The following is a 109718-nucleotide window of genomic DNA, read 5'->3' as shown; positions in this document are numbered from 1 at the left end:
GCCTGTAACTCCTGTAGGGCTAAAAGGTGGGGACGGAGGGAATGTAGGGCCCACTAAATCAGGATCTAATGCATGTGCAAATAAATAATTATTTGAATCAAATTCTTGTTCATATTTATTATTCGACATATGTTTACCTCCAATCTGAATTATTAAAAAGTCATCATTTAATAGTATATGTATCGATAATAAAAGTGATTGTAATAGCTTTCTTAATTTATGAAAGAATATTAATGAAAAAGAGTTCACTTATACAATATAAAGACATAAATTAGATTAGATATATATTCACCTTTATAAGAAAAAAAGCATCCTAAATTACAGATTTAGGATGCTTTCTTTCTTATAAAATAAATCAATTTCTATTAAGCAATCGCATACGATAACAATTCATCGTTACTTCCCCAAGCCTTTGCAGTAATTGATAGTTCGCATACGCGCCGACTGGGGCACCGATTATCGGGACGAGTTGAAGCATCTTCGCTAAATCGATATAGTCTCGGTACTCTGTTTGGAACTTTTCCCAGTCCATATGATTTTCTTCTTCTGTATCCCACGTTTCAATTGCTTTCCATACTTCTTTTCGATGGTCGTCACTTGAAAAAGCGAGTTGGAAAACGTGAAGAATAAAGAGGCGTTCTTCTTTGTCACTCGTATCAAACCCGTACAATGTTGCTGCATCGAATAAAAACTTTATTTTAATGGTGAGTAAAAGCGGAAAATCAGCAAGACCGAGAAGAATTCCACCTGCTCCCGTTCCAGCTCCTTCTGCCGCAGCTATTTTTTTGTACTCATCCATTTTTTTACGAACTTCATCGTCACGTCTTTGCAGTGACCAGTTCGTCTCTTTTAATTTCGGCTTTATAAAATTTGATCCGGCACTAATCGTTTGCACCATCATCCGAATCGTTTCTGTTAACACTTTTTGTACTTTCGCCGGAATGAGCTGTTGTACTTTCGTCTGCACTTTTTTTGAGAACCGTGTCATCATAGAAGAATCTTTCATAAATGTAGCTTTCCACTGCTCCAATTCTTTTATAACCTTTTCTTCATATGTAATCATAGGTTCATTCCTTTCAGTTTAAACGCTCAATGCGTTTCGCACTGTATCGATAAACGAAACCAATATTAAATAATATGCTTACGACAAATAAAATACCGGTCATTATGAAATCTTTCGTCGCAAGTGCAAATAAAATTGTAAATACAATGCTACCGATAATAAGAATCGCATTTAATAAAGTAAGAAAATCTTCCTTCTTTTCGTCTTCCCCTACTGGATACAAATCAAGCCAAATCTTCATTCGGTGATGTTTCCATAAGGTTAATAGCTGATAACCGATTAAGTATAGGAAGATAAGACTTACGATAAATCGCCCATATAAAAATGGAATAAAGTAAAGAATAATTCCACCAAGAGCGAGTAAGCGTACATATAATCCAAAATAGTTGCCCGATCGTAAGAACGTTCTCGTATATAAGTATAAATATGTACGCTTTTCTCCGATTATCGAAAGAATGAAATCAAGCCATTTGCGGCGGGATACTCTTTCTTTTAATGCTGGTACATCAACGAACATATTCGCAATGCGGTACAGCAGCAGCATTTTTTTACCTTCTTCAGAAATTAAATACTCCCAGTTCAGCGGCTTTCCCTTCACCATTTGATGCAGGATAGTAAGGTATAACACCATGAGCAGAACAATTCCGCCAATGAAAAGAACGGAAGTACGTTCTACAAGGAAGTACACAAATAAGCCATTTAAGATAAAACGAATGAACCAATCGGCTTTTTGCACATTTTGATCTGTTAAAAATGACTTTTCCCACGCTACGAATAAATTCCACGCTTTTACAATAACAAACGCAAGTACAATCCATATGTATGCTGCACCTGTTTGTTTCATTTGTTGGAAGTATAACGGAGCGAGTGTTGCTGCTACGATTGCGATTATGTATAACTGAATCATAAACGTAAAGAGAAATGCCTTTGTAAAGTAAGGCTTTAACTTTTCTTCAACTGGTAGTAAATAAACGAGGTCCGCTTCTTTCAATAACGTTTGAATGGATCCAGCCGTTAAAACCAGTCCAATTAATAGTGCCATCACAAGCGCAGTTGGAAACGAAGGTGTTAACGTTTGTAACCATTGCTGGTAATAATACGCTCCTGCACCGATGATGAACACGAAAATAAATTTTAAATGATCATTAAATACGTATTTACTATATGTACGAACTTCTTTTAGAAAGTGCCGAAATCGTTCTTTCCATAATGCTGTGCTATTCATAATCTTCTTCCTTCGTTAACGCAATGTAAATATCATCTAACGTTGCACCTGGCATATTAAATTCGGATTGCAGTTCCGATAATGTTCCCATCGCTCTTACTTCACCTTGATGTAAAATAATGAACGAATCACAATAACGCTCTGCTGTCGCTAAAATATGTGTACTCATTAAAATACCTGCGCCGCTCTTTTTCATTTGATTCATCATTTGAAGAAGTGATTGAATCGCTAACGGATCAAGCCCGACGAAAGGTTCGTCCACAATGTAAAGAGACGGTTCCACTAAAAACGCACTCATAATCATTACTTTTTGCTTCATCCCTTTTGAGAAATGAGACGGAAACCATTTCAAACGATTTTTCATGCGAAACTCTTGTAGTAGTTGTCCTACACGTTCTTCATATTGCTTTTCATCCACGCCGTACGCCATCGCTGTTAACTTCAAATGCTCTTCTAACGTTAACTCATCATATAATACCGGTGTTTCTGGAATGAAGGAGAAACTAGAACGATACGCTGTCATATCATCACGAATTGTTTTCCCATTTATTGTGACATTTCCTTTTTTCGGTTCCATTAAACCGATAATATGTTTAATCGTCGTACTTTTACCAGCTCCATTTAAACCGATTAAGCCGACAAGTTCGCCTTTATTAACAGAGAACGAAACATCTTTCAGTACAGGGCGTTTCGTATATCCTCCTGTAACATTTTCTACACGTAATAACTCACTCATACGACACCACTTTCTTCATTTATATTCATTCTATATTCATCTTACCAAAAATTGCACTATCCTACATAGTTTCGATGTCCTCAAAAAAAATTTAAATTCCTTCGTATATATTTTTACGAAAGCGGACATCATAATTAAGGAAGAAGGAACACATTGAAAAAGCAACCACCAATTGATGAGTATAACAACATAGTGAAGTCATCATGAAATGGGGTGTCCATGTTGGACAAAGAAATTTACACATAACCAGATTATTTGTTTCATTTTAGAAACGGGGTGTCTCCGAAAGAGCATATACTGTTTTATAAATAAACAATTTCCTTAAAAAAAGATTGCAATTCATTTCACTTGAAAATGGGGTGTCTACGGCAGAAACTTTAGCCGATTTACCGTGCATTTCTTAAATAAATGAGGTGTCTGCGAACCGTAAATTACAATAATGCTTTTTCAATCCATCTTCAGAAAACAGGAAGCTGAGTCAGCTTCCTGTTTTTCGTGTTTGTTCTCTTATGTAATTATGGTAAAATACGGCTAAGGCTATTTGAAAGGATGAGATCAATGAATCATACAGCAGATAATTGTATTTTTTGTAAAATTATTGACGGGCAAATCCCTTGTTCAAAAGTATACGAAGATGAACATGTACTTGCATTTTTAGATATTAGTCAAGTAACAAAAGGACATACTCTTGTTATTCCAAAAGTTCACAAACAAGACATTTTTGCGTTAACGCCAGAAATCGCATCACACATTTTTTCTGTCGTTCCGAAAATCACAAACGCAATTAAAGCAGAGTTTAATCCAGTTGGCTTTAACCTACTTAACAATAACGGTGAAAAAGCTGGACAAACTGTGTTCCACTTCCACCTTCATTTAATTCCACGCTACGGTGAAAACGATGGTTTCGGTGCTGTTTGGAAATCACACCAAAATGAATACACTATGGAAACTTTACAAAATATCGCAAGCACAATTGCAAATAGTGTGAAATAGTGACACTATAAGAAGACGTAATACATAACAAGTCGATTCCCCAAAATGATCAAACATTAGCGTGACTTGTTTTTTCACTAAAAGTGCTGGGGTATGATTTTCTGTGCATCGCACATACAAGAAATATATGCATACTTTTGTACATCATGAATACGAACGAAAAATAAGGAGGTCTCCTTTTATGTCAAAAGCTAAATCCTTTATCACAGGTGTCATTTGCGGCGGAGCAGTTGCTGGACTAGCCGTTCTTTTCTCAACTCCTTCTTCTGGTAAAGATATGCGCGGTAAGCTGAAAGAAAAAGGAACTGATATTAAAAAGACTTTAGCTGATATTACAGCTGATACAAAGTTATTAAAGCGTCAAATCGTTGAAACTGCTTCGGAAGGTAAAGAAGTATTTCAAGAACTAAAAGACGATATGCAAGACACGCTTTCTAACTGGAAACAAGATATTTCTCAAAACAAGCGCCATATCGAGAAAGAAATTTTGGACATTCAAAAATCAATTGAAAAACTACAAGAAGCTGTTCCAGAAAAAGCGTAAACAGATTCCTGCTTAGTTTTTTGCATATAACAAATATTTTTCAGATAAATTGACCTTAACACGGCATATCACATTGATATGCCGTGTTTTTATGCATTTACAATATATGTTATCACCTAACATGTATGGACAACACATGTATTCGCGACTCATAAAACGCTCCCATAGTTATGCATGATTTGTATAGAATGTCATTTTTCCGAAAAATTTTCACAATTCTCACAAAAAGACTTTATTAATTTTTATTTTACTGGCATAATAGATAGTAATGAAAAAGAATGTTAAAGTGGGTGAGTAAATGAAAAGTGGAGAAAAAGATTACTCGGTAAAAGAAGCGATGATTTTCAGCCAACGCATTGCTCAATTATCGAAAGCGTTATGGAAATGCGTAGAGAAAGATTGGCAACAGTGGATTAAACCTTACGATTTAAATATTAATGAGCATCACATTTTATCAATCGCTTATCATTTAAAAGGGGCTTCTATTTCTGAGATTGCTAAATTTGGAGTTATGCACGTATCAACAGCGTTTAACTTCTCTAAAAAGCTGGAAGAACGCGGTTATCTTGTATTCTCGAAAAAAGAAGATGATAAACGAAATACGTACATTGAAATTACAGATAAAGGGGAAGAATTACTACTTCGCTTAATGGAGGAGTATGATCCTGAAAATAATTCTGTGTTTAATGGGGCTCTTGCACTTCGTAATTTTTATGGGAAGTTCCCAGAAAATATCGAACTGATTGCAATCCTGCGTAATATTTACGGACAAGACTTCATCGATATTTTTGAGAAATCGTTAGAAAGTATCGAGGAGAACTTTATGGAATCCGATCAAAAGTTAGTTAAGAAATAATCTATTTATTTATTTTTTCGTAATCATACTTAAGAATTCATTCATAAGTGGCTTAAATAAACCTTGTTTTGCTAGCGCTTCCGCAGTTTCGTGTACTTCGAGCTGATGTGGAAGCGCTTTTTCAAATTGATCTAACAGCGTATCAAACAATAAAAGCCCTTCTGCTTTCTCCACTACGTATTGTTCGTTCAGTATTTCACAAAGTTTTAGTATACGTTCAATATCTTTTTTACGAGCTTTTTTCTTTATGATCAAAGAATAAAATGGACACTTTTCTTCATCAATCATTTTAAATAGTAGGTCTACGTAGTATTCAGCTTGTTCTAATCTTCTAACAACGTCCATTTTCTCCCTCACTTTCTAACACAAAGTCTTCTATTTCTGAATTTTGTAACACGAACAAAATATCGTGTGATACAATATATATATGTATTTTAGCCAAAAGGAGGTCTCGCCTCATGACACTTATAACAGTTGTTTTTGTCGCATTCGCACTTCTTGTTATATTTTACACGAATTTCATGACACATACACTGTGTGAACGAAAACAAATAACTGCGAGCCGCCAACCCGGTGTCTTTCGGGTTATTAATGTATGTATAACAATTTTATTAATTTCTAGTTATATAGAAATTATATTTCATGGAAAGTGAGGAAGGAAAGCCCCTTCCTCATTTTTTTCCTCTATAAGCAAATTATACCTACTATAACCAATAAAATAAACAGTACAAGTAATAAAATAAGTTGAGAATTCATCCCCATCCCCTCCTCTATTCTGTATATGCGACATACGCCCAATATGGTACCCCTTCAAAATCTGACACGAACTGGTTAAAATTTCTTTATCAATAGGAAAAGACGTCGAAATATGATATATTAAATTTTGTACATATTGCTTATACTATGAAATAAATGACACGCATCTTAACTTTATCCTCAGCCTCGGTAAGCCCTGTTAAGTGCGCTTTACCAGTATAAAAAGCAAAAGTATCAGTGAGACTTAATCGGGCTCTTATGAACTAAAGTTCATCGGTGTAGGATAAATTAAAAATACATAATAGTAGGAGTGTTTATTGAATGAAAAAAGCTATGCTTGCCTTAGCAGCAACAAGTGTAATCGCATTATCAGCATGTGGAACATCATCATCCGACAAAATTGTTACATCTAAAGCTGGTGACATTACAAAAGAAGAGTTCTACACTCAAATGAAGCAAACAGCTGGTAAACAAGTACTAAATAACATGGTTATGGAAAAAGTACTTATTAAAAACTACAAAGTTGAAGACAAAGAAGTAGACAAAAAGTTCGATGAAATGAAAAAACAATACGGTGATCAATTCGATACACTATTAAAACAACAAGGTATTAAAGAAGAAACTATAAAAAATGGTGTTCGCGCTTCATTAGCTCAAGAAAAAGCGATTGAAAAAACAATCACTGATAAAGAACTAAAAGAAAACTATAAACCTGAAATTAAAGCAAGCCATATTCTTGTAAAAGATGAAGCGACTGCGAAAAAGGTTAAAGAAGAACTTGGACAAGGTAAATCTTTCGAAGAGTTAGCGAAACAATACTCTGAAGATACTGGTTCAAAAGAAAAAGGCGGAGATCTTGGCTACTTTACTCCTGGTAAAATGGTTAAAGAATTCGAAGATGCTGCTTACAAGCTGAAAAAAGATGAAGTAAGCGAACCTGTAAAAACACAATTCGGTTACCACATCATTAAAGTAACAGACATTAAAGAACAAAAACCATTTGATGAAGTAAAAGGCGACATCAAAAAAGATCTAGTTCAGAAGAAAGCACAAGATGCTCAATTCATGAACGATCTTATGATGAAAGAAATCAAAAAAGCTGACGTAAAAGTTGACGATAAAGATTTGAAAGATCTTTTCGAAGAGCCTAAAGCTGAAGATAAAAAAGAAGAAAAGAAATAATGAAGTGAAAAAAGCTTGGGTAGCCCCAAGCTTTTTTTGTATGCCCTCTCCTTTCGGGAAATTACGTTCAGATCTGGTAAATGAAATTATCCGATTACTTCTCCGAATAAATCAGCTTAATGTTTTAATGCCCTCACAACGTTAAAAATAAACTTGACTGCCAACCAATGAATCAAATAATAAATAAAAAAGGAGCATACCATTTTCGGTTATGCTCCCTTCTCTTTTTATAGCACTTCTAATTCTTCATGTCGATAAGGTAATTCAATTTCACATAAGAATGGTACCTGATCCCCAACTATTATTTTACAGTTATTTATGAGAATTTAGCTGATTTTTCGTTTTTGGGAACAATGAGTTTCTTAGCTGGGCACTCTTCCATGTGCCTATATTCTATGTGAAAGGTAATATGTTATTACTTATACTGAGGCTCTTCTTGTTCAATTAGCTGAAGACGGGGATTTAAAGATTCAATAATTTCTTGAGTTTGTTGTGCTGCACCTTTATATAATTGTTTTGCTTGCTGGTTATCAGTATCAAGAACAAATCCTTCTAGGCATGCTTGAGCACCCTTTAATCCAGCGATAGTTTGTTTAAGTTTAGTGCTTACTGTCATGTACGATTTCCTCCTTGTAAATGTATTTCAAAATATAGAATGCCTATTTTGTTATCATAGTACGATTTCCAATTTTAGGGTTATGTGAATAAGAAATTTTACAGTTAATTACTTGAAGAAAGAGTTTCTTATCCAATAGATACATGGAATACCGTTAAGTGGTTTTATGTTAACTTGAATAGAATATTCATAAGAAAAATCTACTCTGTAAGAACGTAATTGACTTACATATTCTATGATAAAAATTAGCTTCACGGATGGATATAGAATAGTTTTGTCCCGATAACAAAAACTAACGGAAAAAGAACGATAATATATAAAGGAGATTAAATATGCTGAAAAAGATAGGGAAAATTCTCCGAGCACTCCTCTTTGTATTTATTGGCGGATGTTTTGTTTTACTTGTTTGGGGTAAAATCGACAGAACAATAGCTGAAAAAAGTGGAAGATTTGACCAGCAGCCTAACCAATACCCTATTCGTCAGAGTGATATTACTATGTATACAGACGGGAAACAGTTAAACAATCAATTATTCTCAGATATAAAGAAAGCGAAGCATTACGTACATATTTACTTTTTCTCTATTGCTGATGATAAAGTAAGTCACCAGTTTCTAGAGTTATTGAGGCAAAAAAGTCAGGAAGGTGTAGAAGTATACTATGCAGTGGACAGGCTAGGTGGAGTTTTACTAAAGAAGAAGGAAAGAGAATTATTAGTTAAAAGAGGAGTGCATTTTACGTATTATAATAAGCCAGCTTTTCCTTATCTTGTTTCTTCTTTGGATCATCGGAATCATCGTCGTATTTCAGTTATTGATGGGAAAATTGGGTACATTGGTGGATTTAACATCGGCAAGAAGTATTTGGGGGAAAAAGAAAAACTTGGTTACTGGAGAGATTATCACCTTCAAATACGAGGAGAAGGCGTTCAAGATCTAGAACACCAATTTGTGTTAGACTGGCAGAAAAACTCAGAGAAACCAATTCCGATACACAGTGCGATAAAGGAAAAGGGAGCAACCTCGCATCGTTTTACTGCATATTATAGTGGAGAAAAACTTGGGCAAGATTATGCAATGCTGTTTCAACAAGCAAAAGAATCCATCATTATATTAACACCTTATTTTATACCAAAAGACAGAACTATTTGGAACGCATTAGTAGATGCAAGAAAGAGGGGCGTCCGTGTCAAAATTCTGTTCTCACCTCATTCGGATGCACTGTTAGTTAAAGAAGCAGCGTATCCATATATTCGAAAAGCATTAAAACAAGGAATGGAAGTATATGGTTATAAAAATGGAGTGTTACACGGTAAAGTATTTTTGATTGATGAAAAAGTATTGATGGTTGGGACCGTGAATTTTGATTCGCTCTCGTTTCATTTAAATGAAGAAATGAACTGTTATATTCATGATCCTGTCTATATTTCGAAAATAAAACCAGTGATTAATGCAGACTTACAAAATTCAAAGCGAATAATATCCTCTGACGTCAATCAATTATCTATAAAAGAAAAAATGAAAGAAAAGGTTGCAAAAATTTTTGAGTATTATTTGTAAAAACAAAGGATTTTTATTTTTAGGAGTATTAAATTACTGACACTAATAAAGAAAGCTATGGAGAAGGAACGTTGTTTTCTTAGCTTGATATTTATAGGGCATGGCGTACGCCCCTATAAATATTGCGGTTTAAAACACAACCATTTCCCGACTATATTCCTTCTGAAGATACACTACTTGGGTAGTGATTTACGTTTCATTCAACTTTAGCTTTAATCTATTTTGATTGAATTTTCCATGATACAATTAACTAAATAAAAAGGCCACAATACGTGGCCTTTTTATTATGGTTGTTGAATTTGTTCTTCGGCAATGACAGTTTTTGCATTTGTTGCAGGATCAATAACTGAAGTTTTTGCAGTTAAGCCTGTCCCGGATACTCCATCAAAACTTGCTTGTGTTCCAACTGTAGATACAGTTTTTGCTACTTCATCTATGAAAAAGTGTTTTGAAAATTCTCCTTTACGTATGAGTGTCAGTGCCACGATAGTTTGGTCTGCCGTGCGTAATACAATATCATTCGTTTGATTTAACTCTTCAATGCTTTTAAATTGGTTATACACCTGTTCACCTGTTAGATGTCCCGGTACAGTCAGCTCACGATGTTTATAGGCTTCTGGTCCCCATATTGCAGTTACAGAAGTGAATGCGAAATTATCTCCAATTTCAGTTATTCTAGTACCAGTATTCATGGTGCCTGTAGTATTTAGTTCTTCTAAGAAGTAGTCAACACGTAGAACCTGATGTGGTTTTGCTACGAGGTCATCGCCACCATAAGACAATGTTTTAGTCTCTGATGAAAGCTTAGAAAATCCCGCACTTGCTTTAAATCCTGTTGTAATCTTGGAAGTAACCTCTGCAATCCCTGGGATTTTGGCAGATGCTGACATTTCTGCTCCCACACTAACTTCTGTACTTGCATTAAATGTCATTGAGTCTGTTGTAGAATATGTTTTAGTAGGTGCTTTTCTTGTTGAAGCATCTGGATTACCGCTATTATCATTAATTGCAAAGTCAATTGACTTCAATGTTTTTTCTTGTGAAGTAATTTTGAAACCTGTAGTATCAAATGATGCGAATTTAAACATATTATTAGATGAATATACATCCTTGTAAGTGTGGGCAGTTCTCTGCCCCGTAGTATCCCATTTCCATTGATAGGAGCTACTGCTTTCGGCTGCATAAGTAGGTGTAACACTGGTTCCTATACTTGTTAACCCTAGTGTTAAGGCTAATCCTGTTGTTGCTAAAACTTTTAATTTCATTTCTCTCTCTCCTATTCTATTCTATTAAGATTTTTGAGCCTACTAGTAAATTATCATAAAAATTAGAATATTTTTATGATTGTGATACTCCTGTGAATTTAGATTTTTGGAACTAAATAATGTTAAATTTTCAGATTAAAATCTTTTTAATTCTCTAAGGAGATCAAATTTTACTAGTGGTATCTTCCACTTTTTAGTGGTCATACCATTTGTTCTTTCATTAAAACACGATGTTCCCAACGCGTAAATAGTAGAATTCTGTCGAATACATTCAAATATTTATTTATTACATATTAATATGAGTAGAAATATTATTCTTATAAAATTATTGTTTTGTTATAAGTGAATAATTAATTATTATAGTTATAACTTAATATATCAGCAGAAAAATAAATATTTTAATTCACAAGGAAAAAATAAATATATTTTAAATGTTATTAATATAATTTAATCACACTCTGCATACGAATTACCTATATTTGGATATGCAAAGTTACATCAAACTATAGCTTCAAATAGGATACGCTCTTATAAATAATTAGCTGTAGCGAAGGGGGGATTTTGTTTAGGATCTACTGAATACTCTTAAGTTGATAGATGTGTGTGTGGTGCTACCCCATATTAGGGATTTTTCAATTATATCGACTTACTAACAATAATTACGATTCTCTCTTAGAGAAAAACACAAAAAAACCTCGATTCGCGCAGCACGGAACCAAGGTTTATCTCATCATTGTTGATTAAATTCAAGAACTATGTTAAATTAGTACAGAAACACATTTATAAAAATATAAATAACGTATTTACCCGTATCTTAATTGTACAACAAAATCCATTTTCAGTCAACCTCTATTTTTCACTTTTAAAGGAGTGCTTACGTATATGAATAAAAAACTTGATCTAGAGCAAAAACGATTGGATACCGTAATCGAAACGATTACAGAACAAATTGATAAGCTGGAAAATGAAACTGGCAGACGCCGAGCAGAAGTAATCAACATCCGTAAACATTTCTGGGATGATGTGAAAGTGAACACGGATACTTTTGATGATTATCTTGAAACGGTTATCAATCTAAGACAACAAGCTCAGTCACTTGCTGTAACACAAATTACACATAAGCACACTTTTAATCGACTCGCTGCACTAAAACGTATGCAGAAAGCACCTTACTTCGGACGCATTGATTTTACAGAAGAAGGCGAACCTGCCGCAGAACAAATTTATATCGGTGTTGCTACCCTTACCGATGCAAGCGGCGAAAACTTTCTCATATACGATTGGCGCGCGCCAATTTCAAGTGTCTACTATGATTATCCACCAGGGCCGGCTAAATATAATACGCCAGGTGGTGTCATTAACGGAACTGTAGAGAAAAAATTACAATATATTATTCAGGGCGGCGTGATTGATTCTATGTTCGACACGAGCCTTACAATTGGAGACGAAATCCTACAACAAGCGCTCGGAAAAGGTACGAACAAACATATGCAAAGTATCGTTGCGACTATTCAGCGCGAGCAAAATGAAATTATAAGGCACGATGAAGGACGACTACTTATCGTGCAAGGAGCTGCTGGTAGTGGTAAAACGTCGGCTGCTCTGCAACGAATCGCCTATTTACTATATAAATATCGCGAATGGTTAAAAGCAGATCAAATCATTCTCTTCTCCCCTAACTCCATGTTCAACAGTTACGTATCTAACGTACTACCAGAACTTGGCGAAGAGAATATGCAGCAAGTGACATTCCAAGAATATTTAAACCATAGACTAAGTAAGTCATTTGATGTGGAAGATCCTTACGAGCAATTAGAATATATGCTAACTGAAACGAATAGTCCTGCCTATAAAACTAGAAATGCGAGCATCCGCTTTAAAGCATCTACTCAATTTTTTGAGATGATTAGAACGTACAGACAATCTCTTGAATCGTCTGGCATGTTATTTAGAGGAATGAAATTTAGAGGAAAACTGATTGCCTCTGCTAAAGAAATCGCAGAGCAATTTTACAATACAGACTCCTCCCTCCGTTTCCATAATAGAATTGAAAAGTTAACGGATTGGCTAAATAAACAAATAGATGCAATCGAAAAAGCAGAACTGAAAAAACCTTGGGTAGAAGAGGAAATTGAACTACTTAGTAAAGATGAATATCAAAAGGCTTATAAATATTTACAGAAAAAGGGCGAGTTTGACGACAACTCCTTTAATGATTATGAAAAAGAAACGAAAGTACTTGGACGTATGATTGTCCGTAAAAAATTAAAGCCACTTCGTAAAGGCGTTCAAACACTACGCTTCATCAATTTCACAGGAATATATAAACAACTCTTCACAGATTCATCATGGGTTACTGGAGAAAAGCCGAAAGAATGGGACGACATTTGTTCACTAACGGTGAACATGTTAAATGAAGGAAAGCTATATTACGAGGATGCAACTCCATTTTTACTTTTAAAAGAGTTAATTGAAGGTTTCCAAACGAACAGATCGATTAAACACGTACTCGTAGACGAAGCGCAAGATTACTCTCCGTTTCAGTTCGAGTTTTTAAAACGTCTCTTCCCTGCTGCAAAAATGACAGTACTTGGGGACTTTAACCAAGCGATATTTGCTCATGCAAGTGAAACGGTTAATTTCAATACACTTACTAGCTTATACGGGCCAGACGAAACAAACGGTATTAACTTAACTCGTAGCTATCGATCAACAAAACCGATCATTGAATTTACACGATATCTCGTACCGGAAGGAAAGAACATTAACGCATTTGAACGTGATGGTGAGAAACCTACAGTGACTACAGTTTCTAATTACAATGAACTGCATGACGACATCACTGCCAAAGTCGCAGAACTACAAAAACAACAGCACAATACGATCGCAATTATATGTAAATCCGCAGCCGAAAGTGCGGCTGCATATAAGGCGCTCGGCAGCATTGAAGACATTAAACTTGTGAAGAGTACCTCTGCTGAGTATGAGCAAGGTATTGTCGTTATCCCTGCTTATTTAGCGAAGGGTATCGAATTTGACGCTGTTATTATTTACAATGCAAATGATGAAGTATACAGTGATGAGAGCCTTCGTAGATTATTTTACACCGCTTGTACACGCGCAATGCATGAGTTGCATATGTATAGCGTTGGTGAGGTTAGTCCTTTTGTACTCGGGGCTGATTCAGCGAGTTTTAAGTGTATAACGAAAACACCTTGATTTTTATCAAGGTGTTTTTCTCATTCTAAATGACATATCTTTGCGGCGATACACACTTAACACAATCCCCATTATAAATGCATGAAACAGAGTTGGTATCAAGCCGTAGCTAATAAAGGGTAATGATATAGAAACACGTGGTAATACTCCTAAGATCATGCCAATGTTACAAATGAAATGGACTACAAAAAGAGTTACTCCACCAACGAGTAGCAATTTACCATAACCATCATTTATTTTATACGATATGGTCATTATTCTCACTGCAAAAAGAGAAAGAATCAAGACAAGAAGCAGCGCAAGTACATATCCATAATAGTAAGTCAAACTCGCGAATACAAAATCAGTATGGGCAGCAGGGATAGACTTTATATTTCCATATGTACCAAACCAACCTGCCGACGACATTGCCTCTTGTAAACGTAAATCCCATAGATCATGCTCTGGGTTTAACATTCCTAAAATTCTAGCTATCCGGTATTCTTTTACAGCAGACCAGGAAAATAGATCCCTAATAATAAAGAGAAAAATTGGTAACATCGTAATGAGCCATGCCGTTTTCTTTCCTAACTTACTCCACCAAAGCATAACGAATACCATCGTAATATAAATATAAATTGGCACCATAATTGATGTAGTTAAAAATAGATATAAAGAAAATACGTACAACATGAAAAGATGTATAAACTTTAATCTACTGTTATTAAAAAATGAAGCCCAGGCTAGAAAAAAGAATGGTATCGTCATTAAACAGTCAATTTTGATGGGACCAATTTTTATTAAAGCTTCCCCATTCACGAAACCAGTCGGAAAACATTTTATAGCTAACAAGATAAGTATTCCAATTGTATAAAACAGCCACCCGAGTCTTTCTAACTTCCGATAATCAATCAGCATCATCCCAAAAGCTGTTGCAATGCCGAGAATAACAAATATCACCTTATTCATTAGTAAATCATTCGTATGTCCAAAAGCTACTATTGGCAAAAATCCTAGCCCCATAGCAATCACCAATAAAATAATAAGGAACCAATCAACCTTTGGCTTATGAAGTTTGTTAAGCTCTTGCCCAAGTTTGACCGGACTTCCCATTTGTTCAACAGCTTTGTCTTCAGCAACTTCCTCACTTAACCCTTTCTTCATCCACGTGTTCTTCGCCTGTTTCAAGTGAAATTCTAGTTCAGTTGCCACAAAGCTCTTCGCTTCTTTTGATTTAATATGATTGGTAACTTCGCTTAAAAAACGCTCCCCTTTTTTATTCAATTCCGCCTCACTCCTGTACTAAGCCTTTTAATATAAACCTTGCCTTCGTAGCATTTTTTTCTGCCTTTCGCAGCGTCTTTCTTCCCTTATCACTTAATTGATAATATTTCGCCCCTGAATGATCCCAGCTAGATTGGATAAAACGGTTCTGTTCTAGGCGATGTAATACGGTATATAAAAAACCTTCATTGCCTTCGAATTTTTGAATCCCTCTCCCCCGTAGTAACTGCATCAATTCATAACCTGTTTTTTCATTCATAAGAAGTTGCAGCACCGCTAAAGAGATATCTTCTTCATTTTCCTTTAATGCATTGATTTTTTCCCGTACCTGCTTTCGATGCTGATCAGAAAAACTCAAATGTTTAAAAGTTGTGTTCTCCATTGATTTTCGCAGGCCTTTTAATCGATCTTCCATTTGATTATTCCTCCAATCCTTTCTTCAAAAGCTCCTTCGCTTTTTTCAGTCTCGTTTTTATCGTGTTTTCCTTCACTTCTATTACAATCGCAATCTCTTTAATTGATAACTCTTCATAATAAAATAGATAAATGACTTCTCTATATTTTATCGGCAAACTCATTACTGCAGAAGCCAGCCTATTATCCTCTGCATTTTGAATAACAGTTTGTTCGGCACTATCATGTTGAAACCCTACATAAGCAGATTCATCCTCTGTAACGATTACCTTTTTGTTATACCAACTTTTTATGTAGTCTTTACAATGATTAATCGCGATTCTCCACAACCACGTTTTCACATTTGATTTTCCTTTATATGTATGAAGAGATTTATAGCATTTCACAAATATATCTTGCGTTAAATCCTCCGCAACCTCTTTATTATTCACGTATGAATACACAAGCTGTAAGACCTCTTGTCCATACTTGTTCATTATTTCATCGATAAGGTCCTCCTTATCTTCTATTTCAAACATCTCTACTGTTAATTCATCCACATCATTTCCTCCTTCCCATATATTAGACGACGCACTCTATGGAAAAGTTTTATAAATACATAAAAAAATACGGATGGTAATCATCATAGTCTAACTCTCGGCTTCATATTCTCCTCTTCCAACTAAAATAGCATTTTTTTCATTTCACCAACATCAATTACCAAAATTTACATAAATACATTTTTTTACTCTTTTAGTATATTAAATATAAGCTTCCTAAAAGCTGTTATACCATTTCCCTATCCTTATTAAGGATAGGGGTTTTTTTATTAAATTCTATTTATAAAATCACTCCAAATAAGAATTTTGCCAAAAACTTACATGCATCTGTTTTTCGTTGTATAATTAAATTATCAATATATTAGGAGTGTTAAGTGTGTCAGAAACAATAATGATTTTGTTATACATCTGTTTCGGAATGAGTGCAGTTTTTAGCTTAATAAAGGAATTTCGAAAGCCACAGAGAAGCCAGTTCCTGATTTTATTTGATTCTCTAATTTTGATAGGAGCTGTATTTTTAATAGCTAGTATCTTTATCTAAATTATATAACGGACATTCTCTAGGGAGTGAAGCAGCTAGCAAAAGCTAACTGCTTTTTTAATTTAACTAACACTTTTGTTTGATTTTCATCCGCCCATATTAGGATTGATACATTCCCACATATAATCATCTAATTCAATCTCAGCCTTATAAAGATGGCTATAATTCAAACGCCATCTAATAAATTCACAAACATCTAAATAGCCCATAAAAAAACCACCTAAAGGCTCCCCTTCAGGTGGTTCTCTATTTTATGCTAACGCAGCTGCTTGTTCTTGTTGATCTACAGGAATGACAGCGTCTGTTAATGCTTTTTCTAGTTCAGCTGTGTATTTCATTTGCTCTTCTTTGCTCCAGCCAAGTTTCGCAGCCATATAGTTAATTACTGCTTCTTTCCACTCGTATACCCAGTGGATGTTGAAGAATACAGCGCCTCTGCGGCGTACGAAGAAGTCAACTGGTTTTGCTGTCATTTCGTAATCCATTGCGTATACAAGTGGGATTAGAACGTCAAGCGGCATGTTGTATTCTTTCGCTTCGTCTTTATGTTTTTTCGCTAAGTCGAACAGTACGTCAACGTTAGAGCCGTAGAATTTCGTGAATTCTTCCGCTTGCGCTGTTGTTAAACCGTATTTCGTACCTTCGCCTGCTTTTTTCGCGATAAATGCCGGGAACCCGTGTGAACCACTTACATGACCACCAGAGATTGGCATATGTTTCGTATCGCTCTTCGGATATGCGCTATGTCCTTCTTGTTGTAATAGATTCGTTACGTAGTCTACTACCATTTCAGCCATTTTGCGGTATCCTGTTAATTTACCGCCAGCGATTGTAATTAAACCAGATTCAGAAGTCCAAATTTCATCTTTACGAGAAATTTCAGATGCACTCTTACCTTCTTCGTAAATTAACGGACGTACACCAGCCCAGCTTGATTCAACGTCTTTCTCCGTAATTTTCACGCTTGGGAACATGTAGTTAATCGCATTAATGATGTATGTGCGATCTTCTGTTGTCATTTGTGGTACAGCTGCGTCTTTATCATAGAACGTATCTGTTGTACCTACATATGTTTTTCCACCGCGTGGAATCGCGAACACCATACGTTTATCTGGTGTATCGAAGTAAATCGCTTGGCCTAATGGGAAACGTTTTTGGTCAATTACTAAGTGAACACCTTTTGATAACTGAAGTACTTTTCCTTTTTTCGAGTTATCTTTTTCACGAAGTGTATCTACCCAAGGACCGGCCGCATTTACAATTTTCTTACCGTAAACTTCATATACTTCTCCGTCTAGTAAATCGATTACACGTACACCACATACTTTTCCATCTTTATATAAGAAACTGTCTACTTTTGCGTAGTTAACAGCTTTTGCGCCATACTCAATTGCTTCTTTCATTACTTCAATTGTAAGACGAGCATCGTCTGTACGATATTCTACGTAGTAACCGCCGCCTTTTAATCCTTCTTGTTTTACAAGAGGCTCTTTCTTCAGCGTTTCTTCACGGTTAAACATCTTTCTGCGCTCGCTTCGTTTTACACCTGCTAGGAAGTCGTATACACGAAGACCAATTGATGTACTAAATGATCCGAACGTACCGCCTGTATGGAACGGAAGTAACATCCACTCTGGTGTTGTTACATGGGGACCGTTCTCATATACGATCGCACGCTCTTTCCCCACCTCTGCTACCATTTTCACTTCAAGTTGTTTTAAATAACGTAAACCACCGTGTACAAGCTTCGTTGAACGACTTGATGTACCTGCTGCAAAGTCCTGCATTTCAAACACAATTGTTGATAATCCGCGTGTTGCCCCATCTAATGCAATACCAGAACCAGTAATACCTCCACCAATTACGATCACATCTAACTCTTGTTTATTTACTCCGTTTAATACGTCTTTACGTTGTTTACTTGAAAATTTCATGGTAATTCCTCCCTTTGATAACGAAAAAAGAGACCACAAACGCCGCTATAGATTTCGCCTCTATAGCGTGTTGTGGTCTCTCCAAATCTCCTACCGAATTATTAACTTGTCACCATTATAACACTGTTTATGATTATTTGAAAGCTTTAGTTGCTTCAATTGCCTTTTTCCATCCAGCATATAGCTCTTCGCTTGTTTCCGCTTCCATTGCTGGTGTAAAGCGTTTATCCATATGCCACTGTTCTTTAATTTCGTCTTGGTTTTTCCAATATCCAACCGCAAGACCAGCTAAATACGCTGCACCTAGAGCTGTCGTTTCGTTAATTACTGGACGCTCTACAGGAACGTCTAACATATCGCTTTGGAACTGCATTAAGAAGTTATTCTTAACTGCTCCACCATCAACGCGTAATGTGTTCAGTTCAATACCTGAATCAGCTTCCATTGCGCATAATACATCTTTCGTTTGGTAAGCTAAAGATTCTAGCGTTGCACGAATGAAATGCTCTTTTGTCGTACCGCGCGTTACACCAAACATCGCGCCGCGTACTTCACTATCCCAGTACGGTGTACCTAATCCTACGAATGCTGGTACAACATATACGCCCTCAGTTGATTCAACGCGACTAGCATACACTTCACTCTCACTTGCATCTTTAAACATGCGCATTCCATCGCGTAACCACTGAATTGCAGAACCTGCTACGAAAATACTTCCTTCTAGTGCATAGTTTACTTTACCATCTAAACCCCATGCAATTGTTGTTAATAGGCCATGCTCAGAAGCAACTGCTTTTTCGCCTGTGTTCATTAACATGAAGCAACCAGTTCCGTAAGTGTTCTTCGCCATACCTTCACCGAAACAAGCTTGTCCGAATAATGCCGCTTGTTGGTCACCAGCTACACCTGCAATCGGTACATTTTGACCGAAGAAGTGATAATCAACTGTTTCTCCATATATTTCAGATGATTGACGTACTTCTGGAAGCATGCTCTTTGGTACTGTTAACATGTCTAGAAGCTCATCATCCCACTGTAGGTCGTGAATGTTAAACATTAATGTACGTGATGCATTTGAATAATCTGTTACGTGCGCGTTACCACCAGATAGTTTCCATACAAGCCACGTATCAATCGTTCCGAATAATAACTCGCCGTTTTCCGCTTTCTCTCTTGCACCTTCAACGTTATCTAAAATCCATTTTACTTTCGTACCAGAGAAGTATGCGTCAATTAAAAGACCTGTTTTTTCGCGAACCATTTCGCTATAACCTTTTTCTTTTAACTCATCACAAATTTCAACTGTTTGACGAGATTGCCATACGATTGCGTTATAAATTGGTTTGCCAGTCTCTTTATCCCATACAACCGCTGTTTCACGTTGGTTCGTAATACCGATACCAGCGATTTGTTCTGGTTTTACGTCTGCTTCGCTTAAGCAAGTTGCGATAACCGCTAAAATAGATCCCCAAATTTCTTGCGCGTTATGTTCTACCCAGCCTGGCTTTGGAAAATGTTGTGTAAACTCTTTTTGAGCTGAATGTACAATTTCACCTTTTTTATTGAACAGAATTGCGCGTGAGCTTGTTGTTCCTTGGTCTAATGAAAGAATATATTTTTTCATATCGGTTTCCCCCTTATGCTACTTTTCTACTATTTGTAGTGCTTCCGCTTTTTTTACTTGTCATATAAGAGATTGCTAGTACAATCACAGTTGCAATAATCACATAAATAAGTGCTGAATTTTGTTTTCCTTCAAATACAACTTGATGGAATAAACCTGCAAGTGATCCACCTAAAATTGGACCAACTACCGGAATCCATGCATACTTCCAGTTTGAACCGCCTTTTCCTGCAATCGGAAGGAAGAAGTGTGCAATACGCGGACCTAAATCACGAGCCGGGTTAATTGCATACCCTGTTGTTCCACCTAATGATAAACCAATACTTACAATTAAGAAACCTACGATAAATGGATTTAATCCATCTGCAAATTTATTTGCTCCAATTGCTAATATACCAAATACTAAAACGAATGTTCCAATCATTTCACTTAAAAGGTTTGCAAATGTGTTCGGAATTGCTGGACCTGTCGCAAATACACCTAACTTTGTTCCTGGATCTTCTGTCTCTTTCCAGTGTGGTAAGTAATGTAAATATACGAGAACTGCCCCGATAATTGCCCCAATCATTTGTGCTGCGATATACATTGGTACGTCACTCCATGGGAACGCTCCCTTAAACGCAAGTCCTATCGTTAAAGCTGGATTCAAATGTGCCCCACTAATTGATCCAACTGCATACGCTGCTACTGCTACCGCTAAGCCCCAGCCCATCGTAATAACGATCCAACCAGAATCTTTCGCAAACGACTTCTTTAAACTTACACCAGCGCAAACGCCGCCACCAAGTAAGATTAACAACGCAGTCCCTATTAACTCTCCTAAAAATGCTGACATAGTATCCCTCCACAATCAATTTAAACGCTTTCAAAAGTGATAGAGGTAAAATGAATGGCCATTCGTTTTTTTTCAAAAGAAAAAGATCCACAGCTTACATGCCTCTATATAAAAGTATATAGAAACAATAAAATGTGGATCTCTTCTTTTCTCCGTCACGTTTATTAACTTGTCTATAATGTTAACCTCTCGTGAAAGCGGTGTCAACAGAATTTTTTCACATTTCCGTCACTTTTTTTGGTAATGTTTCCATAGTTCTTTCTTCGATGTCGTAATCGCCGTCGCACCAGCATTTAACGCTCTTTCCACATCCTCCACAGTACGAATGAAACCACCCGCTAAAATCGGCACACCAGTACGCTCTTTCACTTCAGCAATCACATCCGATAACGCTCCAGGAAGTACCTCTATATAATTCGGCTTCGTTTTTTCTAGCAAATTACAGCTCTTTTCCATCGCACTAGAATCAATTAAAAAGATGCGCTGAATTGCGACAACACCCTTTTGCTTCGCCTTCATAATTACGCTCGCCTTTGTCGATAACAACCCGTATGGTTTATATTCTTGGCATAAAAACTCCGTCGCATGCCCATCACTTTGTAATCCATGGATCAAATCAACATGTAAAAACACCTTTTTACCATGCTGCTTCGCAAGTGACACAACACTCTTCAATTGACCGACATGAATATCTAAAATAACGATATACTCATACGAACTATGTAATAGCTTTTCCAAATCTTTAATCTGCCTCACCGCTGGCAAAATCTTTTGCTCATGAAATTCCATTCTATATGTCCCCTTCCCGTCTATTCTTTATAGTACACAATTTGAGTGGAAAGAACAGCTAGTGCGGGGAAATTCCTTCATTATCTATATATTTTCTTCAACTTATCAGATCCCATACCACCTATAATCATTAATAGGAGAGGTAAAAAATTCATAACATATGGTGCATCTGGGAAAGTAGTGATTGTCGTATTTTTACCAATTTTCTTCTCTATTCCTAAATCTTTTTTATCAGGATTAATATTATCTAACATTTCATCGTTATTAATTTTTTTATTAATCGGTCCCTAACCTTAATATCATCAGCATATCTTTTTTCAATGTCTTTAATCTGAAACTCTTTTTGAAGCTCATATTTTTTCAGATTCTCTTGTTTCTGATCCAACTCATTCGCCAAAGATGTAGGTGCAAATAATCCAATAGATAAAGATAGTACAGCCATGCATGCCATAATTCCCTTTCTTAAATTCATAAATCTGCCTCCTCTTCTGATTTCCCAAAATTAGTAAATCTTATTTTAAACATACAATTAAACAGAATATTTTTCGGAAAAATGTGGTTCAAGTAGAGGGAAGGCACTTTAGGGTGTCTTTTTTCTATCTATAACCCTGAAATTATTATATAATAATAATGTTATTTTTTAGGAGGAACATAAATGAACAAAAAATTAATTATTGGAATTACCGCTGTAATAGTTGTTATCATTGCTTCCATAGCTATTTTTAAGGATTCTAAATCGGAAGAGATGAAACCTAAATATTCACAAAAAGATATGGATAAAGTTATTGATCAAAACTTTAGTGAGAAACAGGAATTAAACAAGAAAATCAAAGAATTGAATTCTAAAGTAGTCTACTATGAAGAACAACAAACCCGATTACTTCAAGAAAAAACACAGCCGAATCAGGAAAAGACTAAACCACAAGAACAACCAGAAAAAGAGAAGCCTAAAAATGAATCACCTGTTACAAATGAGTACACTCTTCAACAATTAAAAGAGTCGTTTCCAATTGGAATGGAATTTAATCAATATGTAGAGAAGAAAAAAACAATGAATGTAGATAATCCATTTGCTATTTCTCTTAAAAAAGGGAATGTCGGAAGTGTAATTAAAGCTAAAGATGGATTATTAGTAGTATGTGTTGATGGTAACACAATATTTGACCTAAAGACATTTGGATCAATTGATGAAGTGAAAGCATATGAACAAAGTTTACGAGGAAAAACAAACTAAATTACGAATGTGAATCACATTACTCAATTAAAGTGGTTCAAGTCGGTGGAAGACACCTTAGGGTGTCTTTTTTGTTTCTATTCGACAGAATATGAAAATAAACCGTTTGTTACTATGAGATGAGAAATCTTAAATTTTGCAAATTGCATCCAGTAAAAACAACAAGAATTGAGGAAAACTATGAAAAGAATCATTTTCACTATTATCACCGCGATGTTAGTTTTATCAGGTTGTGGTGAACCAGAGCATACTACTGAGAATTTGGATAGTATCGTCTCCGAAATATCAAAGGATAAAGAAATTAAAAATCATCTAAAATCCGTAACGTATAAAGAACTAGAAAAACCAGATCAAAATGCTGAAAATCCATATTATTCTTATGATATCGTAGCTTCCCTTAACGATTCATTTGATAACTTACAACCTAAAGAACAATATGAATACTTGGTATCCATAGGTAAAATCGTCGAAAAACAAGGCGGAACACCGAAAGATAAAGATGGTACGGGAGATTTATACTGTGGAAAAGGTGTTAAATGTGAATTGCTTAGTATTGTATTAAAAACAGAGAAACACGAATATTACACATATTATAACTATAATACCTCAGTTGGAGATGTTCTGCACTTAGATGATAAAGATAAAAGTTTTATTGAACGTAATATCATTTACGATGCAAGTGCTAAAGATGGAAAATATATCAAAACTGATACAATTAATAAACCTGAAAGTAGCAATCCATCACCTTCAACTAGTACTTCCTCATCAGCTAATGAAGAAGTAGAAAAGATTAAAATTGCAACCGGTAGGGATTGGGTTAATTTGTCATTTGACGATAAGTTCATATATGTTCAAACTGTGATTGAATCCATGAAATCTTCAGGTAGATCAGTAACAGCCGATGCATATTGGTTTATTGATGCATTAAACGCCTACTATGGAGGTGGAGAAGAAGCAACTGTATCAGATAAAATAATTGATATTATGGCAATGTCCGGAGTTTCTGGTGGTGTAATCAAGTAAATTAGAAATATAAAATACTTTTATACAAAATATAGATTTGAACCATATTTCTCGATAAACAATATAACCTAACATAACAAAACAACATTTGGTTAAAAATCCAAATGTGGTTAAAATCAAGGTGGTTTAAGTCGGAGGAAGGCACCTTTAGGTGTCTTTTTTTATAGATAATCATGCCCATTACGCTTTCCCCTAAAGAAGAACGTTGCTATACAAAACATTTATTGGAAGAAGTAGACCCAAATCGTGTACATATGTTATGATGATTTTAGAGAAAGGCAGGTTTTAAATATGGAAAAACAAGCTGTTGTACTTACATTTACGGAAGATATGCAGTCATACAAAACATTCTCTGTTATAAAAAAACTTCACCTTGAGCATCAATTAAAAGTAGATCAAATCGCCGTTATTAAACGAAAAATAGATGGTGAATTATCAGTAGAAGACTTTTTAGATATCACTGGTGCTGATAAAACAAATAAGGGCGGTTTAATCGGTATGTTTGTTGGCATACTCGGTGGACCTTTCGGTGTATTATTAGGTGGACTAATTGGATCCACAATCGGTATCTTTAAAGATAAAAAAGAAGTTACTCATGCATACTCTGTTTTTGAAAGCACATTAAAATCGATTAAACCAGGAAAAACAGGGGTAATTGCGATTGTTGAAGAACAGACAGAAGATACATTAAATAATCTTGTACAAGAAGGAAACGGGAAAATAGATCGTTATCCAGAAGCTACTTTACGTGCCGAAATTGAGGCAGAACGCAAAAAATTAAAATCTAAGTAATGCATGCATTACTATCGCGAATCGTGGTACTTAAAAGAGTCCACGATTCGTTTTTTATTATAACCATCTATATAAAGTGAAACTTTAATCAGTGGGGGTTTTGTCCATCCCCCACTGATTATTAGTTGAACCAATCGGGCTTTTACGGGCAGTTGATCCCCCACCTAACTTCTTCGCTTTCGCTGAATTTTGAGGTGGGGGTCTTACTGCCCGTTAATGCGGGATAAATTTCACATCACATTAATTAAATTCTAGAACTAAGTATTGTAAAATAAACGCTCAGAGCTTTTGTGCCCTGAGCAATTTTAATGCCAATTATTGTGTATCTTGTTAGTTCGAAAGCTAATTTTATTATTTATCCGCAAATTGCAATTTGGTACTTCAAAACCGCACCCGTAATCTTATGATAAGCGAGTTTTTGTTTATCATAATCAACCTTTATCTTTAACATAACCTAACCTAAATAAAAACACGCCATCCTTTTCTATGGTTCTACAAAAAGAATAGCGCTTTTTTCATAATTCGAAAAATTATTTTAATGTCTTTTTTACAAACAAAATAAAGGTTAACAAACTAATAAGTCCAGATACAGCACAAACAATAAATAGCATTTGATATCCCATAAGCTGTGAAACAAACCCTAGAATCATAGAGCCTAAACCAATCCCTAAATCAAAAGCAGTAAAAAATGTAGCGTTCGCTACTCCCCTTTTCTCTGGTGGAGCTAATCGTATCGTTGCTACTTGAAGAGCAGGTTGCGCTGATCCAAATCCAATTCCGTACAAAATAGCTGTAATAACGAGCCCAACAAGTCCGTTTGTCATTGCTAGAACGAATAATCCAACTATCATTATAAGAAGCGCAGGAACAAGAATGATCCCTTCTCCATATTTATCGGATATCTTTCCTGTAATCGGTCTAATTACTATAAGCGTGATAGCATAAACTAAGAAAAAAGTACCAGCATTCACTTGAATCTTTGCCGCAAACAGTGGTAAAAATGTTGTAATGCCGCCAAAAGTAAGGGATAGGAAAAATGTAACAATAGCGATTGGTAAAACGGTTTTTTCAAAAAATGATATAGGTTGTTTTGATGTACTTTGAACTGCTGGTATTTTTGTACCAAGCGCAAATATGAATGCAATAAGTGCTAATACTGTGCATAGAAGAAATAGATAATGAAATGAAAATGATTTCACAACCCAAAGACCTACTATTGGTCCTAAAGCCATGCCTAAAGTCATCGCAAGTCCATACCACCCCATCCCTTCTCCGCGACGAGATGGTGGAATCACATCAGTGACAGCTGTTCCAATCGAAGTTGTAGCAATTGCCCAACTCATTCCATGGAGAATACGTAATACCACTAAAAATATTATGCCTGTTACCCAATCATAACAATACATTGTCATTGCAAAAAAGAGTAGTCCGCTTATTATAAATACGCGCCTTCCGTATCGATCCATTAATCCGCCAACAATCGGACGTAAAATGACCGCAGATATTGTAAAGACACCAATAATAAATCCAACTTGAGATTCACTTCCACCTAATTGTTTAATAAACATAGGTAGTGTTGGCATTAGTAAATAAAATCCACTAAATAGTAATAATGCTGTAATTGTCAGCATGATATAATTCTTTGTCCATAAACGTTCCATTATAATGTAATCCTTCTTTCTATCGATTCAATAAAAAAAGCAGTACCCCGCTATAAAAGTGTTGGTACCGCTATATAGAGTGGCAAGTGTTTTGTTAATTAGAACGTACTTGCTACTTTTACAGCTTTTTCAAGCCCTGCAGCGATAATTTCTTCTGCTTTATCAGGGAATTGGTTGTGCCCTTCAATTACGACTTTCTCCATATCTTTTACACCAAAGAAGCTCATCATACTTGCTACATATTTAACAGCCATCTCCATTTCGGCTTTTGGTCCTTCAGAATATACACCGCCACTTGCATTTAATAAGGCAATTTTCTTATCTCCAATAAGACCTACTGGACCTTCTAGTGTATATTTAAATGTTTTGCCTGCACGGTTTAAGTAATCAATATATGTGTGTAGTACAGCTGGGATTGTTAAGTTCCATAATGGGAAACCAAAGACAACTTTATCAGCTACAAGGAATTGATCTAAATATTTATCAGCAACAGCTACTGCTTTTGCTTCTTCTTCTGTTAAATCCAATCCTCTACTTGCTTTAAATGTGCCATTAATCATATCTACTCCTACATAGGGTAATTCTTCCTTGTATAAATCAAGCTCTACCACTGTATCGTTTGGATGTGATTCTTTGTAGCTTGCTAAAAAAGCCTCATATAATTTCACGCTAACTGCTTGGTTTGCTGGACGATTGTTTGCTTTTACAAATAGAACTGTTGTCATGTTTTTTCCTCCTGTTACTCGCTATTACGTTATTGTTATTTACTTAATAAAAGGGATATCCCACTTATTTTATAACAAAAACAATGTAGTCAACTAAATTGACTACATTGTGCATATTACAATATATTTTTGATAAAGTCAATTTGATTGACTTTTTTTCGTATAGTACAATAGAACTTAAATATAGTCAATTTGATTGACTTTGTTCGAGGAGGTTTTATACGTGAATCATCAAGTATGTAATGAATTGGACCTTACATCACTTTTATCATTATCTTATAGTACATTGATTGATGAACTACATGACAGATTAAGTGAGTTGGGATTTGGAGATATTAGGCCTGCACATGGTTTTATGTTTAAACGGATTGCCCCTGATGGAGCAACAGGTATAGAACTAGCCGAATATTTAGGAATTACAAAGCAAGCTGTGAGTAAAATGGTGGATTTTCTTGAGAAAAGTGGTTATGTAATGCGCCAAACGCATCCTACTGATAAGAGAGGGAAAATTATTGTTTTAACCGAACGAGGTTGGTCAGCAGTGAAAGTAAAAGATGAGATACTAACTGAGATTGAAGGACGTTGGATAGAAAAAATAGGTGCGGAACGAATGCAGATGCTCAAAGAAGATTTAACAAAATTAGTTTATGAAGCAAATGAAGGTAAATTATTATCGAGCGCTAGACCTGTTTGGTAAATATAGAATCTATAAAGGTGATCGACCAAGCACCCATTAATCGAGGAAACTCCCCCAAAACGTTCACTAATAAAAGAAGCTATCTTAAAAAGATTGTATTTCACAATCTTTTTAGATAACTTCTCTCCCGTAATTATAATAAAACCGAATCTTTATCACTACTCTGATTACGTTTCTCTCGCTCTTCTTCTAAGCGCTTCATATAAACTTCGCCTTCTTTTTCGATAAACTCATTATCCATATCTTGCTCTTTTTTCGAAGTATATAAAACCATGTAGCCACTCAATACGATCCCAACGATTACAAGATAAACCCACCATGGTAAAGTTTCCAAATTACTTCATTCCTTTCCTTAGACAAGCCTTATTAGTTTCACTCTATGAGGAAAGAAGTGGATTTATGCTTAAATTTTTATTGTGGATGCTTCGCAAAAAATGCTTGTACATATTCCATAAACTCGATTGGTTCCTGACGAAACGGCGCGTGGTATCCTTTTTCAATAATATGAAACGTACTATTTGCAAATAACTCATGGTACAGTTCACCATTTTTCCAAGAAACGCTCTTATCATGCCGTCCCCATATAATTAAAGTCGGTACCTTAATTTTATCAGCTTCCATCGCAATGCGGCGTTCTTTCATTTTCGTAAGCTGATCATAATGCTCTTTATCATCGCGGCTATTTTTCACTTCATTTTTATTATAATCCGTAATCTCTGTTACAGTTTGTAAGTCTGTCGATAGCGGCGGAACGTCATAACTTTCTTTTTGCTGAAAAGACTCAATTCCTGTAGAATCTGCCAAAATGAGATGCGTCACTGCGTCCGGATATAAATACGCTAAATTCAGAGACATCTCTCCCCCCATCGAATGACCGAGCACCGCAAACTGATCGTATCCGAGCTTCTTCATTAACTTATAATATAAATTCACTTGCGCAGGAAACGAATACTGAAAATCAACCGGCTTAGAAGAACGCCCAAACCCTAAAATATCAACAGCGATAATCGTATGGTCTCTCGCAAGTTCTGGATAAATATCACTAAACCCATCAGAAGAACCACCAAACCCGTGAAGCATTAATAAAGGCGGTTTCCCCTCACCAATTTGCTTAAAATAAATCGTCTGTCCATCAATTTGCGCCATACTCTCTTTCGTATGTAGCTTCATCATAACAGTATCTTTCACTTCTCCAACCTTCGCAATCGGCTTATCAACGAAGTTACATACTATAAGCAAAACGAGCACAATACCGCTAATCATATAAAACTTAAACCGTTTCAAATTTCCGTCCCCTTTCTCTTGTTGCTATTTAAAGTTTTTACATATTTTGGTTGTTTTATGTTCTCTTTTTAATTGTAACCACTATGGTTACAATTATATTAAAAAAATATTACTCATTCCCATTACTAATGATTACTTTGTAACTATTATAGTTACAAACGAAAAGTAAGTCAATTATTTCATTCAATATGATAGGCCTATTACAAGCGTTGCTGTAACTAGGTACAAAGTAAAGTGGCTTTTTCTGTCATGTACTAGACTTTCAAATGATACCAAGATTCAAAGCCATTCATGCACAAAAATTATATCGTCCGGATGTAAGGACGCAAGACTCATGTCTAAACTTGTAGCCAGTTTTAACTCCAGCAATCCGTTAGCGAAAATTTGAAGAAACACAGAAGTAAAAAACTTCGTGTTTCTTCTTTTAATAAAAATAAAAAATCCCCCGGATCATTAAACAGATACAGGGGATTTTCTTATCGTTGATTCTCTATATTTCCATACGTTTCATATAATTTGTGCTGTACCATCTCACTGTTAACAAAATAATCTCAGGCTTATCATGCTTCTACTAGAATACATGCTTTATTTCCATATCCATCACAAACCTTTTTAGGATAATAGTATATACAAGTTTGATAGATTTATTGCACCGGAACCATCTTTCTTATGATTTTTTAATAACCTTATTAAGTTTTTTGTAAAATTCACCTTTTGTTTTTACACGATTAAACTGATTCGGATTAATGTTAGCTTTTTGTGAGAGTGCTATAATCTCTTCTTTTGTAATTGAATCTTTAGTATTTATAGATGCTATATTTGTATATTTTCCATCTTCTGTTTTTGGAATTTCTAAAATCCCTTTATTTACAAGATCCACTACAGCCTTATGCTCTGCAGAATGTGTATCTACACCAGTAATTTTCCAATTATGCATGATTTTTGGCGTGTATACACCATCCTTTACCTCTTTTAAATATGTAATAGCAAGGTTACGGATGGTTCCACCTGTTTCTCCGAATGCATTCTCTTGTTTAGATGACCAAATTTGTTCAAACTTACGTCCCTCTAAAGCTCCTCCTTTTGCCTGAAGAGCCTCCATTCTATATGCATTCATTCCCAGCGTCATAACATCGTTCATTTCGATTGGTTTATTTGTACGAATAGATTTTAAATTTGTAATTCTACTTCCATATGGTTTTGTTAAATCAATTTCGTATTTTACGCCCCCAAAGAAATCGTTCGTACTGTATTTAGACGCACGGCGGGTTTTATCAAAGCTAACTGTTACATCTCCGGCACGAGATGAGTTAAAATACCCTGCCGCCCATTCCATGTAGTCTTTTAAATCTTTCCCAGTTATCTTATATACTGTAATTTCTCCCAAAGCATATTGGTAATTGTACGCAATATCTTTCTTCTTAATAGGACCTACATCCAAACGGGCATAATCGTTATCAATTTGGTGGGCTACTACATCTGCTTTGCTGTAATAGAGCATAACTTCATGAAAGAAATCTGATAATGGTGTCTCTTGAATTTGCACACTTGGAATACCCTTTATTTCATTTTCAGGAACAAGATTTCTACCCTTTAATTGAGCCACTACAACATTTGCATCTCCTCTCGCATACTCGTGAAAAGGTGTTAGTGTTTCTTCAAGTGTAGGATCAGATAATACCGTTGTTCCATCAGCTTTTTTTACAGGTATAGCGGTAGCAGTTTTATCTTTTAAAACCAGCTTTCCGTCTTGCTTTGTAAAAGCAAGGTCAATACGTGAGATATGTGTTCCATATTTATCTGGTTCTGTAATAATAACACCATTTACAACTTCTTTCTTAACAAGTTTATGCATATGTGCTGCAAAAATAGCGCTTAGTTCCGGACAAGCATTCGCAATATCTTGAACTCCAGTACCAGGGATTCCATTCTCATTTTCTAGTCCCATATGCATAACCCCTACCATTACATCTACTTTACCTTCTAATTCTTTAATTGCCTTTTTTGTCTCTTCTACTGGATTTTTCACCACTAAACCATCCAAATGATTTGTCCCTTTTTCAAAGTCACTAATCATTGGTGTATTCATACCAATAATCCCAACTTTAATTCCACCTTTTTCAACAATCGTATATGCAGGAAGAAAACGCTCTCCATTTTCCTTGTAAATATTTCCTGCTAACGTCTTTCCCTTATATTGCCCACTAACTTTTTTCAATGTATCTAATCCAAAATTAAATTCATGATTTCCAAATGCCCAAGCATCATATCCCATTGCGTTCATCGCTACCATCATTGGAGATTGTGGCTTATCATTGAATAATTCTACTGAGTTTCCTTGAATTGTATCCCCAGCATCTACTAATATGGTATTTGGATTTTCTTGACGTACATTCTTTATAACCGTATAAAGCTGCGTTAAACTTCCACTCATATTTGCTCCATCAAGCGCATAATCCCAAGGCATAAATCTACCATGAATATCTGCAGTACCTAACAATGTAATATTAACATCAGATTCCTCAGCTTTAGAGATAGCTGGTTTAACCGCTACTGCTGTTACAAGAAGCATAAGAATAACAAAATAACATACATAGTTCTTCCATTTCATTTTTTGCATAATAACAATATTTCTCCCCTTTTTGTACCGTCATAAAGTTGCTTGAACTTTAAAAATGTAACTCATTATTTGGAAAACCTCAACTGTAAAAGATAATTTTGGTAGTGATTCTGTTGCAAAAATAAAAGAAAGTAAAGTATATACCCCTAACAGCGTTGTACTTATGCCACTCATCCAAACAATTGATGGATAAATTCTTTCTAATTTTGAACAGACTGGTCCAATAAATCAATCTATTCTTTTTTGATCACATTAAAACGGATAATAAAGGTATTTAATTTAGGTGTTATAAATGCAATAACCACCTATCATTATTAAACCAACAAATGAAAGTGAAGCAAAAATCCCCCAATTTATTTCCCCTTCAATCTGACTTATTGACTGTGAAGCACTTCTCCATATGAATTTCGATATTACTTTATTTTTCATATTGTTAAACAGATTATAAGTTCTAGTGTGTACCACAAAAAGGAGGTTTAAATAATAATAAAGTTGTTAAAAAATGCGGATCATTCTATTCAACAATCAGGTCATCTAATGGAATTAAGGAAGCGATTATTCAAAGGGAAATCGAAGTTAAGTTATGGCATTTTATTCGATAATCTAGAGTAACTATGTTATATAAGGAAGGCACTAATATGAGTCTTGGAAATATAAGTACTTGAAAGTTGTACAAGGAAGGATTAAAGGCATTAGGATAGTTGTGAATATATAATTATGAAACAAAGTAAGTTAGAACTTGTAGAGGAGATGAGAAGATGACAATTAGTGCAGAGAGGAAGGCCTCAAGATTGATGCGGTTGCGTAGAATCTGCGGTTATAGTGCGGCAATAGCAGTAACACCTTACCTGCTGATCAAAATTGTATGGACTTTTGGTTTCTTCCTTCCAACCGAGCAAATGGGGGACGCTAGCTGGCGCATTATAAACGCAGTAACTGCCGTTCTCGCTGCGATTGGCATCCTTCTTGCAATGGCGTTTTGCAGGCCATGGGGGGAGCGGCTACCTGCGTGGTTGGTTGCTCTACCCATTTGGGTTGGTACCGGTTTGCTCGTTCCCATTTTGTTGATTGCACCGGTTCTGGGCCCTGCAGCTATGATCCGGGATCAAGAAGCAGGTGCCGCCGACTTCTGGGTATACGAGCAGATCTTCGTCATGATCTCACTTTTCGGGATTGGCATCTTCCTGCCGCTTGCATTAGCGGGGTATGCAATGGCACGTTGGCCAGAGGCGCTGAGTGGCACAACCGACTACAAGGAGTTGCCGGGCAATACTTTACAACTACAGATCATCTTGGCTAGGATTGTCGCTGCCGGTTGCATTCTGCTCGGTGTCATCAAGGTGTTTTGGGCAGTTGGTGGCTCTTTTGGCATCGACCCGGCAACTATGGGGGGACGCGATGTATGGTGGTACCTGCTGTCATTGCGTACAGGTGTGTGGTCCTTTGCTGGTGCGTGGGGCATACTGGTGGTATCATCCCGCCGTGGATCAAGGTGGTTTCTACCTCCTATGGCAGCGACATGGATTTCATCGGGAGCGTTGTTCTCCAACAACCTCTATTCCGCCTTATCTTCAGTTCGACTCGATGCGCCACCCTCCCCAGAGTACCCGTTGGCATGGTTGTTGACCACACAGGCCGGCATTGTCTTAGGTGTAATAATGGGGATGATTATCCTGTTGGTGCTGCACGAACGCCGGCGAGCCCTTCGAGATGAGTCCAACTGAAGTTGATTACACAGAACCACGGACTATTGAAATTGCGCAAGAGCTCGTTTCGCGTGGAGAAGAGTTAGTGTAGTGTACTTTACAATCGAAGATTTTCGAGAGCTAAAATAATTAGTGGTTTATTCGATTAAAGGGCGCGATGGTTTTAAAACATAGACAGCAAATGATTAATCTTTTTTATAAAAATCAATCTTAATACCACAATATGAGAATCCGTTTTGATCAATTTTTTTCAAAATGGATTCTTTTTATTTATCGTAAAATGCTGGGATGTTGGGTATTTTTGATCAATCTTTATTTCAAACCGACAAGAAATAACGTTATTTGTTTGATTAAAAAATGTTTTAGACTGAGTATCACTGGTTTAATGTGATTTCTTTATTTTTATTTTTTATACTATTTTGGTTTCCTAAAAATACTTATAAAACGAAAATAAAAAAAGCAAGCAGTCCTAGCACTCCGCTAAAACTACTTGCCCTTCTACTTACTATCTCTATTTTTACTCTTTAATCAATTCCTTCGTACTTCTCACTGTATCAATTGGACGAACTAATTTTTCAATTTCTTCACGTTTTGGCTCTAGGAACGGAGGTAACGATAATTTTTCTCCAAGTGTTTCGTATGGCTCATCTCCCATAAACCCTGGGCCATCTGTTGCAAATTCAAATAAAATTTGCGGCGCAACTCGTGCGTATAATGATTCGAAGAAGTGGCGGTTTACATATCCAGATGAAGGAAGTCCAACGCTACCTATTCTCTCAATCCATTCTTCTAATACAGCGCGATCTTCTACGCGGAATGCGGCATGGTGCACTGTACCAAAACCTTGTTGTGCTTCAGGAAGAACCGTATTATGTTCTACGATGACAGATGCACCGTTTCCACCTTCGTTCACTTCAAATAAATAGAATTCTCCTTCTTGCGCAATCTCTTTAAATAATAGAACTTTTTCTAACACTTCTTTGAAGAAAGTAAAGTTTGCGATACGGATAAATACAGGTCCTAAGCCAGTAATTGCGTATTCTAATGGAACTGGGCCGTTTTGCCACGGTGTACCTGATTCGATCCCTTTATCTAATTCATCAGAGATTAATTGATAGTGTTGGTCATCAAAATCAACGAAAGATAGAGTTTTCTTACCAAATTGTTCTTTAATTCCTGTATGTTCCACTTCAAGTCGGTCAAAACGTTTCACCCAATATTCTAATGCTGCATCAGTTGGCACACGGAATGAAGTTTTTGAAATTTCATTTGTACCGTGTACTCCTTTTGGGACACCTGGGAAATCAAAGAATGTCATATCTGTTCCGGCACTACCTTTATCATCTGCAAAGAATAAATGGTACGTTTGAATATCATCTTGGTTTACTGTTTTTTTAACTAAACGCATTCCTAACACGTAAGTGAAAAATTCATAGTTCTTTTCTGCACTACTTGTAATTGCTGTAACGTGGTGTATTCCTTTTAATTGGTTCATATTATATTCTCCTCCAATGGTTTTAAAATTTATATTTTTTCTTCTATTACTTCTCTTCAATAGGCGCTAAATTCGCTTCAATTTCTGCTCGCTTATCTTCTAAGAACGGCGGTAAATCAAGTTTTTCTCCTAAATGTTCTACATCTCCATCAATTGTAAATCCTGGTCCATCTGTCGCAATTTCAAATAGAATTCCGTTTGATTCACGGAAATATAAGCTTTTAAAATAGAAACGATCGATGATTCCTGAAGAATGGAAACCTCTTAGTTTCACCTGTTCTTCCCAATAAGCGAGCTCTGCATCATTTTTCACACGAATTGCTAAATGGTGGATGCTACCGCGGCCCGGCTTTTCAGTAGGACCATCTAAATATTTCACAACGATTTCTCCAAAAGCTTCTCCTTTAATGGACTGAAAAATTGCTTCCTCTTCGCTGCGACTAACCTCTGTATAACCAAACATCTCTGTAAGTGTACTCGCCATTTTATCAAGTCTACGAACTGTCATTTCCACAGAACCCATTCCTTGAATTTGATGTTCAGCAGGAACTTCTGATTTCTCCCACGTTTCCCAGTGCTCCACCTTTTCTCCGTTTGAAACGAGTAGTACTAAGCGAAGACCTTCAGCATCCTCAAATTGCAAAGCAGGACGATTTGCATATGTTGTCATTTCACTATGTTCCACACCGAATTCCTCAAATCGTACTTTCCAGTAATGCAAGCTCTCCTCTGAAGGAACGAGTAATCCAATTCGAGTAATCGCATTTGTACCACGGTATGTTTTTCCTACTAAAGGTATTTCAAAAAATGATAATTCTGTACCCGGACTTCCTGTTTTATCTCCATAAAATAAGTGATACATTGACGGATCATCTTGGTTTACCGTCATTTTCACACGACGTAAACCAAGCACGTTTTTATAAAAATGATTATTTTCATTTGCGTTTTTCGTAACCATTGAAATGTGATGGTGCCCTTTAATTTCATACATTGTTTATTCCTCCGCTTCGTTTTACTAGTCAAGTGATAACTAAAAAAATAACATTTCCCACAAGTAATATGGTTTTTAGCTTTTCAATTTATTCTCATTATGTTTTTGTAAATTCATCTTAGTTTTTACTGAATAAGTTACTTTGTTTTTTTAATCGAAAGCAACTGAGTGTATGTTTTTCATACGACTCAATCACTTTCGTTACTATCACTTTACATCTCAAGTGATTGAAAAGCAAGTTATTTATCTCAAATTCGAGATATTTTTTATTGCATAACATTTTGAACTAGAGAATGGTTTAGTAAATATTAAAAACATTAGTGGAGAAAAGAACAGTCAATCTAGAGTAAAGTTGCAACGCCATTAGCAAAACAAAACACCAGATGGGCAACTTAATGGAATGAAAGGATACCTCGATCGTAGAGATTGGTGGTATGAAGTTAAGTTAGATAAGATCCGTCCTGTTGGGCGGCTTTTTTTATGTTCGTTTAATTATGCTTCATATGCCATGCTATCTGGAAATTCTTCGTTCTTTCTAAGACATCGCACAATCCTAGTACACGCACAATTAAAATAATGTTCTCTCATATTTAATGAATCCACTGGAGCTTGCTCTATGTCATAAAACATTCGTTCCTTTTTATTATAATGCATCTTACCTATTTTAGCGGGTGATTCAGAAGGATAGTATTGATAAACAACTATCTCTTCATCCTCAAATTCTTTAGTCATTAATAAACATATTGCCATAAATAAGGGCCCCTTTATTTATATTGAATTTCATGTTTGAAGTTGTCTGAGAAAAATGATTTCCTGATTTCTAGTTTGAAGTTGTTGAAAATGACTAGTCTTCTTTTAAAAATTCAATGTTGATTCTATCAACTTCAATNNTAATCCCTGCATCAATAAACCCATGATTTAACATTCCACTAATACGATACTTAAAAGAATTATCAATTCTCTTTAAATTTTTCACTCCATCTATTCCTTCATTTATTTCAATACTATCAAAAACTGTAATGTCGAGAATAACAGGATAATTTTTTCCTTCTTCAATTTTATATGGACAAACAGTGGAGAATCCCGTAAACACTACACCGTTAATATTTATTGTAACCTCCTCTTCGATTAACTTATTGGTTTTTTCTACATACGCCATATATTTCATGTTTTTTCCTCCCTTTCCTAATTGAAATTATGAGATAAAAAATGTGAACATATAAAATAAAACTTATCTAACAGAAAATGAAGCCAATTTATATGTGAAATAGTAGACAAAACCATCTATTAAAAAGGTGGTTTTGTTTATTGTCATACTTTAAATTTTCGCTAATCCCCACATACTGAATTCATAATAATATTCCGTTCTCTCAATACATAAGCCGAAATCTAAATCATCACCAACTAATACAAAATCTCCACTGCCAATTAAAAAACCTGATTTGATTGATAAATCCTCTAAATTATCAAATATTTCATCAATATTCAGTTCAACTGCTTCAAGGTCATATTCTGTAAAGAAAAATAATCTCTCTTGGTTAACTGGGAAATTAATGGTATTAATGAGTTCACTTAATAGCTCTATTGAGAGCTTTCTATTTTCTTTATAATTGGTATCACCAATTTTCTTTTTGTCTGAAACTTTTTCTAGCTTACTAAATAATCCTTTACAAAATAAATCATTTGTTTCGGCATCCATAAATGATTCTTCAGAAACAGTAACAAGACTAGATAGTTCATTTATAAGTTCTTTTCTTCGAGCTTTTCTTTTAAGAATCTCCATGCGACTTTTATTTAAATTACTCAAACTTTTTCACACCTTTAGTTTTTTATTTTTCCCCCTGTTTTTTATACCCCACAAAATCTTCTGGATAACGTCCGTCAAGCTGATCATATCTTCCTTTATCCATCGGATTCCCTTTTCTATCTGTTGCAATATGAAAATGAGTACCTCTTCCCATTCTAGTGGCGAGATATGTTTTGTTAGTTCTTCGTTAAACCCATGCGTACTTCTTAACTATTTCATTTAATTTTCAATAAAAAAACAGCCCCACTAAGCTTACTAATACTTAATGAGGCCATTTGATTCACACTATTAATTATGGAACGACGGTTTATAGAACGAACGATTATCAAGAGCAAAGACACGTTCTGTGTATTCGCCTGGTTTTGTGCGTCCTAATGCGCGGTCCATCATATTCATTTTTGCATCTAAGTTATCGATGTAATGCAGAATTTCTGCTTCTTTTACTAATGGTGGTTTTGGGCTACCCCATTCTGCTTTTCCGTGGTGAGAAAGGACGATGTGTTGAAGAATTAATACTTCTTCTGCATCGATTTGTAGTTCCTCTGCCGCTTTCCCAATTTCGTTCACCATGATCGAAATGTGGCCAAGTAAATTTCCTTCTAACGTATACGTTGTAGAAATTGGGCCAGATAGTTCGAATACTTTACCAAGGTCGTGTAAAATCACGCCCGCATATAGTAAGTCTTTATCTAATGATGGGTACAGTGTAGAAATTGCTTTCGCTAAATCTAACATCGACACTACGTGATAAGCTAGTCCAGATACGAATTCGTGATGATTTTTCGTCGCTGCTGGATATTCTAAAAACTCGTTCTGATGCTTATTTAATAAATGTCTTGTTAGACGCTGAATGTTCGGGTTTCTCATTTCAAATATGTATTGCGTAATTTTTTCAACCATATCTTCTTTTTTCACTGGTGCTTTTTCTACGAAGTCCGAGATGTCTGTTACTTCATTTTCATTCGCAACACGAATTTGTTTCACGCGTAATTGAATACGTCCTTTGTAGTTTAAAATATCTCCAGCTACTTTAACGATTGTTTCTGCTACATATTGTTTCTCAACTTCTGGTGATACGTCCCATAGCTTCGCTTCAATATCTCCACTTGGGTCTTGTAAGATTACTGTTAAAAACGGCTTTCCATTACTTGCGAGACCTTTCGTCGCTGTTTTAATTAACAAGAAAACATCGACTTGTTCACCAACTTCATACTCTGCAATTTTCTTTTTCATTCGAATTCCTCCACCAAATCAGTTACTTTTAGTATAGCATACTACAACTCATTTTCTTTACGCATATGCGTTAATTTTATAATCTGTTTTCCCGTAAAGAACGATAATAAATGAGCGTGACATGTAAAGAAGATGACTTGTCTATCCTTCGCAATTTCTTTTATTAGTTCAATCGTTCGATTCGTCCTTACCGCATCAAAGTGCACGAAACTATCATCAATAATAAATGGATAATCATGCTCAAATGTTTTCGCTAATGCAAATCGTAACGATAAATATAACTGCTCTGCTGTCGCTTGGCTTAGTTCATGGCTGTAAAAACGCATGCCGTCGTTACGTTCCACAATGAAAGGTTCCGCCTCTGACGGTGAAAAGATTTTACTATAACGTCCGCCTGTTAAATAGACGAAATACTCTTCTGATTTTTGTAAAATACGCGGCAAATGTACTTCATGATAATATTGCTTCGTTTTCGTTAACACTGTCTTTGCCGCCGCATACGCAGCCCACTTCTTCACTTGTTCACGCACTTGCGCTTTTTTCATTTCCCATTCGTGCAATAAATCACCGTACGTACTACCTTCTTCTAAGTTCGCAATTTCCATACGATGTTTCGCAATACGCTCTGTCAGTTCTTTCTCTTGCGCGAGACAGTTTTGCGCAGCTGTAATTTCTTGCTTTAATTTTTCATCATAACCGTCAGCCTCATAATGCTCGGCTAATGATAAACTTGTTAAGCGCTGTTCTAACAGATCAATTTGCGGTAATAAACGCCCCACTTGCTTATCAGCATCTTCACGTTTTTCCGCCAGTTTACCTGCTTCTAAAAACATCTCTTCATCTGTAGCTTCTGCAATATGCCATAAACCGTTTCGTTCTACTAACAGTTGCTTCAATTGCCCTTGCACGAATTCATATTCTTCTTGCCATTCAGCTAGCTTCTCTTTCAGCTGCTTACAAGTTTGGCGCTTCTCTTTCTCATGTTGCATATGACTTTGCGCCTCATGCAATTTACTATACTCCGTGCTACCGATAACAGTTTCTAGTTTATGTTCAAAGTGCGAAATCATTTCATATAATGAAGATCTTCGCGCACTTTGCTTTTCTAATTCACGATACAATTGCTGCATTTTTTCAATGCGTTCAAACGCTGGCAATATGTGTGCATACGTATAAAATTCAGGGAACATATAGCGCGTTTTATACGCATCTACTTGTTCGCTGGCGCGGAACGTTTCTCTCTCCCATTCCTCATACGATGTAACGACTTTATCATAAGCACGTTCCATTTGCTGCAACTTATACGACTCGCGTTCAAATAGCTTACGAATTTCTTCATCCTTTTCTAACTGATAGCGAACAGACAGCGCTTCTTCACTTTGTCTTCCGCCAGCGCTTTGCTCAAGAGTAAGAAGCTCTTCTTGTAACCCGCTTGACGGATCTTTATATAAAACAAGAGCAAGGACAATCCCTACAAAAACAATGACACTCATAAATAAGAGTGCGCGGTTATCTATAAATAAACTCGTGAATAAAACGCCTGTGTTAATAAGCAGTAACAGAAGACACAATCTTTGCCACTGTTTTTTCTTTTGTTTTGCGGCTCCTGCTTTTTCTTCATATTTACGCTTCATTCTCTCTGCGCCCATACCGATAAACGCCGCATCTTGGAACGATTTTTCTTTCTCAACTAATACATTTCGCTCTGCATCAGCTAACATTTGTTTTTTAATCTGTCTTATATTTTCTTCTTGCTCTTCTAATTGCTCTTGCGCTAATTTAAAACGATCATCGAGCTGTGCTTTTTGCGTTTCTAATTCGCGTGCCCTTTGCACTGTTTGCGTAATTAACTCTTTCGTTGCTAAACTCATATCAAACGAAAGAACCGTTTCTTTTTCAAAAGTAGCGCCAATTTGTTGCTCTAGCTCGGCGATTTCTTCTTTTATATTTACAATACTTCCCGTCATATCGCGCATTTCTTGGCGCGCATTTTCATACGACAAATGCTGCATACGAAGTTCTTCTACGTAACTTTCTTTTTGTAAAAATTCTTCATCTATTTCTGTGGAATCAATTTCTGATTGCACTGTTTCAATCTTTTTTTGAAGTGAATCTACTTGCAACTGAAGCGGCTCCATTTTTGCCTTGATTGCCTCATAACGCGCCATCCCGTTTACAGGAAACTGCCCATTTTCATTTTCTAACACTTTCTCGTGCGCACGTTTTTCAATAACGAGAGGCTCTAGCGCTGCTAATATTTCATAATCTTGCTTTCGTTTGTCCGCATTCTCTTTCTCTGCACGAACTGAAGCAAGTTTCTCTTCACTTTCTTTTAACTGCTCGACCTGTTTTTCATACGTGCCAATTTTCCCTTGCCACTCTTTCATCTTCTCCTCAAGCTTCTTCATCTCTTGCAGTGACACGTTAATTTCTGGCTTACGACCACTCGGTTTAAAACGCTGATCCATTTCTTTTTCTAGCTTTTTATCTAGCTGCAATAATGCATCACTACCGACTGCGCTGGCCGAAAATAAGTAGTTACCGATATCCGCTTCGCCGAGCTGATGAATGTTTTGAAGGCCATGCATATCAAATGAAAAAACAGAGTCAAATAGATTTTCATTCATACCGCTTAATATATCGTTTAAAATATCTTCGCCGCCAGTTTTCCCGTCTTCAAAATAAACGGTCACCTCACCAGCCGCTGTTTTCGGCAATCGTTCAATTTTCAAACGACCGTACTTCTCTGTTTGTACAGTCATCGCACCGCCATACTTTCCGCCTTCTTTCGGCTCATAACGGCGCTGTCCTCTCGTCGGAAAACCGAATAAAATACTTTTCATAAACGAGCGAATTGTCGATTTCCCCGCTTCATTTTCACCGTACAACACAGTCAACAAAGAAAGATCCATTTCCACATTTTCTAATTTTCCGTACCCATAAATATGGAGTTTTTCCATTCTCATTTCTTATCCCTCTCTTGCTGGAATAATTGCTCTAAAATAATATTTTCCGCTTCCTTTTGAATCTCTCTCTTCTCTTCTTCCGTAAAAGATTCAATACTATTACGCGCTACAGGAGATGTCCAAATCGCGCGCAACACTCCGTCCATATTTGTAAAAGCTTCTAACTCCTTCAGCACACTACCGACGAAATGATTTTCTTCTTTCAAACGTTCAATTTCTGCAAAAGAAACCGTCTCATTTTTCCACTTCATCGCATATACGAAATTTTTTCGCTCTTCGCCAGCTGCTAAAATATGAAAAATCTCTTCGACACGCTTTTCATCACGTAAATAAGGAGAAAGTGGGCCCTGCCCTATAAATACAGCAGTTAAAAGCGTCCCTTCCTCTTCTCTTCGGCATTCATTCATCGCTGTTGATACTGCCGTCATAAGATCATCAACCGTTTCAAGTCCATCGATACTCACTTCTATCTCATCCCATACAACATCTGCCGTATGGAAAAATGAACATTGCGTTCCTTGTTTCGTAAGTTCAATAAGGTATGCACCTTTCTCGCCCGTCTCCTTACGATGACGCCCTTGTATGTTCCCTGGATAAATCATATACGGCTCTTCTGATAAAATTTCACGTTTATGTATATGGCCAAGAGCCCAATAATCAAACTGCTTTTCTTTCAGCTCACGAATTTGAAACGGCGCATAGCGATTATGCTCTGCATCCCCTTCCACACTCCCGTGAAGCATGCCAATATGAAAAGGCGCATCACTCATTTTCGTATACTGCGCTGTCATATTATCCGTTACCGCTTGCTGCAAATAACTAAACCCGTAAATAGAAGCTAACAACTCACCATTTTTATAAAACGATTTCTCTTCTACATAAGGCTCCGTAAACACATGAACATTTTCCGGAAACTCAATTGCTGCCCAGCTTCCTCCTAAATGATCGTGGTTACCGTGAATAATAAAAACGGGAATATCGTACTGCGAAAGTCTCTTCATTTGCTCGCGCACAAACACTTGCGCCCTCAAACTTCTCGTCTCCGCATCATACAAATCCCCGGCTAGTAATACGAAATCAACGCGCTCTTGAATCGCTTTATCAACAATACGCTCAAATGATTCAAACGTACTTTGCTTCATTCTTTCCCAAACAGACTGTGCTACATTCATTTCCATTCCTTTAAACGGACTATCCAAATGCAAATCAGCCGCATGTATAAACTTCACTTGTTTCACAAATAACGATCCTTTCTATGTTTCTCTAAAAGTTTCACCTTATTGTAACACGCAATGTCATATATTTCTTTGCATATTCTATTGATTTATGACAAAATAGTTATAAGATTCTGATTTTAATTATTGGAGGGAATTTTCATGGGAGTATACGTTCTAACAGTCTTTGAAAAAGATGGTTCAAAAGCATTAGACGAATCATTCGAGGCGGCAACTGAAAAAGAAGCGAAAGCAAAAGGTGAATCTATTTTACAAGAAAAAGGATTGCACGAAAAAACACATCGCTGCACATCTTCTGCAGGTAAGCTCGTTTTATTCCAGCGCTAAAAAAAAGAAGCGTCATCCGCTTCTTTTTCACTCAACTATATCTTCGTCACACCACGTAAACACCACATCTAGAATGCGATTACCGATACGTACGCGTTTATTCCATTTACCTGTTTGGATCTGATGTTGCAATTCCGCTTTCATCTTTTCCGTCCAGTCGTGAATCGTTTCACTACCGTCGTACGGATATACGCTCGGAAACTCTTCCTGCAGTAGATACAAGCTTTCTACATCAAAATGAAAATGATAGAAGTAGTTTGCTGTAAGCGATGGTTCTTGCAATTGTAAAAAATGATCATCAACTTGCTTTCTATTTCTATAGAAAGTAAAGATATTCACTTTACCGCTCGTAATTTGGTCAATTTGAATTTCGTGCTTCTCTATAATCACGTCTTGCCCACCTCGTTGTATACTACCTTTAGTATATATGTCTTTTGCAACAAAGTTAACCATTTTCGCGCGAAATTCATTTCCTTCATTATATTGCCCGTACCTCCAAGTACAATCAGGACAAATAAAAAAGTTGAAGGGGAGCGATCACATGTATTTCGGAAGCAAAGGTTGGTATGTAAAAGAACTTAAAAAATTAGGTATCCGTACTTATGAAGGTAAAAAACTAGAATCTTATCGTACGCATATTTTATCTAGTTTACTTGAGAGAATGAAGAAAGCTTCGGCTTAATAAAAAATACAAGAAGCTACTTTGAAAGTGGCTTCTTGCTTTATAATGAAAAAATCAATATCCTTTGTACCAATCATAGCCTAAATGAATAACATTCGCCTCCATATAAGACAATGAATTCTCCTCAAGAAACGTCTCATAGTCCACAAAATTATCCATTCCAAATCTATCATTCCGAAACCACGTTACGTCACATTCATCACAAACATATACAACTTTATTTATATCTTTAATTTCTGCTTTATAAACGAGACCATTTCCATCACATCTTGGACAAACAACCTTACCCCTAAATAACTCCACCTGGAATTCCCCCATTAATACGTATTCTCCCTAATTAATCTCTATAAACCCATAATTATAGTACAAATATATCAGAATTTTTTCCTATATATAATTTTATAAAACTGAACACTCACACATCATTAACGCTAAATATTTTAATATTTGAAAATAATTATAGTCAGGAAAAATTTGTAGTAATATTACTGATAGATTAGACAGATTTAGGGAGGCATCTATGAAGAAAAAATTATTAATAGGAGTTTTGATTGTAGTCGCTATATTAGGAATAACTCTTGCATTCTTAGTAAATAAAGCGAACAATATGAAGGATGAGTTTACTAGCTTTAGAGAAGAATTAGATAAGGACTTCTTCCCTTTATTAAAGGATACTCATAAACATTTCGAGACTGTAATTCAAAAAGGAGAATCTTACGAATTACAGAATTGGTATCTTATTGAGGATGACGGAATGACTAGTAACCTTAAGTATAGTAGGAAAATAAAAGATGTAAGGGATAGAATTGTAAATACAGACGTTAAAAATGAAGATACACTTGAATTAAAGAAAAATGTTTTAAACTCATTATCCTTAATGGAGTCTGCTTTAAAAGATATTAACACTTTCTATGGGGATGATAATTCTCATTTATTATGGAATACACTAAGTATGGATATAGAGAAACTAAATCAAAACATTAAGAAGCAGAACGAGATATTAGGTAAGTATTATAAATAATAAAAAAGACGCTTATACCGGCGTCTTTTTTATTATTTATTGCTATTCGACTCATCAATATCAGTATAAGAATAGTTTACTCTTTATTTTTTTCTTTTATCTTCTCAACTTCATTTTTTATATCCTCAGATATAGCCACATCAATATTCCCTTTATATTTCTTATATTCTTGGAATAACATGTTTGCATTTTGGTTAAATGTCATCAGAGTTCCACTAGGAGATTCTGTTTGTTCTTTTAAAGATGTAATAGTTCCATACATCTTTTTGTATTCATCATAAAGTTCTTCATACTTATTTGGATTTTCTTTCGCAGCTTCAGAAACAGTTTTTAATTGCTCCTCCATATCACTATATATAACAGAAGATTGTGCCACCATTGAATTAAGCGATTTTTTCTTAGCATTGACAGCTATGTTGAAATCTCGGCGGTCATCAATTGCTTGAGACCAAGCCTCTGAATATTGTGGTAAAACAACATCAGCAACAAACCCCATTAGTTCAATATTATTATAAAATTCCGCTGCGGCTTGAACATAACCAGCTTCTCGCTTTTTCTTTTCTTCCGCTTCTTCGGCATTTTTTTGTAATACATTCATACTCACAAGGGCTATAATAATCACAATAGCCCCTAGAATTCCCCCGATTATCATTTTGTTCATGTTAATTCCTCCATTTATGCATAATTGTTAAATTGTATTTAGGAAGGCAAAATAAAAGCACTCATTCGAGTGCCTTTAACTATTTAACTATTCAACTTTTAATTTAATTTCTTTTCCTGTCATGCCACCACGAGCTTTTAAAACTAATCCTTGTGCGTCAGCAGGAACGTCAAAGATGATTTTACCTGTTTGAGATAAACCAGGGTTAAGTTGCTTTAAGAAGAAATCAGATTGACCGCCGTTACCTACATCAAAAGCCGTTTGAGCTTGTGTAGAGTACGTAAATTCACGATCTTTATTATCAACTAATTTGAAGCTGTTAGCATCAACAGTAATAGCATCTTTTTGATTGTTTGTAACTGTAACTTCAACTACTTTAAACACACCTTGTGCTTTTTCTTTTAAATATTCGCCACCTACAGAATCTACAGATTCAACAGATCCTACAGCGATTTTAACTTTAGAAGACTCACCTTCTTTAGAAAGCTCTTTTTTAGGTTCTTCTTTAGTAGCTGGAGCATTAGTTTCTTGTTTTGGCTCTGTAGAAGATTTTTCTTTTTGATCATCCCCGCCACCTAATGCCGATCCAATGATACCTAGTACGATTAAACCGATAAATCCTAAACACCCAAACTTAAAAATTTTACCCATTAAATACTTCCTCCAATGATAATATGTAAGATTTAGAAACTCATCATATCAAATGACCCGTCTTCTTTGTGTCGTATTTTGTCGAATGAAAACAAAAAATAAAAGAGAATTTTTCCCAAAATATCGTTAAAAAACGGAATTAAAGAGGGAATTCCTTCCTTTTCATCTTTATATGAACAGAAAATCTATTAATTTCCTCCTATAACTATGTTTTTCTGCCCACTTCTCCCTATTTAAAACTTTCCTCTCACAATCCCAACAAATGTATACACAGCACCTTTCTGTTCCCTTCTATCTAGTACTAATGCAATAAGCGCACAAGCTAAAAATGCTATAATAAATCTAACTAAGCTAAGGGGGATCAATTATTTTGCTTGGAAAACACATTCAATTTCACAAGTTTGGCAACCCAAAAGATGTATTGCAAGTTGAATATAGAAATATAGAACCATTAAAAGATAATGACGTTTTCGTTCGTATGTTAGTCAGACCGATTAATCCATCTGACTTAATTCCAATAACCGGAGCGTACGCACATAGAATTCCTTTACCTAACATACCTGGTTATGAAGGTTTTGGTATTGTAGAAGATGTAGGTGCGGGCGTTTCTAGAGATCTTATCGGTAAACGTGTTTTACCGTTACGCGGGGAAGGTACTTGGCAAGACTATGTGAAGACGTCAGCTGACTTTGTCGTCCCTATTCCTGATTCTATTGATGATTTTACAGCGGCTCAAATGTATATTAATCCTCTTACGGCGTGGGTTACGTGTACAGAAACATTAAACTTAAAACAAGATAATATTTTATTAGTAAACGCTTGTGGTTCCGCTATTGGTCATCTTTTTGCTCAGTTATCGCAAATTTTAAATTTCCGATTAATTGCAGTGACAAGAAATAGTAAACATACAGAGGAATTACTACAGCTTGGTGCCCATCATGTAATAGATACTTCCACTGCTCCGCTTCATGAAACAGTTATGAAATTAACAAATGGGATAGGTGCAGATGCTGCGATTGATTCTATTGGAGGATCCGACGGGAATGAATTAGCGTTTTGCGTACGTCCAAATGGACACTTTTTAACTATCGGTCTTCTATCAGGCGTGCAAGTAAACTGGGCAGAGATTGTCACAAAAGCAAAAGTGCACGCTAACATATTTCATTTACGACACTGGAATAAAGACGTATCACCGTATAAATGGCAGGAGACGTTTCGTCACTTAATCCGTTTAGTAGAAAATAAACAATTACGTTTTATGACGGTACATTCTACGTATGACTTAACAGATGTGAAAACTGCGGTTGATGTTGTGCAGTCTGCTGAAAAAGCAAAAGGAAAAGTATTTTTAACGAGTTATGAAATATAATGAAGGGATCCATTTTGCTCTATTTTTTCAAAATGGATTTTTTATTCTTTATAAATCTAAATTTAGTATCTCCGTTTCACTTACCTAAAAAATAATATTGTCAACAGAACTAGCATAGGACTACAATCATTCTTTATCTCCTTCGGTTGCTCCATTTCCTTTTTTATTAATGCTTCTCTCCTTCTTCTTTCGCATGTCCACTTTTTTGTTTTCCCCTGCTCTATAACCAAAGTAAAGTAGCGCACAAGTAATAATGGAACCTACAATGTATCCTAAAAAACATCCTAACCAAAACATAATGTAACTGCCCCCAATGCATTATAAATTCTATGTAACAAACCTCTTTAATTGCTCAATCGTTTATTTCCATGAACTACATACTCTCTAAGGCGTTCTCGGTACTTCCGTTTTTCATTACAAATTGGAAACTTTCCTTAACCACTCCCTCTATGAACAATCTATCTTCTCCATGTACATCACCATCTCTACATTTATTCATACCACTAATTCTCCCATCTCCTCAAACTACGATTTTATTATTTATCATAAAGTTCACACTCACGTTAAATAGCTGTAAAGATTACTGTATTTCTGACTTTTCCCCTTGAAAACGTTATATACTACATTTGAAATAAGCAAGTACGTCTGCTTATTATCAAAATTCCCATGCGATACCCTTTATTAAGTGCTAGGAGCAATCCTAGCTTTTTTTATACAATTTTAATTTTAAACAAAAGAAAAATAGAAGTGAAAGATCTTATGGCCTAAATTAACAGAATGGCCCTTTTCTTAAAGAATAAAGCCCATTCTTTTTACTTCTCAACTTGAAAACAAAAAATCCCCTCAAAGCATAAACTTCAAGGGGATGAGCCTGTTTTTTATTCTATTATATACGTACAGCTGTACCACTTACAGCAACCATTAACATTCCATCACGAACAACTTCATAATCTACGTCAACACCAACGATAGCGTTCGCACCTTTTTGTTTTGCAAGTTCTTTCATTTCATTCATTGCAATATCACGAGCTTCTTTTAACTTACTTTCATAAGCACCAGAACGACCACCGACAACATCGCGAACTGAAGCGAATAAATCACGAACAATATTTGCACCCATAATAGCTTCACCATTTACAATATCAATATACTCAATAATTTCTTTACCTTGAATTCCAGACGTTGTTGTTACAATCATGACTGACACTCTCCTAATAACTTATAATTTTTTTATGTGCTTTCTTATGTCTTTATTATGACATGGAAAAAGTATCTAATCTATTGAATTACCTTACATGAATGTGACAATTTTGTAAGAATTAAATATTTTTTTACCTTCTTCTTACAATCACTGTATTAATTGACAGAAAATTGTTATAATTAAGTTAGAGGAGGGGATAAAATGAAGAAAATCACTTATATATGCGCCCTTAGCGTTCTATCTTTCACTTTAATTGGTTGTACAAGCACCTCAGCTACAGATAAAACTTCACAAGCTAAGCAAGAACATACACAAAATACCTTTCAATTAAACTCCGCAAACATTACAAACATTGAATTACTTAGAACAACCGATAATGATATTTCCAAATCTCAAACAGATAATAAAGAAATGATACAATCTATCGTTTCGGCAGTTCAAAATGGCACCCCAAAAACAATCACATTAGATCAAAAAAAGAAACAATCTGCGCATTCTACTATAACCGTTACGTATAAAGATGACTCAAAAGAAGAGTTTCTTGTATGGGTTGATAATAAAGAACAAATTACGATCGCTAAAGATGGGAAGAAAGGTAAAGTAGAAGGTGTGACAGTTGACATTGAAGGCGCTAAAATTGTGAAGGATTTTTTTGAAAATGACAGAACGTAAAAAGGATCCCCTTCAGCTTAAGGAGATCCCTCCTATCATTTTCTCTCTTCATACAATCGATTTGCTTTATATGAGAAAAAGAAAAACATACCAATCGCAACTGGGATAAACAACCATGAAATGCCTCTCATTAATGCAAATGGCGTTTCAAATAAGAATGATCCTACAAATGCTGCGCCATGCATATCCCATAACCCTGGTGTATAGTATAGGTCTTTCGGATTTACAATCGCTCCTAGGTCAATTGTTTTATTAAACATAAATAGTATTAATAGCGGTAAATAACATATCGCTACTTCTAAAAATGTTTTAGATAAACGTTTATACTTCCCTGCTCGTGACATTTGATCTGAAAAAATATCATCTTCACTTTCCTCATCTACCTTTTTAAAATATTGCGTGCCTGACCACCATTTACCGGCTATATGCTCCCAGCCACTATCTTCAAATAACGTACAGTAATTAATAAAATCACTTCTTCTATTAAATATTCTATGATCTATTTTAATTGTCGCATCTTCCGGTTCTGCAGCTCTAAATTTATAACCAAATGTATTACTTTTTAGTTGATAGCCTTTCCACGCCATCTCTTCTAACCATTTTTCCTCTTTCTCAAAATCCAAAAAGAATTTCAATCTCCACATCAGCGTTTCCCCCTAACTATACATGTAATAAACTTTTTGTAACCCCTATAATGTGCTGCATTCTCATAAAGTCTAAATGCAATACTTCTTTCCCCCGTTCAGTAATGACATACACTTTTCTTCGTTTATCTTCACTTTTTACCGACTCTATTAATTGTTGTTTTAATAAATTTTCAACCGCGCCATACAGTGTACCCGCTGCGATTTTCACTTGATGATTACTAAGTTCCTCCACCTTTTGCATAATTAAATATCCATGAGCTGGCTCTAATAAAGCTAAAAGTACGTAATACGTTGTTTCCGTTAACGGCAAATTTTTATCCCTATTCATAAAGACCTCCAATGTAACGATAAATATATAGCTGAACTATATAGTTCGACTGTATAGTTTTATTTTATACAGTCCAACTGTATATGTCAAATGCAGAAATAACTTTATAATCCATAACAAAAACGCTACCTCTTTAAAAGATAGCGTTTTTGTTTTACCCTTGCTTATTCTTCGCCTTCATTTGCTCTTCATAAACAAACTTCGCTGTCATAAAGTCATTCGGAAAATCTTTCAATGCATTCTTCATTACATTCAATTCTTCTTGTGATTTAATTTCAATACCGTTTAAGAAATCAAATGCTTTCGATTGTTCTTCAGCAACAAAGTTTTGCGTCATATAGTCATCCTGGAAGTCTTGCTTCGCCTTTTCTTTCACTTTATTCATTGCCTCTGTTTTATTTATACTTTTCACAGGATTTGCGAATGCACCCGTAGGTTGTTCCGGTTTAGGATCTTCTTTCTTTTCCGGTTGTGGCGCTGGTGCAGGTTGTGGCGGTTGTTGCTTTGGTTGTTCTTGTTGAACTGGCTGCTGCGCTACTTGTTGCTCTTTTTTCGCTAATTCATCTTTTAACTTCTTAACTTGCGCATCAAGAGATTTTTTTTCAGTTTCTAATGCACTCTTATCACTTTTCAACTTTTGCGTTTCTTCAAAATGCTCATCTACTAATTTATTATATTCTTTCTCAGTGTACATTTTTTCACTAGTTGATGTCGTTTTCCCTTTCGTAACAACTACATTAATAATTACAAATAAAGCTACAATGCCTATTAACGCAGCGAAAATCTTCTTTTTATTCATTATTATTCCTCCAAAATGTAAAATTACAAAAATTATCATAACAGACCAAATCCCTTTCACCTGTCACATTCTGTCGAATTAATACAATAAAAAAAAGCATCTGAAACAGATGCTTTTTTTATTCTTAATACGTAAACGTAATCGTCACCAAAGAATATCCTTCTTTTGCATTATACGGCTCAGCTTTATAAGAAACACGGTTTGCCCCTTGCGGATAACGAATTTCTCCAATTGCCTTTTTCACATCTTGCATTGCACCATTCATTGATTGCTTATACAGAATTTCAATCTTTTCTGGCTTTGCACTATAACGTTGCTGCATTTTATTTTTTAATTCATTATAGTTATTTGCGATGTATTCATTTCCTAAATAGTTTAACTTTGTATCTTTTAATATTTGCTCATATGCAGGTTTTTTCGTGCCACCTGCCGCAATTTTATTTGTCAGTGTACTATAATAATTTGTTGTAGCTTGCGGATAGTCCCCGCGGTTCCACTCGTGATTTCTTGCAATTTGTTCATCTGATAAGTTGAAATAAGAATATGTTACTCGCCCTTGTTTATCAGGTATTGGATCATCGAATGTTGTATCAAGATGGTACCATTTGTTATCAATTTTAACTAAATTCCAAGCATGAGGCTTTCCGTTTCCAGTTCCTACTACAAAATGATTCTCAATTCCAGCTTCTTTTAATAATTGATAGGTTAATAGTGCGTAACCTTGGCAAACCGCAGAACGATTTACGAGTGCTTCATATGCTGTGTAAGCTTGATAAGACGTATCATATGAAACATGTTTTAAGACATAATCATGAATCACCTTCACTTTTTCATGATCATCCATTCCCGCCTGAACGATAGAAGAAACAATCGCCTTCGCTTGTTTCATTACATATTCCGTTTGTTCTTTCGTTTCACGATATGTAATTTTCAGCTTAAATGTATAATTTCCAGGTGATCCAGAAAGCCCATATGAAACATTCGATCTATTATAATTTGCATATTCATTTTTACTTGCCACTTCTTTGTATGCGTTAAAAAGTGTATTCATCACTTCGTCTGTGTTATTATTTTTCGTTTTATATGGAAGCGTAATAGTCGTTTCGTATGTATTAATACTCTTTTGCACTTCATCTTTAAATGCTGTTAATAATGCCGCATCTTCTGTATCTTGCACCGCAACAGCAGGATTTTCACCTTTCAAAGCATTATACAAAAACTGCGCATACTGTTCACGCGTTACCGTTTTAGCTGGTTCAAATTTCCCGTCGCCTGTACCAGATGCAATCCCGTTCGACTGCACCGCACTAATCGCATCCTCTGCCCAAAAGCCATTTGGAACATCATTAAATGTATGCTTTTGCTTAGCTGAAACGTGAAAAGCATTTTTAATAATTTGCGCCATTTCCGCACGGCTAACAGAATCTTTCGGTTTAAAGGCGCCATTTCCATCCCCTTTCAAAACCCCTAATTTCGTTAACGTTAAAACTTCTTCAGGGAACATCGTAGCACCTGAGCGAATATCTCGATACGGATTACTTAAAGTAGATCCATCTTTTAATACATAACGAGCACCGTCATTACTGAACGTACCACCTTGCTTGCTCGGTACTAACACACGATAAATTAACGCTGCAACTTGTTCCCTCGTCGCAACATCACCAAAGCCAAACATTCCATTTCCATAACCGGAAATAACATTTTTACTCGCTAAATCTTTAATCGCAGGATAAGACCAGTGCGATGTTGGCACATCGGAAAAAGTAGCTGACTCCGCAGCTTTGATCTCACCAACATTCGCACAAAATAAAGCGCTTCCAATAAAGGTTAATGAAGTAATTGATTTTAATAGTTTTGTGAACATAAAACCCGCTCCCCGTCTGTCTCTATTCTTGTTGTGTTTGTCGAAAAATCTAATATATTATTACAAGATATATTATACAATTAAAACTTTTCAAAGATACATTAAATGGCAAAATGTGCAAAAAAATTCACATTGTTATAGATATTCATAGTAATATTATGATATTAACTTGTGAATATACAAATACAAGGGAATACAACACACAAACAGCCCAAATTCCTTATTGGAACTTAAGCTGTTTTTTAATATGAATTAATACTTTTCGTACGGATTCCTATAAAATTCCGAATCGGTTCATATAGAATTCACTTTACACATAAGCCTTTCCACGAAACCCTTATCATCCTCATGGGTTATTCAATTTTATACTATTAAAGCGAATTATATTTTTTCACCTTTAAAGGAATAGATATAAAATATAAATCTATAGCATACATAGTAATCAAAATACCTTTCCCTTCAGCAGCAAACTTTGATTGAAAAAACTGTTCTGAAATTTTTCTTTTGCCCCATTTTTTCGGAAACCATTGAAATCCTCTAAACATATCATTAATCTACCTTTTCACTAGAATTTTAATAATTTATGTCTGAACTCTACTATTTCAAAATCTAAAAATCAACTAGTAATTTGATTATGATAAAAAAATCCATTGTCTTCCTTAAATATTTAGAAGATTCGACGGGACTTTTCTTTTACATAATCAATACTCATATATATTAAATTTTAAGAATCCCTTAGCATATTAGAACGTTAAAACGAGCGTTAATCCTTAAGTTCCTTATTTCCCCTCTCGAATAAATCGCACTGCGTTTAAACCGATCATCTGAGCAGGCATGGAAGTGTTGCCATCTGGCAAAATAGGAGCGATGGAAAGATCAGCCACTTTAAGATTTTTTGTACCAAAGACATTCAGGAATCCATCAACAACTCCTTCTTGAATATTCCCTCCCATTCTACAGTGCCCTCCAAAATGGTCGAAATTTGCATAAGAAGCCTGTACAAAAGCAGCAAGCTGATTTCTCTTTTCTTCTTCATTCGGCAAATTAAAAATATTTTCAGGAGGGTATACAACCTTATAAATACCATCTGGATCTAATTCACGAGCTTTCTTCATAATATTAAAAGTTTCAATATATTGATTTACTAAAAAATTTAAGTCATCTGGATTTTCGAGTGGATTGAAGTTAATTGACGGATAAGCTTCAGGATCACTATGCGCTGCCGTTATCATCCCCTTGCTTTTTGGGTTTAGGTCGACAATTGCGATACTCATGACATTGCTGGCTTGTGCCGGGTTAAATTGCCAATGATTAATGAATACGTCTTGAATTGGAACAAAATTGGATACTGGAAATCCTACTAATTGAAGGCGGCGTCCAGGTCCATCTCCTTTTTTAAAAGCACCTAGCGTTATTGGTACAGGGTCAGAAGATATTACCTGTAAAAGTCGGTTTGTTTCTACTTCTATTCCCATTCCAGCAAAATACTGCGTTTGAAAGTTGTGGCCAACATTTGGGCTTTCTACTAAAGTTGGTACCCCAATTTTCTCCAAATCTACCGAACTACCGATTCCTGAACGTTGTAGAATGACCGATGAAAAAATACCCGCTGAGACAATAATCCCTTTTCGAGCAAAAGACCGTTGTGTCACTCCGTCTTTCACATATTCAACGCCAACAGCAATCTTAACACCCTTTTTACACCCAAAAAGGATTTTGTTTACTGTTGATTTCGCGAATATAACCAACTTTCTCCTATCAATCCCAAACTCATCTGGATCGGACTCATCTCCTTGCGTTACAATATGTTCATTTAAATAACCAGTTGCAGTAGACGATCGAATAAATACATCATCTTCTACTTCTTGTTGAAGAAGTTGTGTTTTGAAAGGTACAACATCTCTTATACCAGTATTATAATCTTCTTCAATTGGAATCCCTAGAACATCAGATGTTGCCTCAACTAAAGTCTGGATGAGCCCATCACTCGGGATGTTTTGTTGTCTAACAAAAATAGGCCCTTCCGTTCCCCTCTGGTTAGGGCTTTGTGATGCTCCTTTATAGTTTTCATTTCTTTTAAACAAAGAACAAATCTTGTTGTAACTCCACTGATCACCAACAAGAGCTGCCCACTCATCATAAAGTTCACGGCTCCCGCGAACTGCAGCCATAAAATTGTGTTGCGAACTTCCCCCGATTACCCTCCCTGCTCTTAATCTAATTTGACGTCCGATATGTTCTTCTGTTTGCGAAAGAATATTAAAAGACAGTTCATTATCATTCGCTCGAACTTCTGCTACTGCAATAGAAGGACTGCTATTCTCCATATTCGTTCCCGCTTCAAGCACTAGCACGGATGTACATGTATCATCCGTTAATTTTTTAGCGATTACCCCTCCGGCAGTTCCGGCACCAATCACGATATAATCAAATTCATTTTCACAATGTGAAGACAAAATCAATAACCTCCTTAGTTCATGATAGTATATTCAATGTGAAATAGACTGTTTTGATTGTATGTTTATCTATGCTTGTCCAGCACAATTTGCCAGCATGTCTTGGTAACGGTTCTTGTGGAGTTTTGTATATTGTATTCATATCAATTTAACGTAAACTATCATTACAGGATAAGAAATCAACTAAAAAAACCTTCCACCTTAAGGCAGAAGGGATCTTCTAATTCCTATCTCAAACTACTAGCAATCTCCGTAAAGATAACCCCAAGCGCATGCGCACCTGCATCTGGATAGCCTAAGCTTCTTTCGCCAACTGTACCTGCGCGGCCCATGCGAGCTACGATTCCTTTCGTATACTCTGCTCCTTTTTCAAAGGCAGTTTTTATTTCTACTTCGTTTGAAGCACTGTCTAGCCAAGAATCTACACATGGTGCAAGTGCGTCAGCAAGCAAAAGTGTATTCTGCATTTCTGAAAACAGTAGATGGCAGATTGTGACCTGCTGAATCTGCTAAGAAAGAATATACAAGAACATCCTTAACATCATCTTTATTTCCACTAATGATGACATCAAGGAAATCTTCTATTTGGAATTCTGGAGTAAACAACACAATCTTAGTTGTTCTGTTTGGTTCTAAAGAAACAAAAGTACGAGAGATTTCAACTAATTCATTTTGAGTTGGGAAAAAAGTGTTTCGGCTTCTCTTAACAGTTACCGTTACATTACTAGTATGGCAGCGTGAATCATTGTTTAACATAATGTTGAGAGCAGTTGGAATAATCCCATTTTCAGAAACTGGAACTCGAAACACTCCAGTAGATTTATGAGCCATATAATCACATCCTTTCAAAATAAAATATATTTACAATATATTAAATGCAAAAAACGATCAGTTTGATAGGGACAAATTATATGATTAATATATCTATAATTAGAATCTATAAAGAAATGAGGCAATACCTAAATCTATAGCAAAATCTAACCAAAGAATTAACAACATTAATTCTATATTTATATGGACTCATATTACTTCTTTTAAAATCCTTATCTCAGTATTTATAAAATACATATCTTTGTGGAGAGAGCATCTAGCGAATTTATATATTAATCAACTATAAAATCCCCTCTACCTTAAGGCAGAGGGGATCTTATAATTCCTATTTCAAACTACCCGCAATCTCCGTAAAGATAACTCCAAGCGCATGTGCACCTGCATCTGGATATCCTAAGCTTCTTTCACCAACTGTACCGGCGCGGCCCATGCGAGCTACGATTTCTTTCGTATACTCTGCTCCTTTAACAGCTGCTTCTGCACCTTTTTCAAAGGCAGTTTTCATGTCTACTTCGTTTGAGGCACTATCTAGCCAAGAATCTACACATGGAGCAAGTGCGTCAACAAGCGTTTTATCACCAACTACCGCTCCTCTACCGAACGATCTTTCACCGATAGATTGTATACCTTGAAGTGCCGCTTGCAACATTTCAGCGAATTCTTTCACTGTTAATTCACGTTTTTCGCCTGCTGCTTTACTAGCTGCGCGGAATGCTCCGCCCCAAATTGGACCAGATGCGCCGCCGCAATGTTCCATAATAATCATCGAACAGCCGTCAAGGAATGATCCGATCGTTACGTTTTCTTGTTCTACAATCGAATGCCACTCGCGTTTTAATTGCTTAAATCCTTTTGCAACACTCATTCCGAAGTCGCCGTCACCTGCATGTGTATCTAACTCACAGAACGGTACTTCGTTTTTAATAATAACGTCACTCATTTTATCAACGAGATAAATCATATTATTTAATGTAATCACGTTATCTTTTATAACAGCGTACTCTTCCGCTGTTTCTAGTTCAAAGGAAACTTCCTTCTCTTCTACCTCTTCAAGCACATTCACGTACTCTACACTTTCAACTGGTCCATCTACTTTAAATGCTGGTGTATTACACTCTTTCGATAGTAATGTTTTTAACTCATCATCTAATTTCATTACTGTTAAAGACATACCAGCCATATCGATACTCGTCATATAGTTACCAACGAATACTCTATTGATTTTAATGTTTCTAGCAGCTAATTCTCTCGTAACTGCGTTGTTAAATAGGTAAAGTTCTTGTAGTGGAGTTCCGCCAAAGCCATTGACTAGAAGTGCGATTTCCTCGCCATCTTTTACTCCTAAATCTTTTACAAGATCATTTGTCATACGGTTAGCTAGTTCATCTGCTGACATCGTTTTTTCACGCTTAATTCCTGGTTCACCGTGAATACCAACGCCGTATTCCATTTCATCTTCCGCAAGTGTGAAAGTAGGTGATCCGCTCGCTGGAACTGTACAAGAAGTTAACGCTAAACCAATCGTGCGCACGTTAGCCGCTGCTTTTTCTGCGATAGCTTTTACTGCACCTAACTCCATTCCTGCTTCCGCTGCTGCACCGGCAATTTTATGAACTAAAATAACGCCCGCAACGCCGCGGCGTCCTACTGTATAAAGACTATCTTCTACCGCAATATCATCGTCCACTTTTACGTAGTCTACTTCAATTCCATCTTCAGTCGCTAAATGCGCACCGTTTTTGAAATTCATAATATCGCCGCTGTAATTTTTAATAATTAATAACGTACCTTTTTTACTAGCTGTCTCTTTAATTGCTTGGTATACCTGAATTTGTGAAGGAGAAGCAAACACATCTCCGCACACTGCCGCATCTAACATTCCTTTTCCGACTAATCCTGCATGTGCTGGCTCATGACCACTACCGCCGCCACTAATTAACGTTACTTTATTTTCGTTCATTTCTTTCTTCTTAATGACTTTATATTTTTTCAAAAGCTCAAGCTCTGGGTGAGCCATAACCATTCCGTTGCACATTTCCATTACTAATGTTTCAGGTTTGTTTATAATCTTTTTCATTGTGCTTCTCCCTCAATTCCTTTAATATATTGTGATATATTTGAAATCTTCTTCTTACTACTCATGGTAAAATGAAAGCGTTTTATAGTAAACGGACAAAATGGACAATCTGTCTAAAGACACCGCTCTCATTTTTGAATAGGATTTTTATATTACTAACATTCTAGGGATGATTCTGATGACCTCTTCTATAATTTCTAAAAAGATAATCGCAAACTCATTGAAGTATTTAATGGAAACAGAGTCGTTTCATAAAATATCAGTGAGCGATATTATGTTACACTGTCAAATGCGTAGGCAAACTTTCTATTATCATTTTAAAGATAAATTTGAACTATTAAGCTGGATTTATCGAGAAGAAACGAAAGAAAACATTATCGATTTTCTCGACTATGAAACATGGGAAAACATTTTCGATTTATTATTTGATTACTTTTATGAAAATCAAAAATTTTATCGAAATGCTTTTAAAGTCATCGAACAAAACTCGTTCAATCACTATTTATTTGAGCATACGAAAAACTTATATATGAAAATTATTGATGAACTATCCGTGAGCTGTAAATTCACTCTTTCTATTGAAACGAAAAATACGATTGCTTCCTTTTATAGTCACGGCTTCGTCGGAACGATAAAAGATTGGATTGAAAGCAAGTGTGAAGTAGATCCTTCCATCATGTCTTCTCTCATGAAAAATATGATAAACAATCAATTACTACTATTACTTGAGCAATCAGCAAAGTAATTAAAGGGTGGCAAAAGCAATGAAAAAGATTATGAATGATGTACAAAATATCGTTCAAGATATGCTGCATGGATTTTATTTTGAGCATAACGACAAAGTAAATTACGACGAAACACATAACATCATTTATGTAAAAAATATCGAAAAACTGAAGCAAGACGTCGCTATTATAAGCGGCGGTGGTAGCGGACACGAACCTGCTGATATTGGCTATGTAGGAAAAGGAATGCTTACAGCGGCAGTAAACGGAAGCATCTTCACTCCGCCTACAGTGGAACAAATTGTAGCAACAACTCGCCTTATGCCCAAGGATAAAAGTATTTTATTTATCATTAAAAACTTTAAAGACGACGTTGAAAACTTCCTAGCTGCAGAACAAATCGCTAAAGAAGAAGGAAGAAAAATTGAACACATCATCGTAAATGACGACGTTTCAATTGAAGATGATGCTTCTTTTAATAAAAGAAGACGCGGCGTAGCTGGCACTGTTTTCGTCCAAAAAATAGTTGGTGCGGCTGCTGAGAGTGGTCTTTCTTTGGAAGAATTAACAACACTCGGTCAAGCTGTCATCAAAAACTTACACACATTAGGAGTCGCCCTTTCACCTGCGAATGATCCCGTGCAAGGCAAAGCTTCATTCACATTAAGCGATGATGAAGTATTTTACGGCGTCGGCATTCACGGCGAAAAAGGTTACCGTAAAGAAGCGCTATCCTCTTCTGAAATATTAGCGATCGAACTGATGAACAAACTTAAAAGCATTTACCGCTGGAGAAAAGGTGACAACTTCGCTATACTTATTAACGGATTAGGCGCAACACCACTAATGGAACAATACATTTTCGCAAATGATATTCGCCGTTTATGTGAACTGGAAGGGTTACAAGTTAAATTCGTAAAAGTGGGTACGCTGTTAACTTCTTTAGATATGAAAGGTGTTTCGCTCAGTTTGCTTAAGGTTGAGGATTTGGATTGGGTGGAGTGGTTGAAGGCGGATGTTGGAGTGGGTAATTGGTGATAAAACAAGGTGGGACTCTAGGTTCCCATCTTGTTTTTTGTATGTACCTAGCTAAAAAAGCCTAACAACCACATAATACAATTCCACACAAAACGAAATTCTGATAATATAAAATAGATAATCATTTCTATATGGAATTTTTTTCATATACATAGATATCTTATTTAAGGGGGATAAAGAAAATTGGAGCTGATTTTTATTCATGAATAGACAAAATTCTTCTAATAACAAAGATAATTCCTCAAATAAAATGGCTGCTTTTATTGCAACGCTAGGAGCTCTATTAGTAAGTGTAGAAGTTTTATCTAATTTTTTTATGATTTTTTGGTTAATAATAATAGCAGTAACAAATTTAATAGTTATATTTTATCTTCAAATTAGTGTTTTTAGTTTAGTAACAACAATCCTTTTTATAATCTTTTACTTTATATACAAAAAGTTATTTACACATTCTAAATTCGTAGAAACCTTTTCAAAATATAATATGATTATTACAATAATTTCTTTATTAATTTTAAATATTTTATACATATATCAAAAAATGTTTAACGGTGCATTAATTACCCCTGTGGTAATAATTATTACATGGTTAATTTACAAATTTATGTTTAAAAAGCATAAAAAATAAGAAGAACTAGTTTTATAGAACATACTCAAAATGGAGTACTTGCTTTCATTGTTTTATTTTGGGGGAATTTTAGTGATTTTATTGTAAGTGTTAATAATCCGCCTCAAGTATATCGTTCCATACTTGAGGGGCTTTTAATTTCTAATTTAAAACCTACTAATCTATTCCTTCGCATCCCTCATACTGTAATACCCCAAATTAATAATAATCAAGAAATACCCACCCACAATTCCAGCAGCAAATGTCCACATGAAATCATGGTGTTCGATTTCATACATAATAATCGCACCGAGTATTGCGGCTGCGAACCGATTCATTATTCCGAGCATCGGTGCTTTTTCTTTTTTTACAATACTATCTCCGAACTTTTCAATACGCCTTCCTAAAATCCAGACGCAGTACATACTCACCAAAAGGCCAATGCTTATCCCTACAAACTGGGCTGGAAAAGGTGTCATAAACCCTCCCAATAACATCACGCCTAGCAAACAATACATTTGTATGTTGAATGATCTTAGTGCCATACGAATCATGTTGTGCTCCTTATCTTTCTCATTGTAATTCCGTATCATCAATTCCATCTTTCGGACTTTAAGTTTTCTGATATATCTTTTTTAAAATGAGGGAATTTGATTTTGCTCACCATTAAATAAGCGAGTATGCATGTACCAAACGCCACGGAAACTGGATTCTTTAAAAAACATAAAATGAGGAGACACATTGCCGCGAATGGAATTGGCATGCCGATAAAGGTTGGGAGTTTACTTTGCTGCGTATTAAATCTCGCAAGCCGAAGCATTCCGCACACACTATAAGCAAGCGCACATATCATACCGATTGACTGTAAATCTTTTAACACGACCGTATATGCAAGAATAGACGGCGCTACACCAAAGGTAACTAAATCCGCAAATGAATCTAACTCTCCGCCAATTTCCGAAACAGAACCGAGTTTCCGAGCAACCATGCCATCAAACAGATCAAATACCATACCTGTAATAATGAACATAACTGCACCATACATATCGCTTGCGAGAACAGAGTAAATAGCTAATATCCCACAAATAAAATTCGCTATCGTCATCATATTTGGTATGTAACTCATCACACGCTTCTCCTCCTCTCTATTCATTGCCTCATCTAAGTTCTTACTCATTACAATCAAGATCCTTCTGTTTTTCTTCCAATATCACTTTATTTATTTTCGTTAACGTATCCGTCATTTGTTCTAAAGCACCGATATCGATTTTTGAAAAATACTTCTCAATTAATACATCATCTAACTCAGACAACTGCTCCATATACTTACTACCGTTCGGACCAAGTGTAAGGAAATACTCCCTTTTATTATTAGGATTTACTTGTTTTGAAATCATCTTCTGCTTTTCTAATTTCGATAAAACTTGGCTGACAGCACTTTTCGATATATTAAAAGTAGTCGCAATGTGATTCGCTGTCGTGTTTTCATTTAAATTAATATGAAATAGCATACTCTCTTGTTGGCCTGTAAGACCAAACTCATCCTTTAAATCCTGAAATAGTAAGATGTAAAATTCATTATAAGCTCGGTTCATTTCGTTAATTACTTCTTTATACGTTCTAGTCATAGCACTCTTCCTCCATGCTGTTATTTCGTTTTTAATAGTTAAGTTCACTTAACTTAACTATATTATATCGTTATGTTCGTGTAAAGGGAAATATAGCTACCTTATTCACAATGAAAAAAGAAGACATCAATTAAGATGTCTTCTTTTCAAACTTAAAACTCCAAGCTCTCACCATTCGTCTCAATTACTTCTTTATACCAATTGAAACTATTCTTCTTCGATCTTTTTAATGAACCTTTTCCTTCATTATCTTTATCAACGTATATATATCCGTAACGTTTCTTCATTTCTCCAGTAGAAGCACTTACAAGATCAATCGGGCCCCAGCTTGTGTATCCGATAATATCTACTCCATCTTGGATTGCTTCTGACATTTCAATCATATGCTTTTGCAAGTAATCAATACGGTAGTCGTCGTTTACTTCGTCTTCAGCATTTAATTGGTCGATTGCGCCAAGACCATTTTCAACGACAAATAACGGTTTTTGGTAACGATCGTAAAGTTGGTTCGCTGTAATACGGAAGCCCTTCGGATCAATCGTCCATCCCCACTCTGATTTTTCAAGGTATGGGTTTTCAACAGAACCAAATACATTTCCGCTCGTTATACTTTTTAACACTTCTGGATCCGTACTTGTCGCTCGGCTTGCATAGTAGCTAAATCCGATATAATCGACCGTATGCTCTTTTAAAATAGATTCGTCTTCTTTCTCCATTTCAATCGTCAAATTGTTATCTTTAAAGAAACGTTTCGCATACCCAGGATATTCTCCTCTTGCTTGTACATCAATGAAGAAGAATGATTCACGGTCTTGTTCCATCGCGCGTTGGATGTCATCTGGATTACACGTATATGGATACGTTGCACCAGCAGCAAGCATACAACCGATTTTTGCATCTGGAATAATTTCATGACATGCTTTCACAGCTAAAGCACTTGCGACAAGCTGATGATGCGCCGCTTGATACTGAATTTGCTTTTTATTCTCACCTTCTTTAAATACTAGCCCTGCTCCCATGAAAGGTAAATGTAAAAGCATATTAATTTCATTAAATGTCATCCAATATTTCACTTTATCTTTATATCTATTAAAAATAGTTTTTGCATACATCTCAAAGAAGTTTACAAGCTCTCTACTTCTCCAGCTTCCATACTTTTCTACTAAATGAACAGGAACATCAAAGTGCGCCATCGTAACGACTGGTTCAATGCCATGCTTTAACAGTTCATCAAACAAATTATCATAAAACTGTAGCCCTGCTTCATTCGGCTTTTCATCATTACCATTTGGGAAAATACGTGTCCAAGCAATAGATACGCGTAACGCTTTAAATCCCATTTCTGCAAACAAAGCAATATCTTCTTTATAGCGATGATAGAAATCAATTGCGTCGTGTGATGGATAAAACTCCCCTTCTACCGGTGTAAATGAATGAATATTTCCTTTCATAATATCCCAACGGTTTTCACCAGTTGGTAATAGATCAACCGTCGTTAATCCTTTTCCGTCTTCTAAATATGCGCCTTCAACTTGATTGGCCGCAATTGCGCCACCCCATAAAAATCCTTTAGGAAAAATAACTTTAGACATATATAAAAACTCCTTTATATAAGAATTAACGAGGAAAGGCATTACGATTTTCCAAGAATACCTTTCTTCGTTTGAACCGGTATGAAATGTAACTACTATTTAACTCCTAACTCTAGTAAGGAATCTCCTGCTTGAATCTTTTCTATTCCAGTTTTCTTAATACTATATTTATCATAATTTGTAACAACAACTGGTGTTGTCACAATATAACCCGCCTTTTGAATTTCAGCTATATTAAACTCAATAAGTAATTGCCCTTTTTCTACTCTCGCTCCTTGTTCAATATAAGAAGAGAAAAATTCGCCATCTAATTTCACAGTATCCATCCCAATATGGATTAAAATTTCAGCACCTGAATCCGCCGTAATTCCTACTGCATGATTCGTCGGGAAAAGTGCAGTAATCGTACCAGAAACTGGTGAAAACAACTTTCCTTCTGAAGGCTCAATCGCAACTCCTTCACCTAACGCACCTGATGCAAATGCAGCGTCGTCAATATGTTCGAGCGGCTTAACAACACCGTTAAAAGGACTAAAGATTACTTCATCATCGTTTGATGCAGCTATTTTATCAATTGCTTCAGCTGTTTCTGTAGATGCTTGTTTTTTATTTAAACCAAATAAATAAGTAAGAACAAAACCTAGTGTTAAGGAAACAACCATCGCAATAATTGCGCCCCAAAATCCAGCTGTAATACCATCTTTAGGACTAATAAATGTTGGAAGCGCAAATATCCCAAGACCACCTGTCATATAAGCTTGCGTACCGAATACACCAAGTATTCCGCCGCCAATTCCTCCAGCAATACAACTCATAATAAACGGCTTTTTAAGAGGAAGTGTAATACCATAAATCGCCGGCTCTGTAACTCCGAAAATACCTGAAATAAAAGCTGGAATACTTAGCGTTTTTAATTTCTGGTCTTTCGTTCTCATCCAAACCGCAAGAACAGCACCAATTTGAGCAAATGAAGTAGCGAATATGAGCGCTAATATAGGATCGATACCGTGCACTGCTAAATTGTTATAGCCTATCGGAACAATTCCCCAATGAAGTCCAAAAATAACGAGTACTTGCCAGAAAGCACCAAGTACTACACCTGCTACTAACGGGCTTAAATTGTAAACCCAAATTGTAGCTTGTCCTAAAAATTGACCTGCCCACGTCGCAATCGGGCCAATCACAAGAAATGTAAGTGGTACAACGATAAGTAATGTGAAAAATGGTACTACGAATGTTTTAACAACATTTGGAATTACTTTCTTTAACGTTCTTTCTACTTTCGATCCAAAATAAGTAGCGAGAATAATTGGAATAACAGATGATGCATAGTTCATTAAAATAACTGGTATTCCTAAAAACGTAATATGAATTGGTGATTCAAACATCGTTCCCGCAAATAGCGTATATAATGGCTCACTTGCTGTTAAACCTGATAAAGCTGGATAAACTAAAGCCCCCCCAATTGCCATACCAATGAACGGCGATCCTCCAAACTTCTTACTTGCTGTATATCCTAGGAAGATTGGGAAGAAATAAAATAACGAATCTCCAACCGCATTTAATATTTGATACGTTCCTGACTGAGTACTTAACCAACCTAAAGCTACAAATAGTGCATTAAAACCTTTAATCATCCCCGTTGCAGCCAGTACTCCTAAAATAGGAGTGAAAATGCTAGAAAGAATATCTATGAGACTACTCTTTCCTTTCTCACTATCAGCTTCTTCCTCTTTTTCCTGAAAGCCCCCGACCGTAACGACCGCCTTATACACATCGGATACATGGTTTCCAATAACAACTTGATACTGTCCACCGCTTTTCATAACAGTAACAACATCTTCCATATTTTTCAGTATTTCTGTATTTGCTTTCCCCTCATCCTTTAATTGAAATCTTAAGCGAGTCACACAGTGAACAACACTATGTACATTTTCTTTTCCACCTACGTTTTTCAAAATATCCTTTGCTAATTTTTCATATTTCATAATAGATTCCCCTCCTTACAATCATCCCATTTATCATTTTTATAAAAGAAAAAACCTAAACCAACCCTATCCGCGTGATATGTATTAACCACTCAAATAGAAATTAATTTAGGTTTTGCCTGCCAAACAGTAACAATCCCATTTATTCAATTACATAATTCATTGCGTTTCGCTACACGATGAATGTGCAACGTTAAATACACTTTTTCATCTTTTGAAAGATGACTATTATGTGCTTTTTGTAAGTATGCCTCAATTTTCTCTGTACAACAATATGCTTCATGATACTTACTTTTCACTTGCTCATATAAAAAATCATCATCTGCCGAATTTAATTCTTTCTGCATTAAACGCTGGGCAAAATATCGTAAATGTGTTACAAACCGACTATAATTAAATGAATTTTCATCCAAGTTCATCTTATAGTGGTACTTTACAACATTTAAAATATCTTGGACGATTTTCGTCATCGCCACCGTTTGCTGCATCGCCGGCTCTCCTTGCTGCGCATTAACGAAATGTAGTGCAATTGACCCTGCTTCATCTTCAGAAAGTCTGAACCCAGTCTCTTCTTCAATCATGTTCAAAGCCTGTAGACCAATTTCAAACTCTTTCTGATAAAACCTCTTAATCTCCCAAAGCAAAGTATTTTTAAGATTCATTCCTTCTTTATGCCGAGTTAAGGCGAAACTTAAGTGATCCGTTAATGTAAGATAAATATAATCACTTAAAGTCCCCGGCAAAACTGTTTTAGCAAACTGAATAATTCTCTCTGTAATTTCTAAATTCTGTACAGGAATTTCAGTTAGCAGCCTAGCGAGTTTCTCTGATAATTCTCTTGTTTCTAGCACAAAGGTTTTTTCTATCTTAGATTCATCAATCGTATCGCCTACTTTTTTCTGAAATCCCAAACCTCTGCCCATAAGTACAACTTCTGTCTCATTATCCTTCATCGTACAAACAACATTGTTATTTAAGATTTTATGGATTCTCATATTGTTCCGCCTTCTTTTTCTACTAATATTACAAAAGGGTAATAAAAAAACCTAAACTGATTCCAAAAGCCACACTACACCCGTAGCCTTCAGATCAATTTAGGTTTTGCCTGCCGAACAGTAACAATCCTTTTAATTATTAACTTAACTTTATTATACACAATAAGTAAACGTTTACAATGATGAATTATTGAACATTTTTTTACAAGTAATTATAATAAAACTAAAATTTTTCAATTCTAATAACCTAGCTTCATTATCAAGCTAGTGCATTTTCATCTCCAAACTTGATAAAAAGCAAAACATAGATTTGAATTTTATTTCTCAATGAATAAAACAACTTAACATGGTAAAATAATATTTGGATGGGAGTCCAACATATATTATTAAAATTAAGATGGTTTAAGTCAGAGAAAGGCACCTTAAGGTGTCTTTTCTTTATTTTCAAAAGGACCTGCTCAATTATTGCGTAAAAAACATAAAGTAATTTGAATCCGTTAAAATGCATGAGTGAACCCTTGTTTTCTCCTCTTATTAAAGGAGGAACCATTATGGGATTTGGTGGTAGTTGTGGCGGCTGTGGCTTTTCTGGAGGCTTTGCTTTATTAGTTGTATTGTTTATTTTATTAATCATCGTTGGAGCTTCTTGCTTCTGCTAAAAAACTATCGGAGAAGGCACCTATATATGGGTGCCTTTTCTTTATGCCTATTATTATCCTATTCATCAATTCTATTATCAACACATGAGTGAACCTTTATTTTACCTTCTAATCTAAAGAAGAAACTATTATGGGATTTGGTGGTAGTTGCGGTGAAAGCTACGGTTTTGCTGTTGATACGAAAGTAAGTATGGACGATCCCCTACAATACAAAGGCAAAGTATACTATGTAATTGCAAATAAAGACTTCGTAATTCCATTTCAAAGAATGAACTAGGTTATTTTTTATGTTTTTCTTTTTCGATCTTTTTTACGAGCCTTTCCCTTCATTTTTTTAGCCCTTCTTTAAATTCCATATAGACCCATTATTGGTTAAAATGTTATAATTGAATTAACCTACATAGTTACTCATATTCAAACTGAGGAACTAACGTCTTATTAGCAATGCGCATAACTCAAATAAAAAAGACACTTTACTGTGTCTTTTTTATTTGCATTCAATTCATTTTTTCATAGGAATCATCTCTTTTATACACAAAATCTATCAAACAACAAAGGAGACTATCAAATGGAAAATCCTATTGCAAGAGAACTACGTAACATACGTGTATGCCTTATTATCTTAGTCATTGTCGTTGCATTCTGGGACCGTGAGCAAGTTGTGGATATTACTGATCATAGTAGCGATTCCACCTTAAACATCAGCAATATGACCCAAATTAGTGATAATACATTTGCATACAAAGACGAATCTAATCAAATTAAAATATTTAAGTTTAATCCAGATACAAATGAAATAAAATTAATAAAAGAGTTTTATGCTAACGAATATTAATTACATAAAATAAATAATTCAAATTGATAAAAGGCACTTTAGGGTGCCTTTTCTTTATGGAGTAGAATTATGAGAATGCAGATTTACAACGCTAAGCAATTTGTTGGTGCTATGCCTTGCCCATCAAGCTAAAGAATCAAAATCTCCCCAAAACGAAAATTCTATCCATTGTTGTCTATTGATAATGAGACGTTATGTTAACTTCACATGAATATAATATACATCATAAATTTTATTAGATAAGCATACAAGCTAAACTATTCAATTTGAATATACATAATTATATCCAATTTTAAAAAAGGAGCGAACAATTTTGAATTCATATTTTTCAAAACAAAAGAAATGCTGTCGTAGACTTTTTCCTGCTTTTCCACCTGCTGTCCCACCGGAAGCCAGAGTTCTAGCTTATGTGACAAATTCTGGGGATGGTCCAACAACAGATACAATATCAGTCATCGACACTGATACTAACACTGAAATCCCCCCACGCATACCCGTCGGAGACAACCCTTTAGGAATTGCAATTACTCCAGATGGATTGCGTGCGTATGTTACCAACTCAGATGAAAATACCGTCTCAGTGGTTAGTACCGTACTCAAAACTGAAATATCCCCACGTATTCCCGTCGGGGATGGTCCTAGAGGGATTGCAATTACTCCAGATGGATCACGTGCGTATGTCACTAATAGATTTGATAATACAATTTCAATAATCAACATCTTCACTAATACCGAAATATTCCCACGAATCTCCGTTGGGGATGGCCCCGTCTCAATTACACTCACTCCAGATGGATTACATGCTTATATAGCTAATGCACCTGCTGATACAGTCTCGGTTGTTAGTACCATCTCCAATACTGAACTACTCCAAATCCCTGTTGGGAACCTTCCGATTGCAACTGTAATTACTCCAAACGGATTACGTGCGTATGTCACCAATGGCTCGGATGGTACAGTCTCGGTCATCAACACAGCCTCTAACACCGAAATATTCCCTCGAATCCCAGTTGGGAATGAGCCTAGAGGAATTGCGATTAATCCAGACGGATCACGTGTGTATGTCACTAATGAATTCAGCAATTCAGTTTCAGTAATCAACACCTTCACTAATACCGAAATACTCCAAATCCCTGTTGGAACTCGTCCTATACGAGTTGCGATTACTCCAGACGGATCACGTGCGTATGTTACCAATATAGCTGATAATACAGTCTCGGTCATCGATACCTTTACTAACACCGAAATATTCCCGCGTATTCCTGTTGGGGATTTCCCCTTCGCAATTGCAATCGCAACTACCCCTATCTAATATAGACTCATATTTTGTATCCCATTAAGGAGGAAAAAGAAGACTTTCTTATTTCTATTTAAAAAGAATTAGAAGGAAATCTAAAAACGACTAGCTTAGATATCTCCCAAAAATACAGAATCACCTTTATCATCGTTGAAATCTTTTGAAGAAGGATAGCATGTTAAATACAAACTAGATTTTTTCAAAAAGGAGGTTAACTGTTATGAATTCATATTTTTCAAAACAAAAGAAATGCTGTTGGAGAGTTTGGTGCAGAAGATTTAAATGTTCCTAATGGACTAGCTGTTTTTACGTTATTCGGCTAGTAAGGTATGTTACAACGATACAACTACCAATAACCTTAATTATGTGAATACAAAAGCCCTCCATATTACTTAACTGGAGGGCTTTTGGTAATCTCCTACATACATTGACTCCCGATAATTTTGGGTTATGTTAAACTATTGATGTGTATAGAATTCATTTTTTATTTCTTATCGATTTACATTCATAATCTTTAATTTCCTGATCATCCACCACATATGGGCAAGGATCCTCTCGAATAAAACGTACTGCATTTAATCCTATCATTTGGGCTGGTATTGACGTATTACCATCCGGTAAAATCGGAGAGATAGAAAGGTCAGCAACTTTAAGATTTTTGGTCCCAAAAACATTCAAAAATCCATCAAGAACTCCTTCTTTAATATTTTTCCCCATCTTACATTGCCCTCCAAAGTGAGTGAAAAGGGAATATGAAGCTCTGACAAAACCAGCCAATTTAGCCCGCTTTTCATTATCGTCCAAAATTTTAAATATACTTTCATCAGGAAAGACTACTTGATAGATGCCTTCCGGATCGAGTTCACGTGCTCTAACAATCATATTATACGTCTCAATATATTGATCCACCATGAAATTTAGGTCATCTGGATTTGCCAACGGGTTTAAATCAATAGTTGGATATGCCTCTGGGTCACTATGAGAAACCATGACAGTACCTCGGCTGCTTGGATTTACATCTGCAATTCCGATACTCATAATATTACTAGGATTTGTCTCATTAAAATCCCAACCATTTATCGCAATTTCCTGACTGGGTACAAAAAACGGAAATGGAAGGCCTAATAATTGAAGGCGCCGGCCACCAATAGGGTTATTGACTTTTTTAAATGCTCCAAATGCTCCTGGCTGATTAGGATCAGCAGCCAATACCTGAAGAAGTCTTCCTGTTTCCACTCTAATTCCCATACCGACAGAATAGTGTGTTTGGAAGTTGTATCCGACTTGAGGGCTTTCTACTAAAGGCGATATACCCGCTTTAGCTAAATCTTCAGGCTTACCAATACCTGAGCGTTGAAGTATGACGGAGGAAAATTGGCCTGCAGAGACAATGATTCCTTTTCGGGCATAACTTCGTTGTGACACCCCATTCTTAACATATTGAACGCCAACAGCAACGTTAACTCCTCTTTTTTCTTTAAATAGAATTTTATCTACTGTTGTTTTTGCAAAGATGACCAATTTTCTCTGATCAACTCCAAATTCATCTGATTGGAATTCATTTCCTTGCGTAACAATTTGATTGTTTAAATATCCGGTTGCTGTCGAGGAACGAACCAATTTTCCATTTTCCATCTTTTGAATATATTGGCCTTTTAAGGATGTAACATCTCTTATCCCTGTATTGTAATCCTCTTCAATTGGTATATTAAAAACTTCTGAAGCGGCTTGTGCTAAAGTTTGGATTAATCCTTGATTAGGAATGTTTTGTTGTCTAATAAAAATAGGTCCGTTACTTCCACGTTCTTGAGGACTTTGCGTCATTCCTGTATAGGTTTCATTTTTAATAAATAATGAGCGAATACTATCATAATTCCATGCGTTATTATCAACTAATTGTGCCCATACATCATAAAGATCACGACTACCACGTACAGCTAACATCTGATTATGTTCAGAACTTCCACCAATGACACGACCACTTTGTGTTATCAACTGACGACCTAGCGTTTGCTCAATTATAGTAGTGACATGAAATGAATGTCTATTATCAGCAGCATTTAAAATAGAAACTATAAGATTAGGACTGCTTAATTCCTCTGTCATATTTGTTCCTGCTTCAAGAACAAGCACGGAAGTACATTTATCATCCGTTAATTCTTTAGCAATTACTCCTCCGGCAGTACCGGCACCAATCACAATATAATCAAAAATATATTTTTTTGACATCCTATTATTCCTTTCAATATAAAATTAAAAACAATAAATTCCTATACAATATACTATTAACATATCGGATTGGCTGCCTGTACTTATGTAGTAGATTAATAGTTTAGAAATGGCTTAGTTCTTATAATAGGATGCTATGTTAACTTTACATGAATATCATATTCTTATTTATAAATTATGTTAGAAAAATTGGACAACCATACAAGAAAAAACACTCTTAATGAGTGTTTTTTATGTTAGAGGGACATGCACATCGCCATCAAACTAAGATAAGTTTATATACCCAAACAGAGGTTTTAAGATTATAGAAGATGCTAAGATTCATCTGAAATCTTTATCAATTTCTTAGCGAATAAAACCCGCGTTTTGCCTTCAGTAACCCTTTATGTATCCTTCATCAAAGCTTTTTCTTATCTTTCGCAGCTGCAAACCTCATCCCGAAATCCCTGCATCTCACGCAATGTATAAGGGACAAGCATACAAGCACAGTTATTTGATTTGAATATAAATAATTATATTTAGTTTCAGAAAAGGAGCGAACAGTTTTGAATTCATATTTTTCCAAACAAAAGAAATGCTGTCGTAGACTTTTTCCTGCTTTTCCACCTGCTTCCCCACCGGAAGTCAGAGTTCTAGCCTATGTGACGAATTCTGGTGGGGATTCAGCAGCTGATTCAGTCTCGGTGATCAACACTACCACCAACACTGAAATTCTCCCGAGAATCCCTGTTGGAGACAACCCTGTAGGAATTGCCATCACTCCTGATGGATTACGTGCTTATGTTACCAATAGCTTTTATAATACAGTCTCTGTAATTGATACTACTACTAACATGGTCATCGGTAACCCAATCCCAGTTGGAAACTTCCCATTCGGGATAGCCATCACTCCTGATGGATCACGTGCTTATATTGCAAATTTAGTTGATGATTCAGTCACCGTAATCAACCTCGCCACTAACACCGAAATTCTCCCGCGGATACCCGTTGGAAACGACCCCGTAGGAATAGCCATTACTCCTGATGGATCACGTGCTTATGTCACTAATTCATTTAGTCATAATGTCTCAGTAATTAACATCGCCACCAACACCGAAATCCTCCCGCGGATTTCAGTTGGAGAGTTACCCATAGGGATAGCTATCACCCCTGATGGATCGCGCGCTTATGTCACCAGTGGCTTTATTGATGGTACTGAAGATACAGTCTCTGTAATTAATATTTTCACGAATACTGAAATCCTTCCACGGATTCCTGTTGGGGATGGTCCTAGAGGGATAGCCATTACTCCTGATGGATCACGTGCTTATGTTACCAATTTAGCTGATAATAATATCTCAGTGATCAATACTGCTACCAATACTGAAATCCTTCCACGGATTCCTGTTGGGGATGGTCCTATACGGATAGCCATCACTCCTGATGGATCACGTGCTTATGTTACCAATATTGGTAATAATAATGTCTCAGTGATCAACACCATCACCAATATCGAAATCTTCCCACGGATATCCGTTGGAGATTTCCCCTTCGCCATTGCAATCGCAACCATTCCGAACTGTATCTAACGTATTCTTATCTTCTGTATCCCATTAAGGAGGCAATACATTGAGAGAAAAAGACATTCTTATTTCCATTCAAAAAGAATTAGAAGAAAATCCACAAGCGACTAGCTTATATATCTCCCAAAAATACCGAATCCCCTTTATCATCGTTGAAATCTTTAGAATAAGGATAGCAAAAAAATCATAAAGTAGCTTGTTAAATACAAACTTCGATGTTATCTATAAAAAACACAAAATACCCCCTTCCAAGAAAAATCATCTTAGGTTTAAGCTAATTTCTATATACTAAAAAATCCCTTCAATTTGAAGGGACTTTTTGCTTATTATTTTGTTATCTAAACATGTATTTCATACTTCACGATTTAGTCCAATAGGAACACGACAACGATTCTTTCTTTTTCGGCGAATTTAGTAACAAATGAGAATCCTAACATTGCGCTAGGAGAGCAATGGATAAAAAACGCATAGATTGATAGAACAAAAAGGAGGTTCCCTTGTGAGAATGGGATTCCCCCTATCCTTGCTACCGATAATTTTGTGTTAACTATTGCTGTATATATTATTTATTTCTTATCACTTTACATTCATAATCCTTAATTTCCGTATCATCCACCACATATGGGCAAGGATCCTCTCGAATAAAACGTACTGCATTTATTCCTTAAATCATGGATGAAAACATGGGGAATTGCTTTCGTGCTTACATTTTTAACTTCTAACTTATTACCTTTTGTAGTTAAAAAGGTAATGAAAATATTCATATTTGTTGAGAATGATGCTTAAGAATAAGGTGAAACACTCCACCGATGCATTCAAATCAAAACAGATTATCAATATTACTTAACGTGGTAAAGTAATATTCGGATGGGAGTCCAATACATATTATTAAAATTAAGATGGTTCAAGTCGGAGAAGGCACCTTAGAGTGTCTTTTCTTTATAAACTAAAAAGTATGAGAAGTGAGTTCTTTAGCCATAATTACGACTAAAGGCTTTTTTGTATATAATTAAAAAAGGAGCTGACTTTATGGAGCATAATAAAAATGGAATGCTTGCTTTAATCATTTTGTTTTTAGGACTAGCATTTTTTGTTATTGGTATGGTTTATCATTTATGGGGATCAGTTTAAAAATAAATTTCGATTATACAAGTAAACGAAGACATCTTAATGGATGTCTTCGTTTCTTATACTCTTATGAATTCTTTTGAGTAGATGCTCTCCAATCACGAAAAGATGTTGGGCGTCCAGAAAAAGCTCTTTGCTTTGTAGCAGCTGGTTTTTCCTCAAGAATAGTTGATTTCTCTTCAACAGTAACTGATTTTTCTTCAAGTATAGTTAATGCTATTTGCATTTTCTCCAGCTGTTCTCTCAAAGCTTGCTGTTCAATCTTTAAATCCGTAAGTAAACGTAAAATCATTTCAGAATTAGCCATAAAGATCCTCCTTCCCCCAATACACAGAATAAAATACAATATGTAAACGGCGGAATACCGGTGACAAAAATAAGGTCGTCAACTCTTTTAAACTCCCAAGGTCCTTTTATTTTTTTAAAGGACCTGCTCCATTCATCCTTAAAAACATAAATTGAATTAAATCCATTAAATAAATGGACTTTATGGAAGGAGGAGTTAATATGGGCTATGGCGGAAGTTGTGGTGGAGGCTGTGGTTTTGGCGGCGGATTCGCCCTACTTGTTGTGCTCTTCATCTTATTAATCATCGTTGGAGCTAGCTGTTGGGGTGGCGGATTCGGCTGCTAAGTAGAGGCACTCTTGAGAGTGTCTTTTTTTTGTTTCATTTTTTCCCCTCCGATCTGTATTAGTTCTTTTTAATAATGTAAGATTTCTCATCTCATAGTAGTAAATGATTTATTTTCATATCGTCATATTTTGTCGAACGGTAATAAAGAAACGCCATCCTTTCCTATGATTCTACAGAAAGAATAGCGTATTTTTTCATTTTAGGGGATATTTTGTTTTATTAGGTTGCTAGCGATAGGGCGGTACCCCCTATAATAAATAATGCTAACATGCATTTTTAAAAAGGAAGGTCTTATAAAATGGAGAACCTTCCTTTTTTTCACGCACTGATAATGTCCGCTAATACTTATTGCGTGATGTGGTTCCATTGCTACACAGACCCTTACTTAACAAGAGGGGCTAGGCGCTGGAGCTAGACAATTCTCGAAGTCTAAAATTTTATGCTTTCTTTATTTTTAAGAAAAGCGCATGGTGCCCGACTAGCGGCGACAAGCACAAGACGGGATAAAAAGGGTCAGTCCCCGCTCCGTTAAAGTAGCGGGGGACTGACCCAAAAAATCGGAAATTAGTTTTTTATTTTCACACATTGGCCTTTCTTGGTTCTAAAATAATCTCATTTAATTTTATGTTCACTGGGTTCGCGATGGTATCTCCAACCGGGCATGTCTTTTCAATAAACGCTACAAACTCTTCAACTTTTTCTCTAGGTGCATCCGTTGCAATATGAAAGTTAAAACGAATATCAGAATAACCGCGACGAACATCAGATTTATTCATAAAGCCATCTGTGTCAAGATCACCTTCCACATCAATCCATAAATCATCAAATTCTATTTTGAACTTTCTAGCATACACACGAGCTACGATGGCTTGACAAGCACCTAATGCTGCCAAAGTCAACTCCACAGGATTCATACCAGTATCCGTTCCGCCTAATTCCTTTGGCTCATCAATAGTTACCTCAAAATTACGAGATTTAGCTTTAACTTGAATACCCTTCTGTAAATGAGCAGTAGCTTTAAATGTTGTCATCGGCATAGGTCATCTCTCCTCCTAGTTGTAGTGTAAATTTAATTTTAATATATGTTCTATCCACACTATAAATGTAAACCTTTTCATTTCAATAGTCTATGAACATATTGTGAAATATTGATAAAAATAAGTATAATAGCCCTTATATTTTCACGCTTACTTTTAAGCTTACAATCACTTAAAATCCTAATTGACTTGACTCTTGTAAAAACCCTGTCATATCGAAATTCGTCTAAAACTGTGTCATGCTCAGAACCTTTGGCGACTAGGGGTATCGCCACATCACAATCAAGCTAAGAAAAGCACATACCTCAAAACGATAAAATGAATAACTACTGTTTTTTATGAGGAGGCTGTTAACAGGGTATCCCTTTTTCGTGTCAATTTTAAAAACTTAGTTCACTATCCCGAAAAAACGAACAAAATTTCATAAGTATATTCACATCTGTTCAAACTAGAATTAATTTGTTAAAAGATATGAGGAGTGAAGAGAATGATCATTGCAAAGGTAATTGATCATACTAATAAAGAAATAAACATTACAGCAACCTTGGAAAAATCATGCGATGCCAAACGATTGAATAATGGAATTTTGTTTAGAAGTAATCACCGCATTAAGCCCGTGATGATTTAAAAATGAAAGAAAAGTTAGCAAGAATGGAAAAAACAACCCTGTTTGAAATCTTAGGCTTAATAGAGATATCAACGGAGCAACTTCCAGTGGCTTCATAAAATATGAACCAAGGGAAGTTCTATTTGAATATACTAAAATACAGGATTTCACTCGAATATTGGAAAAAGCGTTATTGTGAGTTTCTCTCTCAAAAATCACAATTTTTAAAATTGACATAGCACTTCATGCACCATATACTGTTAACAACAGTATACTGTCATTAACAGTATAAATCCCAATTCATTCTAGGAGGTATATCAATGAAACATACCGGAAGACATACAGGTGCATTTCTTTTGTTATTTTTAGCAGAAGGTGATAACTACGGCGGTCAGCTACTTCAGAAATGTGAAGAAGAACTTCCCGTCAATCCAATCGATAGTGCCATTTTATATCGCACGCTAAAGAAATTAGAAAACGAAGGAGCAATTGAATCTTACGTAAGTACAGCTCATCAAGACAAACCGAGAAAGATGTACAAAATTACTCCTGCTGGAAAAGAACAATTGGCCGATTTTCAAATGGATATTGAAGAAAAAATGAAGAACTTATCCTTTTTCTTAGACAAATATAAAGGCCTAAAGGAATCCGATCATGATTAACGGCGTGATCCTTTACACGTTAGCCATTCTTCTTACGGGGATTTCTTTTATGAAAGATCGTACTAAAACGAAAGACGCCTTAATGAAATCATGGAAAATGTTTCGAAACCTTCTCCCTGCCATGCTTTCCATCATGCTTTTCGTTGGCTTATCGCTTTCAATCTTAACGCCATCTTTCATCTCTTCTATCATTGGAGAACAGTCGGGATTTCTCGGTATCATGTATTCAGCAATACTCGGCTCCGTTGCACTCATCCCAAGCTTTGTCGTGTTTCCTCTTGGGAATACGTTAGTCCAACACGGTGCAGGCCTCCCTCAAGTTGCGGCACTTATGTCTACACTCATGGCAGTAGGAATTACAACCATTCCGATGGAGCAAAAAATATTTGGGCGAAGTTTTGCTTACGCGCGTAATGCATCAGCATTACTCATGTCTCTCCTATTCTCCTATATCATTTGGGTGGTGATGGTATGAATGAACTAAAAAGATATCGTTTCTTTTTCATTTTACTAATCGGACTTATCGTACTAACTTTTATAAACCAATCTTTAGGATGGAGCGCATTACAATTAACAGGTAATAGTATTTTAGATATGTTGTTTCTCCTCCCTCCTGTCCTAGTATTTGTAGGATTACTTGATCAATGGGTGAAGAAAGAAACGTTAATGAAATATATGGGAGAAAAATCAGGCATCTATGGTATCTTATTCTCCTTATTATTAGGCGGAATTGCAGCTGGCCCCCTCTACGTCGCCTTTCCCATCGCCGCATTACTTTTGAAAAAAGGTGCGAGCATTAAGTACATCGTATTTTTCTTAGGCGTTTGGACAACTGCGAAATTGCCGATTATCGTATATGAGTTTTCTTCATTTGGAGCGACATTTACACTTATTCATATTGGCTTCGGTCTAGTGTTCTTCTATGTAATGGGTATCATTTTTGAAAGATTCTATGATCAAAGACAGTTGCTGCAGTATGATATTACGGAAGAAATGTAAAAAGACATCTTTATCTCGTGAAGATGTCTTTTTTTAATTAACCTATAACTTCTTAAAAAAGCATAAACTCCTCATTTCTTTTAAGAATAATGATAAAAATTATTCCAAGTGTAAATGCCCCCTGGAAACCTGATATTAAACCTTTTAACTTCTGGATTCATTGAATTTGTAGAGTTTTCCATATACTGAGTTGTTTTTGGCGACATTTTCGAGAACTTTTACACTTAGAGAAAATTGTTACCGTATGACGTTACAAAAATATATAAGCTTTTTAAAAATCTTACATTTCTTATTTTTTACTATTGTATTTTCGAATATTAGAATGTAAAATATTTCAATGTAATACATAATATTGGGAAAAGGGAGAAAATCATGAAAAAATTATTAGTTTCAGCAACAGCGTTCACACTTTTAACTGTGGGGTACAGTTCTTCTGCATTTGCAGCAAAAAATCCAAACGACAAAAATTGTGGTCACTTCCAAAACAAGCAAGAAGTTATGGAGTTCTGGCACAGCAATGGATATAGCGCAACTAACGACCCTCATGGTTTAGACCGTGACAACGATGGTTTACCTTGTGAAGTAAATAAAGGGGATTACGATCAATTTGTAGCTAGTAAACAAGCTACTAAACAAGAAGAAAACAAACCACAAGAACAAACTAAACAAGAAAATACGAAGCAAGAACCTGCTAAACAAGAACAAACTAAAACTCAAACAACTGCAAATGAAACAAAGAAAGACACAAATACAGCTGTGAAAACAGAAAACAAAAAACAAGGCGAAAAATTGCCAAACACAGCATCAAATGGTGTTACAATGATGTTAGCAAGCTTAGGTTTAGCTGCAATTGGATCTGTATTAATGTTCCGTCGTAAAAAAACAAACGCGTAAAATAATTCCTTTCAAGGACAGGCTTCCCCTGTCCTTTTAAAATGGAGTGATATAAATGAAAATAAACCAATGGATAGGCTTATGTTTATTTATAATTGGAATTTCGATTTTTTCTTATTGTTTTATAGAATGGTATAGCGCTAGAAGCTCAGCGGAATCTTTAGCTACTAGTGAAATAGAGAAATATGAAACTCAAACGCCAATCACAGCACCTCCTGAAGACAATGACGATACAATAGAAACTCCTCAAAACCGTGAAGAAATTGTGCAAATTCCGTCTTCAGAAGTGAATCATCAATTAGGACAAAAAGTAGCATATTTAATCATTCCTAAAATACAAAAGAAATACTCCATATATTGGGGAGCTGATGATAAAGTACTCAAAAAAGGCGTTGGTATGTTTGTGAGTGAATTAACGACTACACCATCTGGAAATGGTCATACCGTTTTAAGTGGACATCGAGATACTGTATTTACTGGTTTAGGTCAATTAAAGGAAAACGACCAACTTATTGTGGAATACGAAAATAAGACCTACACATATAACATTAACAAACATTGGATAACAGACGCTGAAGATCGAACTGTTATTGTAGAAACAAAAGAACCTACATTAACATTAACAACGTGTTACCCTTTTAACTACATCGGCGATGCTCCAGATCGATACATCATTGAAGCGTCTTTAATTTCTACTATTTAAAAGGAGCTGTCCCACGCGTCATCTTTTGACTATGTGACAACTCCTTTTTATTTGTAAAACATTATCATATCTTTCATATATAAACCTTAATTCTCGTTCTGTAAAACCCCCGCTGCTTCTACTCCCTTTTTCTCTTCTTTTAAAAATAGCGATGCGATAAAAGCAACCACAATAAAGATTAATCCAAGTGTAAATGCACCTTGGAATCCTGATGTTAAACCATTTAACTTCTCTACTGGATCCATTGGATTTGCGGAGCTTTCCATATACTGCGTTGTTCCTGAAGACATTTTTGAAATAAATATAGCCGTACCAATCGCGCCAGCTACTTGCTGTAACGTATTAAACAGTGCTGTTCCGTGCGGATATAGATCTGGTGTTAATTGATTTAAACCGTATGTTTGTGCTGTCATGACAAACATGAGTCCAACCATTAATACGCTGTGCATGACAATAATTTGTACCATTGATGTGTCAGGCGTAATGCCTTTAAATAAGAACATTGCAATACCTACTAACACAATGCCGGGGACGATAATAACTTTCGGACTAAATTTATCAAATAATTTGCCCGCTATTGGTCCCATTACGGCACTAATAATACTTCCCGGAAGCATTATTAATCCTGATTTAAAGGCTGTAACGAGTAACACGGTTTGCAGAAACATCGGTAATAAAGTCATCGTTGAAAATAACGACATCATCACAATGACGATTAATCCAACTGATAATGTAAACATCGGAACTTTAAATGCACGTAATTCTAAAATTGGATTATCGATTTTTAATTGTCGCACGATAAAAATACATAGTGATACAAGCCCAACAATTAAAGCGCCGTACACTTTCGGATCAGACCACCCTAAGTCACCTGATGCACTAAAGCTATACACAATCCCGCCGAAGCCTAATGTTGATAAAAGAATAGATGGATAATCTACTTTCGGCCTTGTTAACTCTGAAACATTTTGAATGTACTTCATTCCAATGATAATGGAAATAATTACGATTGGAACGACAAAGTAAAATAACCAGCGCCAATTCAATGAATCAACGATTACTCCAGATAATGTAGGACCAATTGCTGGGGCTGACATCATAACGAGTGCGATTAACCCCATCGTAGCACCACGTTTTTCAGGCGGACAAATGATTAAAATCGTATTCATTAATAACGGTGAAATTAACCCCGTCGCTACTGCTTGGACAATACGCCCGACTAACAAAACGGCAAATGTCGGTGCGAAGCCAGCGATTAATGTACCGACTAAAAACGTTACCATCGCGATCAAAAACATTTGTCTCGTTGTGAGCCATTGCTGAAGTAACGCTGTAATCGGTACTAAAACACCAACAACTAACATGTATGCTGTAGAAAGCCATTGGATTGTTGAAGCTGTTACGTCAAATTCTTTCATTAATACCGTTAACGCATTACCAAGTAACGTTTCGTTTAATAACGCAACCATTGCCCCTAAAAGTAACGCAATTAAAATGGGGGTATGTTTCATTTTAGAAGTATCAACTTTGCCACTTGCAGGGCTCTTAGTTGTTATATTCATGTATTGATTCTCCTCCTGTTTTTCATTTAAAAAGCTTCCTATAAACCGGAACACATGTAATATAATATACATATGTAGATTAAAAAGGGAGAATCAATTTTCATCCATTGTATATTTAATCTACAAAAAAGGAGAATTGTAGATGAACGATAATGAAAAACAACTTGATTTACGTATTAGACGTACACATAAATTACTATGGAATTCCTTATTTGAATTAATGACGCAATCAAAGCAAAAATATAGTGCCATCACTATTAACCAAATATGCGATGGCGCGATGGTACACCGAACAACTTTTTATAAACATTTTGAAGACAAAGATGCTTTATTAGCATTTGGATTTAAACGCTATGGCGAAATGGTTGCTGAAATACCACTTTTAGATCGATTAAGTAAACCATTTCAAGTGATGGAACAATTCCTGCACCATGAAGAAATCTGTAAAATATTTGAGGCGCAAATGTCTGATGAACAATTTATTAACCGTGTACATCATTTAAGTCATGACACAAGAAAGCAAGAAACGGAAGCGTTAAATCGCCTTTGTAAAAATCATACGATGCCAAATGATTTAATTACCGAATTCTATTCAGGGGCAATTACAACATTAAGTGCGTGGTGGTTTCAAAACGAAAGAAAAGTTTCTGCAGCAGAAATGGATAGGCACTTCCATCAACTCATTAATCAAAATATTTTTCAGTTTGAAGAGGAATAACTTCAACATCAAAAAACGCCCATAGGAAAGAGGCTATTGTATGATCCGGTCCAATCGGTTTATACAATAGCCTCTTTCTTATAGAGAAAAAACCGTCGATAAATTTCCATTTAAAATATTCTGAATTAATATTAAGATATAAATGGACTATAAATTATACATAACGAGGGAATAGAAATGAGAACTCAATTAAAAGCCGATTTAATGCTACTACTAGTTACATTTTTTTGGGGTGCATCCATCCTACTTACAAAGCTTGGACTTGATGACATAGAAGAATATAATTTAATCGCATTACGATTTATTATTGCCTTTCTTTTATCAGGTTTACTATTTTACAAACATTTATTCAAGATCGATTTTAAAACTGTAAAATATGCATTCATATTAGCTTCTGTTTTATTTATCGTTTACATTTTCGCGACGTTTGGTACAAAATATACAAGTGTATCTAATGCAGGTTTTTTACTATGTCTCACAGTCATTTTCATTCCCATATTATCAGCTATCTTTTTAAAACACATTCCTGAAAAGAAAGTAATAGTAGGAATTATTTTAACGATAATCGGAATCGGCTTATTAACATTAACTAGTGAATTCAAGATCGGTAACGGTGATATATTTTGCATACTGTCTGCCTTATTTTATGCGATTCACGTCATCATTACCGGAAACGTAACGAAACATGTAAACTCAATTGCACTTGGGGTCATACAACTAGGTTTTGTCGGCCTATTTAGTCTTATTTTTTCATTCATTATAGAAACACCAAAACTTCCTAGCACAATCGACTCATGGCTCATCATATTAATCTTAAGCATATTTTGCACCGCAGTCGCATTCATTGTGCAAGTAATTGCCCAGCAATACACTACGCCTACACATACAGGACTTATCTTTTCATTAGAACCTGTCTTTTCCGCAGGCTTTGCTTTCGTCTTCACAGGTGAAACACTTACAGGGAAAGGATACTTAGGAGCGACACTTATATTACTAAGTGTGTTGATTGCTGAGGTGGATTTTAAGGGGGTGTTGCGGGTTGGTTATAAGAAGAATGTGGAGTAGGTAACTAATGAGAGGATTCATTTGCATGATCCTCTTACCCTAAGCGCAATTCTAACTGCAGCATATCTTACTATGCTTTTTATTTAGCGACAGGAACTTTATTTCCTGTTGCTGATGTTCGTTTAAAATAAAGCTCAATCAGAAATGTTTTACAACCCCTTATTTAAGAAGCCATTTTGAAAAAAGTTTAATCAAAACTCTCATTGATTGACATGGTATGTGAATATTTGCTTGCTATTGGAGGGATTTCCTAATGGTTAATGATATACAACAACTTCTTCAAGAACATAGACAATTTTTCCATCATGATCATACTAGAAGTCTTCAATTTCGGATTAAACAATTAGAAAAGCTAAAATACTCCATTCGAAAATATGAAAGTCAAGTGCTGAGCGCATTATATCAAGATTTACACAAAAGCGAGTTTGAAGCATACGCTGCAGAAGTTGGCTTCGCATTTAACAGTATCAATTTTATAATAAAATACCTAAAACAGTGGATGAAACCTCAAAAAGTAAAAACACCTATTCATTTTGCACCATCCAAAAGCTACATAATAAAAGAGCCATATGGTACCGTGCTAATTATTGGACCTTTTAATTATCCATTCCAATCAATAATTGAACCTCTCATTGGGGCAATTGCGGCAGGAAATTGTGTAGTTCTCAAGCCTTCAGAAAATGCACCTAATGTTTCAGCTGTTATTAACAAAATGATAAGTGAAACATTTGATAAACAATACATCCGTGTAATTGAAGGAGGCCGGGAAATCACTTCTTTATTGATTCATGAACCATTTGACCATATCTTTTTTACTGGTAGCATTCAAGTTGGAAAGATTGTCATGGAAGCTGCAGCAAAAAACCTTGTACCAGTAACATTAGAACTTGGCGGAAAAGGACCAGCCATTGTCGATGAAACTGCCAACCTCGATATAGCAGCTAAGCGCATTATCTGGGGAAAATTCATAAATGCTGGCCAATCCTGTATTGCCCCTGATTATGTTATTGTACATAAATCTGTCAAAGTAAAACTAATTTCGAAAATGAAAGAAATCATTACAAACTTTTATGGATCAGATGTATTAAAAAGCGATGATTACGGCCGAATTATTAATGAGAGACAATTCGATAGACTTATTTCTATATTAGAACAAGACAAAAATCATATAGTATTTGGTGGGAATTCATCTAGAAGCCATTTATATATTGAACCAACACTTCTTGAAGTAAAATCATGGGATAATGCAGCTATGAAAGAAGAAATTTTCGGACCGATTTTACCAATTATGGATTACAATGATTTAGATGAAGTCATTCATATGGTTAACACCCATCCCAAACCGTTAGCTTTGTATGTATTTACTGAAAATAAAAATGTTGAAAAGCAGATATTAGGACGAATTTCTTTTGGAGGAGGATGCGTCAACGATACGATGTCACATATGGCTAATCTCCACTTACCTTTTGGCGGGGTAGGAAATGCAGGATTCGGTGCCTATCATGGCAAACATGGTTTTGATGCTTTTTCACATCGTAAAAGCATTTTAAAGAGAAGCTCAAGGATAGATTTAGGGCTTGTATTTCCACCGTATAGGAACAAAATTAAAATTTTGCGAAAGATTTTTAAGTAATAGGTTTGTTAAACATTAATGTTGATATAAAAAAAGAAAGAATAAAGGGAATCCAGTAGAATGGACTCCCTTTGCCTTATAACAACCTAATCCCTTGCATTTATTCCAAGCTTTGTCGTATTTCCTCTTGGTCATACATTAGTCCAACACGGTACAGGCCTGCAGCACTTATGTCCATATTAATGTCAGAACGCATAAAAAAAGGGCAATAACGGACATTGCTCCTCTGTTAATGGGATAAACGCTTCTCCCACTCTTTCACCTTTTCAATTGTTACATCTAATTTCTTAGCCACTTCTTCTATACTCATTCCCTTAAAGAGCATTCCAGCTGCCGAAAGTGCTTTATCAATTTCTTCTTGCTTCTCCTGTTCATATAAACGACCCACTTTTGTCATTCGTAACCACTCCTTTACTTTTTTCGCGTATTCTTCATCAATAAATTTATCTGTAGCTACAAGAATTCTAGCAATAACTTGAATTTGTTCTTGCTCATCGGAGATACATTTTGCTACTTCTATCGTTTTTTCAATTAATATTTGTCTTTTTTCTCTACTATGCATAAGTGGTACAAGTATTAATTTCATGGTTTCTTCATCCGTCAAAGATTTTCCTTCTTCCATTTTTTTAATAACCTTTTGAAGAATAGCATCACCATTGTATTCACTTAGTAAAACCGCTTTGGAATTTAAACGTATACTACATACATCTATTTCTTCTATCGGATTCATTACCTCACTTGTATAAATAACCACGATTCGAATATCCGGTAACTCTTTATTCTTATTATAATAACGATACATAATTTGATTCGCATAATCCATATGCTTCAAGCCCTTTATCCCTATAACATTCACTTAAAAACTTCATAAGAATATCTTTATTATGATAAGAAATATCATTCCCTGCCAATAGCTAATCCCCCTTAACTATTAGTTACCATTTTCTTTATTATATAACTTATGAAATTAGCGTTACAACTTTGGTTCACATGCAAATACTATTTTCAAAACAACTACTTCACCCTCTCCACAAACCGCCCAAACTCCTTCAAAAATCGCAGTTTAAAACTGCCCACAGGTCCATTCCGATGCTTCGCCACATGGATCTCCGTCATCTCTTTCTGCTTCGTTTCCTTATCGTAATAATCTTCTCGATACATAAGCATAATGACATCCGCATCTTGCTCAATTTGTCCCGTCTCTCTTAGATCAGATAAAAGCGGGCGCTTATCTTGACGTGACTCTACAGAACGAGACAATTGCGACAACGCTACTACACAAACATTCAAATCACGCGCTAATAACTTAAGCTTACGAGAAATCTCACTAATCTCCTGAAATCGATTGCCCTTATGCTTCGGATCACCCGTAATAAGCTGCAAATAATCTACAATGACTAAAAGCTTTTTATCACCGTGCTTCCGCTTTAACTTACGAGTTTGCATCCAAATATCTTGCACTGTAACCCCTGCATTGTCGTAAATCTCAAGCGGCAGTTCACCAATCTCTGCAAACGCCATACTCACCTTTTCCCAATCTTCCATCGCAAAACGATGCTTCGGATTTTTCAGCCTACCTCCTGACACTTCCCCTACACAAGACGCCATCCTTTTTAACAATTGCTTACTACTCATCTCTAACGAAAACAATCCAACCGCCGCTCCAGACTTCGCCGCATGCATGCCAACATTTAGCGCAAACGCAGTCTTCCCCATAGAAGGACGCGCACCAAGAACGACAAAATCACCTTCCTGCAATCCGCACGTCATTTTATTTAGCGACGTATAACCAGTCTCAATACCCGTAATCTCTTTCTCATCTTGATGAAGTTCTTCATACAAACCAACTAACGCATCCTTCAAATCAAACTCACATACGCAGTCCTTTTCCTCTAACTCACAAAGTGCCGTAATCGTCTCACCAATAATTTTCTCATTCTTCTCCGCAATAAGACGCTCTCCCATCTTGTGCCCGAGAACACCCGCCTGATACATTTTCCAAGCACCTCGAACAAGCCCTTCGTAATAAGAGAAGTTAGCAGTCGTAGGCACACCATCCATTAATCCTATAAAATACTCCATCCCCCCGATCCCCTTCAAAAAATTCGGATCTACCCTAGAAATGAGCGTCACAAGATCAATCGGTTGCCCCTCATCTTCCATTTTTCGCATTAACTGAAATATAGACTTATGCACTGGCATAGAAAAATACTGCTCCGTCAAACGGCACTCCTTAATAAGCTCTCCATCAAGTAATAGAGAACCTAACACCGTCTTCTCCGCCTCTACATTTTGAATACTCATGGCCGCCACCCGCGCTCCGCTAAAAAGCGCTGCAACTCTTCCTCAGACGGCACATTCTTCTCCCACTCCTCACACTTCGCCAAAAAATTCTCCGTCTCCTTCGTACTAACAGACGACCCCTTCTTCCGAAAATTCGCAGCATCCGCCTCAACCTCAGACACTTTCGTAAATCCTTTCCCGTGCCATCCCCGCAAAATCCCCTTCACATAAGCCATCTTCCGATTTTTATTCTCATACGAAATTTGAAGAGCCTTCAGCACCAGCTCCTCTGATAACTCAACCATCCACGCATTCAATTCCTCTACCGTAAACGGAGATAAACTACCGAAATGTTGCTCATAAAACATGAACACCTTACTTCCCATTTCTTTCTGGGCAACCTCTTCTTCCTCTTCCGTCTCCTCGCAAACTGGATCAACATCATCCATAGCCAAATCACCAGGCATACCGAAATGTGCTAAAAGCATCGGAACATTCAGCTCCTCCTCCGCACACTTCTGAAGAAACATATGTACAAACTCCTTATTCTTCACACCCTTAAGCTCACGAAGCACACACTTCTCCACATTCGTATTCGTCACAGGATTATAACGAAGCCAATTTAAAACAAATAACTCCCTCGTATCCGCATCATAAAGAATCTTCCCATAATCAACAAAACGCTGCAAAAGCTTATCAACAGTCTCCCTGTTATAACCAGTCTCCATCTCAGCTAACCGCTTCGGAAAAGGAAAAATCCCACACTGAGTCGTCTTCGAACAAGTCAACAAATAAACATAAAAATACCGCTCCTCCGGCGTCAAATCCAAAACAAAATCATCCTGCCAAAAATTCACCTGCACATTACGATACACCGCCATCCAAATTCCTCCCGTCCTCATTCAAAATGTAAAGCCCCTTTGTAATATATATAGGCGGGAGGGCCGGGTTTTTGGCGTGTTATTTCAAAATTTTTTTGACTACTACTACGGTGTTTGTTGGTGTTTTTGTTTTTGTTGTGTTTTTTCTTAGTGATTTATTACTTGGTAGGGGCTTGTAATGGGCTTAGGAGGGGTTAGTTTGATTAGAAAGTTCTATTTTGGAAGGGGATTCGTTCTTTTGCTTTCTTTTTATGGATTTTGTTGATTTCTTTTAGTGTTGTGCCTTCGTATTCGGCTAGGGCGTTTATTAGTTCTAGTAGGTCGGAGAGTTCTTCGAGTTTATCGGGTTTTGTTTTTGCTTCGATGTATTCTGTTAGTTCTTCTTCTGTTTTTTTGCAGATTTCTTTTATGTATTCGTCTTTGGGTAGGATTCTTGTTGTGGGTGTTTTTCCGTTGTTTTTTATTATTTGTGGGATTTTGTTTCGGATTAGTTTGTTGTAGGTTGGCATGGGATTTTTCCTCCATTTGGTTTTTCTTCTATTTCTTTTTTCATCACCTATTCGCCTTCCAATGCATACTTATCTTCTTTAAATAACGGAATCCGTATCAAATAACGATACAGTTCGTCGCGTATTACTTTCCACGCAACAATGATCACTTGAACTACCTCAAAAGCAAACACAATCCAAAACAAAACATCACTAATACGTGAACTAATATTAAATAGAAGAAAGATTAACAAATTAAAGTTGAACGCCTTCGGCAATGATATTTGTACACCTCATTTTTACATGCCAGTGTGATGTACATAAATAATGGTGAAAAGATTCCTATTGCAGCCGAGAATAGTAGCATGATGATGGTGTTTCTGTGTTCCTTTGTGGTGGTTTTCATGGTAGATTCCCCCTTTTTTGTTTTGTTTTCTTTAGGTTAGGGGGTGACCTTGGGGGAAGTGCGAGGGGAATATATAGAAAAAATTTGGTATCACTAATATAGAGGTAAAATAAGACCTTTACCTTGACAGGGTGGAGGTCATCATTTAAGATTTCACATCCATGTTATTTACAAATAAAAAAAGAGCATATACCCCATATGCTCTTCTTCCCATAGTAAACAATACACTTTATCCAGTATATTTAATAATTGCATCTACTATCGAACATCCATCATTTTCAACAATTTCTCCACTTCACCTAAAACTCCCATCGTTCCAGGAATATCAATTCTTCCTTTTCCATCTCCTACTCTATAATCCCTCACCACAGCAACCGTCATATATCGCCCATTACCAAACCTAGGTTTCTCCACATTAAAAGAATAATTATGACTTCGTTCGATTAGCGCTTTACTCCACTTATCCCTAAGTTCTTTTCTTCTATCCTTATCAGCAACATATATTTTAAAACATAAACGTCCTTCTTCTAACTGCAAATACTGCTTACAATTATTATCTTCTTGTTCATTCCACCATAAGGCATAGAATCCACCATTCGGATTAGCTACATATCCATATTGACCTTTGATCCCACGTTGCTTTAATTCCTCATAAAATCCTTCCCAGGCTTCGCCTTTCCACTCGCTTAACGACAGTGTCTTATATGAATCATATTTTTGATCTATTTCTCTTAAATAAAAATAGTAATCTAAAAATATTTGATTCTGCACGCCTCTATCTATATTTTCTTGTAAAAATTCAAGCATTTGTTTTCTTGTAAACAACATATACTTTGCATCAATTACTGCTGAATAATCACTTTGATTACCTATTTTATAATAGATAGGCAACAGGTCATTTTCTTCATATTTTTTAAATTTCATTACATCTTCATAATAACGCTTTAGTTGATTAGAATGTTCTTTTGTATACGTTTTATCTTCAATTAAAATAGCCTGATTACCGTTAATTTCAATAAATATATCTAAACCTTTAAATTGTTTCGTAATCTTAATTTCTTTAATAGCGGCTGGAAAGGTCTTTTTATGTAAATCATATATTCTTCTAATAAAACCTATGCTGGCCTCATATAAGCATTCATCGGTTTCTTTATAAATTGGGTTCGCCCACTCTGCTAGCCAACAAATAAAAGCATCTTGCGACAACTCACTTGTTCCATATGAAAATAAATTCGGTCTCTTATCCATTATTTAATCCCCTTTTTATCTAAGCGCTATTCCCCAACATTTAATACTTCTAAAACCTCCCTAAACAACACCGAACCCCTCCCAACAACCAACTCCAAAGGAACTTCTTTAACTCGCCCATCTCTCCCAACCATAACAACCCCATTCTCATAATCAACCCAAATCTGAACATCCTGCACATAATAACTCTTAATAGAAGATGCCTCATCTAAATTACGATGATCCAGCTCAACCTTAACTTGCTTCGTAAAACGACGCAGCGTTTTCCAAAGTGTTCGTTCTTCTTTTGATTTCATGAGGAGTTCTGGGAGTTCTTGTCCTTCTTTTAATAGCGACATAGTTGTTATTGTATATGTTTGAATGCCATATCCTACTGGGCGAATGAGGTGGTCTAGTTTTTTCCATGGCTCTAGTTCGAAATGTACATATTCATTGTTTTGTTGCATTTGAATGTGTTTGATTTTAGCTACGTATTGAATGCCACCTTTTTCTCCGTGCCATTTTTTCGGTGCATATAATGCTATGTACTTCGCTTCTTGCCATCCTGGTTTTAACTGTGTGACTGATATCTGATATAAGCCATTCTTTCTATACGTCTCATAGTCGTGTTCAGTTTTCACGCTGCCTACTAATACTTTTTCTTCTAGTGAGGAGTGCCATTCTTCTTTTGTTCCTCTTGGAAGAATGCCTTCTCTTATAATTTCTTCTGGGCTTTTTTCAATGAGATGGTCTAAAAACTGTTCGACTAGTCTTGTTGCGTTTGGTAAGAATGGGAAACCACCAATATTCACTTTTTCTATACTTTTATAAAATGGATGATTCTCATACTCTTCTTCTTGGTTCCACGGGAATAGTACGTACGCTCCGTAAGCTGTTCGTTCAAATGGTCCTTCTTGTTCTACTACTAGTGCATCTCTGTAACGATGCATTGTGTTAATGTCTTCTTCCATTGGGCCAGGGGCGCCATACTTCCTTTTATAATGAGATCTTTCAGCAAAATCAATTCGATATTTCGCATCAAATATGTATTGGTATTGATAGCTCTTTCCCTTTTTCTCAATAGCGAGCATTGTATCTGGCTTTTGTGTAACTGTTGGTAATCCACTGTTTCTTTTCTGGAAGTAAAGTTCTATTACCTCATCTGTTTCTGGATGTTTGAACGTCCTTTTCGCAGTTTTACTTTCATCAAGCGTTACGTATAAACCGTCTTGTTTAACTTGAATAACATCTTGATGGAGTGGTATATACTTTTTCGATAGAATTTGTCCCAGCTTTAAATACGTCCAATATTCGTATAACCTTGCGACATCTTTTACCGACATTTTGAAAATTTGTCCTCGTAATGTTAAACCTCTTGATAGCATTAAGAAGATTTGATATGCATCTCTATATCCTGCTGCCATTTGAATAACGAGTGAAAAAACTGAGCGATCTAATTTCCCTATTCCTCTCCAAAATGGATCGTTCAATTCATTTTTCATTCGATACTTCATATTTTTTACACGTTCTAGCAATTCTTCATCAGTTACACCGCGTGTATATCTAGACTTTTGCTCTAGTGCTTTAAGTAAATCATCTATTCTATGTACGACTCTTTGAATCATCCATTTAACAAATCGATTTTCCAGCGTATCATATGACACTTCCTTATAAGCTGTAATTCCTTTAGTTGGTATACTGTTTTCTCCTTGCAACAAGTGTGGTCGTTTTCGCAAATAGTTCATTCCGACAGAGTCCAATTTACGAATTTTTTCTCCTCGTACAAGTTGATGCCTAGTCATAAGCGTATGATGCGGTTGTCTTTTAATATGAGAGATCGACTTCATAAACCGTTCAAAGGAATCATTTAAAATACGATAAAATTCACTCTTTGATGGATTTGTAGCGTAAATTGCAGATGCCCCTAAGTATGTTCTCTTCAGTAAATGAAACGCTAAATTATAAATCTCATCATTTACTTCATCTAATAAGGCTCTGTAATCATCCTTATAATCAAGTTTTGCCGGAAACACTTCAAATGTAACGGTTAATAAAGTATCTTGATCGTCTTTAATTTCAAACGTTGTATTTCCTACTTCATTTGGAAATGAAAGATTTCCCATTAACACATGAAGTGATCCCATTTGAATAGAACTAACTTGTTTTCGAAAACCCGGATGTTCATGATAAAAAGAGAGCTGTTGGTTCTTTTTCGGAACAACAACAAGCTGATAACTTCTATTTTCAAAAAAGATTGGCGGATGTTCATTCCCTTCATCCAGCCTCTGCAATCTCGCATCAAATACAGAAACGGATTCCGTCTTCCCATCTACATGAAAATACATCATTTCATCTGCGTTCATAGCGTGATATTCTTTTAAACTCTCGTATTTTTCATGATAAGGGTTTCCTTTAATCGTCAATGATAGCTCCTCTGTTTCAATCTTAACTAGCTCTATCTCATTATTAGATCCAGAAAGAGGTGAAACCATCGTACTCGAACCTCCTTAACATATGAGACAGCTTGTTAGCTGAACGAGGATATTTAGCATATGAAGCGTCATTATTGCCACTATCATATTCTTCATTCGCACATAATACATATAACTGTTTTAATACCTCTTCTGTTCTTCCATCACTCCCTGCAAGACGCGGTAAAATCTTTTGATATATTTGATAATCAAGTGCTTCATCAAACGATAATAACTTTCCTTGCTCGTTGTATGCCATATAGAAACAAATTTCATCTCGTATACGATATCCAACTTGAGCCCCAACTGATTCAAGTGTTTTATTTATTTCTATTAAAATAGTTGAGATATTCCTCACAAGATCTTCGTTTTCTTTAAAGCATTCTTTTAAATGAAGATACTTGGTTGCTAAAGAGCTATTAGAAACAATTTCAGCTTCCTTCTCTTCCATATCCATTAAGAAATTAAAATAATCTAAGTTAACGGTCTTAAATTCGATTGTATTCGCACGATCTAATACTTTCTTACTTAAAGGATGTGTCGTTTCATCCATATTTACCGTTCCGATAATATATACATTTGATGGAATCGTAATGTGCTTATTAGTAATCGATTCTGGAAGAACTGGTGACGTAACAATTTGTCCATCTTTCCATTTACGACTCTCAATTACACTTAAAAAATCGCTAAAGTAATATTCCACTCGAGCTAAATTCATCTCGTCCAACACTACAAAATAAGGTCTGTTTGGATTTGCAACTGCGGCTTCAAGCACCTTAATTAGCGGTCTTTCTTGAAATTCCCCTTGAAGATTCACATAACCAAGTAAATCAGAACTATCGCTCCAATCAGGTCGAACCGGGATTAGTGTAAACTGTCCATTCTCTTCCGTAGCCCCTAAACTCTCCGCAAACCACTGAACAATTTTCGTTTTCCCTGTACCTGAAATACCTGACAAAATCACAAACGGCTTCGTCTTTAATGAAAGGAAGAAATTAATAAGATCTTTTTTCTCATAAAAGAAACCCTTACTTTGAATATAAGAAGACACATGATCGATAATTGATTGCTGATCTAAATACACTTCTTTCCTCTCATAAATCATTTCATATTTCGTTCCTTCCTCTTTATAACCTATGAATTCTTCATAATAGCGAAGCATTTCTTCTAGATCCTCTACTAACTCTTTTTCATTTGGCATTTTATTAGCATCGTACGCAATATAAGCCGCTGTTGAATTCGAATATCCTTTCGCTTTCGAACTTGTCCCTAAGAAGATTTCATCATCTTTCTTCACCTTTTGGGACATATGTATTTGCTCTCGAATCTCTTCTTTAATTTTTTGCATTTCCTCTTTAGTTGTTTCCGTCACACCTTGCGCCAGTGTTAAATATAATCGCTCCATATCTTCACTAAATAAATAAACGATATAATATCCTCTCTGCGTAGATGTCGTAATGTCTTTATTCATAATCGCAAGCCACGGAACAGCAGCCCAGTTTCCTTGTCCAATTGATCCTGTGACAACATACTGATTATGATCAATAAATGGTAACCTCGTTATTTCCGTTGTCATTTCATGCCTAACAACCGCTCCCATTTTATGACCTGCAAATCTTTCTGTTCTTGCCTGTAAATACTCATTCATAACAGTCAAAAACTTTTCACGTAAATTACTGTTCATACTACCGCCCTTTTCTCCATCATCTTTTACATACCGTTCAACAGGAATCCATTCATCATTAATTAGTCCTACTTGTTCAAGCCAATCTAATAAGTTCCCCGTACGCCTCTTCGCTACCGATTCAACCATCAAATTATCCCCTAATGAATTTCGGACAATCGTCATCCCTAACTCCACTAATGCTTCTTTCTTATCATCTTTTGAACAATTCTTTAAAACTCCAAGAACAAATAAAGCATAACGGAAATATTCCTGTCTTAAAACTAGCTGTGCAATATAGATATTCCTAACTCCCGATTGAACATATTCGTTTAATAAAAGCTGATTCATTTCATGAGATTCATTCAAAAAGCCCAATAATCTTAAATCTTGACGCGCGCGAGACTTCCTACTATATAAATTCTCATCCGTTTGTTCACGTAACGTACTCGGATTATATGTACCATTCATTATCTCTTCTAAAAAGAGCATGACTTTATCATATTTTTCACTTGGTAGATTATCTGTTTGAAACTCTTTAAATGTAATAGCTCGCGATCCAGTCACATTCACAAATGGAAACTGAGAAAAAAAAGCTACCAAGAAAGCATTACATTCTCCCACTTGCCCAAAATCCTCATGCTTTACCTTACGAACATCAATAAGTTTTTCCCAAGCATTCTTAAGAATTTCAAAACTCACTTTAAAATAAGATATTGCTGTCTCGCCCTTTTCATATTGCTCAAGTGAAAGTTTAGTTTCAACGTATAACCCTTCATCATCCTTATTTATAATCAAATAAGATTTATTACCTTTTATATCCTCAACCTGCTTTTTTGATTTAGCTAATTCAATTATGAGTCGATCTAACATTTTCATCCCACCGTTACATTTAATTACAATTACTACTATTTTACCAAACTATATATAAAAGAAAAATCATACAATACGATGTATGATTTTCTACCTTATTATTTAAAATACTTCTGATAATCCTCTTCATTTTTAAATTCAATCGGCCCAACATCCATTCGGAATTTCCCATTTTCATACAATAGTGGTGAAGCTTCTGAATGGTCTTTCGAATAGCTTTCTACATGTGAAATTTTCATCTCATTTGAATTGGTGAAATCAATATGAGCAATGCATACCCAATAAGCATGGTTATTTATTTCTAATAAAGGAGCCGTTACGACACTACCCAAATGATTATCTACAACTGCCTTGGCTTTCATAGAATAGAAACTTCCCACACCATTTCCAACAGCACTATACGCAGCAAATAAAACATATTTTAAAGCTTCTGGTCGATAAATACGGATTGTTTCTTTTCCTGGTTGTTGCGAATCACCGTCCAGCACAATATACGGCGACGCTTTAGACGAACCTAGGTTTTTATAATAAATCTTTCCTATCTCTCCATTAGTTGTTACGTAAAAACAATATAAGTCTAAGTCTTTATTTGTTTCCCACTCTAAAGTAGCTGTTACCATTTTAGATTTTTGTATATTTATAGACTGTTTTTTCTTCAATTCAACCTTCATTACATTTATAGGTTTTTGTACTGGAGGTGGAGTAGGAGCTATTTTCTTCTCTACAGGAGGAGCAATTTGTTTTTCATCCTCTACGATTTCTATTCCAAAATTTGTACATAATGCAGCTAACCCACCAAAATAACCCGCTCCAATAGGATTGAACTTCCATCCTCCCCCATGTCGATATAGCTCTCCAACAATAATGGCACTTTCATCTGTAAATGGATGTGTGATAGGAAACTGAATAATTTCTAATCCTGATTGTGCGTTGCTTATTTTCAATTGAATATGGGAAACATCTCGTAACGCCTGTTTCTTCTCTTCCGCATTATGAATTGTAATCGAAAATACAATCTTTTGTACCTCATCTGTTATATGAGTAAAATCTATTGAAAATCTTTGTTTAATTCCATTTGTTACATGTTGATTCAATTGAACAGATCGACAACTAGAATAAGGTTGTCCATAGAAAACAAAATCTTCTTCTTTAGTAATTTTCCCATTAAAACCTACTAAAAAAGCTGATGCATCTACATCCATATTCATCGGGGCATTCCAAATTAAATCTACCAGTAATCCTTTAATCTCTAGATGATTCTTTGTGACGTCTATTTTTTGTCCCCTTACTAAAGTATGTATCATCATAATTCCCCCGTCCTACATTTTTCATTCAGTCTAATTATACTCCTCTTTAGATTTTCAAGGGTGTTTTCAAGATATTTCGTTCCTTAATACTTGTCCAAAGGAAGGTTTATCATAACTTCTAGCATGAATGTATAAATGCTCAGATGATCTTGTCATTCCTACATATAATAACTTCCGTAGTTTAATATCATTTTGTTCGGGCTGCATTCTCTCAAACTTGTCTACATCAATTAAAAATACAATTGGTGCCTCAAGACCTTTTGATGAATGGTACGTCGTTATAATTAAATGTCCTTCAGTAATATTTTTTGTAACTTTTACTTTTTGACGTATTTCATGATTTAGTTTTTCCTGTATACTCTCACAATCTTTTCGCTCTCTACACAAAATTAATATATCTTCTGGCTTATAGCCCTTCTTCTTAATGAGTTCATAAACTTTATTACTAACATCTTCGTATGAACCTTCAATAAAACTAACTCCATCTTTCATCTCATTCTCAAAAGATAATTCACTCATGGGACAATAAAATTTATTTACTTCCTCTTCCAATTTTTTTTCTTGTTTCAAAAAATTAAGGGCTAAATCTATATGTTGACTACCGGCACGATATGATTTCTTTAGTAAAGAACTTCGCCCACGCATATCAATACCTAAGCTCTTCCAACTATGATCTGAGTTATTGTAAATGCTCTGTAGTCTATCCCCTGCTAAAAATAAATTTATCCCGGTAACAGTTTCCTTTTGATTGTTAATATACGTATGTTCTTTACAAGATTTCACACACAATCGAATCCAATCATCTAGAAAGTCTTGATATTCGTCCACTAATACAGCATCATACGATGATTGCGCTCTCTGTATAGCTACTTCAGGCAACTCTTCATTCCACCATTTCACTGTATATTTTTTCGGTACGCATATACTCGCTGTATCTAGCGCAAATTTATGAAAAGTGCTAACATCTATATTCTCCAAGCGCACATTCATAAAAGTAAGATCAGCCGCTAAAGAATTCAATTTGTTTTCAATTTTTGTTTGTAGCGACTTATTATACGTTAATATTTTTATTTTCCATTCTGGATGTTCACGTACCAGATGAATCGCACGAGCTAGCAATAAAACTGTTTTTCCACTACCCGGAACCCCAGTTACCATATAGTGACCATACGGTACACGTTTTGCAAAACGTTCTTGCTCTGCATCTAGTGCTGTAATTAATTCTTTTGTACTGATTTGATTATCACTACAACTAACTTTAATTTCCGGGAATAATAGAGTTCGTATTGCAATAATTTCATCTTCTTCTACGAAACTAAATTCATTTTTAAATAATTGATTTATATTTACTTTACTTAACATGTCAGATGAAATATATTGCGCTGGTGGCTGATTAAATACTTGCTCTAATCCACTCTCTTCAATCTTATTAGAATGGAGATACGGAAATATAACATTAGTATGTAATTTAAACTTTAATTCGTTCCTTTCATTTTTTAAAATATCTTGCAATCTAAATAATCTCTGTGCTGCAGTATGGTATAAGTTAGCTTTACAAAGTGGATTATCTACCTGTTTTCCATCCGCTAAATCTATTTTTCTTCTATCTGCTCTATTAATATAAGAAAGTTCCCAATCTTTCACTTCAAAGATTGTTACACCTCTTTGTGAATCAATTAAAATAAAATCAGGTTCTAAATGTCTAATTCTTGGCTGAATATATAAATACGCTTCTCTCTGCACATCTTTATATAAAGATCGAACCTTTTCAAGTACTTTTCTCTCACCTGGAGTCAGACTTGGCAAATCATTCGGTATAATGTGTAAACCCACAAGAATCCCCTCTTTTTTCGTATTATGCACGTTATACATTTGTAAAAATAAAATATAAATATATATGAATAAATAATTTATGATACTAAAAAATGATCAAAAGTTCCCTTTACTATTAAAAATATTACTACATGCTATTCTCACTTTAAATTATATACTAAAATATAATTTTTCTGGATTATTTTTCTATATCTAAAACAAAAAGACACTTTTCATAGTGCCTTTTCCATTAGTCTATACCTAACCTTTTATATCCCTAATTTCTCTTTTCTCGTTTGCCCTGATTAATTAACTTAATAAGTTTCTCTCGATTAATTAATACCACCCGATTCACTTTAGCAAGTTTTTACGCTGCGGCTGTAAATTCACTATTTGTAACAACCCATGTTTCATCAGCTTTATAAAACTCTTTTGCACCAACAATTTCCTGAACAGATTTAATCCCAACATTATTCTTATAGCGCTTTGCTTGTATAATAATTCTTCTATCATTTTTTCTCAAAATTAAATCTGCCCCAAAATCGTTAGATGCCTTTGTAACCTCTGTTTTATAACCCAACGCTTGAAATAGACTTCCTAAATATTTTTCGAACTGGTGGCCACTCATTTTATCAATATCATAAATTCCTGATTGTCGAAATTCTCTTAGTTTTTTTACATTCACATAAATATATAATAATATAATTGCTGCTGATACCATTACTATCGGTACTAAAAATTCCGGTTTCCACAACACTCCGAAAAACGTCATAACTAGTAAAGTTCCCAATATTGATTCATCTTGCTTTTTCTTTCGCTTAGCCATCTTAACTCCTTTTCACTCATAAACCATAATAATTACTTTAATAACCTATATAAAATATCCCACCTAAAATAACTAATGCTATAGCACCTTTAATTATAGGTAGAATATCATCTGGTATATAAGATCTAATAATTACAAGCAGAGTACATACAACAAATATGAAACCAAGGAGTATCCACCCGTCCCAAAGTAGTTCTTTTAGTGATTCTGGTAACTCTATATTATTAACATCCATTTTATTTCCCTTTCTATCTTAATTTATAAAATTATAATAACGTATTATTTCAATTAAAGGAAACAATTATGTAAAAACTTTTTCATACTACATAATCTATACGTTTACACTTCTAAATAAATATACTAAGAATGATATCAATATTTCATGAGTACAGGTTGCTAAAATTACTTATCAACTCTAGCCCCACCAATCATCCCCCCATACCAACCACTACTCTCCTCCAAAAACCCCCTACTCTCCCCACTATCCTTATAAAATCCCTCCCAACCCCTCTTCCTCCATCATATCTTCCGGCCCCATAATCCCTTTCCAGTGTTGGAAAACAACGTCGATTCCTTGTTCTTTCCACGTTGGGATTTCTGGTAGTCGGTCTAGGCGTTTTGGTGCTGATACGGCTAGTATTTTTATTTTGCCGACTTTGTATTGTTTTTCGGCTTCGGATAGGGTCATGACTGCGGCGCCTATTTGTTTGTTCGTTAGGGCGTTTATGATTTTCCCTTTGTTTTCGTAGACGAAGAATTGTAGTTCAGCAGGGTTTATGCCGAATGCTTTGCTTACTTGTACGAATGATAGGTGATCGTCGTTTCCTAGGCCAGGTGCCACCTACTTTGTTTGTGACTGTGATTGTTTTTTTCTTTTGTCAGTGTTTTTTGCATTGCCCACGCTGTTAAGTCCCATCCTGCTCCTTGAATGTTTGACGCAACGATTTCTATTTCTTCTATGTTCACTTTATTGTTGTACGTTTTTCTACGGAACAACCAATTTCTTAAGTTGATTATTTTTATTAAAGAAAAGACACCATAAAGATGTCTTTTCAAATCCATATTTTAGTTAAAAGCATCCATTTGTACTTTTTCATAAATGTATCCAGCCTCTTCAGCTGTAATCCCAAAACGTTTAGCAGCTATTTCAGCAACCTGGGGATCATGTACTTCAGGGATATAATTTTCATCATTATTTGTTAGGATGGCATACTGTTGTTTCATAAAGTCGAATATAACCATATAACTTATTCCGTTACTTGCGTATTGTCCATTTGAATTAGCAGTAGATGATTTACCTGTGGCACTAGTCGTCATAGAACTTTCTGAAGATGACGGTGTATCATTTTTTAAATCGGTACGTGTATAAGCTACAAAATCACTTATTTTCATTTCATAATTTAAATCAGAAGTAGAATATCGTTCCATTACCATAGAAAAAGTACTATCTGTATTTTTTAATCTCATTTCTCCATAACGACAATCTTAATCTCCACAATAAACAAACCGATCAGCTTTTCCAACCAGATCTATTATAGCGCCTTGCATAAGCAAATATTGTTCTCTTTTGGAAAGGTCATAGAAATCGTTCGTTACGTTTGCTTGTATATCAATTTCGTATTTATACAGTGCATTGTCTTCTAATTTACTACCTTCTACATACTTAACGTCTTTTATGTATTTTGCGAGATCAGTTTTATCTAGAATTTCCTTTGAATAATTTTCTGCTGCTTTAAGATCTGGACCACACCCAGATAACAGACCAATTAATGTCATTAGAAAAAATGTAATATACATTTTCTTCATGAACATCACCCCTTATTTTATTCATGTCTGAGAGTAAAATAAAAACACCCTTTCGAGTGCTCTCATAATTAATTCTTAGATAAGTCAGTTTTGTTTTCTTGTGTAGCAGCAGGTTCAGCTTGCATGTTTTTAAGCATGTTAGAATCAATATTAACTTGAACTGTATTCACGTTATTGATCGCATTTAAGTTATTATTCCCAGCAGTGCGAGCGGCGAATAGAGCGTTTCTATAATCAACACGTCCACTTAATAGGAACAAATCAACCAGCCATAAAATACCGAATCCACCCATAGTTAAAAGATTTAAGATACCCATTCCGATATCACCAACATAAAAACGTCCTGCCCCTAAGAATCCGAAGAAAATATGTAATAAATACGCAACACCTTTAGATTTCACCTTGATTACCTCATTTCGAATGATAAAATGTAAGATTTCCGAGATTATCATAACAGAAACAGTTACAGTCCGTTTGTCATATTTTGTCGAATTAAAATTGGAAATAATTTCTTTTACGATAAAATCAAATCATAGTATATCTTTGTTGTTTTGTAGCATTTTCACATACAATGAAACTTGCTTAGCAAAACACCCCCACCAAAAATATATAAGCGATTCGACACAACATATCGACTAACCGACAAATTCCGCGCGTTCTACCCCCAAAAACTAGCAACCAATCCCACACCAAACAAGAAAAGACCACCAAAAGGTAGCCTCTCAAAACTCAATCCTATTCCCAACCCTTTGCTCCACCGCTTTCTCATACAAATACTTCGCAACGATAATATCTACTACAGCCAAACCAACTGATTTGAAAATAGTAATCTCTTCATCTAGGGGTAGCGTCCTATCTCCATCAACTTAAAAATTTAATAGTGTCCTCAGAACGAAATTTTGTGTTAACTTGTAACAAAAAAAAGAGGAGCCATCTCCTCTTAATAAATAAACACTATTTAATTTGTTCCTTATACTCATGGTTAACAAGTACATACCATTTTCCTGTATCAAATTTTTCTTTATTGATCACGTAAACTTTACTTTCTCTCATTACCTCCCCTGGTTTTAATTCCTTAGTAATAGTAGAGGTCTCGCCTTTTTCAACCGCATAAGTACTAGCTGCCCACACATCATTTTGGTAAGCATTATCATTTTCATCCACTAAATCCACTGATGGTAAAAAGGCTAATTTCATCGATTCGTTTGTAATATTTTTCCCTTCTACTTCTACAGCAATAAAGACATGTCCATCTTCAGGTTTTTGGAATCCTATACTTTCTTTACCAACCTTATCTCTTTCTACAACTCTTTTTACAGTTACATCAAATTTAGGTGTATGAAAATCTTTGTTTACAGCATACTCTTTTTCTTTTACTTTTGTTTGTTCTGTATTTTTCTGCTTTGTATTCTCTTTCGTTTTCGCCTCATCAGTTGTTTGCACTTTCTTTTCTTCTTGTTTAGAATTGGTTTCTTTAGATTCTGAAGAAGTTTTGTCGGATGTATTGTCGCAACCAGATAAATTGAATACTAAAGCGCCACCTAAAATACATGTAATAAATTTTTTCAACATCTCTTTTTATCCCCCAATAACACGATATATAAATTCCTTACTCATCATAGCAAAAAATACAACCTTAAATTGCTGCATTTTGTCGAATGATTAAGAATAATCAATTGTTTTTATTGCATATAAAAAAGCCATGATCTTGATGTAGTACCAAGATCATGGTTTACGTTGATGTTATTTATAAAATACTTTACCCTCATTATCCTTCGCTTGAAATTCGTTAATCATATATGTTTCGTAAATTTCTCTTTCCATCGGATCTTCTACAATACATACATCAATACGATACACTTCATCACGATGATTTTTAATTGGTGATACATTATCTTCAAAATGTTTTTTAACACGTTATCTTACTTTACGTGCTTTCCCAACAAAAAGAAAAAACAAATTTTCTCTTTGGGATTTGTTATTTTCCCCGTTTTAGTTTGGCTTAGATTTGTGCTCCTTCTTCAGGGCAAATCCTATGTTTTGCTTTTGTACATTTTTCTTTGAACGAGCAACCGAAACAGCCTTCACAATATTACTCTTCTTCAAAATATGAATCCGCCTTTACCGATCCTTCCGGTTTCTCTTCTACATTCTCATCTTCTTCAAAATATGAATCGGCTTTAACCGATCCTTCTGGTTTTTCCTCTTCTATACTCTTATCTTCTTCAAAATATGAATCTGCCTTCACCGATCCCTCTGGCTTCTCTTCTACATTCCTATCTCCTTCAAAGTATGAATCGGCTTTAACCGATCCTTCTGGTTTTTCCTCTTCTATACTCTTATCTTCTTCAAAGTACGAATCTGCCTTTACTGATCCTTCCGGTTTCTCTTCTTTTAATTCATTATTATTATTTTCCTCTTCATTTTTTGCTTCATTATTATTTACATCATATATAGAATGTAACATCGCAGCTGTTGTAAGCTCATTTTGCGCTATATCATTTAAAGCCATTGCCTTTAATTTAAATGTTTGATCCTCTTTGTTTAAAACAAATTGAATTTTAGCTTTTACTTCTTGTTCTTGATATACGCAATTCCCTGTAAACTCTACGAGATCTTCATGATCTTCAGAAACGAAATATTTCCATTTCGGATTCTTAAAAAATTTATGAAAAGCTTCTTCTATCGTCATCTTCTCATAACCTGGTAGTTTAGCAGTTTTTATTTGTTGTACATGTTCATGATCTTTTGTAGTAGCTACTGCAACTTCCTCCTTTACCTTTTTATCTGCTTTATTTACAGCTTCATCCACATCATCTTTACTACAACCTGTCGCTAGTAAAATAGCACTTAGTAATATACTTCCCATAATTTTTTTCATTTTATTTCCTCCATAACTATTAAATTTGAATTGCACAATTGAACAAAAACCGGATTCCCAAGGCGTTCCTTTTTTTATATATTTAATTATATCGAATTCAAGTGGACAGATTTTGTCCGCTTTTTGTTTTAGATAGATAAATTCCCCATAAAAAATCATCCTCTAAATGGTTAACTTAGAAGATGACTTCATCTACTTCAACATTGACACTCAATAAATTCTCGGAGTATCTGATACCATCCTATTTACATTTTTAATTAATTCTTCTACAGCATTCTCTTTAGTATATAACTCGTCTACCATTAGAGAATGTGCAGTTAACGCTATTTGGCTAACCAATTCGGTTTTCCATGCAACTAATAACAATCTGTCTTCTTGTGACAAACATAAAACTACACCCTTTCTATATAGAAAAATCTTTTCAATTCTATAAGTATCACCTAGATTTTAACTTCCATTCTTTGTCCAAACGCAAAAAACTCCATTCATTCTAATGAATGGAGTCATCCTTTAAATCTTCTCTTTATGCGGCCAAAATACTCATATTTTATACTTTCAAACTAAATATTTTATATAACTTCTTTGCTAAGATAATCTACTAAAGAATTAAAAATAAGTTTCACCGAACCATTCGCACATTCATAAACCATTCCATCTTTATGTAACAAAATAAGAATTCCTTCGGATCCCCTATTTTCTATAACAATATAATCTGTTGTTAATGCTTTTTCAAACTGTCTCTCTTCAAGAGTCGCCTCTACAACATTCAAATATCCACTAGTACCTAACCCAAAAACTTCATGACCATTAAGAGATATGATACCTAATTCACTTAAAAATTTCTTATATTGTTCTGGAAAATTAAACTGCAATTCTTCTTCAGCTTGTTTTATTTCAGCCGCACTAACTCCCCCAATATATTTGACACCTTTTTCTTTCATAACTACAATAAATTGTTCCATACTTATAAACCTCGCTCAATATTTATTTGCGCTGCTCTAGTTTTCCAATGCGCTTCTTTTTCTGCGTTAAACTGTGTACGATTAATTTCGGAGTCTTTTAATTTATCATGAAGAATTGTATCATTGCCTGGACCTCGGTGCTCCATTCTTGTCAACTCAGCTAATGGGCTTTCCATTTTCTGTCCAATGTGGTGTAACTCGATTGGTTTACCATCAACTAATGGAGCTTTCCCTTCAGCCATACGCTCTAAATTAGTTTGTCCAAACGCGTCAACTGCATCATAATCAATATCGGTCCGTTGAAGTACCTCACGCCCATTGATTTCTTTTAACTCAAGTTCAGCATTCTTATAAATCGCAACCTCTGCTTCACTTGCATTTTCAATCGCCTCATTAACTGTTTTAAACTGAGCATCATTTTGTACTGGCTGCTCAATTCGCAATGCCTCTCTATACCCCTGATCTATCCCTTGACTATTAAGGGTCTCAACCGCATCTTCAATATTTGGAAAAGTCTGCTCTATTTGTGCCAATTCCTTTACAGCAACCTCCGCAACCTCTGCAACCTTCTCAGCTGTTATAGCTACAGCTTCTATTACTACCATTGAATTAATTCCTCCTCAATCCAATATGCAAACTGTTTATGCAAGTTCTCATCATAACCATTCGTTAATTGGATTAATGTACGATATATTAATTGTTGTGTAACAGCATTCCAATTCCATTTCAAAAATTGATTTTGAATTGAACTCTTACACTCTTCATATAACGCCCTTGCATTCTCTATAGGTTCTTTCTCTAAATCTATAAGCTTAAAGATTCCCGATTCTATTAAATATGCGGATAACAGGACAACATCACCATCTACAACATTTCGTTTTGTTTGCATCCACATATTCGCTGGTTCTGCAAATAATTTTCTCTCAGCGGCGATTATTAATTGCGGATAAATCCGTGTACTTCTCTGAACATCAAATTGCATTAACTCTTTTTTGGACCACTTGTAATCAATATTTTCAAGTAACCTTGTAAAACAATAATTCACTTCTTCACAAGTACCTCGATAGCCCTTAAAATACGTTTTTTCTTTCAAGTATTTCTTCAAAATCCCCAATAATAGCGCAGAAACAAATATTGATTGTTGCATAGAAGGAATCGTATAACCAAACTTCTCTACAATTTTTAAAATATACGCTTTATTTTTTTCTAAAACCTGATTAAATTCCAGAGTATCTCCATATAAAATATTGAAATAGAAACGACGGAAATGGTTTAATAATTGTTTTTCTAAAACACTGTCTTGAGACAAAATATGATCTGCAATTGGATGAACTAACACATCATTTTGGATAAATGCATTATATTCTCTAGCATTTTCTTGTAAAGCTTCTAAAGATGTAAACTTCACTTTCTCTTTGATAGAGTCCACCTTTACATATGCTGCATTATACATACCACTAGTGAAAAACAAGACTTCTCCTCGTTTTAATTGTGATAAGAATAATAAATCATTTTCTTTCGATATTGCTAGAGATTGTGCAACATATTCAGCATCGTCTTGAGATACTAGTCTATGTATAATCTTAGTGTCTGTATTTTTCAAAGCATCCGGTGCTAGTTTAGTTGGAACTTGATCGACTATGATAATCCCTTCACCTCGTGAACGAATTTCACTTAATAAGTTACAGAAGTACTCTACTGCTTTTCCTTTTGTATTAGCTATTTCCGGATTCTGACTCTCACTATGATTTTTAAATAATCTATGCGCTTCTTCTATAACCGTAAAATGCTGCAATTCAGCATCAATAACTTCTTCACTTGAAACTTTTAATTGCTCAGATAATCTAATAAAGAACAATCCAATTATAAGTGCTTTATCATCCTCATCCGCTATTTCTTCAAGCTCTATTACAGTTGGATACTTTAATAAATCTGCAAAATCAAACGTTTCAACGGTATTAAGCAACTTTCCTTTACTACCTGTCATTAAGCTTTTCAATCTCGTTAAAAGCGCTGCACGAATATTCGACTTTTGTTCTTCAGCATAACCTGATTTTGATAAGTATTCATCTATTTCCTCGTAGAGTAGCTCTAACGTTGGATAATGCTCATTTAACAATCCATCTGTAGCATAAATATTTTTAGATGTATTTAAGTCCCAGCCCATCTTTTGATAAACAGCGTATAAACACTGTTCTAAAATATTTGGCATTGAAGCATACATAGAAAATGCAGACATAAATACAGCCTTTAATGAGTCAATATGGCTCATTACCGAAATTCCATTTGGAAAATAGAATGGATTCAATCTAATAGGCGACAGTTGCTCATTACCAGGTGTAAATACTTTTATATTTGGAATAAGGCTCGTCAAATGGCGATATTCTTGCTTAGACGGTTCTATAATTAAGAACGGCACAGGACTATTTTGAAGAAGTGACATAATTGTATTTGTTTTCCCACTACCTGTAATACCACTTATTAAGCAATGTTGTCGTATATTAGCGTACGGAATATAAACTTCTTTACTAGTAATCTGATTTCTTTGAAATAAACTACCTAATTTCCATGCCTTATTTTTCTCACAATTGTATTGAACACTAACTTCAAAATCATTTACTACCTTTATTTCATATCCATCATATGATTGGCTGGGAAGTCTATACAATACTGATAACTCTTTCGAATGTAAAACGTTCGAAATTGGTGAACAGTACCCTTTCAAATACGAAAAAGTATCAATTTCATATGGAATGGTTGCACTTTCCATATATCTTCTTAAATTTTCTTGCTGATAAAGCGTTACTAGTTGTCCATGTTTTTCAATCATTGTTGCAGCACTCAATGCACCAACTGCATTTTGAAGTACACTTTCCTCATCCGCAGATACATATATAACATTTTGGAATAGTCCTATCGATTTTGCTAAATGCTGCCTATCCATGTGATATTTTAATAACTCACAATACTGCTCTACAAGGTAGCTCGCATACTCTATTGATTCATCTGTAGAATAATCTGTTCCGCGAGTAGTACTTTCATTAGTCGATTCATTTTTGCTTATTACAACCGCATTCCCTCCGCGTGAAATGTTTTCTCCTTTTTGTACTTGAGTGCTTTCTGATTCTGATATAGACTTTTGTATTTTTTGTTTTGGAAACCATTTTGCATATTCCTTTTCAAGTGCAACTAAAATTTCTGAGTCATCCATTTTTTGCGAAACCATACAAACTGAAAATCTTTTCATATAATTCGCTCTAAGAAATAATGATAACCAAGAAACACTATTTTCATTTTCTTCATCGAATGTCGGCATACAAGATATAGCACCTACATGATTATATGTAGGTATTACATTTTCTTTATGATTAAATGTCACACTTGGAATACTTGAAAGTAATGTATTCCTACATACTGTCTCTTGATAATCAGAGAAGCCAATAGATAGCTTCCCTGATCCATTTCCTGATATTAATGTAATTCCCCGTCCTTTTGCCGCTGTCAGCATTAAAGAAAACCGTACAGCTACATCTTGTAGCTGCTTCTCAAATGACACTTCACTATCTGACTCTAAAAAAATTTCATTGATTTCCTGAAAAGGTAATGTGACAGGCTCTTCAGTGCATTCTCTTAGCTTAAAAGAAGCGCTATTAAAAAACTTTTTTTGTTGCATTTGAATAACTTCCATATCTTCGAAACTTCTCATTACAGTAGTCACCCTCTATCAATTAATCATCCATTTACTATTTTCTCAAACTGTCTCTCTGAATCACTAATTGCTTTTAGTAATTTGACTTCCATTTCTTTACGGCGTACTACTAAAGCTGTTTCAATAGTAGTTCTCTTAAGTTCACCTCGGGTCCTTGTCTTTGTTGAACGCGTATCTATCGGTGACTCACTACCTTTAATATAGACTTCTTGTGTTTTTCCTTGTATATCTAAAATTTTTATTATCGCGCACGTCATTCCGGCTACAATTACAAATGTGAGCCCTAGAGTCTTTGCACCTACGAGAAAACTTAGTTCT

107 protein-coding genes and 10 pseudogenes (1 of these 117 only partly in view) are annotated in these 109718 nt (G+C 35.5%); 38 read left to right on the top strand and 79 right to left on the bottom strand.

Going from position 1 to position 109718, the window contains the following annotated elements; translation table 11 throughout:
* The 4 genes from COC96_RS28505 to ecsA all read right to left on the bottom strand — a co-directional run.
* A partial coding sequence (locus COC96_RS28505; protein WP_141536083.1) for an exosporium leader peptide-containing protein occupies positions 1–129 on the bottom strand: 129 nt, incomplete at its 3' end.
* Positions 130–355: 226 nt separating this feature from the next.
* Positions 356–1063, bottom strand: coding sequence for an ecs operon protein EcsC (gene ecsC, locus COC96_RS11365; protein WP_098768826.1), 708 nt, complete (start codon positions 1061–1063; stop codon positions 356–358).
* Between the two features lie 13 nt (positions 1064–1076).
* On the bottom strand, positions 1077–2288 hold the full coding sequence (locus COC96_RS11360) for an ABC transporter permease (RefSeq protein WP_098768825.1): 1212 nt from the start codon (positions 2286–2288) through the stop codon (positions 1077–1079).
* On the bottom strand, positions 2281–3024 hold the full coding sequence (gene ecsA / locus COC96_RS11355) for an ABC transporter ATP-binding protein EcsA (RefSeq protein WP_098768824.1): 744 nt from the start codon (positions 3022–3024) through the stop codon (positions 2281–2283). Before ecsA ends, COC96_RS11360 begins: the two co-directional genes overlap by 8 nt.
* 558 nt (positions 3025–3582) lie before the next feature.
* On the opposite strand from ecsA, the gene COC96_RS11345 reads away from it, so the two are divergent.
* The 3 genes from COC96_RS11345 to COC96_RS11335 all read left to right on the top strand — a co-directional run bounded on the left by COC96_RS11345 (position 3583) and on the right by COC96_RS11335 (position 5417).
* Positions 3583–4017, top strand: a complete 435-nt coding sequence (locus COC96_RS11345) for an HIT family protein (protein WP_098268658.1) — start codon at positions 3583–3585, stop codon at positions 4015–4017.
* A gap of 181 nt (positions 4018–4198) precedes the next feature.
* A complete protein-coding gene (locus COC96_RS11340) occupies positions 4199–4561 on the top strand; it encodes a YtxH domain-containing protein (protein ID WP_071711168.1) in 363 nt (120 codons plus the stop codon).
* 298 nt (positions 4562–4859) lie between these two features.
* The gene (locus COC96_RS11335; protein WP_098268659.1) at positions 4860–5417 is read left to right on the top strand and encodes an HTH-type transcriptional regulator Hpr; all 558 of its coding nucleotides are present in this window, start codon (positions 4860–4862) and stop codon (positions 5415–5417) included.
* Positions 5418–5426: 9 nt separating this feature from the next.
* On the opposite strand, the gene COC96_RS11330 is transcribed toward COC96_RS11335, so the two are convergent.
* Positions 5427–5762 carry a DUF1878 family protein gene (locus tag COC96_RS11330; protein ID WP_098268660.1) on the bottom strand — a complete coding sequence of 112 codons (336 nt, stop codon included), beginning with the start codon at positions 5760–5762 and terminating at the stop codon, positions 5427–5429.
* A gap of 113 nt (positions 5763–5875) precedes the next feature.
* On the opposite strand from COC96_RS11330, the gene COC96_RS11325 reads away from it, so the two are divergent.
* Both COC96_RS11325 and prsA read left to right on the top strand, forming a co-directional pair.
* On the top strand, positions 5876–6070 hold the full coding sequence (locus tag COC96_RS11325; RefSeq protein WP_048656387.1) for a hypothetical protein: 195 nt from the start codon (positions 5876–5878) through the stop codon (positions 6068–6070).
* Positions 6071–6494: 424 nt separating this feature from the next.
* Positions 6495–7355 (top strand): peptidylprolyl isomerase PrsA, encoded by an 861-nt coding sequence (prsA, locus tag COC96_RS11315; RefSeq protein WP_098768823.1) that lies wholly within the window; start codon positions 6495–6497, stop codon positions 7353–7355.
* A 415-nt stretch (positions 7356–7770) separates the two neighbouring features.
* On the opposite strand, the gene COC96_RS11310 is transcribed toward prsA, so the two are convergent.
* Positions 7771–7971, bottom strand: coding sequence for a DUF1657 domain-containing protein (locus tag COC96_RS11310; protein ID WP_002162205.1), 201 nt, complete (start codon positions 7969–7971; stop codon positions 7771–7773).
* Between the two features lie 332 nt (positions 7972–8303).
* Between COC96_RS11310 and COC96_RS11305 the strand changes: the two genes are divergently transcribed.
* Positions 8304–9530 carry a phospholipase D-like domain-containing protein gene (locus COC96_RS11305; protein WP_098268662.1) on the top strand — a complete coding sequence of 409 codons (1227 nt, stop codon included), beginning with the start codon at positions 8304–8306 and terminating at the stop codon, positions 9528–9530.
* A gap of 284 nt (positions 9531–9814) precedes the next feature.
* Here COC96_RS11305 and COC96_RS11300 read toward each other — a convergent pair whose 3' ends face one another.
* Entirely contained in the window at positions 9815–10795 is a 981-nt protein-coding gene (locus tag COC96_RS11300) for a hypothetical protein (protein ID WP_098768822.1), read from the bottom strand.
* A gap of 882 nt (positions 10796–11677) precedes the next feature.
* Here COC96_RS11300 and helD point away from each other — a divergent pair.
* A complete protein-coding gene (helD, locus tag COC96_RS11295) occupies positions 11678–14014 on the top strand; it encodes an RNA polymerase recycling motor HelD (RefSeq protein WP_098269652.1) in 2337 nt (778 codons plus the stop codon).
* Positions 14015–14020: 6 nt separating this feature from the next.
* On the opposite strand, the gene COC96_RS11290 is transcribed toward helD, so the two are convergent.
* From COC96_RS11290 to COC96_RS11245, 10 genes and pseudogenes are all read right to left on the bottom strand, one after another.
* A complete protein-coding gene (locus tag COC96_RS11290) occupies positions 14021–15277 on the bottom strand; it encodes an FtsW/RodA/SpoVE family cell cycle protein (protein ID WP_098269651.1) in 1257 nt (418 codons plus the stop codon).
* 7 nt (positions 15278–15284) lie between these two features.
* Positions 15285–15692 carry a PadR family transcriptional regulator gene (locus COC96_RS11285; protein WP_098269650.1) on the bottom strand — a complete coding sequence of 136 codons (408 nt, stop codon included), beginning with the start codon at positions 15690–15692 and terminating at the stop codon, positions 15285–15287.
* Positions 15693–15696: 4 nt separating this feature from the next.
* Entirely contained in the window at positions 15697–16230 is a 534-nt protein-coding gene (locus tag COC96_RS11280; RefSeq protein ID WP_098269649.1) for a sigma-70 family RNA polymerase sigma factor, read from the bottom strand.
* A gap of 627 nt (positions 16231–16857) precedes the next feature.
* Positions 16858–16980 (bottom strand): hypothetical protein, encoded by a 123-nt coding sequence (locus COC96_RS28010; RefSeq protein WP_257201732.1) that lies wholly within the window; start codon positions 16978–16980, stop codon positions 16858–16860.
* 42 nt (positions 16981–17022) lie between these two features.
* Positions 17023–18705, bottom strand: coding sequence for an aerobic glycerol-3-phosphate dehydrogenase (gene glpD, locus COC96_RS11270; RefSeq protein ID WP_098768821.1), 1683 nt, complete (start codon positions 18703–18705; stop codon positions 17023–17025).
* Positions 18706–18838: 133 nt separating this feature from the next.
* Positions 18839–20329, bottom strand: coding sequence for a glycerol kinase GlpK (gene glpK, locus COC96_RS11265; RefSeq protein ID WP_098768820.1), 1491 nt, complete (start codon positions 20327–20329; stop codon positions 18839–18841).
* A 13-nt stretch (positions 20330–20342) separates the two neighbouring features.
* Positions 20343–21164: a glycerol uptake facilitator protein GlpF gene (gene glpF, locus COC96_RS11260; RefSeq protein WP_088232657.1), complete on the bottom strand. Its 822-nt coding sequence runs from the start codon at positions 21162–21164 to the stop codon at positions 20343–20345.
* Between the two features lie 228 nt (positions 21165–21392).
* Complete coding sequence (gene glpP, locus COC96_RS11255; RefSeq protein ID WP_098269646.1) at positions 21393–21953, bottom strand: glycerol uptake operon antiterminator GlpP; 561 nt, start codon at positions 21951–21953, stop codon at positions 21393–21395.
* Between the two features lie 80 nt (positions 21954–22033).
* Positions 22034–22141: pseudogene (locus tag COC96_RS11250) on the bottom strand (DNA-binding protein); the annotation flags it as partial.
* Positions 22142–22200: 59 nt separating this feature from the next.
* Positions 22201–22425: a hypothetical protein gene (locus tag COC96_RS11245; RefSeq protein ID WP_098768819.1), complete on the bottom strand. Its 225-nt coding sequence runs from the start codon at positions 22423–22425 to the stop codon at positions 22201–22203.
* Between the two features lie 183 nt (positions 22426–22608).
* Here COC96_RS11245 and COC96_RS11240 point away from each other — a divergent pair, with 183 nt between their 5' ends.
* The 3 genes from COC96_RS11240 (at position 22609) to COC96_RS11230 (ending at position 25002) form a co-directional block, all read left to right on the top strand.
* Positions 22609–23187, top strand: a complete 579-nt coding sequence (locus COC96_RS11240) for a hypothetical protein (protein ID WP_098768818.1) — start codon at positions 22609–22611, stop codon at positions 23185–23187.
* Positions 23188–23367: 180 nt separating this feature from the next.
* The gene (locus COC96_RS11235) at positions 23368–24210 is read left to right on the top strand and encodes a membrane lipoprotein lipid attachment site-containing protein (RefSeq protein ID WP_098768817.1); all 843 of its coding nucleotides are present in this window, start codon (positions 23368–23370) and stop codon (positions 24208–24210) included.
* 291 nt (positions 24211–24501) lie between these two features.
* Positions 24502–25002 (top strand): DUF1269 domain-containing protein, encoded by a 501-nt coding sequence (locus tag COC96_RS11230; protein WP_098269645.1) that lies wholly within the window; start codon positions 24502–24504, stop codon positions 25000–25002.
* Between the two features lie 530 nt (positions 25003–25532).
* On the opposite strand, the gene COC96_RS11225 is transcribed toward COC96_RS11230, so the two are convergent.
* Positions 25533–26663 (bottom strand): MFS transporter, encoded by a 1131-nt coding sequence (locus tag COC96_RS11225; RefSeq protein ID WP_098768816.1) that lies wholly within the window; start codon positions 26661–26663, stop codon positions 25533–25535.
* 98 nt (positions 26664–26761) lie between these two features.
* Positions 26762–27388, bottom strand: coding sequence for an FMN-dependent NADH-azoreductase (locus COC96_RS11220; protein ID WP_098269643.1), 627 nt, complete (start codon positions 27386–27388; stop codon positions 26762–26764).
* 223 nt (positions 27389–27611) lie between these two features.
* On the opposite strand from COC96_RS11220, the gene COC96_RS11215 reads away from it, so the two are divergent.
* Positions 27612–28085, top strand: a complete 474-nt coding sequence (locus COC96_RS11215) for a MarR family winged helix-turn-helix transcriptional regulator (RefSeq protein ID WP_098768815.1) — start codon at positions 27612–27614, stop codon at positions 28083–28085.
* Positions 28086–28218: 133 nt separating this feature from the next.
* Here the strand turns inward: COC96_RS11215 and COC96_RS11210 are convergent, their stop codons facing one another.
* From COC96_RS11210 to COC96_RS11200, 3 genes are all read right to left on the bottom strand, one after another.
* A complete protein-coding gene (locus COC96_RS11210) occupies positions 28219–28419 on the bottom strand; it encodes a sporulation YhaL family protein (RefSeq protein ID WP_000449226.1) in 201 nt (66 codons plus the stop codon).
* A 77-nt stretch (positions 28420–28496) separates the two neighbouring features.
* Positions 28497–29369 (bottom strand): alpha/beta fold hydrolase, encoded by an 873-nt coding sequence (locus COC96_RS11205; protein WP_142339992.1) that lies wholly within the window; start codon positions 29367–29369, stop codon positions 28497–28499.
* A 667-nt stretch (positions 29370–30036) separates the two neighbouring features.
* Positions 30037–31989 (bottom strand): bifunctional metallophosphatase/5'-nucleotidase, encoded by a 1953-nt coding sequence (locus COC96_RS11200; protein ID WP_098768814.1) that lies wholly within the window; start codon positions 31987–31989, stop codon positions 30037–30039.
* 758 nt (positions 31990–32747) lie between these two features.
* Here COC96_RS11200 and COC96_RS11195 point away from each other — a divergent pair.
* A complete protein-coding gene (locus COC96_RS11195) occupies positions 32748–33713 on the top strand; it encodes a hypothetical protein (protein WP_098768813.1) in 966 nt (321 codons plus the stop codon).
* Positions 33714–34212: 499 nt separating this feature from the next.
* Here the strand turns inward: COC96_RS11195 and COC96_RS11190 are convergent, their stop codons facing one another.
* Positions 34213–35190: a ring-cleaving dioxygenase gene (locus COC96_RS11190; protein ID WP_088232664.1), complete on the bottom strand. Its 978-nt coding sequence runs from the start codon at positions 35188–35190 to the stop codon at positions 34213–34215.
* Positions 35191–35236: 46 nt separating this feature from the next.
* Positions 35237–36181 carry a ring-cleaving dioxygenase gene (locus COC96_RS11185; RefSeq protein WP_098768812.1) on the bottom strand — a complete coding sequence of 315 codons (945 nt, stop codon included), beginning with the start codon at positions 36179–36181 and terminating at the stop codon, positions 35237–35239.
* Positions 36182–36560: 379 nt separating this feature from the next.
* On the opposite strand from COC96_RS11185, the pseudogene COC96_RS28500 reads away from it, so the two are divergent.
* Positions 36561–36758 (top strand): annotated as a pseudogene (locus COC96_RS28500) (N-acetylmuramoyl-L-alanine amidase C-terminal domain-containing protein); the annotation flags it as partial.
* Here COC96_RS28500 and COC96_RS11180 read toward each other — a convergent pair.
* The 6 genes from COC96_RS11180 to COC96_RS11155 form a co-directional block, all read right to left on the bottom strand.
* A complete protein-coding gene (locus tag COC96_RS11180) occupies positions 36674–36931 on the bottom strand; it encodes a hypothetical protein (protein ID WP_098269638.1) in 258 nt (85 codons plus the stop codon). The pseudogene COC96_RS28500 and the gene COC96_RS11180 sit on opposite strands and share 85 nt — an antisense overlap.
* Before the next feature lie 94 nt (positions 36932–37025).
* The gene (locus COC96_RS11175; RefSeq protein ID WP_098768811.1) at positions 37026–37349 is read right to left on the bottom strand and encodes a hypothetical protein; all 324 of its coding nucleotides are present in this window, start codon (positions 37347–37349) and stop codon (positions 37026–37028) included.
* A gap of 150 nt (positions 37350–37499) precedes the next feature.
* Entirely contained in the window at positions 37500–37988 is a 489-nt protein-coding gene (locus COC96_RS11170; protein WP_141536073.1) for a YxiF family protein, read from the bottom strand.
* A gap of 288 nt (positions 37989–38276) precedes the next feature.
* Entirely contained in the window at positions 38277–39221 is a 945-nt protein-coding gene (gene yhaM, locus COC96_RS11165; protein WP_098768810.1) for a 3'-5' exoribonuclease YhaM, read from the bottom strand.
* A 41-nt stretch (positions 39222–39262) separates the two neighbouring features.
* Positions 39263–42187 carry an ATP-binding protein gene (locus COC96_RS11160; protein ID WP_098768809.1) on the bottom strand — a complete coding sequence of 975 codons (2925 nt, stop codon included), beginning with the start codon at positions 42185–42187 and terminating at the stop codon, positions 39263–39265.
* Complete coding sequence (locus tag COC96_RS11155; protein ID WP_098768808.1) at positions 42184–43425, bottom strand: metallophosphoesterase family protein; 1242 nt, start codon at positions 43423–43425, stop codon at positions 42184–42186. Before COC96_RS11155 ends, COC96_RS11160 begins: the two co-directional genes overlap by 4 nt.
* 138 nt (positions 43426–43563) lie before the next feature.
* On the opposite strand from COC96_RS11155, the gene COC96_RS11150 reads away from it, so the two are divergent.
* The gene (locus tag COC96_RS11150) at positions 43564–43749 is read left to right on the top strand and encodes a YhzD family protein (RefSeq protein WP_000539550.1); all 186 of its coding nucleotides are present in this window, start codon (positions 43564–43566) and stop codon (positions 43747–43749) included.
* 27 nt (positions 43750–43776) lie between these two features.
* On the opposite strand, the gene COC96_RS11145 is transcribed toward COC96_RS11150, so the two are convergent.
* On the bottom strand, positions 43777–44139 hold the full coding sequence (locus COC96_RS11145; protein WP_141536072.1) for a hypothetical protein: 363 nt from the start codon (positions 44137–44139) through the stop codon (positions 43777–43779).
* Between the two features lie 151 nt (positions 44140–44290).
* Here COC96_RS11145 and COC96_RS11140 point away from each other — a divergent pair, with 151 nt between their 5' ends.
* Positions 44291–44431, top strand: coding sequence for a YflJ family protein (locus COC96_RS11140; RefSeq protein ID WP_000273535.1), 141 nt, complete (start codon positions 44291–44293; stop codon positions 44429–44431).
* Positions 44432–44485: 54 nt separating this feature from the next.
* Here the strand turns inward: COC96_RS11140 and COC96_RS11135 are convergent, their stop codons facing one another.
* Positions 44486–44734, bottom strand: coding sequence for a 3'-5' exonuclease (locus COC96_RS11135; protein ID WP_098768828.1), 249 nt, complete (start codon positions 44732–44734; stop codon positions 44486–44488).
* A 217-nt stretch (positions 44735–44951) separates the two neighbouring features.
* On the opposite strand from COC96_RS11135, the gene COC96_RS11130 reads away from it, so the two are divergent.
* Positions 44952–45452, top strand: a complete 501-nt coding sequence (locus COC96_RS11130) for a hypothetical protein (RefSeq protein ID WP_098269632.1) — start codon at positions 44952–44954, stop codon at positions 45450–45452.
* A 76-nt stretch (positions 45453–45528) separates the two neighbouring features.
* On the opposite strand, the gene COC96_RS11125 is transcribed toward COC96_RS11130, so the two are convergent.
* Together COC96_RS11125 and COC96_RS11120 are read right to left on the bottom strand one after the other, a co-directional pair.
* Positions 45529–46113: a hypothetical protein gene (locus COC96_RS11125; RefSeq protein ID WP_098768807.1), complete on the bottom strand. Its 585-nt coding sequence runs from the start codon at positions 46111–46113 to the stop codon at positions 45529–45531.
* Positions 46114–46200: 87 nt separating this feature from the next.
* The gene (locus COC96_RS11120) at positions 46201–46764 is read right to left on the bottom strand and encodes a DUF4352 domain-containing protein (RefSeq protein ID WP_098269630.1); all 564 of its coding nucleotides are present in this window, start codon (positions 46762–46764) and stop codon (positions 46201–46203) included.
* 370 nt (positions 46765–47134) lie between these two features.
* Here COC96_RS11120 and COC96_RS11115 point away from each other — a divergent pair, with 370 nt between their 5' ends.
* A complete protein-coding gene (locus COC96_RS11115; RefSeq protein ID WP_098768806.1) occupies positions 47135–48133 on the top strand; it encodes a zinc-dependent alcohol dehydrogenase family protein in 999 nt (332 codons plus the stop codon).
* A gap of 126 nt (positions 48134–48259) precedes the next feature.
* Here the strand turns inward: COC96_RS11115 and COC96_RS27555 are convergent, their stop codons facing one another.
* From COC96_RS27555 to COC96_RS11105, 3 genes are all read right to left on the bottom strand, one after another.
* Positions 48260–48430, bottom strand: coding sequence for a hypothetical protein (locus tag COC96_RS27555; RefSeq protein WP_098269628.1), 171 nt, complete (start codon positions 48428–48430; stop codon positions 48260–48262).
* A 76-nt stretch (positions 48431–48506) separates the two neighbouring features.
* A complete protein-coding gene (locus COC96_RS28005; RefSeq protein WP_255287976.1) occupies positions 48507–48632 on the bottom strand; it encodes a hypothetical protein in 126 nt (41 codons plus the stop codon).
* A 387-nt stretch (positions 48633–49019) separates the two neighbouring features.
* The gene (locus COC96_RS11105) at positions 49020–49331 is read right to left on the bottom strand and encodes a YbjQ family protein (RefSeq protein WP_088232674.1); all 312 of its coding nucleotides are present in this window, start codon (positions 49329–49331) and stop codon (positions 49020–49022) included.
* A gap of 204 nt (positions 49332–49535) precedes the next feature.
* Between COC96_RS11105 and COC96_RS11100 the strand changes: the two genes are divergently transcribed.
* Positions 49536–50006, top strand: coding sequence for a hypothetical protein (locus tag COC96_RS11100; protein ID WP_098768805.1), 471 nt, complete (start codon positions 49536–49538; stop codon positions 50004–50006).
* A 35-nt stretch (positions 50007–50041) separates the two neighbouring features.
* On the opposite strand, the gene COC96_RS11095 is transcribed toward COC96_RS11100, so the two are convergent.
* The 9 genes and pseudogenes from COC96_RS11095 to dhaK form a co-directional block, all read right to left on the bottom strand.
* The gene (locus COC96_RS11095; protein ID WP_142339991.1) at positions 50042–50650 is read right to left on the bottom strand and encodes a DUF2812 domain-containing protein; all 609 of its coding nucleotides are present in this window, start codon (positions 50648–50650) and stop codon (positions 50042–50044) included.
* 16 nt (positions 50651–50666) lie between these two features.
* Complete coding sequence (locus tag COC96_RS11090; protein ID WP_097904070.1) at positions 50667–50981, bottom strand: PadR family transcriptional regulator; 315 nt, start codon at positions 50979–50981, stop codon at positions 50667–50669.
* 154 nt (positions 50982–51135) lie between these two features.
* Positions 51136–51780 (bottom strand): hypothetical protein, encoded by a 645-nt coding sequence (locus tag COC96_RS11085; RefSeq protein ID WP_142339990.1) that lies wholly within the window; start codon positions 51778–51780, stop codon positions 51136–51138.
* 124 nt (positions 51781–51904) lie between these two features.
* Complete coding sequence (locus tag COC96_RS11080; RefSeq protein ID WP_098768801.1) at positions 51905–53644, bottom strand: S-layer homology domain-containing protein; 1740 nt, start codon at positions 53642–53644, stop codon at positions 51905–51907.
* Between the two features lie 371 nt (positions 53645–54015).
* Positions 54016–54189, bottom strand: coding sequence for a hypothetical protein (locus COC96_RS27550; protein WP_180234957.1), 174 nt, complete (start codon positions 54187–54189; stop codon positions 54016–54018).
* A 234-nt stretch (positions 54190–54423) separates the two neighbouring features.
* A complete protein-coding gene (locus tag COC96_RS11075; RefSeq protein ID WP_098768800.1) occupies positions 54424–56100 on the bottom strand; it encodes a GMC family oxidoreductase in 1677 nt (558 codons plus the stop codon).
* A 227-nt stretch (positions 56101–56327) separates the two neighbouring features.
* Positions 56328–56549 (bottom strand): annotated as a pseudogene (locus tag COC96_RS11070) (DAK2 domain-containing protein); the annotation flags it as partial.
* The gene (locus tag COC96_RS11065; protein WP_002116680.1) at positions 56542–56931 is read right to left on the bottom strand and encodes a hypothetical protein; all 390 of its coding nucleotides are present in this window, start codon (positions 56929–56931) and stop codon (positions 56542–56544) included. The gene COC96_RS11065 and the pseudogene COC96_RS11070, both read right to left, overlap by 8 nt.
* A 325-nt stretch (positions 56932–57256) precedes the next feature.
* Positions 57257–59008, bottom strand: a complete 1752-nt coding sequence (gene dhaK / locus COC96_RS11060; RefSeq protein ID WP_098768799.1) for a dihydroxyacetone kinase subunit DhaK — start codon at positions 59006–59008, stop codon at positions 57257–57259.
* A gap of 178 nt (positions 59009–59186) precedes the next feature.
* Here dhaK and dhaS point away from each other — a divergent pair, with 178 nt between their 5' ends.
* From dhaS to COC96_RS11045, 3 genes are all read left to right on the top strand, one after another.
* The gene (gene dhaS, locus COC96_RS11055; protein ID WP_071747911.1) at positions 59187–59753 is read left to right on the top strand and encodes a dihydroxyacetone kinase transcriptional activator DhaS; all 567 of its coding nucleotides are present in this window, start codon (positions 59187–59189) and stop codon (positions 59751–59753) included.
* 19 nt (positions 59754–59772) lie between these two features.
* Positions 59773–60771: a DhaKLM operon coactivator DhaQ gene (gene dhaQ / locus COC96_RS11050; protein WP_098269622.1), complete on the top strand. Its 999-nt coding sequence runs from the start codon at positions 59773–59775 to the stop codon at positions 60769–60771.
* A gap of 202 nt (positions 60772–60973) precedes the next feature.
* Entirely contained in the window at positions 60974–61399 is a 426-nt protein-coding gene (locus COC96_RS11045; protein ID WP_098269621.1) for a hypothetical protein, read from the top strand.
* Positions 61400–61560: 161 nt separating this feature from the next.
* Here COC96_RS11045 and COC96_RS11040 read toward each other — a convergent pair whose 3' ends face one another.
* From COC96_RS11040 to licT, 6 genes are all read right to left on the bottom strand, one after another.
* Positions 61561–61932, bottom strand: a complete 372-nt coding sequence (locus tag COC96_RS11040; RefSeq protein WP_098269656.1) for an ATP synthase subunit I — start codon at positions 61930–61932, stop codon at positions 61561–61563.
* 38 nt (positions 61933–61970) lie between these two features.
* The gene (pssA, locus tag COC96_RS11035; protein ID WP_098269620.1) at positions 61971–62555 is read right to left on the bottom strand and encodes a CDP-diacylglycerol--serine O-phosphatidyltransferase; all 585 of its coding nucleotides are present in this window, start codon (positions 62553–62555) and stop codon (positions 61971–61973) included.
* Positions 62548–63006, bottom strand: coding sequence for a MarR family winged helix-turn-helix transcriptional regulator (locus COC96_RS11030; RefSeq protein WP_098269619.1), 459 nt, complete (start codon positions 63004–63006; stop codon positions 62548–62550). The genes pssA and COC96_RS11030 overlap by 8 nt, the downstream gene beginning before the upstream one ends.
* A 152-nt stretch (positions 63007–63158) precedes the next feature.
* On the bottom strand, positions 63159–64598 hold the full coding sequence (locus COC96_RS11025; protein ID WP_098768798.1) for a 6-phospho-beta-glucosidase: 1440 nt from the start codon (positions 64596–64598) through the stop codon (positions 63159–63161).
* Between the two features lie 95 nt (positions 64599–64693).
* Complete coding sequence (locus COC96_RS11020; RefSeq protein ID WP_098768797.1) at positions 64694–66586, bottom strand: beta-glucoside-specific PTS transporter subunit IIABC; 1893 nt, start codon at positions 66584–66586, stop codon at positions 64694–64696.
* Positions 66587–66732: 146 nt separating this feature from the next.
* Positions 66733–67581: a BglG family transcription antiterminator LicT gene (gene licT, locus COC96_RS11015; protein WP_098768796.1), complete on the bottom strand. Its 849-nt coding sequence runs from the start codon at positions 67579–67581 to the stop codon at positions 66733–66735.
* 551 nt (positions 67582–68132) lie between these two features.
* On the opposite strand from licT, the gene COC96_RS11005 reads away from it, so the two are divergent.
* The 4 genes from COC96_RS11005 (at position 68133) to COC96_RS10995 (ending at position 70387) form a co-directional block, all read left to right on the top strand.
* The gene (locus tag COC96_RS11005) at positions 68133–68240 is read left to right on the top strand and encodes a YjcZ family sporulation protein (protein WP_000505673.1); all 108 of its coding nucleotides are present in this window, start codon (positions 68133–68135) and stop codon (positions 68238–68240) included.
* 130 nt (positions 68241–68370) lie between these two features.
* Positions 68371–68517 carry a hypothetical protein gene (locus tag COC96_RS27545; RefSeq protein WP_176538795.1) on the top strand — a complete coding sequence of 49 codons (147 nt, stop codon included), beginning with the start codon at positions 68371–68373 and terminating at the stop codon, positions 68515–68517.
* 291 nt (positions 68518–68808) lie between these two features.
* The gene (locus tag COC96_RS11000) at positions 68809–69075 is read left to right on the top strand and encodes a YmzC family protein (RefSeq protein WP_098269614.1); all 267 of its coding nucleotides are present in this window, start codon (positions 68809–68811) and stop codon (positions 69073–69075) included.
* A gap of 409 nt (positions 69076–69484) precedes the next feature.
* Positions 69485–70387, top strand: a complete 903-nt coding sequence (locus COC96_RS10995) for a YncE family protein (protein ID WP_257201733.1) — start codon at positions 69485–69487, stop codon at positions 70385–70387.
* Positions 70388–70849: 462 nt separating this feature from the next.
* Here the strand turns inward: COC96_RS10995 and COC96_RS10990 are convergent, their stop codons facing one another.
* Positions 70850–72601, bottom strand: a complete 1752-nt coding sequence (locus COC96_RS10990; RefSeq protein ID WP_098768793.1) for a GMC family oxidoreductase — start codon at positions 72599–72601, stop codon at positions 70850–70852.
* Positions 72602–73146: 545 nt separating this feature from the next.
* On the opposite strand from COC96_RS10990, the gene COC96_RS10985 reads away from it, so the two are divergent.
* The 3 genes and pseudogenes from COC96_RS10985 to COC96_RS27740 form a co-directional block, all read left to right on the top strand.
* Positions 73147–74169, top strand: coding sequence for a beta-propeller fold lactonase family protein (locus COC96_RS10985; RefSeq protein WP_098768792.1), 1023 nt, complete (start codon positions 73147–73149; stop codon positions 74167–74169).
* A gap of 40 nt (positions 74170–74209) precedes the next feature.
* The gene (locus COC96_RS27540) at positions 74210–74353 is read left to right on the top strand and encodes a hypothetical protein (RefSeq protein ID WP_180234956.1); all 144 of its coding nucleotides are present in this window, start codon (positions 74210–74212) and stop codon (positions 74351–74353) included.
* 467 nt (positions 74354–74820) lie between these two features.
* Positions 74821–74949: pseudogene (locus COC96_RS27740) on the top strand (DUF2798 domain-containing protein); the annotation flags it as partial.
* Positions 74950–75358: 409 nt separating this feature from the next.
* On the opposite strand, the gene COC96_RS10970 reads toward COC96_RS27740, so the two are convergent.
* On the bottom strand, positions 75359–75598 hold the full coding sequence (locus tag COC96_RS10970) for a preprotein translocase (protein WP_142339989.1): 240 nt from the start codon (positions 75596–75598) through the stop codon (positions 75359–75361).
* A gap of 200 nt (positions 75599–75798) precedes the next feature.
* Here COC96_RS10970 and COC96_RS10965 point away from each other — a divergent pair, with 200 nt between their 5' ends.
* On the top strand, positions 75799–75924 hold the full coding sequence (locus tag COC96_RS10965; protein ID WP_000540377.1) for a YjcZ family sporulation protein: 126 nt from the start codon (positions 75799–75801) through the stop codon (positions 75922–75924).
* Between the two features lie 579 nt (positions 75925–76503).
* Here the strand turns inward: COC96_RS10965 and COC96_RS10960 are convergent.
* Positions 76504–76962, bottom strand: a complete 459-nt coding sequence (locus tag COC96_RS10960) for an OsmC family protein (protein WP_098269609.1) — start codon at positions 76960–76962, stop codon at positions 76504–76506.
* A 487-nt stretch (positions 76963–77449) separates the two neighbouring features.
* Here COC96_RS10960 and COC96_RS27535 point away from each other — a divergent pair, with 487 nt between their 5' ends.
* The 6 genes from COC96_RS27535 (at position 77450) to COC96_RS10935 (ending at position 80827) form a co-directional block, all read left to right on the top strand.
* Positions 77450–77590 (top strand): hypothetical protein, encoded by a 141-nt coding sequence (locus COC96_RS27535; RefSeq protein WP_176538794.1) that lies wholly within the window; start codon positions 77450–77452, stop codon positions 77588–77590.
* A 299-nt stretch (positions 77591–77889) separates the two neighbouring features.
* Complete coding sequence (locus COC96_RS10955) at positions 77890–78231, top strand: PadR family transcriptional regulator (protein WP_098768790.1); 342 nt, start codon at positions 77890–77892, stop codon at positions 78229–78231.
* Entirely contained in the window at positions 78224–78706 is a 483-nt protein-coding gene (locus COC96_RS10950; protein WP_098768789.1) for a hypothetical protein, read from the top strand. The genes COC96_RS10955 and COC96_RS10950 overlap by 8 nt, the downstream gene beginning before the upstream one ends.
* Complete coding sequence (locus tag COC96_RS10945; RefSeq protein WP_142339988.1) at positions 78703–79230, top strand: permease; 528 nt, start codon at positions 78703–78705, stop codon at positions 79228–79230. The genes COC96_RS10950 and COC96_RS10945 overlap by 4 nt, the downstream gene beginning before the upstream one ends.
* Before the next feature lie 372 nt (positions 79231–79602).
* The gene (locus COC96_RS10940; protein ID WP_098768787.1) at positions 79603–80124 is read left to right on the top strand and encodes an excalibur calcium-binding domain-containing protein; all 522 of its coding nucleotides are present in this window, start codon (positions 79603–79605) and stop codon (positions 80122–80124) included.
* A 55-nt stretch (positions 80125–80179) separates the two neighbouring features.
* Entirely contained in the window at positions 80180–80827 is a 648-nt protein-coding gene (locus COC96_RS10935; protein WP_098269605.1) for a class D sortase, read from the top strand.
* 86 nt (positions 80828–80913) lie between these two features.
* On the opposite strand, the gene COC96_RS10930 is transcribed toward COC96_RS10935, so the two are convergent.
* Entirely contained in the window at positions 80914–82389 is a 1476-nt protein-coding gene (locus COC96_RS10930; protein WP_098768786.1) for an MDR family MFS transporter, read from the bottom strand.
* A gap of 142 nt (positions 82390–82531) precedes the next feature.
* Between COC96_RS10930 and COC96_RS10925 the strand changes: the two genes are divergently transcribed.
* The 3 genes from COC96_RS10925 (at position 82532) to COC96_RS10915 (ending at position 85805) form a co-directional block, all read left to right on the top strand.
* Positions 82532–83107 carry a TetR/AcrR family transcriptional regulator gene (locus COC96_RS10925; RefSeq protein WP_098768785.1) on the top strand — a complete coding sequence of 192 codons (576 nt, stop codon included), beginning with the start codon at positions 82532–82534 and terminating at the stop codon, positions 83105–83107.
* A gap of 177 nt (positions 83108–83284) precedes the next feature.
* Positions 83285–84172: a DMT family transporter gene (locus COC96_RS10920; RefSeq protein WP_098768784.1), complete on the top strand. Its 888-nt coding sequence runs from the start codon at positions 83285–83287 to the stop codon at positions 84170–84172.
* A gap of 253 nt (positions 84173–84425) precedes the next feature.
* A complete protein-coding gene (locus COC96_RS10915) occupies positions 84426–85805 on the top strand; it encodes an aldehyde dehydrogenase (protein WP_098269601.1) in 1380 nt (459 codons plus the stop codon).
* A 229-nt stretch (positions 85806–86034) separates the two neighbouring features.
* On the opposite strand, the pseudogene COC96_RS10910 reads toward COC96_RS10915, so the two are convergent.
* From COC96_RS10910 to COC96_RS10800, 23 genes and pseudogenes are all read right to left on the bottom strand, one after another.
* Positions 86035–86716 (bottom strand): annotated as a pseudogene (locus COC96_RS10910) (transcriptional regulator).
* Between the two features lie 103 nt (positions 86717–86819).
* Positions 86820–88109, bottom strand: a complete 1290-nt coding sequence (dnaB, locus tag COC96_RS10905; RefSeq protein WP_098768783.1) for a replicative DNA helicase — start codon at positions 88107–88109, stop codon at positions 86820–86822.
* Entirely contained in the window at positions 88106–88969 is an 864-nt protein-coding gene (locus tag COC96_RS10900) for a DnaD domain-containing protein (RefSeq protein ID WP_098768782.1), read from the bottom strand. Before COC96_RS10900 ends, dnaB begins: the two co-directional genes overlap by 4 nt.
* Before the next feature lie 203 nt (positions 88970–89172).
* Positions 89173–89478 (bottom strand): nucleoside triphosphate pyrophosphohydrolase, encoded by a 306-nt coding sequence (locus tag COC96_RS10895; protein WP_098768781.1) that lies wholly within the window; start codon positions 89476–89478, stop codon positions 89173–89175.
* Between the two features lie 47 nt (positions 89479–89525).
* Positions 89526–89863 (bottom strand): annotated as a pseudogene (locus COC96_RS27995) (DUF4870 domain-containing protein).
* 258 nt (positions 89864–90121) lie between these two features.
* Positions 90122–91111: a PD-(D/E)XK nuclease family protein gene (locus COC96_RS10885; RefSeq protein ID WP_098768780.1), complete on the bottom strand. Its 990-nt coding sequence runs from the start codon at positions 91109–91111 to the stop codon at positions 90122–90124.
* A 26-nt stretch (positions 91112–91137) separates the two neighbouring features.
* Complete coding sequence (locus COC96_RS10880) at positions 91138–93582, bottom strand: restriction endonuclease-like protein (RefSeq protein ID WP_098768779.1); 2445 nt, start codon at positions 93580–93582, stop codon at positions 91138–91140.
* A complete protein-coding gene (locus COC96_RS10875; protein WP_098768778.1) occupies positions 93557–96097 on the bottom strand; it encodes an MrcB family domain-containing protein in 2541 nt (846 codons plus the stop codon). Before COC96_RS10875 ends, COC96_RS10880 begins: the two co-directional genes overlap by 26 nt.
* A 98-nt stretch (positions 96098–96195) precedes the next feature.
* A complete protein-coding gene (locus tag COC96_RS10870; protein ID WP_142339986.1) occupies positions 96196–97401 on the bottom strand; it encodes a TerD family protein in 1206 nt (401 codons plus the stop codon).
* Positions 97402–97470: 69 nt separating this feature from the next.
* Positions 97471–99237 carry a UvrD-helicase domain-containing protein gene (locus COC96_RS10865; protein WP_098768776.1) on the bottom strand — a complete coding sequence of 589 codons (1767 nt, stop codon included), beginning with the start codon at positions 99235–99237 and terminating at the stop codon, positions 97471–97473.
* 256 nt (positions 99238–99493) lie between these two features.
* Positions 99494–100042 (bottom strand): annotated as a pseudogene (locus tag COC96_RS10860) (restriction endonuclease).
* Positions 100043–100444: 402 nt separating this feature from the next.
* Positions 100445–101026, bottom strand: a pseudogene (locus tag COC96_RS10850) (tripartite tricarboxylate transporter substrate-binding protein); the annotation flags it as partial.
* An 81-nt stretch (positions 101027–101107) separates the two neighbouring features.
* Positions 101108–101476 carry a hypothetical protein gene (locus tag COC96_RS27990; protein WP_257201731.1) on the bottom strand — a complete coding sequence of 123 codons (369 nt, stop codon included), beginning with the start codon at positions 101474–101476 and terminating at the stop codon, positions 101108–101110.
* Between the two features lie 51 nt (positions 101477–101527).
* Positions 101528–101848: a hypothetical protein gene (locus tag COC96_RS27985; RefSeq protein ID WP_257201730.1), complete on the bottom strand. Its 321-nt coding sequence runs from the start codon at positions 101846–101848 to the stop codon at positions 101528–101530.
* Positions 101849–101916: 68 nt separating this feature from the next.
* Positions 101917–102249, bottom strand: a complete 333-nt coding sequence (locus COC96_RS10840; protein WP_098252867.1) for a TM2 domain-containing protein — start codon at positions 102247–102249, stop codon at positions 101917–101919.
* 321 nt (positions 102250–102570) lie between these two features.
* A pseudogene (locus tag COC96_RS10835) lies at positions 102571–102687 on the bottom strand (ornithine cyclodeaminase family protein); the annotation flags it as partial.
* 115 nt (positions 102688–102802) lie between these two features.
* Positions 102803–103420, bottom strand: a complete 618-nt coding sequence (locus tag COC96_RS10830) for a DUF4352 domain-containing protein (RefSeq protein ID WP_098768774.1) — start codon at positions 103418–103420, stop codon at positions 102803–102805.
* A gap of 171 nt (positions 103421–103591) precedes the next feature.
* Positions 103592–103798: pseudogene (locus COC96_RS10825) on the bottom strand (GIY-YIG nuclease family protein); the annotation flags it as partial.
* Between the two features lie 142 nt (positions 103799–103940).
* Complete coding sequence (locus tag COC96_RS10820; RefSeq protein WP_098768827.1) at positions 103941–104729, bottom strand: hypothetical protein; 789 nt, start codon at positions 104727–104729, stop codon at positions 103941–103943.
* 569 nt (positions 104730–105298) lie between these two features.
* On the bottom strand, positions 105299–105691 hold the full coding sequence (locus tag COC96_RS10815; protein ID WP_098269585.1) for an SMI1/KNR4 family protein: 393 nt from the start codon (positions 105689–105691) through the stop codon (positions 105299–105301).
* A 2-nt stretch (positions 105692–105693) separates the two neighbouring features.
* Positions 105694–106296: an HNH/ENDO VII family nuclease gene (locus COC96_RS10810; RefSeq protein ID WP_098269584.1), complete on the bottom strand. Its 603-nt coding sequence runs from the start codon at positions 106294–106296 to the stop codon at positions 105694–105696.
* The gene (locus COC96_RS10805) at positions 106290–109397 is read right to left on the bottom strand and encodes an ATP-binding protein (protein WP_225316049.1); all 3108 of its coding nucleotides are present in this window, start codon (positions 109395–109397) and stop codon (positions 106290–106292) included. The genes COC96_RS10810 and COC96_RS10805 overlap by 7 nt, the downstream gene beginning before the upstream one ends.
* Positions 109398–109423: 26 nt before the next feature.
* Positions 109424–109718 carry the final stretch of a hypothetical protein gene (locus COC96_RS10800; RefSeq protein WP_098269582.1) on the bottom strand. The gene runs 467 nt beyond the window's last position, so only the last 295 of its 762 coding nucleotides appear in the window; its start codon lies beyond the right edge, outside the window; its stop codon occupies positions 109424–109426.

The organism is Bacillus cereus, from assembly GCF_002577405.1.
In the GTDB taxonomy this organism is placed as follows: Bacteria; Bacillota; Bacilli; order Bacillales; family Bacillaceae_G; genus Bacillus_A; species Bacillus_A cereus_AU.
This window is presented reverse-complemented; position numbering and strand designations above follow the sequence as displayed.

What these genes read in the sequence shown, in the direction of transcription:
- ecsC (WP_098768826.1), bottom strand. Translation starts at nt 1,063, where the DNA reads ATGATTACATATGAAGAAAAGGTTATAAAAGAATTGGAGCAGTGGAAA.
- COC96_RS11360 (WP_098768825.1), bottom strand. Translation starts at nt 2,288, where the DNA reads ATGAATAGCACAGCATTATGGAAAGAACGATTTCGGCACTTTCTAAAA.
- ecsA (WP_098768824.1), bottom strand. Translation starts at nt 3,024, where the DNA reads ATGAGTGAGTTATTACGTGTAGAAAATGTTACAGGAGGATATACGAAA.
- COC96_RS11345 (WP_098268658.1), top strand. Translation starts at nt 3,583, where the DNA reads ATGAATCATACAGCAGATAATTGTATTTTTTGTAAAATTATTGACGGG.
- COC96_RS11340 (WP_071711168.1), top strand. Translation starts at nt 4,199, where the DNA reads ATGTCAAAAGCTAAATCCTTTATCACAGGTGTCATTTGCGGCGGAGCA.
- COC96_RS11335 (WP_098268659.1), top strand. Translation starts at nt 4,860, where the DNA reads ATGAAAAGTGGAGAAAAAGATTACTCGGTAAAAGAAGCGATGATTTTC.
- COC96_RS11330 (WP_098268660.1), bottom strand. Translation starts at nt 5,762, where the DNA reads ATGGACGTTGTTAGAAGATTAGAACAAGCTGAATACTACGTAGACCTA.
- COC96_RS11325 (WP_048656387.1), top strand. Translation starts at nt 5,876, where the DNA reads ATGACACTTATAACAGTTGTTTTTGTCGCATTCGCACTTCTTGTTATA.
- prsA (WP_098768823.1), top strand. Translation starts at nt 6,495, where the DNA reads ATGAAAAAAGCTATGCTTGCCTTAGCAGCAACAAGTGTAATCGCATTA.
- COC96_RS11310 (WP_002162205.1), bottom strand. Translation starts at nt 7,971, where the DNA reads ATGACAGTAAGCACTAAACTTAAACAAACTATCGCTGGATTAAAGGGT.
- COC96_RS11305 (WP_098268662.1), top strand. Translation starts at nt 8,304, where the DNA reads ATGCTGAAAAAGATAGGGAAAATTCTCCGAGCACTCCTCTTTGTATTT.
- COC96_RS11300 (WP_098768822.1), bottom strand. Translation starts at nt 10,795, where the DNA reads ATGAAATTAAAAGTTTTAGCAACAACAGGATTAGCCTTAACACTAGGG.
- helD (WP_098269652.1), top strand. Translation starts at nt 11,678, where the DNA reads ATGAATAAAAAACTTGATCTAGAGCAAAAACGATTGGATACCGTAATC.
- COC96_RS11285 (WP_098269650.1), bottom strand. Translation starts at nt 15,692, where the DNA reads ATGGAAGATCGATTAAAAGGCCTGCGAAAATCAATGGAGAACACAACT.
- COC96_RS28010 (WP_257201732.1), bottom strand. Translation starts at nt 16,980, where the DNA reads ATGGGCTATTTAGATGTTTGTGAATTTATTAGATGGCGTTTGAATTAT.
- glpD (WP_098768821.1), bottom strand. Translation starts at nt 18,705, where the DNA reads ATGAAATTTTCAAGTAAACAACGTAAAGACGTATTAAACGGAGTAAAT.
- glpK (WP_098768820.1), bottom strand. Translation starts at nt 20,329, where the DNA reads ATGAAAAAATATATTCTTTCATTAGACCAAGGAACAACAAGCTCACGC.
- glpF (WP_088232657.1), bottom strand. Translation starts at nt 21,164, where the DNA reads ATGTCAGCATTTTTAGGAGAGTTAATAGGGACTGCGTTGTTAATCTTA.
- glpP (WP_098269646.1), bottom strand. Translation starts at nt 21,953, where the DNA reads ATGGAATTTCATGAGCAAAAGATTTTGCCAGCGGTGAGGCAGATTAAA.
- COC96_RS11245 (WP_098768819.1), bottom strand. Translation starts at nt 22,425, where the DNA reads ATGAATTTAAGAAAGGGAATTATGGCATGCATGGCTGTACTATCTTTA.
- COC96_RS11240 (WP_098768818.1), top strand. Translation starts at nt 22,609, where the DNA reads ATGAACAAAAAATTAATTATTGGAATTACCGCTGTAATAGTTGTTATC.
- COC96_RS11235 (WP_098768817.1), top strand. Translation starts at nt 23,368, where the DNA reads ATGAAAAGAATCATTTTCACTATTATCACCGCGATGTTAGTTTTATCA.
- COC96_RS11230 (WP_098269645.1), top strand. Translation starts at nt 24,502, where the DNA reads ATGGAAAAACAAGCTGTTGTACTTACATTTACGGAAGATATGCAGTCA.
- COC96_RS11225 (WP_098768816.1), bottom strand. Translation starts at nt 26,663, where the DNA reads ATGGAACGTTTATGGACAAAGAATTATATCATGCTGACAATTACAGCA.
- COC96_RS11220 (WP_098269643.1), bottom strand. Translation starts at nt 27,388, where the DNA reads ATGACAACAGTTCTATTTGTAAAAGCAAACAATCGTCCAGCAAACCAA.
- COC96_RS11200 (WP_098768814.1), bottom strand. Translation starts at nt 31,989, where the DNA reads ATGCAAAAAATGAAATGGAAGAACTATGTATGTTATTTTGTTATTCTT.
- COC96_RS11195 (WP_098768813.1), top strand. Translation starts at nt 32,748, where the DNA reads ATGACAATTAGTGCAGAGAGGAAGGCCTCAAGATTGATGCGGTTGCGT.
- COC96_RS11190 (WP_088232664.1), bottom strand. Translation starts at nt 35,190, where the DNA reads ATGAACCAATTAAAAGGAATACACCACGTTACAGCAATTACAAGTAGT.
- COC96_RS11185 (WP_098768812.1), bottom strand. Translation starts at nt 36,181, where the DNA reads ATGTATGAAATTAAAGGGCACCATCACATTTCAATGGTTACGAAAAAC.
- COC96_RS11180 (WP_098269638.1), bottom strand. Translation starts at nt 36,931, where the DNA reads ATGGCAATATGTTTATTAATGACTAAAGAATTTGAGGATGAAGAGATA.
- yhaM (WP_098768810.1), bottom strand. Translation starts at nt 39,221, where the DNA reads ATGAAAAAGAAAATTGCAGAGTATGAAGTTGGTGAACAAGTCGATGTT.
- COC96_RS11160 (WP_098768809.1), bottom strand. Translation starts at nt 42,187, where the DNA reads ATGAGAATGGAAAAACTCCATATTTATGGGTACGGAAAATTAGAAAAT.
- COC96_RS11150 (WP_000539550.1), top strand. Translation starts at nt 43,564, where the DNA reads ATGGGAGTATACGTTCTAACAGTCTTTGAAAAAGATGGTTCAAAAGCA.
- COC96_RS11140 (WP_000273535.1), top strand. Translation starts at nt 44,291, where the DNA reads ATGTATTTCGGAAGCAAAGGTTGGTATGTAAAAGAACTTAAAAAATTA.
- COC96_RS11130 (WP_098269632.1), top strand. Translation starts at nt 44,952, where the DNA reads ATGAAGAAAAAATTATTAATAGGAGTTTTGATTGTAGTCGCTATATTA.
- COC96_RS11125 (WP_098768807.1), bottom strand. Translation starts at nt 46,113, where the DNA reads ATGAACAAAATGATAATCGGGGGAATTCTAGGGGCTATTGTGATTATT.
- COC96_RS11120 (WP_098269630.1), bottom strand. Translation starts at nt 46,764, where the DNA reads ATGGGTAAAATTTTTAAGTTTGGGTGTTTAGGATTTATCGGTTTAATC.
- COC96_RS27555 (WP_098269628.1), bottom strand. Translation starts at nt 48,430, where the DNA reads ATGTTTTGGTTAGGATGTTTTTTAGGATACATTGTAGGTTCCATTATT.
- COC96_RS28005 (WP_255287976.1), bottom strand. Translation starts at nt 48,632, where the DNA reads ATGAATAAATGTAGAGATGGTGATGTACATGGAGAAGATAGATTGTTC.
- COC96_RS11105 (WP_088232674.1), bottom strand. Translation starts at nt 49,331, where the DNA reads ATGATTGTAACAACAACGTCTGGAATTCAAGGTAAAGAAATTATTGAG.
- COC96_RS11100 (WP_098768805.1), top strand. Translation starts at nt 49,536, where the DNA reads ATGAAGAAAATCACTTATATATGCGCCCTTAGCGTTCTATCTTTCACT.
- COC96_RS11095 (WP_142339991.1), bottom strand. Translation starts at nt 50,650, where the DNA reads ATGTGGAGATTGAAATTCTTTTTGGATTTTGAGAAAGAGGAAAAATGG.
- COC96_RS11090 (WP_097904070.1), bottom strand. Translation starts at nt 50,981, where the DNA reads ATGAATAGGGATAAAAATTTGCCGTTAACGGAAACAACGTATTACGTA.
- COC96_RS11085 (WP_142339990.1), bottom strand. Translation starts at nt 51,780, where the DNA reads ATGAATAAAAAGAAGATTTTCGCTGCGTTAATAGGCATTGTAGCTTTA.
- COC96_RS11080 (WP_098768801.1), bottom strand. Translation starts at nt 53,644, where the DNA reads ATGTTCACAAAACTATTAAAATCAATTACTTCATTAACCTTTATTGGA.
- COC96_RS27550 (WP_180234957.1), bottom strand. Translation starts at nt 54,189, where the DNA reads ATGTTTAGAGGATTTCAATGGTTTCCGAAAAAATGGGGCAAAAGAAAA.
- COC96_RS11065 (WP_002116680.1), bottom strand. Translation starts at nt 56,931, where the DNA reads ATGGCTCATAAATCTACTGGAGTGTTTCGAGTTCCAGTTTCTGAAAAT.
- dhaK (WP_098768799.1), bottom strand. Translation starts at nt 59,008, where the DNA reads ATGAAAAAGATTATAAACAAACCTGAAACATTAGTAATGGAAATGTGC.
- dhaS (WP_071747911.1), top strand. Translation starts at nt 59,187, where the DNA reads ATGACCTCTTCTATAATTTCTAAAAAGATAATCGCAAACTCATTGAAG.
- dhaQ (WP_098269622.1), top strand. Translation starts at nt 59,773, where the DNA reads ATGAAAAAGATTATGAATGATGTACAAAATATCGTTCAAGATATGCTG.
- COC96_RS11045 (WP_098269621.1), top strand. Translation starts at nt 60,974, where the DNA reads ATGAATAGACAAAATTCTTCTAATAACAAAGATAATTCCTCAAATAAA.
- COC96_RS11040 (WP_098269656.1), bottom strand. Translation starts at nt 61,932, where the DNA reads ATGATTCGTATGGCACTAAGATCATTCAACATACAAATGTATTGTTTG.
- pssA (WP_098269620.1), bottom strand. Translation starts at nt 62,555, where the DNA reads ATGAGTAAGAACTTAGATGAGGCAATGAATAGAGAGGAGGAGAAGCGT.
- COC96_RS11030 (WP_098269619.1), bottom strand. Translation starts at nt 63,006, where the DNA reads ATGACTAGAACGTATAAAGAAGTAATTAACGAAATGAACCGAGCTTAT.
- COC96_RS11025 (WP_098768798.1), bottom strand. Translation starts at nt 64,598, where the DNA reads ATGTCTAAAGTTATTTTTCCTAAAGGATTTTTATGGGGTGGCGCAATT.
- COC96_RS11020 (WP_098768797.1), bottom strand. Translation starts at nt 66,586, where the DNA reads ATGAAATATGAAAAATTAGCAAAGGATATTTTGAAAAACGTAGGTGGA.
- licT (WP_098768796.1), bottom strand. Translation starts at nt 67,581, where the DNA reads ATGAGAATCCATAAAATCTTAAATAACAATGTTGTTTGTACGATGAAG.
- COC96_RS11005 (WP_000505673.1), top strand. Translation starts at nt 68,133, where the DNA reads ATGGGATTTGGTGGTAGTTGTGGCGGCTGTGGCTTTTCTGGAGGCTTT.
- COC96_RS27545 (WP_176538795.1), top strand. Translation starts at nt 68,371, where the DNA reads ATGGGATTTGGTGGTAGTTGCGGTGAAAGCTACGGTTTTGCTGTTGAT.
- COC96_RS11000 (WP_098269614.1), top strand. Translation starts at nt 68,809, where the DNA reads ATGGAAAATCCTATTGCAAGAGAACTACGTAACATACGTGTATGCCTT.
- COC96_RS10990 (WP_098768793.1), bottom strand. Translation starts at nt 72,601, where the DNA reads ATGTCAAAAAAATATATTTTTGATTATATTGTGATTGGTGCCGGTACT.
- COC96_RS10970 (WP_142339989.1), bottom strand. Translation starts at nt 75,598, where the DNA reads ATGGCTAATTCTGAAATGATTTTACGTTTACTTACGGATTTAAAGATT.
- COC96_RS10965 (WP_000540377.1), top strand. Translation starts at nt 75,799, where the DNA reads ATGGGCTATGGCGGAAGTTGTGGTGGAGGCTGTGGTTTTGGCGGCGGA.
- COC96_RS10960 (WP_098269609.1), bottom strand. Translation starts at nt 76,962, where the DNA reads ATGCCGATGACAACATTTAAAGCTACTGCTCATTTACAGAAGGGTATT.
- COC96_RS27535 (WP_176538794.1), top strand. Translation starts at nt 77,450, where the DNA reads ATGATCATTGCAAAGGTAATTGATCATACTAATAAAGAAATAAACATT.
- COC96_RS10955 (WP_098768790.1), top strand. Translation starts at nt 77,890, where the DNA reads ATGAAACATACCGGAAGACATACAGGTGCATTTCTTTTGTTATTTTTA.
- COC96_RS10950 (WP_098768789.1), top strand. Translation starts at nt 78,224, where the DNA reads ATGATTAACGGCGTGATCCTTTACACGTTAGCCATTCTTCTTACGGGG.
- COC96_RS10945 (WP_142339988.1), top strand. Translation starts at nt 78,703, where the DNA reads ATGAATGAACTAAAAAGATATCGTTTCTTTTTCATTTTACTAATCGGA.
- COC96_RS10940 (WP_098768787.1), top strand. Translation starts at nt 79,603, where the DNA reads ATGAAAAAATTATTAGTTTCAGCAACAGCGTTCACACTTTTAACTGTG.
- COC96_RS10935 (WP_098269605.1), top strand. Translation starts at nt 80,180, where the DNA reads ATGAAAATAAACCAATGGATAGGCTTATGTTTATTTATAATTGGAATT.
- COC96_RS10930 (WP_098768786.1), bottom strand. Translation starts at nt 82,389, where the DNA reads ATGAATATAACAACTAAGAGCCCTGCAAGTGGCAAAGTTGATACTTCT.
- COC96_RS10925 (WP_098768785.1), top strand. Translation starts at nt 82,532, where the DNA reads ATGAACGATAATGAAAAACAACTTGATTTACGTATTAGACGTACACAT.
- COC96_RS10920 (WP_098768784.1), top strand. Translation starts at nt 83,285, where the DNA reads ATGAGAACTCAATTAAAAGCCGATTTAATGCTACTACTAGTTACATTT.
- COC96_RS10915 (WP_098269601.1), top strand. Translation starts at nt 84,426, where the DNA reads ATGGTTAATGATATACAACAACTTCTTCAAGAACATAGACAATTTTTC.
- dnaB (WP_098768783.1), bottom strand. Translation starts at nt 88,109, where the DNA reads ATGAGTATTCAAAATGTAGAGGCGGAGAAGACGGTGTTAGGTTCTCTA.
- COC96_RS10900 (WP_098768782.1), bottom strand. Translation starts at nt 88,969, where the DNA reads ATGGCGGTGTATCGTAATGTGCAGGTGAATTTTTGGCAGGATGATTTT.
- COC96_RS10895 (WP_098768781.1), bottom strand. Translation starts at nt 89,478, where the DNA reads ATGCCAACCTACAACAAACTAATCCGAAACAAAATCCCACAAATAATA.
- COC96_RS10885 (WP_098768780.1), bottom strand. Translation starts at nt 91,111, where the DNA reads ATGGATAAGAGACCGAATTTATTTTCATATGGAACAAGTGAGTTGTCG.
- COC96_RS10880 (WP_098768779.1), bottom strand. Translation starts at nt 93,582, where the DNA reads ATGGTTTCACCTCTTTCTGGATCTAATAATGAGATAGAGCTAGTTAAG.
- COC96_RS10875 (WP_098768778.1), bottom strand. Translation starts at nt 96,097, where the DNA reads ATGTTAGATCGACTCATAATTGAATTAGCTAAATCAAAAAAGCAGGTT.
- COC96_RS10870 (WP_142339986.1), bottom strand. Translation starts at nt 97,401, where the DNA reads ATGATACATACTTTAGTAAGGGGACAAAAAATAGACGTCACAAAGAAT.
- COC96_RS27990 (WP_257201731.1), bottom strand. Translation starts at nt 101,476, where the DNA reads ATGGTAATGGAACGATATTCTACTTCTGATTTAAATTATGAAATGAAA.
- COC96_RS27985 (WP_257201730.1), bottom strand. Translation starts at nt 101,848, where the DNA reads ATGAAGAAAATGTATATTACATTTTTTCTAATGACATTAATTGGTCTG.
- COC96_RS10830 (WP_098768774.1), bottom strand. Translation starts at nt 103,420, where the DNA reads ATGTTGAAAAAATTTATTACATGTATTTTAGGTGGCGCTTTAGTATTC.
- COC96_RS10820 (WP_098768827.1), bottom strand. Translation starts at nt 104,729, where the DNA reads ATGAAAAAAATTATGGGAAGTATATTACTAAGTGCTATTTTACTAGCG.
- COC96_RS10815 (WP_098269585.1), bottom strand. Translation starts at nt 105,691, where the DNA reads ATGGAACAATTTATTGTAGTTATGAAAGAAAAAGGTGTCAAATATATT.
- COC96_RS10810 (WP_098269584.1), bottom strand. Translation starts at nt 106,296, where the DNA reads ATGGTAGTAATAGAAGCTGTAGCTATAACAGCTGAGAAGGTTGCAGAG.
- COC96_RS10805 (WP_225316049.1), bottom strand. Translation starts at nt 109,397, where the DNA reads ATGAGAAGTTTCGAAGATATGGAAGTTATTCAAATGCAACAAAAAAAG.